The organism is Clostridium sp., from assembly GCF_022482905.1.
GTDB lineage: Bacteria > Bacillota > Clostridia > Clostridiales > Clostridiaceae > Clostridium_B.
In genome coordinates, this window is the sequence record NZ_JAKVOI010000001.1 from 519045 (window position 1) to 634387 (window position 115343).

114 protein-coding genes, 1 pseudogene and 2 riboswitches (2 of these 117 cut by a window edge) are annotated in these 115343 nt (G+C 34.4%); of the genes and pseudogenes, 85 read left to right on the forward strand and 30 right to left on the reverse strand.

Annotated elements, in window-relative coordinates; genetic code table 11:
* On the reverse strand, positions 1–156 hold the 5' portion of the coding sequence (locus LKE46_RS02810; RefSeq protein WP_291718249.1) for an NDP-sugar synthase. The gene continues 906 nt to the left of window position 1, outside the view; the window shows 156 of its 1062 coding nt (coding positions 1–156); its start codon is at positions 154–156; the stop codon falls past the left edge of the window.
* Positions 157–594: 438 nt separating this feature from the next.
* On the opposite strand from LKE46_RS02810, the gene LKE46_RS02815 reads away from it, so the two are divergent.
* The 3 genes from LKE46_RS02815 to LKE46_RS02825 are packed head-to-tail and all read left to right on the forward strand — an operon-like array spanning position 595 to position 2970.
* Positions 595–1614 (forward strand): ABC transporter substrate-binding protein, encoded by a 1020-nt coding sequence (locus LKE46_RS02815; protein ID WP_291718251.1) that lies wholly within the window; start codon positions 595–597, stop codon positions 1612–1614.
* Complete coding sequence (locus tag LKE46_RS02820) at positions 1577–2344, forward strand: ABC transporter permease (RefSeq protein ID WP_291718253.1); 768 nt, start codon at positions 1577–1579, stop codon at positions 2342–2344. The genes LKE46_RS02815 and LKE46_RS02820 overlap by 38 nt, the downstream gene beginning before the upstream one ends.
* Positions 2345–2358: 14 nt before the next feature.
* Positions 2359–2970 carry an ABC transporter ATP-binding protein gene (locus LKE46_RS02825; protein WP_363316072.1) on the forward strand — a complete coding sequence of 204 codons (612 nt, stop codon included), beginning with the start codon at positions 2359–2361 and terminating at the stop codon, positions 2968–2970.
* An 8-nt stretch (positions 2971–2978) separates the two neighbouring features.
* Here LKE46_RS02825 and LKE46_RS02830 read toward each other — a convergent pair whose 3' ends face one another.
* Positions 2979–3233 carry a hypothetical protein gene (locus LKE46_RS02830; RefSeq protein WP_291718255.1) on the reverse strand — a complete coding sequence of 85 codons (255 nt, stop codon included), beginning with the start codon at positions 3231–3233 and terminating at the stop codon, positions 2979–2981.
* 80 nt (positions 3234–3313) lie between these two features.
* Between LKE46_RS02830 and LKE46_RS02835 the strand changes: the two genes are divergently transcribed.
* A complete protein-coding gene (locus LKE46_RS02835; RefSeq protein WP_291718256.1) occupies positions 3314–3772 on the forward strand; it encodes a hypothetical protein in 459 nt (152 codons plus the stop codon).
* Here the strand turns inward: LKE46_RS02835 and LKE46_RS02840 are convergent.
* Positions 3765–4613 (reverse strand): YitT family protein, encoded by an 849-nt coding sequence (locus LKE46_RS02840; RefSeq protein ID WP_291718258.1) that lies wholly within the window; start codon positions 4611–4613, stop codon positions 3765–3767. The two genes, LKE46_RS02835 and LKE46_RS02840, sit on opposite strands and share 8 nt — an antisense overlap.
* Before the next feature lie 159 nt (positions 4614–4772).
* Positions 4773–5237, reverse strand: coding sequence for a transcription elongation factor GreA (greA, locus tag LKE46_RS02845; protein WP_291718260.1), 465 nt, complete (start codon positions 5235–5237; stop codon positions 4773–4775).
* 179 nt (positions 5238–5416) lie between these two features.
* Between greA and LKE46_RS02850 the strand changes: the two genes are divergently transcribed.
* Positions 5417–7153, forward strand: a complete 1737-nt coding sequence (locus LKE46_RS02850) for a phosphoenolpyruvate carboxykinase (RefSeq protein ID WP_291718262.1) — start codon at positions 5417–5419, stop codon at positions 7151–7153.
* Between the two features lie 35 nt (positions 7154–7188).
* Positions 7189–7656: a YbaK/EbsC family protein gene (locus LKE46_RS02855; protein WP_291718264.1), complete on the forward strand. Its 468-nt coding sequence runs from the start codon at positions 7189–7191 to the stop codon at positions 7654–7656.
* 54 nt (positions 7657–7710) lie between these two features.
* On the opposite strand, the gene LKE46_RS02860 is transcribed toward LKE46_RS02855, so the two are convergent.
* Positions 7711–9297, reverse strand: coding sequence for a DEAD/DEAH box helicase (locus tag LKE46_RS02860; protein ID WP_291718266.1), 1587 nt, complete (start codon positions 9295–9297; stop codon positions 7711–7713).
* 177 nt (positions 9298–9474) lie between these two features.
* Between LKE46_RS02860 and LKE46_RS02865 the strand changes: the two genes are divergently transcribed.
* From LKE46_RS02865 to LKE46_RS02875, 3 genes are read left to right on the forward strand one after another with little or no spacing between them, the layout of a single operon-like run.
* On the forward strand, positions 9475–10713 hold the full coding sequence (locus LKE46_RS02865; RefSeq protein WP_291718268.1) for a M16 family metallopeptidase: 1239 nt from the start codon (positions 9475–9477) through the stop codon (positions 10711–10713).
* Between the two features lie 12 nt (positions 10714–10725).
* Complete coding sequence (gene recX / locus LKE46_RS02870; protein WP_291718270.1) at positions 10726–11568, forward strand: recombination regulator RecX; 843 nt, start codon at positions 10726–10728, stop codon at positions 11566–11568.
* A gap of 23 nt (positions 11569–11591) precedes the next feature.
* Positions 11592–12782: a transglutaminase-like domain-containing protein gene (locus LKE46_RS02875; RefSeq protein WP_291718272.1), complete on the forward strand. Its 1191-nt coding sequence runs from the start codon at positions 11592–11594 to the stop codon at positions 12780–12782.
* 13 nt (positions 12783–12795) lie between these two features.
* Here the strand turns inward: LKE46_RS02875 and LKE46_RS02880 are convergent, their stop codons facing one another.
* A complete protein-coding gene (locus tag LKE46_RS02880; protein ID WP_291718274.1) occupies positions 12796–13152 on the reverse strand; it encodes a tetratricopeptide repeat protein in 357 nt (118 codons plus the stop codon).
* 170 nt (positions 13153–13322) lie between these two features.
* Between LKE46_RS02880 and recQ the strand changes: the two genes are divergently transcribed.
* Positions 13323–15470, forward strand: a complete 2148-nt coding sequence (gene recQ / locus LKE46_RS02885) for a DNA helicase RecQ (RefSeq protein WP_291725534.1) — start codon at positions 13323–13325, stop codon at positions 15468–15470.
* 20 nt (positions 15471–15490) lie between these two features.
* Positions 15491–16114 carry a class I SAM-dependent methyltransferase gene (locus tag LKE46_RS02890; protein ID WP_291718276.1) on the forward strand — a complete coding sequence of 208 codons (624 nt, stop codon included), beginning with the start codon at positions 15491–15493 and terminating at the stop codon, positions 16112–16114.
* Positions 16115–16153: 39 nt separating this feature from the next.
* Here LKE46_RS02890 and LKE46_RS02895 read toward each other — a convergent pair whose 3' ends face one another.
* Positions 16154–18157: an FAD-dependent oxidoreductase gene (locus tag LKE46_RS02895; RefSeq protein WP_291718278.1), complete on the reverse strand. Its 2004-nt coding sequence runs from the start codon at positions 18155–18157 to the stop codon at positions 16154–16156.
* A 270-nt stretch (positions 18158–18427) separates the two neighbouring features.
* Here LKE46_RS02895 and argF point away from each other — a divergent pair, with 270 nt between their 5' ends.
* From argF to LKE46_RS02935, 8 genes are all read left to right on the forward strand, one after another.
* The gene (gene argF / locus LKE46_RS02900) at positions 18428–19435 is read left to right on the forward strand and encodes an ornithine carbamoyltransferase (protein ID WP_291718280.1); all 1008 of its coding nucleotides are present in this window, start codon (positions 18428–18430) and stop codon (positions 19433–19435) included.
* A gap of 14 nt (positions 19436–19449) precedes the next feature.
* On the forward strand, positions 19450–20520 hold the full coding sequence (carA, locus tag LKE46_RS02905) for a glutamine-hydrolyzing carbamoyl-phosphate synthase small subunit (protein WP_291718283.1): 1071 nt from the start codon (positions 19450–19452) through the stop codon (positions 20518–20520).
* An 18-nt stretch (positions 20521–20538) separates the two neighbouring features.
* Positions 20539–23727: a carbamoyl-phosphate synthase (glutamine-hydrolyzing) large subunit gene (gene carB, locus LKE46_RS02910; RefSeq protein ID WP_291718285.1), complete on the forward strand. Its 3189-nt coding sequence runs from the start codon at positions 20539–20541 to the stop codon at positions 23725–23727.
* Between the two features lie 101 nt (positions 23728–23828).
* Positions 23829–23938, forward strand: a riboswitch (SAM riboswitch).
* 125 nt (positions 23939–24063) lie between these two features.
* Positions 24064–24657 (forward strand): adenylyl-sulfate kinase, encoded by a 594-nt coding sequence (cysC, locus tag LKE46_RS02915; protein WP_434735187.1) that lies wholly within the window; start codon positions 24064–24066, stop codon positions 24655–24657.
* 10 nt (positions 24658–24667) lie between these two features.
* Positions 24668–26359, forward strand: coding sequence for an adenylyl-sulfate reductase subunit alpha (locus LKE46_RS02920; RefSeq protein WP_291718287.1), 1692 nt, complete (start codon positions 24668–24670; stop codon positions 26357–26359).
* Positions 26343–26657 carry a 4Fe-4S dicluster domain-containing protein gene (locus LKE46_RS02925; protein WP_291718288.1) on the forward strand — a complete coding sequence of 105 codons (315 nt, stop codon included), beginning with the start codon at positions 26343–26345 and terminating at the stop codon, positions 26655–26657. Before LKE46_RS02920 ends, LKE46_RS02925 begins: the two co-directional genes overlap by 17 nt.
* A gap of 23 nt (positions 26658–26680) precedes the next feature.
* Positions 26681–27481, forward strand: a complete 801-nt coding sequence (cysD, locus tag LKE46_RS02930; RefSeq protein WP_291718290.1) for a sulfate adenylyltransferase subunit CysD — start codon at positions 26681–26683, stop codon at positions 27479–27481.
* Between the two features lie 54 nt (positions 27482–27535).
* Complete coding sequence (locus LKE46_RS02935) at positions 27536–29368, forward strand: GTP-binding protein (RefSeq protein ID WP_291718292.1); 1833 nt, start codon at positions 27536–27538, stop codon at positions 29366–29368.
* A 39-nt stretch (positions 29369–29407) separates the two neighbouring features.
* On the opposite strand, the gene LKE46_RS02940 is transcribed toward LKE46_RS02935, so the two are convergent.
* Positions 29408–29578: a Spo0E family sporulation regulatory protein-aspartic acid phosphatase gene (locus tag LKE46_RS02940; protein ID WP_291718294.1), complete on the reverse strand. Its 171-nt coding sequence runs from the start codon at positions 29576–29578 to the stop codon at positions 29408–29410.
* A gap of 231 nt (positions 29579–29809) precedes the next feature.
* Between LKE46_RS02940 and LKE46_RS02945 the strand changes: the two genes are divergently transcribed.
* Positions 29810–30157, forward strand: coding sequence for a helix-turn-helix domain-containing protein (locus tag LKE46_RS02945; protein WP_434735206.1), 348 nt, complete (start codon positions 29810–29812; stop codon positions 30155–30157).
* Positions 30158–30204: 47 nt separating this feature from the next.
* Here LKE46_RS02945 and LKE46_RS02950 read toward each other — a convergent pair whose 3' ends face one another.
* Positions 30205–30795 carry a DsbA family oxidoreductase gene (locus LKE46_RS02950; protein ID WP_291718298.1) on the reverse strand — a complete coding sequence of 197 codons (591 nt, stop codon included), beginning with the start codon at positions 30793–30795 and terminating at the stop codon, positions 30205–30207.
* A gap of 200 nt (positions 30796–30995) precedes the next feature.
* Between LKE46_RS02950 and LKE46_RS02955 the strand changes: the two genes are divergently transcribed.
* The 3 genes from LKE46_RS02955 to LKE46_RS02965 all read left to right on the forward strand — a co-directional run bounded on the left by LKE46_RS02955 (position 30996) and on the right by LKE46_RS02965 (position 35211).
* On the forward strand, positions 30996–33038 hold the full coding sequence (locus LKE46_RS02955; protein ID WP_291718299.1) for a methyl-accepting chemotaxis protein: 2043 nt from the start codon (positions 30996–30998) through the stop codon (positions 33036–33038).
* A 75-nt stretch (positions 33039–33113) separates the two neighbouring features.
* Positions 33114–34016, forward strand: coding sequence for a M15 family metallopeptidase (locus tag LKE46_RS02960; RefSeq protein WP_291718301.1), 903 nt, complete (start codon positions 33114–33116; stop codon positions 34014–34016).
* A gap of 79 nt (positions 34017–34095) precedes the next feature.
* Positions 34096–35211: an amidase domain-containing protein gene (locus tag LKE46_RS02965; RefSeq protein WP_291718303.1), complete on the forward strand. Its 1116-nt coding sequence runs from the start codon at positions 34096–34098 to the stop codon at positions 35209–35211.
* 84 nt (positions 35212–35295) lie between these two features.
* Here the strand turns inward: LKE46_RS02965 and ytfJ are convergent, their stop codons facing one another.
* Both ytfJ and LKE46_RS02975 read right to left on the reverse strand, forming a co-directional pair.
* Positions 35296–35730 (reverse strand): GerW family sporulation protein, encoded by a 435-nt coding sequence (gene ytfJ / locus LKE46_RS02970; RefSeq protein ID WP_291718305.1) that lies wholly within the window; start codon positions 35728–35730, stop codon positions 35296–35298.
* 34 nt (positions 35731–35764) lie between these two features.
* Positions 35765–36307, reverse strand: a complete 543-nt coding sequence (locus LKE46_RS02975; RefSeq protein ID WP_291718307.1) for a DUF2953 domain-containing protein — start codon at positions 36305–36307, stop codon at positions 35765–35767.
* Positions 36308–36510: 203 nt separating this feature from the next.
* Here LKE46_RS02975 and LKE46_RS02980 point away from each other — a divergent pair, with 203 nt between their 5' ends.
* On the forward strand, positions 36511–37617 hold the full coding sequence (locus LKE46_RS02980) for a D-alanyl-D-alanine carboxypeptidase family protein (protein WP_291718309.1): 1107 nt from the start codon (positions 36511–36513) through the stop codon (positions 37615–37617).
* Between the two features lie 79 nt (positions 37618–37696).
* Here LKE46_RS02980 and LKE46_RS02985 read toward each other — a convergent pair whose 3' ends face one another.
* A complete protein-coding gene (locus LKE46_RS02985) occupies positions 37697–38182 on the reverse strand; it encodes a hypothetical protein (protein ID WP_291718311.1) in 486 nt (161 codons plus the stop codon).
* A 267-nt stretch (positions 38183–38449) separates the two neighbouring features.
* On the opposite strand from LKE46_RS02985, the gene LKE46_RS02990 reads away from it, so the two are divergent.
* The 14 genes from LKE46_RS02990 to rnfB all read left to right on the forward strand — a co-directional run bounded on the left by LKE46_RS02990 (position 38450) and on the right by rnfB (position 53060).
* Positions 38450–38872 (forward strand): MaoC family dehydratase, encoded by a 423-nt coding sequence (locus tag LKE46_RS02990; RefSeq protein WP_291718313.1) that lies wholly within the window; start codon positions 38450–38452, stop codon positions 38870–38872.
* A 183-nt stretch (positions 38873–39055) separates the two neighbouring features.
* Complete coding sequence (locus tag LKE46_RS02995) at positions 39056–40774, forward strand: sigma 54-interacting transcriptional regulator (protein WP_291718315.1); 1719 nt, start codon at positions 39056–39058, stop codon at positions 40772–40774.
* A gap of 236 nt (positions 40775–41010) precedes the next feature.
* On the forward strand, positions 41011–42603 hold the full coding sequence (locus tag LKE46_RS03000) for an acyl CoA:acetate/3-ketoacid CoA transferase (RefSeq protein ID WP_291718317.1): 1593 nt from the start codon (positions 41011–41013) through the stop codon (positions 42601–42603).
* A gap of 47 nt (positions 42604–42650) precedes the next feature.
* Positions 42651–43790, forward strand: coding sequence for an acyl-CoA dehydrogenase (locus tag LKE46_RS03005; protein WP_291718319.1), 1140 nt, complete (start codon positions 42651–42653; stop codon positions 43788–43790).
* 12 nt (positions 43791–43802) lie between these two features.
* Positions 43803–44582, forward strand: coding sequence for an electron transfer flavoprotein subunit beta/FixA family protein (locus LKE46_RS03010; RefSeq protein WP_291718321.1), 780 nt, complete (start codon positions 43803–43805; stop codon positions 44580–44582).
* A gap of 16 nt (positions 44583–44598) precedes the next feature.
* Positions 44599–45603, forward strand: a complete 1005-nt coding sequence (locus LKE46_RS03015) for an electron transfer flavoprotein subunit alpha/FixB family protein (RefSeq protein ID WP_291718323.1) — start codon at positions 44599–44601, stop codon at positions 45601–45603.
* Between the two features lie 38 nt (positions 45604–45641).
* Positions 45642–47036: a GntP family permease gene (locus LKE46_RS03020; RefSeq protein ID WP_291718325.1), complete on the forward strand. Its 1395-nt coding sequence runs from the start codon at positions 45642–45644 to the stop codon at positions 47034–47036.
* 482 nt (positions 47037–47518) lie between these two features.
* Positions 47519–47932, forward strand: a complete 414-nt coding sequence (locus LKE46_RS03025) for a SoxR reducing system RseC family protein (RefSeq protein ID WP_291718326.1) — start codon at positions 47519–47521, stop codon at positions 47930–47932.
* Positions 47933–48039: 107 nt separating this feature from the next.
* Positions 48040–49362, forward strand: coding sequence for an electron transport complex subunit RsxC (gene rsxC, locus LKE46_RS03030; RefSeq protein WP_291725538.1), 1323 nt, complete (start codon positions 48040–48042; stop codon positions 49360–49362).
* Between the two features lie 19 nt (positions 49363–49381).
* Positions 49382–50380: an RnfABCDGE type electron transport complex subunit D gene (locus LKE46_RS03035; protein ID WP_291718328.1), complete on the forward strand. Its 999-nt coding sequence runs from the start codon at positions 49382–49384 to the stop codon at positions 50378–50380.
* 4 nt (positions 50381–50384) lie between these two features.
* The gene (locus LKE46_RS03040; protein WP_291718330.1) at positions 50385–50942 is read left to right on the forward strand and encodes an RnfABCDGE type electron transport complex subunit G; all 558 of its coding nucleotides are present in this window, start codon (positions 50385–50387) and stop codon (positions 50940–50942) included.
* A 2-nt stretch (positions 50943–50944) separates the two neighbouring features.
* Entirely contained in the window at positions 50945–51595 is a 651-nt protein-coding gene (gene rsxE, locus LKE46_RS03045) for an electron transport complex subunit RsxE (RefSeq protein WP_291718332.1), read from the forward strand.
* The gene (locus LKE46_RS03050; protein ID WP_291718334.1) at positions 51595–52176 is read left to right on the forward strand and encodes an electron transport complex protein RnfA; all 582 of its coding nucleotides are present in this window, start codon (positions 51595–51597) and stop codon (positions 52174–52176) included. The genes rsxE and LKE46_RS03050 overlap by 1 nt, the downstream gene beginning before the upstream one ends.
* 26 nt (positions 52177–52202) lie before the next feature.
* Entirely contained in the window at positions 52203–53060 is an 858-nt protein-coding gene (gene rnfB / locus LKE46_RS03055; RefSeq protein WP_291718336.1) for an RnfABCDGE type electron transport complex subunit B, read from the forward strand.
* A gap of 58 nt (positions 53061–53118) precedes the next feature.
* Here rnfB and LKE46_RS03060 read toward each other — a convergent pair whose 3' ends face one another.
* Together LKE46_RS03060 and LKE46_RS03065 are read right to left on the reverse strand one after the other, a co-directional pair.
* Positions 53119–53637 carry a Gx transporter family protein gene (locus tag LKE46_RS03060; protein WP_291725540.1) on the reverse strand — a complete coding sequence of 173 codons (519 nt, stop codon included), beginning with the start codon at positions 53635–53637 and terminating at the stop codon, positions 53119–53121.
* A gap of 17 nt (positions 53638–53654) precedes the next feature.
* On the reverse strand, positions 53655–54038 hold the full coding sequence (locus LKE46_RS03065) for a NusG domain II-containing protein (protein WP_291718338.1): 384 nt from the start codon (positions 54036–54038) through the stop codon (positions 53655–53657).
* Positions 54039–54172: 134 nt separating this feature from the next.
* Between LKE46_RS03065 and LKE46_RS03070 the strand changes: the two genes are divergently transcribed.
* Together LKE46_RS03070 and LKE46_RS03075 are read left to right on the forward strand one after the other, a co-directional pair.
* A complete protein-coding gene (locus LKE46_RS03070) occupies positions 54173–56350 on the forward strand; it encodes a methyl-accepting chemotaxis protein (RefSeq protein WP_291718340.1) in 2178 nt (725 codons plus the stop codon).
* Positions 56351–56477: 127 nt separating this feature from the next.
* Complete coding sequence (locus LKE46_RS03075) at positions 56478–56930, forward strand: MBL fold metallo-hydrolase (protein ID WP_291718341.1); 453 nt, start codon at positions 56478–56480, stop codon at positions 56928–56930.
* 33 nt (positions 56931–56963) lie between these two features.
* Here the strand turns inward: LKE46_RS03075 and LKE46_RS03080 are convergent.
* Together LKE46_RS03080 and LKE46_RS03085 are read right to left on the reverse strand one after the other, a co-directional pair.
* Positions 56964–58991: pseudogene (locus LKE46_RS03080) on the reverse strand (thioredoxin domain-containing protein).
* Between the two features lie 63 nt (positions 58992–59054).
* Positions 59055–60329, reverse strand: coding sequence for a dihydroorotase (locus tag LKE46_RS03085; protein WP_291718343.1), 1275 nt, complete (start codon positions 60327–60329; stop codon positions 59055–59057).
* Positions 60330–60459: 130 nt separating this feature from the next.
* Here LKE46_RS03085 and LKE46_RS03090 point away from each other — a divergent pair, with 130 nt between their 5' ends.
* From LKE46_RS03090 to LKE46_RS03115, 6 genes are all read left to right on the forward strand, one after another.
* Entirely contained in the window at positions 60460–61020 is a 561-nt protein-coding gene (locus tag LKE46_RS03090; RefSeq protein ID WP_291718345.1) for a DUF3867 domain-containing protein, read from the forward strand.
* Between the two features lie 81 nt (positions 61021–61101).
* A complete protein-coding gene (locus LKE46_RS03095) occupies positions 61102–61782 on the forward strand; it encodes a response regulator transcription factor (protein WP_291718348.1) in 681 nt (226 codons plus the stop codon).
* Complete coding sequence (locus LKE46_RS03100; RefSeq protein WP_291718350.1) at positions 61779–63311, forward strand: ATP-binding protein; 1533 nt, start codon at positions 61779–61781, stop codon at positions 63309–63311. Before LKE46_RS03095 ends, LKE46_RS03100 begins: the two co-directional genes overlap by 4 nt.
* Positions 63312–63598: 287 nt before the next feature.
* Complete coding sequence (locus LKE46_RS03105; RefSeq protein ID WP_291718352.1) at positions 63599–64729, forward strand: betaine/proline/choline family ABC transporter ATP-binding protein; 1131 nt, start codon at positions 63599–63601, stop codon at positions 64727–64729.
* On the forward strand, positions 64726–66276 hold the full coding sequence (locus LKE46_RS03110) for a glycine betaine ABC transporter substrate-binding protein (protein WP_291718354.1): 1551 nt from the start codon (positions 64726–64728) through the stop codon (positions 66274–66276). Before LKE46_RS03105 ends, LKE46_RS03110 begins: the two co-directional genes overlap by 4 nt.
* A 115-nt stretch (positions 66277–66391) precedes the next feature.
* Complete coding sequence (locus LKE46_RS03115; protein WP_291718356.1) at positions 66392–68284, forward strand: LTA synthase family protein; 1893 nt, start codon at positions 66392–66394, stop codon at positions 68282–68284.
* Positions 68285–68351: 67 nt separating this feature from the next.
* On the opposite strand, the gene LKE46_RS03120 is transcribed toward LKE46_RS03115, so the two are convergent.
* Positions 68352–68756 carry a hypothetical protein gene (locus LKE46_RS03120; protein ID WP_291718357.1) on the reverse strand — a complete coding sequence of 135 codons (405 nt, stop codon included), beginning with the start codon at positions 68754–68756 and terminating at the stop codon, positions 68352–68354.
* Positions 68757–68828: 72 nt separating this feature from the next.
* Entirely contained in the window at positions 68829–69848 is a 1020-nt protein-coding gene (locus tag LKE46_RS03125) for an AI-2E family transporter (RefSeq protein ID WP_291718359.1), read from the reverse strand.
* A gap of 259 nt (positions 69849–70107) precedes the next feature.
* Here LKE46_RS03125 and LKE46_RS03130 point away from each other — a divergent pair, with 259 nt between their 5' ends.
* From LKE46_RS03130 to LKE46_RS03155, 6 genes are all read left to right on the forward strand, one after another.
* On the forward strand, positions 70108–70368 hold the full coding sequence (locus LKE46_RS03130; RefSeq protein WP_291718361.1) for a hypothetical protein: 261 nt from the start codon (positions 70108–70110) through the stop codon (positions 70366–70368).
* 141 nt (positions 70369–70509) lie between these two features.
* Positions 70510–70896, forward strand: coding sequence for a GntR family transcriptional regulator (locus LKE46_RS03135; RefSeq protein WP_291718363.1), 387 nt, complete (start codon positions 70510–70512; stop codon positions 70894–70896).
* A complete protein-coding gene (locus LKE46_RS03140) occupies positions 70897–71592 on the forward strand; it encodes an ABC transporter ATP-binding protein (protein WP_291718365.1) in 696 nt (231 codons plus the stop codon).
* A complete protein-coding gene (locus LKE46_RS03145) occupies positions 71592–72371 on the forward strand; it encodes a hypothetical protein (RefSeq protein ID WP_291718367.1) in 780 nt (259 codons plus the stop codon). The genes LKE46_RS03140 and LKE46_RS03145 overlap by 1 nt, the downstream gene beginning before the upstream one ends.
* Before the next feature lie 147 nt (positions 72372–72518).
* Complete coding sequence (locus tag LKE46_RS03150) at positions 72519–73370, forward strand: DegV family protein (RefSeq protein ID WP_291718369.1); 852 nt, start codon at positions 72519–72521, stop codon at positions 73368–73370.
* A 6-nt stretch (positions 73371–73376) separates the two neighbouring features.
* Positions 73377–73835 carry a PadR family transcriptional regulator gene (locus tag LKE46_RS03155; RefSeq protein WP_291718371.1) on the forward strand — a complete coding sequence of 153 codons (459 nt, stop codon included), beginning with the start codon at positions 73377–73379 and terminating at the stop codon, positions 73833–73835.
* A gap of 33 nt (positions 73836–73868) precedes the next feature.
* On the opposite strand, the gene LKE46_RS03160 is transcribed toward LKE46_RS03155, so the two are convergent.
* Entirely contained in the window at positions 73869–74609 is a 741-nt protein-coding gene (locus tag LKE46_RS03160) for a TerC family protein (protein WP_291718373.1), read from the reverse strand.
* A gap of 291 nt (positions 74610–74900) precedes the next feature.
* Here LKE46_RS03160 and LKE46_RS03165 point away from each other — a divergent pair, with 291 nt between their 5' ends.
* The 5 genes from LKE46_RS03165 (at position 74901) to rlmH (ending at position 79786) form a co-directional block, all read left to right on the forward strand.
* The gene (locus LKE46_RS03165) at positions 74901–75206 is read left to right on the forward strand and encodes an ATP-dependent Clp protease adaptor ClpS (protein WP_291718375.1); all 306 of its coding nucleotides are present in this window, start codon (positions 74901–74903) and stop codon (positions 75204–75206) included.
* Between the two features lie 3 nt (positions 75207–75209).
* Entirely contained in the window at positions 75210–77435 is a 2226-nt protein-coding gene (clpA, locus tag LKE46_RS03170; RefSeq protein WP_291718377.1) for an ATP-dependent Clp protease ATP-binding subunit ClpA, read from the forward strand.
* A 22-nt stretch (positions 77436–77457) separates the two neighbouring features.
* Positions 77458–78690: a YibE/F family protein gene (locus tag LKE46_RS03175; protein ID WP_291725542.1), complete on the forward strand. Its 1233-nt coding sequence runs from the start codon at positions 77458–77460 to the stop codon at positions 78688–78690.
* 92 nt (positions 78691–78782) lie between these two features.
* A complete protein-coding gene (locus tag LKE46_RS03180; protein WP_291718379.1) occupies positions 78783–79097 on the forward strand; it encodes a hypothetical protein in 315 nt (104 codons plus the stop codon).
* Positions 79098–79306: 209 nt separating this feature from the next.
* Positions 79307–79786: a 23S rRNA (pseudouridine(1915)-N(3))-methyltransferase RlmH gene (gene rlmH, locus LKE46_RS03185; RefSeq protein WP_291718381.1), complete on the forward strand. Its 480-nt coding sequence runs from the start codon at positions 79307–79309 to the stop codon at positions 79784–79786.
* Between the two features lie 247 nt (positions 79787–80033).
* On the opposite strand, the gene LKE46_RS17655 is transcribed toward rlmH, so the two are convergent.
* Complete coding sequence (locus tag LKE46_RS17655) at positions 80034–80132, reverse strand: putative holin-like toxin (protein ID WP_017752159.1); 99 nt, start codon at positions 80130–80132, stop codon at positions 80034–80036.
* Between the two features lie 210 nt (positions 80133–80342).
* On the opposite strand from LKE46_RS17655, the gene LKE46_RS03190 reads away from it, so the two are divergent.
* The 6 genes from LKE46_RS03190 (at position 80343) to LKE46_RS03215 (ending at position 84492) form a co-directional block, all read left to right on the forward strand.
* Positions 80343–80744, forward strand: a complete 402-nt coding sequence (locus tag LKE46_RS03190; RefSeq protein ID WP_291718383.1) for a hypothetical protein — start codon at positions 80343–80345, stop codon at positions 80742–80744.
* A 278-nt stretch (positions 80745–81022) separates the two neighbouring features.
* Positions 81023–81211, forward strand: a complete 189-nt coding sequence (locus tag LKE46_RS17660; RefSeq protein WP_363316096.1) for a hypothetical protein — start codon at positions 81023–81025, stop codon at positions 81209–81211.
* Positions 81212–81659: 448 nt separating this feature from the next.
* Positions 81660–82265 carry a helix-turn-helix domain-containing protein gene (locus LKE46_RS03200; protein ID WP_291718385.1) on the forward strand — a complete coding sequence of 202 codons (606 nt, stop codon included), beginning with the start codon at positions 81660–81662 and terminating at the stop codon, positions 82263–82265.
* A 309-nt stretch (positions 82266–82574) separates the two neighbouring features.
* Positions 82575–82847: a ribosomal protein L7/L12 gene (locus LKE46_RS03205; protein WP_291718387.1), complete on the forward strand. Its 273-nt coding sequence runs from the start codon at positions 82575–82577 to the stop codon at positions 82845–82847.
* Positions 82848–83038: 191 nt separating this feature from the next.
* Positions 83039–83548, forward strand: coding sequence for a GNAT family N-acetyltransferase (locus LKE46_RS03210; RefSeq protein WP_291718389.1), 510 nt, complete (start codon positions 83039–83041; stop codon positions 83546–83548).
* A gap of 128 nt (positions 83549–83676) precedes the next feature.
* The gene (locus tag LKE46_RS03215; RefSeq protein WP_291718390.1) at positions 83677–84492 is read left to right on the forward strand and encodes an MBL fold metallo-hydrolase; all 816 of its coding nucleotides are present in this window, start codon (positions 83677–83679) and stop codon (positions 84490–84492) included.
* A 150-nt stretch (positions 84493–84642) separates the two neighbouring features.
* Here LKE46_RS03215 and LKE46_RS03220 read toward each other — a convergent pair whose 3' ends face one another.
* A complete protein-coding gene (locus LKE46_RS03220; RefSeq protein ID WP_291725547.1) occupies positions 84643–85455 on the reverse strand; it encodes a nitroreductase family protein in 813 nt (270 codons plus the stop codon).
* 141 nt (positions 85456–85596) lie between these two features.
* Here LKE46_RS03220 and LKE46_RS03225 point away from each other — a divergent pair, with 141 nt between their 5' ends.
* The 3 genes from LKE46_RS03225 (at position 85597) to LKE46_RS03235 (ending at position 86919) form a co-directional block, all read left to right on the forward strand.
* The gene (locus LKE46_RS03225) at positions 85597–85938 is read left to right on the forward strand and encodes a winged helix-turn-helix transcriptional regulator (protein WP_291718391.1); all 342 of its coding nucleotides are present in this window, start codon (positions 85597–85599) and stop codon (positions 85936–85938) included.
* A 161-nt stretch (positions 85939–86099) separates the two neighbouring features.
* On the forward strand, positions 86100–86222 hold the full coding sequence (locus LKE46_RS03230; RefSeq protein WP_291718392.1) for a hypothetical protein: 123 nt from the start codon (positions 86100–86102) through the stop codon (positions 86220–86222).
* A 103-nt stretch (positions 86223–86325) separates the two neighbouring features.
* Positions 86326–86919, forward strand: a complete 594-nt coding sequence (locus tag LKE46_RS03235; RefSeq protein ID WP_291718393.1) for a recombinase family protein — start codon at positions 86326–86328, stop codon at positions 86917–86919.
* 187 nt (positions 86920–87106) lie between these two features.
* Here LKE46_RS03235 and LKE46_RS17665 read toward each other — a convergent pair whose 3' ends face one another.
* On the reverse strand, positions 87107–87349 hold the full coding sequence (locus tag LKE46_RS17665) for a VanZ family protein (protein ID WP_363316097.1): 243 nt from the start codon (positions 87347–87349) through the stop codon (positions 87107–87109).
* Positions 87350–88215: 866 nt separating this feature from the next.
* Here LKE46_RS17665 and ltrA point away from each other — a divergent pair.
* Positions 88216–89511 carry a group II intron reverse transcriptase/maturase gene (gene ltrA / locus LKE46_RS03240; RefSeq protein ID WP_291725549.1) on the forward strand — a complete coding sequence of 432 codons (1296 nt, stop codon included), beginning with the start codon at positions 88216–88218 and terminating at the stop codon, positions 89509–89511.
* Positions 89512–89681: 170 nt separating this feature from the next.
* On the opposite strand, the gene LKE46_RS03245 is transcribed toward ltrA, so the two are convergent.
* Entirely contained in the window at positions 89682–90014 is a 333-nt protein-coding gene (locus tag LKE46_RS03245) for a PadR family transcriptional regulator (protein ID WP_291718394.1), read from the reverse strand.
* Positions 90015–90170: 156 nt separating this feature from the next.
* On the opposite strand from LKE46_RS03245, the gene LKE46_RS03250 reads away from it, so the two are divergent.
* The 4 genes from LKE46_RS03250 (at position 90171) to LKE46_RS03265 (ending at position 91745) form a co-directional block, all read left to right on the forward strand.
* Positions 90171–90332: a hypothetical protein gene (locus LKE46_RS03250; RefSeq protein WP_291718395.1), complete on the forward strand. Its 162-nt coding sequence runs from the start codon at positions 90171–90173 to the stop codon at positions 90330–90332.
* A 14-nt stretch (positions 90333–90346) separates the two neighbouring features.
* Entirely contained in the window at positions 90347–91183 is an 837-nt protein-coding gene (locus LKE46_RS03255; protein ID WP_291718396.1) for a nitrogenase component 1, read from the forward strand.
* A gap of 61 nt (positions 91184–91244) precedes the next feature.
* Positions 91245–91454 (forward strand): hypothetical protein, encoded by a 210-nt coding sequence (locus LKE46_RS03260; RefSeq protein WP_291718397.1) that lies wholly within the window; start codon positions 91245–91247, stop codon positions 91452–91454.
* Positions 91455–91526: 72 nt separating this feature from the next.
* Positions 91527–91745 (forward strand): hypothetical protein, encoded by a 219-nt coding sequence (locus LKE46_RS03265; protein ID WP_291718398.1) that lies wholly within the window; start codon positions 91527–91529, stop codon positions 91743–91745.
* A gap of 159 nt (positions 91746–91904) precedes the next feature.
* On the opposite strand, the gene LKE46_RS03270 is transcribed toward LKE46_RS03265, so the two are convergent.
* Entirely contained in the window at positions 91905–92642 is a 738-nt protein-coding gene (locus LKE46_RS03270; protein ID WP_291718399.1) for a hypothetical protein, read from the reverse strand.
* Between the two features lie 148 nt (positions 92643–92790).
* On the opposite strand from LKE46_RS03270, the gene LKE46_RS03275 reads away from it, so the two are divergent.
* Positions 92791–93657: a LysR family transcriptional regulator gene (locus LKE46_RS03275; RefSeq protein ID WP_291718400.1), complete on the forward strand. Its 867-nt coding sequence runs from the start codon at positions 92791–92793 to the stop codon at positions 93655–93657.
* A gap of 30 nt (positions 93658–93687) precedes the next feature.
* Here LKE46_RS03275 and LKE46_RS03280 read toward each other — a convergent pair whose 3' ends face one another.
* The gene (locus LKE46_RS03280) at positions 93688–95100 is read right to left on the reverse strand and encodes a HAMP domain-containing sensor histidine kinase (protein WP_291718401.1); all 1413 of its coding nucleotides are present in this window, start codon (positions 95098–95100) and stop codon (positions 93688–93690) included.
* Positions 95101–95114: 14 nt separating this feature from the next.
* Positions 95115–95828: a response regulator transcription factor gene (locus LKE46_RS03285; RefSeq protein ID WP_106008651.1), complete on the reverse strand. Its 714-nt coding sequence runs from the start codon at positions 95826–95828 to the stop codon at positions 95115–95117.
* 146 nt (positions 95829–95974) lie between these two features.
* A riboswitch (ZMP/ZTP riboswitch) is annotated at positions 95975–96059 on the forward strand.
* 48 nt (positions 96060–96107) lie between these two features.
* On the opposite strand from LKE46_RS03285, the gene LKE46_RS03290 reads away from it, so the two are divergent.
* The 12 genes from LKE46_RS03290 (at position 96108) to LKE46_RS03345 (ending at position 108169) form a co-directional block, all read left to right on the forward strand.
* The gene (locus LKE46_RS03290) at positions 96108–97283 is read left to right on the forward strand and encodes a phosphoribosylaminoimidazolecarboxamide formyltransferase (protein ID WP_291718402.1); all 1176 of its coding nucleotides are present in this window, start codon (positions 96108–96110) and stop codon (positions 97281–97283) included.
* 194 nt (positions 97284–97477) lie between these two features.
* Positions 97478–98389 carry an ABC transporter ATP-binding protein gene (locus LKE46_RS03295; RefSeq protein WP_291718403.1) on the forward strand — a complete coding sequence of 304 codons (912 nt, stop codon included), beginning with the start codon at positions 97478–97480 and terminating at the stop codon, positions 98387–98389.
* Positions 98386–99147, forward strand: a complete 762-nt coding sequence (locus tag LKE46_RS03300; RefSeq protein WP_291718404.1) for an ABC transporter permease — start codon at positions 98386–98388, stop codon at positions 99145–99147. Before LKE46_RS03295 ends, LKE46_RS03300 begins: the two co-directional genes overlap by 4 nt.
* A gap of 12 nt (positions 99148–99159) precedes the next feature.
* Positions 99160–99891, forward strand: a complete 732-nt coding sequence (locus LKE46_RS03305) for an ABC transporter permease (protein ID WP_291718405.1) — start codon at positions 99160–99162, stop codon at positions 99889–99891.
* 72 nt (positions 99892–99963) lie between these two features.
* Positions 99964–100407, forward strand: coding sequence for a MarR family winged helix-turn-helix transcriptional regulator (locus LKE46_RS03310; protein WP_291718406.1), 444 nt, complete (start codon positions 99964–99966; stop codon positions 100405–100407).
* Between the two features lie 129 nt (positions 100408–100536).
* Positions 100537–101016, forward strand: coding sequence for an MFS transporter (locus LKE46_RS03315; protein WP_291718407.1), 480 nt, complete (start codon positions 100537–100539; stop codon positions 101014–101016).
* A 582-nt stretch (positions 101017–101598) separates the two neighbouring features.
* The gene (locus tag LKE46_RS03320; protein ID WP_291718408.1) at positions 101599–102171 is read left to right on the forward strand and encodes a CDP-alcohol phosphatidyltransferase family protein; all 573 of its coding nucleotides are present in this window, start codon (positions 101599–101601) and stop codon (positions 102169–102171) included.
* A 95-nt stretch (positions 102172–102266) separates the two neighbouring features.
* Positions 102267–103079, forward strand: a complete 813-nt coding sequence (locus LKE46_RS03325; RefSeq protein ID WP_291718409.1) for a class I SAM-dependent methyltransferase — start codon at positions 102267–102269, stop codon at positions 103077–103079.
* A 63-nt stretch (positions 103080–103142) separates the two neighbouring features.
* The gene (locus LKE46_RS03330) at positions 103143–103763 is read left to right on the forward strand and encodes a TetR/AcrR family transcriptional regulator (RefSeq protein WP_291718410.1); all 621 of its coding nucleotides are present in this window, start codon (positions 103143–103145) and stop codon (positions 103761–103763) included.
* Between the two features lie 177 nt (positions 103764–103940).
* Positions 103941–106439, forward strand: coding sequence for a PEP/pyruvate-binding domain-containing protein (locus LKE46_RS03335; RefSeq protein WP_291718411.1), 2499 nt, complete (start codon positions 103941–103943; stop codon positions 106437–106439).
* Positions 106440–106632: 193 nt separating this feature from the next.
* Entirely contained in the window at positions 106633–107430 is a 798-nt protein-coding gene (locus LKE46_RS03340; RefSeq protein WP_291718412.1) for a class I SAM-dependent methyltransferase, read from the forward strand.
* A gap of 139 nt (positions 107431–107569) precedes the next feature.
* Positions 107570–108169, forward strand: a complete 600-nt coding sequence (locus LKE46_RS03345) for a MarR family winged helix-turn-helix transcriptional regulator (RefSeq protein ID WP_291718413.1) — start codon at positions 107570–107572, stop codon at positions 108167–108169.
* A 96-nt stretch (positions 108170–108265) separates the two neighbouring features.
* Here the strand turns inward: LKE46_RS03345 and LKE46_RS03350 are convergent, their stop codons facing one another.
* From LKE46_RS03350 to LKE46_RS03360, 3 genes are read right to left on the reverse strand one after another with little or no spacing between them, the layout of a single operon-like run.
* Positions 108266–110770: a J domain-containing protein gene (locus tag LKE46_RS03350; RefSeq protein WP_291718415.1), complete on the reverse strand. Its 2505-nt coding sequence runs from the start codon at positions 110768–110770 to the stop codon at positions 108266–108268.
* Positions 110767–112467, reverse strand: a complete 1701-nt coding sequence (locus LKE46_RS03355; RefSeq protein ID WP_291718417.1) for a molecular chaperone HscC — start codon at positions 112465–112467, stop codon at positions 110767–110769. Before LKE46_RS03355 ends, LKE46_RS03350 begins: the two co-directional genes overlap by 4 nt.
* 1 nt (position 112468) lies before the next feature.
* The gene (locus LKE46_RS03360; RefSeq protein WP_291718418.1) at positions 112469–113344 is read right to left on the reverse strand and encodes a tetratricopeptide repeat protein; all 876 of its coding nucleotides are present in this window, start codon (positions 113342–113344) and stop codon (positions 112469–112471) included.
* A gap of 159 nt (positions 113345–113503) precedes the next feature.
* On the opposite strand from LKE46_RS03360, the gene LKE46_RS03365 reads away from it, so the two are divergent.
* Complete coding sequence (locus tag LKE46_RS03365) at positions 113504–113716, forward strand: zinc ribbon domain-containing protein (RefSeq protein WP_291718420.1); 213 nt, start codon at positions 113504–113506, stop codon at positions 113714–113716.
* 1106 nt (positions 113717–114822) lie between these two features.
* Here the strand turns inward: LKE46_RS03365 and LKE46_RS03370 are convergent.
* On the reverse strand, positions 114823–115343 hold the 3' portion of the coding sequence (locus tag LKE46_RS03370) for an IS110 family transposase (RefSeq protein ID WP_291718422.1). Its footprint extends 733 nt past the window's final position; 521 of the gene's 1254 nt are visible here — the last part of the coding sequence; the start codon falls outside the window, past its right edge; the stop codon is at positions 114823–114825.

Consider the following 115343-nt stretch of genomic DNA (forward strand, 5'->3'; position numbering starts at 1 on the left):
GCTTATTATAACCTCATCTACTCCAGATTTTTTTAGGTCCAGTATGGTTTTTTCCAGAAGAGGTTTTCCCATAATAGGAACCATAGGTTTTGGAATACTGTCAGTCAAAGGTCTTAGTCTGGTACCTCTGCCACCTGCTAAAAGTAATGCTTTCATTGCAATTCCCCCTTGTGAAATATAAAATAATAATTTTTAATATAACAAAATAAATATAATAAAAATTATAGAAATTACAAAAATAGTATTCAATTATTTAATTTTGTCTTAAATTTTTTTAAAATCTTTTATTTTAGAAGATTAAAATTTCTAAGATAAACTTTAGCTGGATATCAAGCCTATTTATAGAATGATATCAGTTGAGAAATGTTTTTTAAGTTATGTATTGGATAGCAAATAAAAAACTTTTTTATGTTAGCACTCAACAATGATGATTGCTGATGAGTATATTTTAATTCATATTTTATGTAATGTCAACCTTTTTCCAAAAAAGACCAGATATGAAATGCATTATAGGTAATGTACAGCATAAATAGAAATTTAGGTAAAATTGATATATAATAGAATCGTAAATAAAAAATTAAGGGAGTGGAGTATTTGAAAAAGAAATTCGGTGTTATTTTAACAGCACTTATTTTAGTATTTTCAACATTTTTTATATCAGGTTGTTCAAATAGTTCAAGTCCATCAGGGAATAGTCAGGGCAAGCAACAGGTGTCCCAGAAGGATAGAATTAAAGTTGCAGCCTTAAAAGGACCTACTGGAATTGGAATGGTAAAACTCATGGAAGATGACAAGTCGAATTATGATATTTCCATGTATGATTCAGCAGATCAGGTAGTATCTAAAATTGTATCTGGTGATGTAGATATAGCGGCAGTACCTTCCAATCTGGCTGCAGTTTTGTATAACAAGACAAAAGGACAGGTGAAATTAGCAGGAATAAATACCCTTGGAGTATTGTACATAGTTGAAAATGGTAATTCGGTCAAGAATATAAATGACTTAAAGGGCAAAACAATATATTCCAGTGGCAAAGGTGCAGTACCGGAATTTGCGTTAAACTATATATTGAAAAAAAATGGGCTGGATCCTGAAAAAGATGTTAATGTAGTTTATAAGATGAGTCACAATGATGTGGCAGCAGCAGTTGCCGCAAAAAAGGCCAGTATAGCATTGCTGCCAGAACCATTTGTAACTACTGTAAAAATGAAGGACAAAGATTTGAACATACCTATAGATCTCACTAAGGAGTGGAATAAGGTATCTGGAAAGGACAGCAATCTTATTATGGGAACAGTTATATTTACAAAAAATTTTGCGGATAAAAATGGTAAGGCTGCCAATCAGTTCCTCAAAAAATACAAGGATTCTGTGGACTTTGTGAATAAAAATACAGCTGATGCAGCAAAAATTGTAGAAAAAAATGGGATAATTCCAAAGGCAAAAGTAGCGGAAATGGCTATACCAAGGTGTAATATAGTTTTTATAAGTGCTGATGAAGGAAAGAAATCCTTGAAAAATTTTTATAGTATATTGATGAATGATTATCCAAAGTCAATTGGAGGAAAATTGCCGGATGAAAATTTCTATTACACTTCAAACAAAAACAATTAAAAAATTAGGTATTTTTTTATTCTGGATTGTAATATGGGAGATAGTTTCTATTTTAGTAGGTAGTAATATATTACTGCCATCTCCCTTTCAAGTACTAAGGTCGCTGATGATTTTAATTGGAAAGATGTATTTCTGGAAAAGTATATTATATAGTTTGTTTAGAGTAATTTTGGGAATATGTGCTTCAATAGCCTTGGGAATTATTGTAGGAATAATTTCAGGAACCAACAAATTTGTGGAAGATCTTTTGCAGCCTCTGGTGGTTAGCATAAAGGCAACACCGGTAATGTCTATTATAATAATAGCTCTTGTCTGGTTCAGTTCTTCAAATGTAGTAATATTTACAGCAATATTGATATGCTTTCCTATGGTATATACAAATGTGCTCGAAGGAATAAAATCTGCAGATAAAAGTCTTATAGATATGGCAAGATTTTATAAAGTAAAAGAAAAACATATACTAAAAGATATATATTTGCCTGGAATAAAAAGTTATATTGTATCCGGAATACTTATGTGTCTCGGTATAGGATGGAAGGTTTCAGTTGCGGCTGAAGTATTGAGTACACCTAAATATTCCATAGGGATAAATCTTCTTGATGCAAAAACCATGCTTGAAACATCTGAATTATTTGCCTGGACATCTGTAGTAGTAGTGCTGAGCTTTGCATTTGAAGCTATATTCAAATATTTTGTCAGTAAACTCTCTTCATATAAGTCATGTGAATAGGTGGGGATGATATTTTGCAGGATAATAAACATGGTTATGAAGTTGTAATAAAAAATTTGTACAAGAACTATGAAAAAAACAACATCTTTTATGGACTTAACATGGAATTTATAAAGGGTAAAATCACAGTGGTGCTTGGGGCATCAGGTTGTGGAAAAACCACACTCCTGAATATAATATCAGGAATGGATAAAGATTACGAAGGAGATGTGGCTGTAAACAGCGGGAGTATGTCCTATGTATTTCAGGAAGACAGGCTAATAAAAAATTTAACAGTATATGAAAATGTCGCTTTTGTACTTAAATCCCATATTGGCAAGAAAGATATCAGCAGTATTGTTTTAAAATGTCTGGAAATGGTCCACATGGAACAATACAGAAACAAATTTCCAGAAGAATTGAGTGGAGGAATGAAAAGAAGGGTGGCTTTTGCAAGGGCCATTGCCTATAATGCAAGCTTGGTATTGTTGGATGAGCCATTTAAAGGGCTGGATACTGAATTAAAAGATGAGATTATGGATGAATTTCTCACAATACACCGACAGTCAAACAATACTGTGATAGTCGTAACACACGATAAATATGAGGCTGAAAAACTGGGTGACATCATTTATTCACTGTCATAATATTATAATTATATTGATTTGTTGGAAGTCAATGCCTGAATATTTTTTATAAGACGCTCTTTTTCATTTATGCGTTTTTGGGCATACGAAATATTACGCATCAGTTCTCTATTTTTACTGGCTAAAGAATTTATTTCTGTGTTCAGTGCATGGATATTTGCAATTTTTTTATTTATTATTGGCTGGTACATATTGTCGATAGCCTTTTTTCGTATGAAAAACATATTTATATTTTTTAATAATAATTGTGAAAATTTATTCATTTCTATCACCTATGTATAATTTTATACAAATATAAATAAAATTACAATACATGGAATCTGGTTTTAGGTAGGTAAATATTATGAATGGAATTGATGAGTTGTTTTCAAGGCTTATGAGAAGACATGATATGAGAAAAAGGAATAGGATATTGAATCTAGACAATGAAATAAAAGTGTTAAACAAGAAACTTAGAATACAGGATGAAAGATATAATAAAATTTTAAAAACAGATAAATATGTAAGAGAAAAAAATATTAAAATAGAGCAAAAATATAAGGAACTTCTAAAAATACTCAAATCAAGAGGAATAATATTTGAAATAACATCCCAAAATATAAATGTAAGGGAATGGGAAAATTTATATATAAAATTAATAGATGGACGCTACAAAATTATAAACAAAAATGGTGAGCTTATATATCAAATTAAAGATAAGTACTATAATTCCATAAATCATATAATTAATAATTATAAATACAGTATAGTTACTATAAGAAAGGACAACTATATAGTAAAGCTCCAGCTTAGAATTATATAATACTTGAAAATCCCTCTCCAAGTACTTCATTTACCTCGCTTACAGTGATAAAAGCCTTGTCGTCAGTTTTGACTATGTATTCTTTTAGTTTTATGAATTGTTTTCTGTTAAGTATAGTTGTTATAACTTCATTTTCGTTGTTCTTATAGGCACCCTTTGCATAATATATAGTTGCACTTCTATCAAGTACATCTACTATATAGTTTTTTATATCTTCTCCTTTTGAGCTTATTATAGCTACCTGCTTATATGTATTTAAAGTTAAAATAATCCTGTCAATTATTGTTGCATTTAAGAGTACGCCCAGCATTGAATACATGCCTCTGTCTATTCCCAATACAGCACCAGCAGCTAATGTTATCAAAATGTCGGGTATCAATATACATTTGCCTATGCTTATTTTTGTATATTTATTTATTATTTTGGCTATTATATCAGTTCCTCCTGTAGATGAATTTCTGTTGAAGACAATTCCCATACCTGCACCACATATGAGTATTCCAAATATAAGCTGGAGTAGAGTATCACTGCTAAAAGGTTTTAATCCAGGATATATTTTTTCCATAATAAGTATCATAAGTGATACCGAGAGGCTGCAGAAGATAGTTTTTCCTCCAAATACGGGACCTATTACGATAATGCCGATTAGGAATAAGAATGCTTCCATACACATCATAAACAATCCTATTGGTATACTCGGGAAAATACTATTTATGATTATGGCGGCACCACTTATTCCTCCAGCTGCAATATGGCATGGTGCAAGAAAAAAATAAGTTCCGAAAGATACTAAAAAACATCCGAACAGTAATAATAATATGTCTTTCAAATTCTTCATCATATATAATACCTCCCTGAAGTTGCAATAGTTTATGCAGTACACTAAAAAAGAACACATAAAATCCAAGTTAAATCCTTCCCAGATTTATATATGCTCCATTTCCACACAAATATGTATGAACGTCTTTTATCCAAGTAATTAAAATAGAATGTTCCATGTTTATAACAGCTTTTCAACTTTTACGCCGTAGTTTCCATCAGGAGATTCCACGGTAGCTTTTTCCCCAATTTTTAATCTGAATAAAGCTTTTCCAAGAGGCGATTCTATGCTTATCTTCATATTCTTCGCATCTGCTTCAACAGAACTTACAAGTGTGACTTCTTCTGTATCATCTGTATCAAGAAATTTTACGAGTGCAGTTTTGTTTATGTCGAAGATATCAGCATCTGAAGAACTTTCTATTATCACAGCATTTTTGAGCTGATTTTCCAATTCCTGTATTCTCGTTTCAGTCATTGACTGATCATCCTTGGCAGCACTGTAATCTGCATTTTCACTGAGATCACCTTGGGCACGGGCTGACTTTAGGGCTGCTTTTATCTCTACCCTTTTAACTGTTTTTAAGTATTCCAGTTCGTCTTCCAACTTTTTTTTCCCTGCTTCTGTTAATATTATATTGTCCATAAAAATCACCTACTATCTTAAATTTACAATGTGCTGATAAAAAGCCTATAATATATAGACTACCTTATTATTATAGTATTAGTAATTGGATAATACAAGAATTTATTTTGAACATTGTGATATAATATAAATTAAATGAATTTGCAGAAAGCGGATTTTATTGGGAATGGGGGTTTATTATGAGAAAAGAATTTTATCTAAAAAGTGGGAAGGTAATGATAAATTTTACCGAAAAATTTTGTGAGTCGCCTGAAAAGTTATTTGAAAGTTCTGCATTTAAAGTTATTCTTACCAGATATTTGGGGAAAATAAAAGACAAGGATACTTCAGTATATAAATATATTTATGAGTGTACCAGAATTGAGGAAACGGACAAGTTGGCAGATGTCATAAGAAGCATATTCAAATTACTTATGGTGCTTGACGCGGAACATATTGAAAATTTGGATGTCAATTGCAAATATATATTTAATGACAAAGATAAATTTATACTATTTATAGAAGACTTTTATAGGTTCTGGAGAAAAATAGAAAGATATACCATTATACAAAATAATAAAGCAGGTGAAGGATTCCAGAATGTAAGTTTTATAGATGCAAACAATAGATTTTCACAATTGATTTTGGACACTTATAGAAAAATAGAGGAAAATATACTGTCTCAGAAGCCGCAGATATACAGGCAGCTTCCAGCGGGAGGAAATGCCGGCCTGGTACTTGAAGATGTAAGGTGGCCATATCCAAAAGATTATGAGGGACTTCAAAATATACCATTTATCAAATCCATAATATTGGACCCACCATTTATAATATATCCTAAAAAGAACACGAGAACTGGAATGTTTAAAGAATATTCCAGCAACCCGTTGAAGGAGTGCACTATAAATCCAGATCATTGGTTTTGCTATCCGGCAAAAGTAGGGGATCTCATGGCATATATATATTTTCACAGAGATTTCATGGCTCATGGTGTTACTTTGTGTAATTTGTTTGAAATTGCAAAAGAAGAAGAATATATGAATAAAAAACCTGATATAGTCTATGTATTTGGTGCAAGGGACAATTCTGAGAATATGAGGACTATTTTTTATGATGACAGTCAAAATAATATAATGCTGGGTTATATAAATTATAATGAGGCCATAGACTATTTTGGATATATGAAAAAGATGACGCTGACCCTTCACAATCTCATAATGATAAAAAGAGGATTTTTACCTGTCCATGGAGCAATGGTGAACATAATTACAAAGGACAATAAAACTGCAAATATAATTATAATGGGAGACAGCGGTGCCGGTAAATCTGAAAGCCTTGAGGCATTCAGAGAGCTTGGCGATAAATATATAAGCGATATGAAAATCATATTTGATGATATGGGTACGGTAAGAATCAATAATGAGGGTGAGATAATGGCCTATGGGACTGAAATAGGTGCTTTTGTCAGGCTGGATGATCTGGATACGGGTTATGCATTCAGAGAGATAGATAGGAGTATATTTATGAACCCTGATAAAATAAATGCCAGGCTTGTTATACCTGTATCAAGCTACACTGAAATAACATGTGGATATCCTGTGAATCTATTTTTATATGCCAATAATTATGAGGATGGGGAGGAATTGGAATATTTTGACCGCTGTGAGGAAGCAATTGGTGTATTTAGGAATGGAGCAAGAATGGCAAAGGGAACTACTTCCGAAAAAGGTCTTGTGAAGACATATTTTGCAAATCCATTTGGACCTGCACAAAAACATGAGGAAACAGATAAGCTTTTGGAAAAATATTTTAGAAAGTTTTTTGAAAAAGGCATAAAGGTAGGACAACTTAGAACGAGATTGGGTTTAAAGGGAAGGGAAAAAGAAGGTCCAAGGAAGGCTGCATTGAAGCTCATAGAGGAAATAAAAAATATATAAAAGTAAAATTCAATTTATATGGAGGTATTGTGTAAATGAGTGTGGAAAGTGTAATAAAGTATTTTAAGGACAGAAATTTGGAAAATCCAGTTTTCAAATTGCCGGATAGCGGGGCTACAGTTCAGCAGGCTGCGGAGGTCATACATACGGAGCCCAAGTACATAGCAAAAACACTGGCTTTTAAAGTAGGAGACGAGGATATTCTGGTAGTTGTACGGGGAGATCTCAAAGTCAGCAATAAAAAGTTCAAGAATTTATTCAAGACAAAGGCCAAAATGGTAGAACATGACAAAGTATTGAATGAAATAGGTCACCCTGTGGGAGGGTTATGCCCGTTTGGCTTGAAAAACGATATGAAGATATATATGGATGTTTCAATAAAAGATTTTGACTATGTATATCCTGCAGCAGGGTCAAAGGATTATGCCATGAAGATTTCACCTGAAAAAATGTTCGATTTGGTCAAAGGAGAATGGGTGGATATATGTAAGGACTCCCAATAATATATAAATTATAAATAGCAAATATACCCGCAAAGTACTTTGCGGGTATATTTGCTATTTGTTTTTTGAGTCCTTGTTTTTGGCTATTTCCACTGATACACGTCTTCCCTGAAATTTCTTTCCATTGGTTTTCTTTAAAATAACGGAGGATATGCTTTCAGGAACATTTATAAAAGTAAATTTGTTCAAAATGTCTATATCTCCTATTTCATGGGCTTCTACAGAAGAAGTTTCACCTAAGAATTTAATTAGCTTCCTTGGGGTTATTTTATCCATACGGCCTATTGATAAAAACAACCGTACATTCTCGTCTACATTTTTGCTTATGGAGTTTTCTTTATAATCAAAGCTCAGTTCACTGTCAAATACCATTTTCATAAGAGCTGCTGCAACATCGACAAGGTTAAATTCCTCATCTAATTCAGTAGCGGCAGGAATAAATTTTTTAAAATTGTTTTCTGCCAGTACGGCTCGAATTTTTTCTGAAATGTGTTTGTATTTTGCCTCGAATATATCATCCACTGTAGGTACTTCTTTTCTTTTTATCTTGCTTTTAGTGAATTTTTCTATCTGCTTTAAAAGTATATATTCTCTCGGAGTGACAAGGGAATAAGCTATTCCATCTTTATTTGCCCTTCCGGTTCTGCCTATTCTGTGTACATAATACTCAGTATCCTGTGGAAGATCATAGTTTATTACATGAGACACATTTTCTACGTCTATTCCTCTGGCAGCAACATCCGTTGCAACTAAAAATTCCAGACTCCCATCCTTGAATTTTCTCAATGTGTTTAATCTTTGATTTTGATTCATGTCACCATGCATTCCTTCTACATTATAACCCCTTGCCTGCATGGATTCTACAAGTTCATCCACGCCTCTTTTTGTTTTGCAGAATATTATGGCACTTGAGGGTTCGTCTACATCCAATATCCTGCACAGTGATTCAAATCTGTCCTTATGTTTGATTTCATAGTAATACTGTTTTATCTTTTCTACAGTTAAAGTACTTTTTTCTATTTTGACGTATTTTACATCCTTGCTCATATAATTGGAAGCCAGTTTTTTTATCTGATTTGGCATTGTGGCAGAGAATAACAAAGTCTGCCTATTTGAATTCGTGCTCTTTATTATGCTTTCTATATCATCTATAAATCCCATATCAAGCATTTCATCGGCTTCATCTATTATTAGAAATTCTATCTTGCTCAAATCTATTGTGCGCCTGTTTATATGGTCAATTATTCTTCCTGGAGTTCCAACTACAACATCCGTACCATGCTTTAATGATCTTATCTGCCTTTCAATTGGCTGACCGCCATATATGGGCATAAGACGGATTTTTCTGAATTTGGCAATCTTGCTCAGTTCATCATTTACCTGAATTGCAAGTTCTCGTGTAGGGGTAAGTATAAGAGTTGAAATATGTTTACTTGTATTATCTATTTTACTCAGCATAGGGGCACCAAAAGCCAGTGTCTTACCTGTACCGGTCTGTGCCTGACCTATTACATCATGACCTTCCAATATTATAGGAATTGATTCCGCCTGAATTTGAGAAGGTTCTTCAAAACCCATAGCATCTATGGATTGAAGCACCTTGGGATGTAAGTTTAAATCATTGAAACTAATATTATTCATTAAAATTCCTCTTTCTTTTTTATAGTACAAAACAAACTCTATCATAACATAGTATTCCAATAATATCAAATTTTAATCAATGAGTCAATGAGTTAAATATATTTGACCTTATTAATTATGATATAATGTAATATAAAGATTTTTATAAATTTTAACTGAAATTTAGAGGAGACTAATATGTTCAACGCGGTTGAAAAAGTTTTATCAAATGGAATAAAACTTATTACTGTAAAAAAGGATACGCAGATTTCATCTCTGCATCTTGGAATAAAAATAGGTTCTATATATGAAAATCCAGATGAGAAAGGAATATCACATTTTATAGAACATATGCTCTTTAAAGGCACGGAAAAGAGATCAAATGAAAAATTAAACGCAGAATTGGAGAATTTGGGTGGAGAGTATAATGCATATACGGACTATACATGCACTGTGTACAGTATTACTAATTTAGAAGAGGAATTGGAAAAATCCATAGAAATCATTTCTGATATGATACTTAACCCTACATTTGAATGTGGAGAAATTGAAAGAGAGAGAAAGGTTATACTGTCGGAAATAAAGTCGGGGAATGATGATATAGAACAACTTAGTTTCAGAAAGATAAATGAAGCGGCATTTAAAAAAAGCCCTCTCAGATATGATACATGTGGAACAGAGGATACAATTAAGGTATTTACAAAGAAAAAGCTCATGGAATTTTATCGTAAGTTCTATGTTCCGAATAATTGCTTTATATCCGTAGTATCACATTATGAACACGATTATGTATTAAAGCTTGTTCAGAAATATTTTAGCAGCTGGGAATACAGGAAAGTTGAATCGAGAAAAGTTGTAGCTGAGAAAAATTTTCCATGCATGAAGAGTGGATATAAAAGGGATATTGAGCAGAGTACAGTCATGTTTCTGTTTACACTTTATGACTTAAGCAAAAAAGAGGAACTGGCCCTTAGAATATTAAACCACAAGCTTGGTGAAAGTGCCAACTCGATATTGTTTAGAAAGCTCAGGGAGGAAAGAGGGCTTGCCTATGATGTATATACTGATTTGAATTTAACTCAGTATGTAAAGACTCTCTACATATATACAGCAGTGAATGAAGAAAATATTGAAGTTACAGTGAATACCGTCTTAAAATGTATTGAGGATATAAAAGATGAGAATATAGTATTTGACAGCAGCAGTATTTCCATTATGAAAAAGGCTTTGAAAACTGCAGTTGCCTTTACTCTGGAAGACAGTACGGATATCGGAGAGTATGTACTTAGCCAGTCAATAGAAGGAAACAGCATATTCAAATTCGTGGAAGATATAAAAGAAATTGAAAAAGTTAAAGAGGATGATATATACAAAGTAGCAAGGAAAATATTCAACGATCCAACTATTTATATTTTAAGGGAATCTGATAAGGAGTAGTTTGAATTAATTATGTGTAAAAATATAGTAACCGGGATAAAGCTGCAGGGTAAGGACAGGGTAAATGTATATGTAAATAATGAATTTTCATTTTCCTGTAGTTCAGAAATTATATATAGTCATAATGTAGTAAAAGGGAAGCATATAGATGTAGATTCTCTAAGGAGAATAATTGAAGAAGACAGTTATATAAAATGTAAAAGTCAGGCTCTTAGAATTATAGAGAGGAGCTATAAGACAAAAAAACAAATTTACGACAGACTTGTTGAAAAAAATTATGACGTGGATACAATAAAGAGGACATTGATATTTTTGAAGAAATATAAATTCATTGATGATCATAAATTTGCAAGGATGTATATAAATGAGAAAATAGGCCGTTCCGGCAAGAACAAGATAAGATATGATCTTGTAAAAAAAGGAATAGGGGAAGATACAATAGAAGAGGAACTGAAAAATATAGATGAATCATTGTATGAGGAAAATGCCCGTAAATTGGCGTTGAAAAAGTATAATATCATGGTGAAGGAATGCCATGACATTGGTAATATGTATAGAAAGCTTGGAAATTATATGGTTAGAAATGGGTATGATATACAGCTTGCTAAAAGTATTCTGGCGAAGGTAATAAAAAAGGAAGATTTCAAGTATGCAGAAAATATTTACAGAAAAGACATTGACAGCCTATATTCAATTGCGAAAAAAAGGTATAATATAATAGCAAGATCTGAAAAGGATATTGATAAAATATACAAAAAGCTTGGACAATATCTTCTGAGAAGAAATTATTTGTGGGAAGACATAAAGCCCGTTCTAAAAAGAGTTTTAAATGATAGTTGCGAAAATTTTAGATAAATGTTTAAAAGGTGGGTGTTATCGTGAATATAAATCCCATAACTATTATTATACTGACAGTATTTTTATATCCGATTTTAAGAGGATTTTTGTTTAAATTTTCTTCCAGAGATCTCAAATTGGATATAGATGATGTGAGTAGAAATATATCCTTTATTATATCTATAATAACAGGAATATATTTTGGAAAGAAAATATTCATACAACATGATACGGGAATATATGAAAAAATATATAATTATATACCGGTTCAGATATTAAGCTATATTGAAAATAATAATTTGATAATATACGCTGTTGTAATACCTATAATCGTATTTATCATATACAGGATAATCAAATTGCTTTTTGACTTGATGAATTATCTTACTTTTTATCCTGTACTGGACAGTATAGAAAAATTTCTTGGGACCAAGAACAATCTGTTTAAAAGAATAACGGGAATGATATTTCAACTTCCCAAAGCCATATGTTATGTGCTTTTAGTTACATTTGTACTGAATATAATGTCAATATTTAACGTTAACAGCAAATTGAGTGGATATCTACAGGAATCTAAAATCTATAGATCTATATGTCAGAATATCGTAATACCTGTTACAAATTCAACTATTGCAAAGCAACTGCCCAATATACTGAATAATTCTTTTAGAATAGTAATAAGGGAATCTGACGGCAGGCAGGTACAGTCTAATTCATCCACACCTCTAAGAGAAATTAATAATAGAAATACTATAGTATACTATAACGGAGTGACTTTGGATCAGGGAGTCAAATCCAATGATCAGATTGACAGGCTTGCAAGGGGGCTTGGGTCAGAGGGAAATGATACAACGGAAAAAGCTGAAATGCTGTATAACTGGATAGGAACCAGTATATCTTATGATCATGACAAGGCAAACAAGGTTTTGAACAATGATTTTGATGTACAGTCAGGAGCTATACCAACCTTTGAAACAAAAAAGGGAATTTGTTTTGATTATTCCTGTCTTTATGTTGCCATGGCAAGGGCAAACAATATTAAGGTAAGGCTGATAACAGGCGAAGGATTTAATGGAATAAGCTGGGTAAGCCATGCCTGGAATCAAGTGTATATTCCTGAAAAGAACAAATGGATAAATGTAGACACAACCTTTTATAGGGGAGGAAATTATTTCGATAGTTCCAGATTCAGTATAGATCATAAAAATGCACAGATAGCAGGAGAGTGGTAGCAGATATACTCTACTATTTTGATTTGGAATAGTTTTTAAGCAGTATGTTTATTGCCTTCTCACAGTCAGTGTCTGAATTATCCAGGCACCAGGCATTGTTGAAAGACAACAGCGCTTTTTTATGATTTTTCAGCATGGTATAACAATATCCTAGATTAAAGAAATACTTGCTTTCTTTTTTTAATTTTATTGCTTCTTTTAATTTGGGGATTGCTTTTGAATACTCATTTAATTTTATAAGACATACTGCTGAATTGTAAAGTGAAGACACTTCATTATCTTTTATGGCTATGGCTTTTTCATACATTGTGATAGCTCTCCTGTAATCCTTGATGTTATATAGTTCGTTGGCTTTGTGAAAGTAGTCCATTGTAATCCTCCTCTAAGATACATTAAATTTCAACGAATTTTATTTTATATAGTAATTTATATCCAAATTTTATGAAAATATTCCTTGTTGAATACAGAGGTTTTAATTGGGATATATGTGATATAATTTAATTATTGAAATTATAGTCCATTGTAAGAGGTGAAAAATTGTTGATTGAGAGTGCATTGGAGATACTGCATAAATATTATGGATATGAAAAATTCAGGAGCTGCCAGGAGAATGTGATAAAAAGCATTTTGGATGGAAGAGATACTCTAGCCATAATGCCTACAGGCGGCGGAAAATCGATATGCTATCAGATACCTGCACTTATTTTTGAAGGAATCACCATAGTAATTTCTCCCTTGATTTCACTTATGAAGGATCAGGTGGATAGTATAAAGGATCTTGGCATAAAGGCTGATTATATAAACAGCTCGTTGGATCAGGAGGGGATGTTGTCAATAATATCAAGGCTGAAGAAAAATACCATAAAGATATTATATGTGGCTCCGGAAAGACTTGAATCCGTTAATTTCTGCAACATGATGATGAATATGAACATATCCCAGGTAGCTGTGGATGAAGCTCACTGTGTTTCACAGTGGGGACATGATTTTAGAAGCAGTTACAGGTACATATGGAGATTTGTAGATGGACTTGGTAACAGACCTGTAGTAACGGCTTTCACGGCCACTGCAACTAAAGAAGTCAGAGAAGACGTTGTAAGACAGATAAAGTTGAAAAAACCTGCCGTGTTTATATCTGGTTTTGACAGGGAGAATTTAAAGATAACCTGCCTGAAAATAGGCTCCAGATTCTCATATATGTCAAATTATATAGTGAAAAATAAAGATCAATCCGGTATTATATATGCTTCTACCAGAAAGACAGTGGATAATATTTACGACAGACTTCTGAAAAATGGAATAAATGTTGTCAGGTATCATGCAGGATTGTCAGATAGTGAAAGGAAGAAAAACCAGGAGGATTTCGTATATGACAGGGCGAATGTAATAGTTGCTACAAATGCTTTTGGAATGGGCATAGACAAGTCAAATGTCAGATATGTAATTCACTATAATATTCCTAGAAATATAGAAAGTTACTATCAGGAAATAGGCAGGGCCGGGAGAGATGGTGAAAATAGCGAATGCATACTTATGTTTGCACCCCAGGATGTAATAACACAAAAATACTTGATTGAAAACAGCATACAGTCAGAGGATAGAAGACTGAATGAATACAGGAAGCTGCAGCAGATGGTGGACTTTGTCCATTATAATGGGTGCCTCAGAAAATATATACTCAATTATTTTGGGGAAAAGGTGGATTATGAGGAATGTGGAAATTGCAGCAATTGCATAAGTGAGGGACAGCGCGTAGACAGAACGATAGAAGCCCAGAAGGTACTGTCCTGTGTATACAGGATGAAAAGAAGCTTTGGAGTGAACATGATAGTTGACGTGCTCAGAGGTTCATCTCAGAAAAAAGTTATTCAAAATGGATTCAACAGATTATCTACCTACGGTATAATGAAGGAGTATTCTAAAGAATTCCTTTCGAGCTTTGTAAATACACTTATAGCTCATGGATATGCATCCCTCAAGGAGGGAGAGTATCCAACAGTAGTTTTAAATGAGAAATCCGTAAAAATTCTGAAGGGAATTGACAGGGTGGTACTGAAGGAACAGGTGGAAACCAGAAGAATAAGTGTAAATAATAATCTGTTTGAGATACTCAGGGAGCTCAGAAAGAATATAGCTGTAAAAGAGGCTATACCTCCATACTTGATATTTTCAGATAGTACTTTAAGAGAAATGAGTGCCCGATACCCATGTACAGAAGAACAGATGCTGGATATATCGGGGGTTGGAGATCTGAAATTGAATAAATATGCAGGACCATTTCTGGAAAAAATAAAAAAGTATGTTTTAGAAAATAGTATAGATGTAAACTGGGTATTTAACAAGGAAGATACATCCAGAAAATCAAAAAAACCGAGTACCTATGACATAACAATAGATATGGTAAAACATAATAAGAGCATAGTGGAAATTGCTTCAGAAAGAGGAGTTACAATCTCTACTATACTGACTCACATTAAAAAATATGCTGAAATAGGCAATGAGCTGAACTTTAACATAGAGTTTGGAAGCTTGTTTACGGAAAAAGAGGAGAAAGTTATTATGTCGGCTATAGACAGGGTTGGCTGTGAAAGATTGTATCCAATTAAAGAAATAGTTCCATCAAATATAGACTATGACAAAATAAAGGCTGTAGTACTTAAAAATTGTGTGCTCAATAAAATTAGTTGATGAAGGGAGAATTGATTTATATGAGTGAATTGGCGAGAAGGCTCAATCAGTGCAAAAAGCCTTCTGGAATGGAAGGGAAAACTGTTGCAGATGAAATGAACAAAAGTCATTTTGAGCTGACCGGCTGGGGACTTGACAAAGTTGACATAAAGGAAAATTTTATAATGCTGGATGTTGGATGCGGCGGTGGGAAAACCATAAACAGGCTGGCTGGTATGGTGGAATCAGGAAAGGTAATCGGGATGGACTATTCCAAAGATTGTGTGCAGTGGTCCAAGGAATTCAACAGCGATTTTATAGATGAAGGCAAGGTAGAAGTATACAATTCCAGTGCAGAGGAGCTTCCTTTTGAAGATGACAAGTTTGATCTGGTAACGGCAGTTGAAACAATATATTTCTGGCCGAACCTGTCCGGTTGTCTTAAAGAGATAAGAAGGGTGCTGAAACCATCGGGAAAACTTATTATAATAAATGAGATGTATATGGACAATGATTCAAGAAAAGAATATGAGGAATATTTAGGTAAAATGAATATATATGCACCGGAACAGCTTCGTAAAATAATCGCAGAAAGTGGATATAAAAATATCAAAATGGAAATAAAAGAAGATAGACACTGGATATGCTATATTGCAGAAAATTAGCAGCGGGAGATATGTTTTTACATATCTCCCGCTCTGTTGTCAGCAGTTGAGCCCTATTTCATTTCCACTCCATATGGCATCCATAATGTTGGCTACTTTATTTGCATCACCGATTAAATAGAGATCAACTATTTTGCTTCGAAGTTTGTTGTACAGAGCATTTTCAGGCTTGAATCCGGCTGCCAGTACTACAGTATCGGCACATATGTCCTTCTTGCCGAATTTATTGTCAATAACTGTGGCTCCGCTGTCGGTAACTTCAAGAAGGGAGGTATTTGTGACAATTTCAACATTGTGATTTTTAAGAAGATCCAGAAGCATGATTTTGTTCATATGAGGGACTGGGTTGCCTGCACTCAGCAGGCTGTCTTTCTGCTCTATAATTGTAACTTTCCTGCCCTGTTCTGCCAGATAAAGGGCTGTTTCGCATCCAACAAGTCCGCCGCCCACCATGAGTATGTTTTCTCCGATATTGTTTTTACCGTTTAAAACCTCCACTGCGGTTGAAACTTTCTCTTTTTCTATACCGGTTACGTTCATTTTGATTTCTCTGGAGCCAGTAGCTATAATGACGATATCCGGCTTTCCCGTGTCTACGGTTTCCTCTGTTACTTTTGTATTGAGTACTATCTTGATGCCAAGCTCCTTCATTTCATTTCTGTACCATTCAAGAAGTCTTCTGTCATCAACCTTGAAATCAGGTATTGAACCGGGAACGACTACTCCGCCAAGTTTGTCTGAAAGTTCATAGAGAGTAACCTCATGTCCCCTGAGTGATGCAGTTCTGGCAGCTTCCATTCCGGCAACGCCGCCACCTATGATCATTACTTTCTTTTTTGCTGCAGCCGGTTTTATCTCGTAGTAACGTTCTCTTCCAGCAGCTGGATTTACTGCACAGCTTAAAGGTTTGCATTCAAAGCCCCTACCCATACATCCGGTATGGCATCCAATACAGGGACGAATTCTTTCAGCGTGATTTGAAATGACTTTCTTAGGCCAGTATGCATCTGCAAGAAGTGGTCTTCCGAGTCCTATCATATCGGCAGCACCGGTATCTATAGCCTCCTCCGCCTTTTCAGGTACACCGAGTTTCCCGGCAACAATAACAGGAACTTTTACTACCTTTTTAAGTTCTTTTGTGTATGGAAGATAGAGCCCGTCTTTCTGGTAGAGAGGAGGGTGTGCCCAATACCATGCATCATATGTTCCAAGATCGGAGTTAAAAGCATCATATCCGGCATCCTCAAGTATTTTTGCAGCTTCAAGACCTTCTTTCAGATCACGGCCTTTTTCAACATAATTTTCTTCAGGAAGTCCACCCTGTCTCCAGTCCTTTATACAGCTTTTAACACTATAACGCAGTGTGACAGGAAAATCGCCCCCAACTTTGGATTTTATGCTCTGTACTATTTCTATAGGAAGCTGAAGTCTTCCCCTCAAATCTCCGCCGTATTTGTCCGTCCTTCTGTTGAATATTGCAAGAGTAAACTGATCCAGCAGATATCCTTCATGAACGGCATGTATTTCAACACCGTCAAATCCGGCAGATCTGGCAACATGAGCGGCCTCTGCGAACTTTTCAACTATCCATTCAACTTCTGAAGTAGTCAGTGCCCTGCAGTTGACGGTTGGATCCCAGTAGTTTGGTATGCTTGATGCTGAAACAGGCTGTGATGTAAGCAGTGTGCCAGGTGCACCGCTTCTTCCGAATCCCATGGAAAGCTGCAGAAATATTTTTGAGCCGTAGGCATGAACTCTTTCCGTCATTTCTGCAGATGTGATTATAAATCTTCCGGGGTTTATTGAAATAATTGGGAGTACGCCAGTTACAACCTTGTCTAGTTCATTTTCTACCTTGGTTACGCTTGTTATAATAAGTCCTGTGCCGCCTTTTGCCCTTTCTACGTAGTAGTCTGTAGCTCTCTGGTTGAAGCAAGATTCATTATCTACAAGTCCAAAAGCTCCCATAGGTGCCATCGATATTTTGTTTTTTATTTCGACTTTACCTATTTTAATAGGCTGGAATAAAGAACTGGTTTTCATAAAAAACTACCTCCCGACTTTAAAATTTGTAATACAGCTAGTGTAAACGTTTTTATATGTCATATATAATTATACACAAATTTTCAGAGATTATCAATTATATTATAAGTTGAATTAAATGAAAATATTCTTGATGAATTAGGAAAGTATGGATATACTAATTGTTGTATTAAAATATTACAGTACAATATTGAATTTTTATAAATATAAATGTATAATTATAAATAAAATAGATGTGAAAAGTTTGGTTTTCATACGGGAGGGAAATTAATGGTAAACTTGAAAGGAAAAAGCTTCTTGACTTTAAAGGATTTTACGATTGAGGAGATAAACTTTTTTTTAAAATTGGCTGCTAAATTGAAAAAAGAAAAGTATGAGGGAAATCAGAAAAAGAGACTGAAGGATAAAAATATTGCGCTCATATTTGAAAAGGAATCTCTGAGAACAAGGTGTTCTTTTGAAGTCGGTGCACATGACATGGGTGCAAAGGTAACGTATATAAATTCTTCACAGAGCCACATTGGGAGCGGAGAGGCATTAAAGGACACTGCAAGAGTTCTCGGAAGAATGTTTGATGGGATAGAATACCGGGGATTTTCACAGAGAAATGTAGAGATACTGTCAGAGTATTCAAAAATTCCTGTATGGAATGGGCTTACTGATGAAGATCATCCAACTCAGGTTCTGGCGGATTTTTTAACAGCTCAGGAGTCTACCGGCAAACCCCTTGATAAAGTTAATTTTGTGTATATAGGTGACGGAAGAAACAATGTTGCAAATGCACTCATGATAGGAGCTTCCAAGGTTGGAATGAAATTCAGGACAATTACTCCCAGGGCTCTGTTTCCGGATGAGACTTTAGTGAATGATTGTAAAAGGGAAGCAGAAAAGTCTGGAGGTAGTATAACTATAAGTGATAAAATAGATGTAAATGTCAAAGGTGCAGATGTAATATATACGGATGTATGGCTTTCAATGGGTGAAAGTGAGGACTTGTGGAAGGACAGAATAGATATGCTTGTCCCGTATCAAGTAAATAAAGAACTGCTTGATATGACAGGCAATAGTGAAGTTAAATTCATGCATTGTCTACCTTCTTTTCATAATCTTGATACAAGTATTGGAAAGATGATATATGATAAATTCGGACTTTCTTCTCTTGAAGTCACAGATGAAGTCTTCGAGGATGAAAATTCAGTAGTATTTGATGAGGCAGAAAACAGACTTCACACTATAAAGGCAGTTATGGTTGCAACCTTGGGAGACGACAATATTTAGAAAGAAGGTATATTATGAACTCCATTTTGTATTTGGAAGATGGTACCGTATTTATGGGAAAAGCCATAGGCAAAAAAGGTATAACTGTAGGAGAACTTGTTTTTAATACTTCAATGACAGGATATCAGGAAATACTTACGGACCCATCCTATTCAGGACAGATAATAAATATGTGCTATCCATATATAGGAAATTATGGCATTGATTATAAAGTAGGCCAATCTGATAAAATACAGGCAAAGGGTATAGTCGTAAAAAACAGATATAATGACACTTCCCACTATTTGAGCGAAGATAGTTTTGAAAATTTCCTTTTAAAAAATGACATAGTTGGAATAAGCGGTGTGGATACGAGAAGCGTGACCAAAAAAATAAGATCAAGAGGTACAATGAAATCCGTAATATGCAGTGAAAATGAATCGATCTATGAAATAAGAAAACTGCTCAATTCCTATAGCTACAGGAATTTGGTAGAACAGGTAAGTATAAAGGATATAGAGCATATAGATGGAAGTGGCCCCAAAGTGGCAGTCCTGGATTTTGGCGCAAAGAAAAATATAATCAGGAATCTGAAGAAAAGAAAATGTGACATAACTATTTTCCCTTATAATTCTGACTATAACAGTATAATGAGCATAAATCCAGATGGAATACTGCTTCCAAATGGACCTGGAGATCCAAAGGATATGCTGGATATCCTGCCAACAATAAAAGATATAATAAACAGCGGTATACCGGTATTTGGAATATGCTTTGGACATCAAATCCTGTGTCTTGCCCTGGGAGGAGATACTTATAAGATGAAATTTGGTCATAGGGGCGGGAACCATGGAGTATATGATGTGGACATGGATAAGGCCTTTATAACTTCTCAAAATCACGGATATGCAGTTAGGGAAAGCAGCTTGAACAAGGAGGACATTGTAGTAACTCATATCAATTTGAATGATAATACTGTGGAGGGAATAAGACATAAAAAGTTACCTGTATTTTCAGTTCAATTTCATCCTGAAGGATGTCCAGGACCAACGGATACAGCATATTTATTTGATAAATTTTTGAAATATATGACTTTAGTAAAATGAATGAGGAGAAGTGATAAAATGCCATTGCGAAAGAGCTTGAAAAAGGTTTTGATTATAGGTTCGGGACCTATAATAATAGGTCAAGCTGCTGAATTTGATTATTCGGGGACACAGGCTTGTGAGGCCATTAAAAGTGAAGGTATAGAAACCGTACTTATAAACAGCAATCCGGCTACCATAATGACAGACAAGAATATTGCACATAGAACTTATATAGAGCCGCTTACGGCCGAAGCTGTGGAGGAGGTAATCAGAAAAGAAAGACCTGATGGGATTCTTGCCGGATTTGGAGGGCAGACGGCCTTGAATCTTGCTATGGAACTTCATAGAGCTGGAATACTCAAAAAATATAATGTAGAATTGCTGGGAATAAAAATTCAATCCATAAAAAATGCAGAGGACAGGGAAAGCTTTAAGAATCTTATGGAATCCATAGATGAACCTATAGCACTTGGAACAATTGCCATAAATATGGAGCAGTGTATTGAGTTCTTGGATAAGGTAGATTTTCCAATAATAATAAGACCTGCTTATACATTGGGTGGTACAGGCGGTGGTATTGCGGAAAATTATGAGGAATACATTGAAATATGTGAAAATGGACTTGAGGAAAGCCCCATAAATCAAATTTTACTTGAACAGAGTCTGCTTGGCTGGAAAGAACTTGAATATGAAATCATGAGAGATAAAAAGGACAACTGTATGGTAGTGTGCAATATGGAAAATATAGATCCTGTGGGCATACATACAGGAGACAGTATAGTAGTTGCACCTTCACAGACTTTGACGGATAAAGAGTACCAGATGCTTAGAAGATCAGCTGTAAAAATAATAAGAACCTTGAAGATAGAGGGCGGCTGCAATATACAATTTGCACTGGATCCGGAAAGCAATGCTTATAAGGTAATAGAAGTAAACCCAAGGGTGAGCAGATCAAGTGCACTTGCATCCAAGGCTGCAGGATATCCTATAGCTAAAATTGCTGCAAAAATTGCAATTGGTTATAGTCTTGATGAACTTAAAAACTATGTAACTGGGAATTCCAGTGCATTGTTTGAACCTGCACTGGATTATTGTGTAGTTAAAATACCCAAGTGGCCTTTTGACAAGTTTAAAAGTGGAGATAGAAAACTGAAGACACAGATGAAAGCTACCGGAGAAGTTATGTCCATAGACAGGAATTTTGAAAGTGCACTTTTAAAAGCAGTAATAAGCCTCGAGGGGAAAATAATAGGATTGAGGCTTGACAAGTTGACTGATCTTGATGAAGATGAAATAGTGAAGAAGATAAAAATGCAGGATGATGAAAGGATTTTTGCATTGGCAGAAGCTCTGAGAAAGGGTGTAGACATTGAAAGACTTCATGATATAACAAAAATTGACAGATGGTTTGTATCAGGGATAAAGAATATAGTGGATATGGAAGAGGAACTGATAAAAAATGTTCCGAATGCGGATACGATACAGAAGGCTGAAGTAATGGGTTTTACTGATGAATATATATGTAAACTGATTGGCATGAGGCTGGATGATTTGAAAAAGCTGAGAGAAGTAAACGGCATAAAGTCAGTGTACAAGATGGTGGATACCTGCAGTGGAGAGTTTGAGGCCAAGACCTCCTATTATTATTCCTGCTATGATCTTGAAAGTGACAATGTTGTTTCAAACAATAAAAAAATATTGGTAATAGGTTCAGGTCCTATAAGAATTGGACAGGGAATAGAATTTGACTACTGCTGTGTAAATGGAGTATGGGCAATAAAGGAGGCAGGACTTGAAGCTATTATTATAAATAATAATCCGGAAACGGTAAGTACGGATTTTGATACTTCTGATAAATTATATTTTGATCCGCTCTATATAGATGATGTAATGAATGTAATAAATGAGGAAGAGGTAGATGGAGTCGTAGTACAGTTTGGTGGTCAGACTGCATTGAATCTGGCGAAGAAGCTGAATGACAGGGGAGTAAACCTGCTCGGTACGTCTTTTGAGTCCATAGATTTGGCAGAGGATAGAGAAAAGTTTAGGATTCTTCTTAAAAAACTGGGTATAAATTCTCCCGTAGGAGGGTCAGTCACCAGTTTGGAAGAAGCTGATCTATTGATAAGAAAAATAGGATATCCTGTTATTGTAAGGCCATCTTATGTAATAGGCGGCAGGGCAATGAAAGTTGTATATAATGATGAAGAACTTTCAAGATATCTAAAAGAAGCGGTAAATCTGTCAAAAGAATATCCTGTACTTGTGGATAAATATATAGTTGGAAGGGAAATTGAAGTAGATGCCATATCTGACGGGAAGGATCTCATAATTCCAGGCATAATGGAACATATAGAGAAGACAGGTGTTCATTCAGGAGATAGTATAGCTGTCTATCCTGCCTTGGATCTGCAGGAAGAAGTACTTGAAAAGATAGAAGAGTATACTGTTAAAATATCAAAAGAGCTAAATGTCAGGGGACTTTTAAATGTTCAGTATGCTTTTGACGGGAAAAAGGTATATGTAATAGAGGTAAATCCAAGGGCCTCAAGAACAGTGCCTATTTTAAGCAAGGTAACTGATATACCGATGGTTAAAATAGCCGTGAATATAATGCTTGGAAAGAAAATAAAGGATTTTGGATACAGACAGGATGCCTACAGGAACAGCAAGATGTTTGCAGTAAAAATGCCCGTGTTTTCAAACAAGAAACTTCCCGATGTTGATGCAGTGCTTGGGCCGGAAATGAAATCCACAGGTGAAGTGCTCGGAGTTGATTTTGACAGGAATATTGCAGTATATAAGGCATTCAGGGCATCAGGAGTAAATATATGTGTAAAAGGCAATATTTATATAGCGGTAAATGACAGGGACAAAGAAGAGGCAGTTCCTATAGTTGAAAAGTATAAATCACTTGGATTCAATATTTTTGCTTCTCCGGGAACAAGTAAATTTTTAATTGACAGCGGTATAGTGTGCAAAGAGTTGAGAATACAGGAGGCTGTAAATGAAGTAAAGGAAAAAAAGCTTGATATAGTCATAAATACTCCTAACGTGGGATATAAAAGTGGAACACCGGGCTTTGAACTTAGACATACTGCACTTGCACATGACAGGGTTTTGTTTACATGTTTGGATACGGCAGAGGCATATGTTTCATGTATTGAAATAGAAAAAGGCAGTGGAAAAGTGGAATATAGGTCCATGGAGGAGTATTTAAGATAAAGCATTAAATATTAGACTGATTCGCTGCTTCTTGACAAAATACAACTAAGAAAGTATAATAAAGTCCAATAACAGAGTGAGATTGAGGAAAACCGAATATGTTCTTATCAAGAGAGGTGGAGGGACTGGCCCAATGAAACCCGACAACCGGCGTTCTCATGTGAATGCATCGGTGTTAATTCCTACGGAATAATTTTCTGAGAGATAAGAAAAGTGGCAGGATGTTAATATGACCATTTTTCTTACAAAAGAAAAATGGTCATGATTTTTATGCTTAAAATTAGTATTATGTAATTCTATCTTGCTAAAGTACAATAAATTGGTGGAGGGATTTTATTGGATAAAAAGTCAACTAATGTAGTCTGGCATAAAACTTTTGTAAATAGAGAGCTTAGAGAGAAACTTCTAAATCAAAAGGGAGTGCTGATATGGTTTACAGGATTTTCAGGTTCGGGAAAATCAACTATAGCTTCTCAATTGGAGGCTGAATTATATAATATGGGTAAGCTTACCTATATGCTGGATGGGGATAATATAAGGTATGGATTGAACTCCAATCTTGGATTCACCAAGGAAGACAGATCCGAAAACATAAGAAGAATATCCGAGGTATGCAAGTTGTTTGTAGATGCTGGAATCATAACAATTGCAACATTTGTATCACCGTTTAAATGTGACAGGGACAGGGTTAGAAATACACTTGGCAAGGATTTTATAGAAGTGTATGTAGATTGTCCGATTGAAGTTTGCGAGGGAAGGGATCCAAAAGGAATATATAAAAAAGCCAGAAATGGAGAAATAAAAAATTTTACAGGTATAGATTCACCTTATGAAGTGCCGGAAAATCCTGAAATTATTTTATCTACCGGTGAGATAAGCGTAGATCAATGTGTCGACAAAATATTAGGTTATTTGTTTGATAAAAGATAGGAGTGGTTGGATGAGACTTGTACCTGAAAAACTGGCGGCTGATATTTTAATAATTGGAGGTGGTACTGCGGGATGCTTTGCAGCACTTAGGGCGGCAAAAATGTCTCCAGGAACAAGCGTGTTGATTGCGGAAAAGGCAAATATAAAAAGAAGCGGATGTCTTGCAGCAGGAATTAATGCCCTTAATGCATATATAAATGACGGTGAAACACCGGAGAGTTTTGTAGAATATGTAAAAAGAGAATTCAATGATGTTATAAGAGAGGATCTAGTATACACTATAGCAAAAAAACTCAATGATGTTACTTGGGAGATTGAGAAAATGGGACTGCCCATCCTTAAGGACTCAAAGGGGAAGTATGTAAAGAGAGGCAAAAGAAGTGTAAAGATAAATGGAGAGAATATAAAACCTATACTTGCATCCGCAGTTCAATGCCAGAGAAATATAGAAGTATTGAATGGGGTAAATGTAATAGATTATATAAAGAAAGAGGGCAGAATTATAGGAGCCTATGCATTTTCCATATTTGAAGAAAAATTTTATACGATTTATGCAAAAGCTGTCATTTGCGCAGCAGGTGGGGCATCAGGCCTGTATAAGCCTAATAATCCAGGCTTTTCCAAGCACAAGATGTGGTATTCTCCCTTCAATACAGGTTCAGGCTATGCTATGGGAATAAGAGCAGGTGCTGAGATGACCAGTTTTGAAATGAGATTCATTGCTCTAAGATGTAAGGACACTATAGCACCTACAGGAACTATCGCTCAGGGAGTAGGAGCAGTTCAGGTAAATGCCAGGGGTGTGGAGTATGTTGAAAATTATGGCAGGCCAACAACTATAAACAGGCTTTATGCTACGGTGATGGAAAATAAAAAAGGAAATGGTCCATGTTTTTTAATGACCAAAGATATTACCAAAATGGAAGAAAGTAATTTGATCAAGGCTTATTTAAATATGGCACCGTCCCAGGCACTTAGATGGATAGACAGCAGCAAAATGCCATCTGAAGAAAATGTTGAGATTGAAGGAACTGAGCCTTATATCGTAGGTGGACATGCTGCTAGTGGATACTGGGTGGATACAAAGAGAGCATCTACCTTGAAAGGACTTTATTGTGCAGGAGATGTAAGCGGAGGAAGTCCAAAAAAATATGCAACTGGATGCTTTGCAGAAGGAGAAATATCGGCTGATTCTGCACTGGAATATATTAAAAATACAAATATAGATTACCAGGATGACAAATGTACAAAAGCAAAATTAAATGAAGTCAATGCATTTTTCAATAATGAAAGAGGATTATATAGTATTGATCAGGTAGAAGAAGCCATGCAGAAGGTAATGGATGAATACGCAGGAGGTATATCGCAAAATTATAGCTATAATTCCCGAAAGCTTGGTATAGCTCAAAGTAGAATAGATGAATTGTTTGAAATCAGCAGGAATCTAAAAGCAGATGATTGCCATGAGCTCCTTTTTATATATGAATTTATTGACAGGCTTTATGTATGCAAAGTTCTTATAGAGCATTTGAAGGCAAGACATGAAACACGGTGGAAGTGTTATGAAGAAAATGCAGATTTTCCCGAAAGAGATGACAGCGAATGGATTAAATATGTCAATTCAGTATATAAGGATGGAAAAGTAAATATTATATTCAGGGATATAGTGAAGAAGGAGAGTATATATGAGCATAAGAATTGACGGGAATAGATGCATAGGATGCTTCAAATGTATTTCAGTATGTCCTGGAAGTCTGATATACAGTGATGACAACAATAAAGCATATATAAAATATGAAAGAAACTGCTGGGGATGTACTGCATGTATAAAGGAGTGCCCAAGAGGGGCAATCAGATATTATCTGGGTGCCGATATAGGAGGAAGAGGTTCATTTCTGTATACAGGACAAAATGGTGATGAACTTAACTGGTATATAGAAGATAAAGGCAATAATAAAATTGTTTTAGTTACAAATAGAACACAATCAAATAAATATTAATATTGATAGGAGGAAGATCATAAATGGATCATTTAGACAGACTGGAAGCTGAGAGTATATATATATTCAGGGAGGCATATAAAAAGCTTGGAAAACTTGGAATGCTGTGGTCAATAGGAAAGGACTCCACGGTTATGCTTTGGCTTGCACAAAAGGCATTTTTTGGAAACTGCCCATTTCCGCTCATACATGTGGATACTACCTTCAAGATGCCTGAGATGATAGAATTCAGGGACAGTATAGCAAAGAAGTATAACTTGAATCTCATAGTTCACACAAATACAAAGGCACTGCAGGAAGGAATGGGACCTGAAAAAGGAAGACTTGTATGCTGTAAGGCATTGAAGACTGACGGATTACAGCAGGTAGTGGATAAATACAAGTTTGAAGGCCTTATAGTTGGCATAAGGAGAGATGAAGAAGGATCTCGTTCAAAAGAAAGAGTATTCAGTGAAAGAAATTCAGAATCAAAATGGGACTATACGGATCAGCCGCCGGAACTGTGGGATCAGTTTAAAACTGATTTTAAAAAGGGAAATCATATAAGAGTACATCCGATTATAAACTGGACAGAACTTGATATATGGGAATATATAAGAAGAGAAAACATTCCCGTAGTCAGTCTGTATTTTGCAAAGGATGGGAAAAGGTACAGGAGTCTTGGATGTGGTCCCTGCACTAATCCGATTGATTCAAATGCTGCTACACTGGATGATATAATAGAGGAACTTAAAAACACCAATGAAACTGAAAGATCAGGAAGAGCCCAGGACAAGGCTGATGCACACGCTCTTGAGAAACTCAGAAAAGATGGATATATGTAAATATCATATGTTGTGCAATATACAATTCGTAATTATAGAAAGGATTTAGATCAAATGGCAAAAGATAGAGAAAATTTGAATATAGTGGTTGTTGGACATGTAGATCATGGCAAGTCAACTTTAATAGGAAGACTACTCTACGATACAGGTTCGCTTCCAAACGGTGAAATTGAAAAAGTAAAGAGGATATCCGAGGAAAACGGAAAAAAGTTTGAATATGCCTACCTGCTTGATGCTTTTGAAGAGGAGCAGAAGCAGGGTATAACAATAGATATAACCATGCTGCAGTTCTTTACAAAAAAAAGAGATTATGTAATTATAGATGCCCCGGGACATAAGGAGTTTTTGAAGAATATGATATCTGGTGCGGCCAGTGCCGAGGCTGCCATTTTAGTCATAGATGCAAAAGAGGGAGTGCAGGAACAGTCGAAGAGGCATGGCTATATATTGTCACTTTTAGGTATTAAAAAGGTATTTGTGGCAATAAATAAAATGGATTTAGTGGATTATTCAGAGGAGAGATTTAATGAGGTTGAAAGGGAATTCAATGAATTCTTGAACAATATAAATATATATCCAGAAAGATATATACCAATTTCAGCTTCCAAGGGAGATAATGTAGCAAATAAATCAGATAGGATGCCCTGGTATAATGGAGAAAATATTCTTGAGAGCATGGACAGCATAGAAAAAGACAAAGGTATAGAGGAAAAAGAACTTAGATTTCCTATTCAGGATGTATATAAATTTGACAGTAGAAGAATTATAGCCGGTAGAATTGAATCCGGTACACTTAGAAACGGTGATGAAATTGTAATCTATCCTTCTGGCAAGACTACAAAGGTAAAATCTATTGAAGCATGGCAGGATAAAGATAGAAGGGACGTTGTGACAGCTGGAATGTCAGTTGGAATTACAGTTGAAGATGAATTCTACAATAAAAGAGGAGAATTTATATGTCACAAGGATCACCCTGTTACTGTGGGAAATGTTTTTAATGCCAATGTTTTCTGGCTTGGAGAAAATAACCTTGTAAAAGATAAAACCTATAAGCTGAAGATTGAAACTCAGGAAGAGGAATTCAATATAATATCTATAAACAAGATAATTGATGCTTCCACATTGAACAGCAGCAGTGAACGTAATTTCATAAAGAAAAATGATGTCGCTGAAGTGACTATAAAAACTAAAAAGCCGATTTGCTTTGACAAGTTCAGTGAACTTCAGTCTACAGGAAGATTTGTAATAGTAGATGGTTATGATATAAGCGGTGGAGGAATTGTTTCGGCAGTTGAAGATTCACTTAAGAGAGAGATAAAGGATATCAGAAGCAAAAATATATCTATAAGAAAAAGGCTTGTATCAAGAAAAGATAGAGAAAAAAATATGGGACAAAAAGGTAAAGTTATATGGCTTACCGGACTGCCAGGATGCGGGAAAAATGAAATAGCCGTTAAACTTGAGAAAAAAATAATGGATCTTGGTAAAAAAGTATACTATATTGATTCATCTCATCTGAGATTTGGACTCAGTTCGGATCTGGCATTTGAACCGGATGATGCACATGAACAGACAAGAAGAATTGCAGAAGTAGCGAATTTGTTTGCAGATAGCGGAATGATAACCATAGTAACATCTGTAAGCAGGTTCAGGTCAGACAGGCAGTATGCAAAAGATATAATAGGAGAAAAAAATTATATTGAAATATTTGTAGATGCGGATAATGATATATGTAAGAAGAGGAATCCTTCTGTATTTAAGGAAGACAGTGAGTCTGTATTTAAATATGAAAGGGCTGATTATCCAGTTATAACCCTTTATATAGATAAAGCTGAGTTTAATTCAGATAAAAAGGTTGAAGATATAGTAGACATTCTTGAATATTGATAAATTTTGATTTAATAAGCAGTTATGTGATATAACTGCTTATTTTGGATTATCAGTCTCTATGGATTTTTCCTTTAAATTTTCACGATAAAATTTAAGTATTACTTCATCCAGCTCTTTACTTGATTTGAGTATCTCACTGTAATCGGCATTCTTGGAAATCAACATGTGTAAATAATCTCTTAATTTATAAATTTCTTCACTATTCATAAAAACACTCCATTTAGTTATAAGTATACTTCTACAATCTTAATGCCTGTATATCAATAATTACAATTTTACACAATATATATGCTTTTTGCAATTATTAATTATCTGCAAACAGCTTATTTATGTAATTGAGTGTTATGTATAAAGTTATCTTAATAGGGTTAAGACAGGAGTGAACGCAAATTGACAAATAAACCGCTAGATATTGACAAAAGAGCCATAGGCTGGAGAATGCGCAAGGAAAGGGAGGCACTGAAGCTTACAAGAGAAAAATTTGCCGAAATCATAGATCTTTCTGCGTTGTATGTTGGACAACTTGAAAGAGGAGAGAGACAGATGAGTCTTTCAACTTTAGTAAAAATAGCTAACTCCCTTCATATTACAACTGATTATTTAATATACGGCAGAAGTTCCAATATAAACGGCAGAAATTTTATTAATGAGGGCAAAGAAAAATACATTAACTTTATGGATGAAAATTGTGAAGATAATTTATATTTTTTGTTGAAGAAATGTTCCCAAAAAGAACTGAAATTGATAGAAAATCTTATAAAACTCATCCTGCCATATATAAGATAATATAAGATGATGTGGAATAATATTGCCACATCATCTTTTTAAATTAATTAACCATTAATTGCAGTTTTGAGATCATCCAGTTTGACTTCACCTTCAAGAATTTTTTCTCCTATAACATAGGTCGGTATCAAATTTATAGAAATATTTTTATCATAAGAATATTTTAGTGCTTTTTCGTGAAGTTCAATATATCTTTTATATTTTAAAGCATCCCTGAATTTATGTCTGTCCAAACCTATATCTGCTGCAATGTTTTCCAATACGTCTTTGTCGCCTATATTTTTACCTTCCTGAAAAAATGCTGAAAAAACTTTTTCGATATATTGTGTTTCTAAATTCATTTCTTTTGCATACTGCATACCATAAAAGGCTATAGTAGTATGTGGATATGGGGAAATATCGGGGAATTTAATGAAAATTCCGAGTTCCTCTGCAGATGGGAGGATAATCTCTTTTATGGATTTGAATTTTTCAATGTCTTTAACTGGATCAAGTGTATCTTCTGAACCCGGACTCAGTTCATAGGGATGCCATATTATTTTTGCATTGGTATTTTGTACGGCATTTTCTAATTTGTATATTCCCAGAAAAGAAAAAGGACATACGAAATCAAAAAAAATGTGGACTTTTTTTACCATATTTGCATATCACCTCCAGTATAATAGCTGTTGAGATTAATTATAATTATAGCGCCTGCTAAAGTCAATAATATTTTAGGGAAGTTACAGCCAATCGTAGAGGCTTACTTAATATTCGACAATGAAATGGTTAATTTTTAAAGTTTTTAAACGATAACATAAATATAGACTTAATAACTATTATAGGGGGCTGGATTAAAATGAGCATAAAAAGGAAAATACCAATATTTATAGGGGCACTTGTTTTAGTGACAATGATAGTTGCATCTACACTGGTATACTGTCAGACATCATCTAAATTATACAATAACAGCAAAATTGAAATGCAATCGTTAACAAGAAGCTATACTGGTACTTTGGAAGACACCATAGACAAAGAAAAAGTTAAAGTTGAAGGTATGTCAAATAAAAAATCAGTTTATGACCTTCTCAATTTAAGGGAAAATTCATATAACTCACAGCCGTATAAAAAATCAGTGCAGGCAGTTAGTTCTGAATTAGTACAGTACGTTAAAGAACAAGGAAATCTCGAACATGCTTTTATTGTGGATAAAACCGGGACTATAATAGCTGACAGCGACAGCCATCTCATAAATACAAATATAAGTGATAGGGAGTACAACAGTGAAACTTTGAAAGACAAGGATATAATAAGTGAGACAATGACTTCCAAATCTACAGGAGCACAGATAATAATATTTACAAATCCGGTTAGACTAAATGGTAAAACATGTGGATATTTTGCTACGGCAGTTATCGCAAAAAGTTTTTCAAATCCATTCAAAAATCTTACTGTAACCGGTACAGAGGGCAGTTATGCTTATTTGGTGGATGAAAATGGTAATATGATATTTCATCCTGAAAGCAATAAAATAGGCAAGCCGATAGAAAATAATACTGTAAAAACATTTATAAATAATATAAAAAATGCAAATGAGACAAAATTAAGCTATATCGACTATGAATACAATGGGAAAGATAAAATGGCCTACTTCAATTTTATACCAAATGTAAGGTGGACATTTGTACTTTCAGCAGATAGGGATGCTGTAATTTCAGGTGCAAGAAAGGTAACATTTATAATTGTAGCAATGATGTTTTTACTGGCACTAGCTGCTATAATAGTAGGATTTATTCTATCTAAAAAAATAACCGGACCTATGGGAGAAATTACAAAAATAATTGATAGAACTTCAAAGCTGGATTTAAGTGAAATATATGAATCCGATAAATATAGACATCTGCTAAATCACAAAGATGAGATAGGAGATATGTATAGGGCTATAGTATCCATGAGATCTGTTCTTAGAAAATCCGTAAATTCACTCATGCTGGTTTCAGAAAAAATCAACAATAATGCAGCGTTTTTGAACAACTTGACAGTGGAAGTAAAAGAATATCTGGATGAAACACTGGAGCAGACTGAAAATATATCTGCAGGGATGCAGGAAAATTCGGCTACATCAGAGGAAATTGCCGCATCTTCAGGAGAGATGGGTAATGCTGTAAATGAAATGGCCAATAGGGCAGAGGAAGGATCAAAAACTTCTGAGAATATAGAAAAGAGAGCGGAAAGTCTTAAACAATCTTCAAGTAATTCGCAGAACCAGGCAAATAATATCTATGCCTGTATAAAGTCCGACTTGGAAGAGGCAATTCAGGGAAGTAAATCCGTAAATAAAATAAGCCAACTTACTGGGGCAATAATTGATATAACAGAGCAGACAAATTTACTGGCTCTGAATGCTTCGATAGAAGCTGCAAGGGCAGGAGAGGCCGGCAGGGGATTTGCCATAGTTGCGGAAGAGGTAAAAGAGCTTGCCAAACAATCTGGAGAAACAGCCAGCAACATAAAGAACATAGTAGCTATAGTTGAAAAATCTGTAAGTCAGCTGGTGGAAAGTTCAAACAGTGTGTTGGGATTTATTGAAAATACAGTTATTAAAGATTATGATAAATTAAATGATGTAGCAGTTCAATACAGTAAAGATTCCCAAACAGTAAATAACTTCATGATTGATTTCAGCGCTGTATCCGAGGAATTGAATGCATCTATTGAGGGCATAGTAAAGGCAATAAATGAAATGGCCAAGACAGTAAGTGACGGTGCAGGAAAAATACAGCATATATCTGAAAAAAGCAACGACATATCACAAAAAATTGAAGATATAGATTCAGCAGCACTTGAAAACAGGAATAGTGCAAATGTACTTAAAGATATAATTAAAAAATTCAATTTATAAGTTGATTACTCCCGTGTATAAATTTTCTCTTATTAAGAAAAGATATAAGGGAAAATTTAAACGGGGTGATGATTTATGAAAAAGATAGCATTTATACTTGCATTTATGTTTTTATTTTCCTTTAAGGTAAAAGCAGTAAATGCCAATGAATATAATATTGTGATGAAGCAGGACATACTATGCCTTATGATGGCATATCCTGAGTATATTAAAAACATCGAAAAGGATAATAGAGGAAATGTATATATTATAATGAAATCCGGAAATAAGATTCTATATGATGATAAGAAGGAAAAAAATTTTGATGAAAAATTATTCAACACGGACGTACAGGATATGATGGAACAGAAGTACCCATTGGGTAAAATTAATGGAGTTATGGATAAGAATGTTGATCCAGGCAGATTGAGAGTGTATCCGATTTTAAAGGAATTGTATGGTGATTCCAAAAACGAAGTTGAATCAAATCTCCAAATGGCGGATTTGGGCTACAGGAGATTTCAATTTAATAGAAACAATGGGGCGGCAAGATCTCTTGAAAATGCAGTAAAGGAGATTCTTCCACTTGCTGAGGGAAATTCAAATATTTCAAATTCTCTTTTCCCATGCAGTGGTACTTTCAATTATAGGAACATATCCGGTACAAATATCAGAAGTCCACATTCCTTTGGAATTGCCATAGACCTGGCAAGAGATAGAAGGGATTATTGGAAATGGGTTGATAAATCAGAAGGAAGTGCCAGAATAAAGGCCTATCCCCAAGAAATTGTGAATGCGTTTGAAAAAAATAATTTTGTATGGGGTGGAAAATGGAGCCATTTTGATACATTGCATTTTGAATACAGGCCTGAAATAATATTCAAGGCAAGATATTTTGGAAAAACAAATAATTCAGGTGATAAATGGTATTCAGGAAGTCCATGTGAAAACAGTAAGATTAAAGATTATATTCAAAAAATTGATGCCGTGCTTGGGTAGAATTTACAGAGTGAATTTATTTCTAATTGGAGATAATATCTTTATCAGTCAAATAAATTGTTGAGGTAGGGATAGTGCCATGAAATTTCATGTGATAAAGATAAATTTCCAATTTATAAATATATGTATTATAGTATTTTTATTTCTAAATTTAGTCTCATATACGGCAGAGACCATGGAATCTCATGAAATGTACAATGGAGATGAGATAAAAACTCAAATACAGAAAATATTTGTTGACAGAAACAAGGCTATACTGAATGGAAATCTAAAATTGGTAGAAGGTATTTATGATAAAAACACCAAATATGGTACATGGGCTTATGAATATGAAGAAAAAAAGATGAAGTACATTAAAAACTGGGAGGAAAAGCAGGGAATAAAATTTATAGATATAACACCTAAAATTGTAATAAGAAGAATACGTGAAAAAAGCGACGGCAAACTCTCAGTAAACTTGATATGCTCTACACAATATAGATATTGTTATAATGATAATCCAGGGGAAATAAATATGTTCAGAATTGGGACTTCTCATGTACTGAATATTGTCAGAAAAGATAATCAGTGGATTATAACAAAAGAGTGGTATAAGGATCCATTTGCGGATTCCCTTAAAATAAGTAACTTGAAAGTGGATTCAATAAAACAATATATACTGTCACAAAAGCCTAAAGATATATCGTCATTGAATCAGAGAAGAAAATCCGCAGTTGAATATGCAGATAGATATTGTGGATTGGCTGCTGAAGAAAAGTATGGATATAGTTATAATAAGAAATATAGAAATTATAATTTTAAGGGTGGAGATTGTGCTAATTTTGCATCCCAAATACTATTTGAGGGAGGAAAATTCAGAAAAAACTCTGCATGGAGTTATGATAAAAAGGGGGCAACAAGAGCTTGGCTGAATGCTGATGGATTTAAGGATTACATGGTATATAGCGGAAGGGCGTCAGTTATAGCACATGGAAGCTATGAAAAGATATATAAGTTATCCTACAAACTTTTACCCGGTGATTTTGTAGCCTACGAAAAAAAAGGTGACGTAACTCACATTTCCATGGTAACGGGGCTTGATTCTAAAGGATACCCACTAGTTACATGCCATAACACGGACAGGGATAAAGTACCCTGGGATCTTGGATGGAATGACAAGAATATAAAATTCTGGCTTATACGGGTAAATTATTAAAATACAATAAAAAGGAAATTTAATATGGAGGAAAGATTCTCTATATTAAATTTCCTTTTATAATATGTTTTGGAGGCGAATGATTTAAATACCAGATGCAAAATCGTCAGAACCATCATCTGTTTTAGATTTATTCCTGCTTTTTTTCGAACATACAATTTCTTTTATGAATTCCATTATCTGAGGAACAGAATCTACTATTTTATCATAGGTATTATGTTGATCTAATGATAAAAGTCTGATTGAATCCCCCTTTGTAACTAAAAAAGCTACAGGTTTGACTGTTACACCAGCTCCTGAACCTCCGCCAAATGGATAATTTGATTTTGATTCGTCATTTTTGCTTGTATCAAATTCACTTCCACCTGAAGCGAAACCAAAAGATACCTTTGAAATTGGAACTACCAGTGAGCCGTTCTTTGACTCTACGGCATCTCCTACTATGGTGTTTACATCTATCATGTCTTTAAGATTTTCCATGGTGCTCTTTAATAAATTTTCTATAGGATGACCATCCATTAAAATCACTTCCTTATGAATTTTGAATTGAAATCTATATTTTACTAGGTGTAGATTTTGAACTTTTAAATCCTGAATTTTCTACAGCTAGAAATATAATTATATATATAATTTTTACAACACTTATGTAAATTATACTAGTGGTTTCTATTTTAAAGTAATTTTTATTGAAATATGGAGTTATAACAACCTGATTCTTTTCTATTTTGAATAATCCGGAAACAAGAACAAACAAAATTGGTGTTAACGAATGCAGCATCCCATATAAGATGGCCGTATCAGCCGCATCATCAAGGCCATATAAAATATTTATCTTTATGTCAATTCTAAATTTTGACCTTGAATTTAGAAGATATTCAATAATCGATTTGATTTTTTTTATAGTATAGGATAAATTCCTGGTTGATTTATTTGATCTCAACCTGAATTTTTTCTTGTTTGAAGTAAATTTATTTAGTATGTCTATGTTAAAAAAATTTATATAGATTTTTTTATTTTCATAGGTGAAGCGAATTTTCAAGGGTATAGGAATAAACAGCGCTGCAATTACAGATATCATAACAAGAAAAACAAACATTATAGTTTATGATTACAATCAAAATTTACAAAACAGAAGGTAATCAGTTCCTCCTTTTAAAGCATATTATTTTATACTAATAATTATGGACCGAATTAGAAAATATATACTCGCATGGCAATAATTTAAGGGTTAATTTGAGCGTTTTAGTAAAAAATATTAACGAGACAATATTATTTATATATCAATTAGGAGGAACTGGAATGAGTAAAAACTTAAAAAAGTATTTCAGATTGATATTGATATCTCTTATAATAGTTGATATTTGCAATATTAGTGCATTTGCACAAAGTAAAGACTATGCAGACAGCCTGAACGTGGATGCAAGGTGTGCAGTTGCAATAGACTCCGAATCAAAAATAGTCCTGTTTGAAAAAAATGCCTACGAACTTGTGCCTATGGCAAGTACTACAAAGATGATGACTTCATTGGTTGCACTGAAATATGGCGATTTAGATAGAGAAATAGAAATATCAAAGAGAGCTTCAGGTATAAGAGGATCCACTGTAGGATACCGGCAGGGTGAAAAAATAAAATTAAAAGAGTTGATATGTGGGCTTATGACTCGTTCCGGTAATGATGCAGCCATAGCTATTGCAGAGGGGATAAGTGGAAATGTAGAGGAATTTGTAAAACTCATGAATGAATATGCCAGTGAAATAGGGGTTTTAAACACACATTTTCAATCTCCTCACGGACTTGACAAGGATGAGCACTACTCTACTGCATATGATTTGGCTGTTATTGCGAGCAAGGCAAAGGAAAATAAGGTGTTCAATGATATTGTAAGTTCTAAAGATATAGATAATACAGAAAATGGATTTACACGGAGCTATCACAATATAAACAAGATCTTATGGGAAATCCCCGGGGCAAATGGTGTAAAGACAGGATATACGGGGAAAGCAGGTAAATGCCTTGTTACATCCGTCAATATAAAGGGTAATGATGTTATAATAGTAGTTCTGAATTGTCCTGGAAGATGGAAAGAAACTAAAAAAATAGATGAGTATGTAAATCATAAATATGAATTCAAAAAGTTATTTTCCAAAGGCGATACGGCTGTGGAGTTAAATATTAAAGGAAAGAAGCTGAAGCTTGAATATTCAGAGGATATAATAGTACCTGTTGATTCAAGCAGTAAATATACTTTTAAGATTGTAAAACCACAAAAGATAGTTTCAACTATACAAAAAGGAAGTAGCGTAGGCAAAATATGTATATATAAGGGCGGTAAAAAAATTTACAGCAGTCCATTGAAAACCTCAAATACAATCAAGGTGAGAAAAATTTTAAAATTTCCATTTTAAAATGATAGTTTGATATGATTAAAGAAACAGCATAAAAGATAAATTTAGCTGTTTCTTTATTTTTGAGTATAATTTTAAATCAACGGTAATAAAATAAGTTTTGTTTTCGGGAATCTTCTATAATATCAAATCCTTCTGGATAAATATCATCCTCATTCATAGATTCAACTTTGTCAATTAGGTTTTCTAAAAATTTGTGAGAAAATTTGAAGCGATAATCTTCGGATATCTCTTCGTAGACAGTGTATTCTATATGATAAGGTATAGTTTCAACTATGTACATTGGAACAAGATGCGCTATCCGTCTGTTTATAAGAGCATATTGATATATGCTGGCATCTATTATAATTCCATTATAGACATTAAAACAATGTGCAAAATTTTTACTATAGTTGTCATCTATGTGTATAGTCAGCAGACCTCTAACTGCCATTGCATCAATATCCAGAGATTTGCACAGAAAATATATCAGGGAGGATATAATGGGGCCGCTGTTTGATATAGTGTAATTATCCAAGCAATATTTACATAGTTTTCTGAAAAAGTTTTTTGTGTTTTTATCCATAAAATCACCTTTATATGTTGATACTTTATTATAATATAATAATTTCTCATAGTTCAAGGTGTAAATAATATATACATGTAAATTGAATATGCAGGTCCACAAAATGCTTGTATTTGGCAGGGGGGTTATAAATCGTATAATTAATTAACAGCATATCGATTAAAAAGTTCTTTAAAAACAGTGGATTGCTGTATGGCATGGTTGTTGCTTGAATAATATGTGGAAAGGTACTTAAAAGTATTCAATAAAATGAGGGGGTAGTTAATTATGGAGGGTCTGACTATTGATAAAATAAACATAGGAGACAAGGTATCTGTAGAGAAGACTATATCTGAAACTGATGTATACCTTTTTGCCGGGATAACTGGAGATTTAAATCCTGCACATGTAAATCAGGTGAGATCGGAAAATACATTGTTCAAAGGTAGAATTGCACATGGGATATTGGTTTCAGGACTTATTTCTGCATGTCTTGGAATGCATTTGCCGGGGCCCGGAACCATTTATATGGGACAGCAGCTTAGATTTACTGCACCGGTTCATATTGGTGATACAATAAAGGCGGAAGTTGAAGTTATAGATATAAATATTTCTAAAAATAGGATTAAATTAAAAACAACTTGTACAAATCAGCTTGATAAAACTGTTATAGAAGGAGAGGCGCTTGTTATGCCGCCTGTTAATAAGTAACAAATGTATGTTATTTAATATGCCAACCAACTAACTTTATATATATTTTCTGGAAGTCTTTCTACAATATGTATATTATTGTTTAATATAATATATTGTAGGAAGACTTTTTGTATGGATTTATATACTAAAATATATCTTGGTACTTATGATAACAAATAAAACTTTATGGGAGTGAGATATATGTTTTTAAAAGAATGTTTTAAAGCGATAAGTGAAAATGTCAATGAGGGTTTGATAGTAGTAGATAAAGGAGGAAGGCTGATTACAGCTAATACTAGGGCGGAAGAATTGCTATCCATTGATTCTAAAAAAAGTATTGGAAAGCATATAGAAACTATTATTCCAGAAACCAAGTTAAACAGGGTGTTAAAAACCGGGAAAAATGAACTCAACAAAAAATTTTTCACCAATGACAGGGAGTTTATGATCAGCAGAATTGCTATAGTTATTGAAGAAAAAGTATGTGGAGCAGTGGCAATTTTTCAGGATATAACTGACCATAAGAAAATTCAGAAGAAGTTGGCAGATAATGAAATATATATAAATGTAATAAATACTATAATAAATACGCTTAACGAATGTATAGTTTTAGTAGATGAGAATGGTATTATAACTATGATGAGCGAGGCATACAAAGAGTTTCTTGGTTGCACTTCCGATCCTGAAGGAAAAAATGTAAGCGATGTAATAGAAAACACCAAGCTGCATGAGGTTGTAAAAAGTGGAAATGTAAAGATAGGAGATATTCAAAAAATAAATGGCAATAGGATGATTGCAGCACGTGTTCCAATTAAGGAGGATGGAAAGATTGTGGGAGCTGTAGGTAAAGTGATATTCAAGGATATTGGGGATTTTTATACTTTGAGCAAAAAATTGAATAGTCTAGAAAAAGAAATTGAAACATACAAAAATGAACTTGGAAAAGAGAGAAAAGCAAGATATTCAATTGAAAATATTATAGGTAATTCTCCTAAAATACGTGAAGTAAAATCGTTTGCATTAAAAGTAGCGAAAACTGATTCAAATGTACTTATAACAGGTGAAAGTGGTACTGGCAAGGAGCTCTTTGCCCATGGAATTCATAATGCCAGTGGAAGGTATCTAGGGCCTTTTGTAGAGATAAATTGTGCAGCTATTCCATCTGAATTGTTTGAATCTGAATTGTTTGGATATGAGGAAGGAGCTTTTACTGGAGCTAAGAAAGGAGGTAAAAAGGGAAAATTCGAATTGGCCAATGGAGGAACAATATTTTTGGATGAAATAGGTGATATGCCAATGCATATGCAGGTTAAACTTCTTAGAGTAATTCAGAATAGGGAAATTGAGAGGGTAGGAGGCAATAAAATAGAAGAAATAAATGTAAGAATTATTGCAGCTACAAATAAGAATCTTGAAGACAGCGTAAGAGAAGGAAAATTCAGAGAAGATCTTTATTATAGGCTTAATGTCATGAGAATAGTACTGCCTCCTTTGAGAGAAAGAAAAGAAGATATACCTGTTCTGGCCAACAATTTGAGGATTAAAATAGCAAATAAATTAGGAATATATGTAGAGGGAATATCAAGAGAGGCTATTAAATGTCTTATAAAATATGATTTCCCAGGTAATGTAAGAGAGCTTGAAAATATTATTGAAAGAGCTATTGATCTTCTTGATTCAGATATTATTATAAAAACGGAACACCTTCCGGAGAGACTTACCAATAAAAAAATAAAAAAGTATATAAAATATAATAATTGCAGCAAGCATTTAAAGAGCATAGTATCAGAAGTGGAGAAGGAGGTCATTTTAGAATGCCTAAACAAAACCAACTGGAATAAAAATAGAACAGCCAATATGCTTGGAATAAGCAGGGTTGGATTATATAAAAAGATAGAGGAATACCATCTGAAAAATTGAGTTGATATTTTATAGTAAAGTATATGTACATGTAAGAAAAGTATACATTGGCTGTAATTTAGTGGATGGGATGTTTGTCATGAAAATACAAGAATCAAATGTAAATATAATATACACATTTGATTCTTGTATTTTGCAAACGTTTATATAGAGCCATTCTATATTTTGGCATGCTATTTGCTATAAATAGTACTGCAATTTAATTAATTTATTCATAGAAGGAGGATTGATTCAGCATGAAGTCAAAAGTAATGTCTAGGGACAGGGCTATTGGGTTGATAAAAGATAATTATACTGTTGCAGTAGGAGGCTTCGTAGGGTGTGCATTTCCAGAATATATTATATCAGGAATAGAGGATAGATATTTAAAAGATCATTCACCACACAATTTAACCTTGATGAATGCTGCAGGACAGGGAGATAGTGGCAGCAGAGGTTTGAATCATCTTGGACATGAAGGGCTGGTGAAGAGGGTAGTAGCTGGGCATTGGGCATTGGAGCCCAAAATCCAAAAATTGGCCATTGATAATAAAATAGAAGCCTACAATATACCTCAGGGAGTAATATCACAACTATATAGGGACATTGCTGCAAAAAGGCCGGGAACAATAACTCATGTCGGTCTGCAGACTTTTATAGATCCTAGAATTGAAGGCGGCAAACTCAATGAAGTTACTAAAGAAGATATAGTGAAAATTATAAAAATAGATGGAAGAGAATACTTGTTCTATAAAGCTATACCGATAGATGTCGCAATTTTAAAAGCAACCTATGCGGATGCATTTGGGAATGCAACTTTGGAAAAGGAAGCTGCTGTATTGGATGCAACCGCTATGGCACAAGCAGCTAAAAACTCTGGTGGAATAGTAATTGTTCAGGTCGATAGTGTTGTAGCCGAAGGTTCTCTTGATCCTATGAAAGTCAAAATTCCCGGAATATATGTAGATGCAGTGGTTGTAGCTGATCCTAAAAATCGTATGCAGACATTTGAAGAATATTATAATCCTTCCTATTCAGGTGAAGTTAGGTTTTTATCTGATTCATTGCCGTCCATACCTTTAAATGAAAGAAAAGTTATAGCAAGGAGAGCAGCTATGGAGCTAGTTCCTAATTCAATAACCAATCTTGGAATTGGTATACCTGAAGGTATAGCTGCAGTTGCCAATGAGGAGGGAATTGCAGATGAAATGACTTTGACTATAGAGTCCGGTGGAGTGGGGGGAGTGCCGGCAGGAGGACAAAGCTTTGGGGCATCGACCAATCCCCACAGCATACTTGATCAGGCAAGCCAGTTTGATTTTTATGATGGAGGTGGGCTTGATGTAGCGTTTCTAGGACTGGCACAGTGTGATAAAAGTGGAAATATAAATGTAAGCAAGTTCGGACCAAAGATAGCAGGGTGTGGAGGATTTATAAACATTACGCAAAATTCAAAAAAAGTTGTGTTCTGCGGAACTTTTAAGGCGGGAGGATTGAAAGTAAAAGTAGGAGATGGAAGACTTGATATAGAAAAAGAGGGAAAATTCAATAAATTTCTTGATGCTGTAGAACAGATAACATTCAGTGGAAAATATGCAAGGACTATGGGACAGCAGGCCCTGTATATAACTGAGAGAGCAGTGTTTAGACTGGGCAAGGAAGGACTGGTTCTGGAAGAAATTGCACCGGGAATAGACTTGAAAAATGATGTATTGGCTCATATGAATTTTAAACCGGTAATATCTAAAAAATTAAAAACAATGGATGAAAGAATATTTAAAGAAGGGCTTGTAGGAATAGAAATAGGAAAATCCTCCGGAGAATTTCCCGGGAAAGTGACAACTGCGTGATACAGTTCAAAAAATGTGCAATTAAAAGATATAAGGAGGTAAAATGAATGGATTTTACATTGACTAGGGAACAGGAACTTGTAAAACAAATGGTAAGAGAATTTACAGAAAATGAAGTCAAACCCCTGGCTGCCGAAATAGACGAGACAGAAAGGTTTCCAAGAGAAACAGTAGAAAAGATGGCCAGATACGGCATGATGGGGATACCTTTCCCGGAGGAATATGGCGGGGCAGGTGGAGACACCCTGTCTTATATAATAGCTGTGGAAGAACTTTCCAAGGCCTGCGCCTCAACGGGAGTCATACTCTCGGCACACACATCGCTCTGTGCATCGCTTCTCGAACAGTTCGGCACGGAAGAACAAAAACAGAAATATCTGGTTCCCCTTGCAAAGGGAGAAAAGATAGGTGCATTTGGACTTACAGAACCCAATGCAGGTACGGATGCATCCGGACAGCAGAGCCTGGCTGTACTTGAAGGAGACCATTATATACTGAACGGTCAGAAAATATTCATAACAAACGGTGGAGCTGCAGACATATTCGTGGTATTTGCAATGACTGACAGGAGCAAGGGAAATCATGGCATATCAGCATTCATACTTGAAAAGGGAATGCCGGGTTTTTCAATAGGAAAACTTGAAAACAAAATGGGAATAAGAGCATCATCAACTACGGAGCTGATATTCGAGGACTGTATAGTTCCAAAGGAGAATCTTGTAGGAAGAGAAGGAAAAGGTTTTGGAATAGCAATGAAGACTCTTGATGGAGGAAGAATTGGTATAGCAGCACAGGCACTTGGAATAGCAGAAGGCGCCCTGGAGGAAGCAGTTGAATACATGAAAGAAAGAAAACAGTTTGGAAGATCACTTAGCAAGTTCCAGGGGCTGGCATGGACTGTTGCCGATCTGGATACTGAAATACAGGCTGCAAAATACCTTGTGTACAAGGCAGCATTGAGCAAGGATGCACATGTATCCTATACAGTAGATGCAGCAAGAGCCAAGCTTATGGCAGCAAATGTTGCCATGGAGACTACAGCAAAGGTTGTACAGCTCTTTGGAGGATATGGATATACAAAGGACTATCCAGTAGAGAGAATGATGAGAGATGCAAAGATAACTGAAATATATGAAGGAACCTCGGAAGTACAGAAAATGGTCATTTCAGGAAATATATTTAAATAGGAGGAACGCCTAATGAATATTGTTGTTTGTTTAAAACAGGTACCGGACACAAATGAAGTCAAAATAGATCCAAAGACAGGAACGCTTATAAGAGAAGGTGTTCCTTCGATAATAAATCCAGATGACAAGAATGCACTTGAGGAATCAATTGCAATTAAAGAAAAAACAGGTGGAAAGGTTACAGTAATAAGCATGGGACCACCCCAGGCAGAGTCGGCACTGAGGGAAGCACTTGCAATGGGTGCAGACGAGGCAATACTCATATCTGACAGGGCTTTTGCAGGAGCAGATACCTGCGCCACAGCATATGCACTTTCAGGAGCACTCAGGAAACTGGACTACGATATAATTTTTGCAGGAAGACAGGCAATAGACGGAGATACCGCACAGGTTGGACCTGAAATAGCAGAATTTCTGGGAATACCGCAGATAACTTATGTAGAAAAGGTCGATGTGGATGGAAGTACGGTTACAGTTAGAAAAGCATGGGAAGACGGGTATGAAACAGTGAAAGTCAATACGCCGGTACTGCTTACTGCTATAAAAGAATTGAACAATCCAAGATATATGCATATGAAGAATATATTTAAAATCTTCAACAAGGAAGTAAAAGTGTGGAGCGCTGCCGATCTTGAAGTTGACAGGGAGCGTCTTGGACTTAAAGGTTCTCCTACGAAGGTAAAGAGATCAGCTACAAAAGAAGCAAGAGGGGCAGGAGAGATTGTCAACAAGCCGGTAAAAGAAGCAGCAGCATATGCAATTTCAAAATTAAGAGAAAAGCATGTTATTTAATTGGGGGGGATTCGTAATGAATATAGCAGACTACAAAGGTGTATGGGTATTTGCTGAACAGAGAGACGGTGAACTTCAAAAAGTAGCTCTGGAATTATTGGGAAAAGGAAGAGAACTTGCAGATAAATTAAAGGTTGATCTGACTGCAGTACTTCTCGGAAGCGATATAGATGATGCCGCAGAAGAATTGACTGCGTATGGAGCAGACAAGGTGCTGTATGCAGACAGTCCGCTATTGAAACACTATACTACGGACGGATATACAAAGGTAATTGCAGACCTTGTAGAAGAGAAAAAACCGGAAATAGTACTTATAGGTGCAAGCTTCATTGGAAGAGATCTGGGACCAAGACTGGCAGCCAAACTCGTTACGGGACTTACAGCCGATTGTACCGGACTCGACATAGATGCGGAGACGAACAATCTCATGATGACAAGACCGGCTTTTGGTGGGAATCTTATGGCAACAATAGTTTGCGGGGACCACAGACCGCAGATGTCAACAGTAAGGCCGGGGGTTTTCGATAAACTTGAGAAAGCCGATGTGAAGGCTGACAGGATAGAAAAGGTGAGCGCAGATGTTTCAGAGGACGACATAAGGATAAAGGTACAGGAAGTAGTGAAACTTGCGAAGGATGTAGTGGACATTGGAGAAGCAAAGGTAATTGTATCCGGAGGAAGAGGGCTTGGAAGCAAGGAAGGCTTTGAAGTTCTGAAGGAACTGGCAGATGTGCTTGAGGGAACTGTAGGTGGTTCCAGAGCTGCTATTGACAATGGCTGGATAGACAAGGCATATCAAGTTGGACAAACCGGGAAGACGGTAAGGCCGGCACTCTATATAGCAGTTGGAATATCAGGAGCAATACAGCACCTGGCAGGCATGCAGGACAGTGGATATATTGTGGCTGTAAACAAGGATGAAAATGCTGCAATAATGAAGGTGGCTGACCTTGCCATTGTAGGAGACTATACCAAGGTCATACCTGAACTTGTAACTCAGATTAAAGTTTTGAATGAGTAATTGTTGTTGAATTTAATAAATTGATGGAGGTGTTGTCAATGGGAGTCATAGGGATTATACTGGCTTTAGGATTATTGATATTTATGGCTTATAAAGGATTTTCAGTTATATTCTTTGCACCAATCTTTGCACTGCTTGCTGCATTATTTTCAGGAATGGCACTTTTACCAACTTACACAGAAATATTTTTGCCTAATCTAGGCAGCTATGTAAAGACATATTTTCCATTTTTTCTGCTGGGGGCCGTATTTGGCAAGGCGATGGAGCAATCTGGTGCGGCCAAATCCATTGCCAAAACTATAGTGGAAAAACTTGGAAAAGACAAGGCTATATTTTCTGTAGTGCTGTCAGCTGCAATATTAACTTATGGAGGAGTAAGTCTATTTGTAGTAGCTTTTGCAGTATACCCTTTTGCAGCTTCTATTTTTAAGGAGGCAGATATTCCAAAGAGACTTGTTCCAGCAACTATTGCTTTAGGCGCGTTTTCATTTACTATGGATTCACTTCCTGGTACACCGCAAATTCAGAATACCATACCTATGAAGTTCTTTAATACTGATCTATATGCAGCGCCGATATTTGGAACACTTGGCTCATCAGTACTGCTTATAGGTGGGATATTCTATTTGGAATGGCGCAAGCGATGTGCTCAAGCTGCTGGAGAAGGATATGGAACAAATCATATTAATGAACCTGTAACTGGTGATGAAAAAAATATACCTTCCATGTGGAAAGCACTTATTCCATTGGTGATGGTATTGGTGATAACCTTGATTTTGCAAAAAATAGTTTTCCCAAATTGGGATATAATTTCATGGGTTACTCAAAAACCTTATTCTATTCCTGAAGATGGATTGGTTGGTTCAATGAATAACTGGGCGCTTATAATTGCACTTATAATTGGAACTATCATTGCATTTTGCATTAATCCTTCAAGTATGAAAAACAATATAGCAGCGACAATAAATGCCGGGGCGATAGGTTCACTCCTGGCTGTTATGAATACTGCATCAGAAGTAGGTTTTGGTAATGTTATAAAAACATTACCGGGATTCAGAGTTATAGCTAATGCGTTGATAAATATAAACCCAAATGGAAGCCCGCTTTTATCAGAGGCAGTTAGCGTAAACGTTCTTGCGGGAGTTACGGGTTCGGCCTCAGGCGGTATGAGTATTGCGCTTGATATGTTTGCCAAAAAGTATTTACAATGGGCTGCAGAAACTGGTATATCACCTGAACTGCTTCACAGAGTGGCTTCTATGGCTTCCGGTGGTATGGACACATTACCTCATAATGGTGCAGTTATTACGCTTCTTGGAATTGCAGGCCTGACACATAAACAATCCTATAAGGATATATTTGCTGTAACGTTGTTTAAAGCAGGAACATGTTTCTTGATGATATTTTTACAGGGCATTTTCCATTTTGTATAGATAAGTACTTTGACAAATAGTCTAAGGTAACCTTGAGAGGATATCTTAGACTATTTTTATAAATTCTTAATGGTATATTTAACAATATCGATATAAGGTATTATAACAGACAAACAAATCGATATAGTACAGATAATATGAGATTATCTGGAAAACGTTAGCATACAAATACTTTCCAATATTGTGCACAAAGTATAACAAGATCATTACACAATTTGTTAATAGTTTTGCGGAGTAAATATTTTTATAATTTATATAATTGTTCTAAAAATCGAAGAATTTATATGTACCGAATTGAAAATGAAAGTTAAGATTAAGTTAATTATGGGTATGAAAATATTTTGTCAAAAAATTATTAATACAGAGTAAAAAAATATAATAATACAGAATGACAATTTATCGATTTGTGATATAATTAGAATTGATAAATTAGATATAAGGCTAAATTTGAAAACAATGACTGATTTATGGAGGTAATATAAATGAAAAATGAATCTTCAGGAGTTGTGATTGAAGTAAAAGATGGAATTGCTAAAGTTAGGACTAGCAATCACAGTGACTGTGAAAACTGTGGTGCATGTCCTGGCTCGGCTGCTTCTGTAGTCAATGCAAGAAATCCTGTTGGGGCTAAACCTGGACAACATGTTACATTTGAAATAGAAGAAACAAATATGCTAAAAGCAGCTTTTGTTGTGTATATACTACCCCTTATTGGTATCTTTATCGGTGCTCTTATTGGAACATTGATATATGGGAGAGTTGGTGGTTCACTAAAGGCCTTTCAAATAGGTGGTGCAGTTGTACTATTTGCTTTATCGCTTTTATATGTAAAAATTTTTGATAAATCTGCAGGTAAAAACGATTCTATAAAACCAGTTATTAAAAGCATACTTTAATTTTATCTATAAAACTGTTTTATATTTCTATAATTGAATATAAAAATAATTAATATTTTGTTACAAGGTTTTCCTTGTAACAAAATTTATTGAAAGAGGTGTTAATGTTGATAAAAAGTTTTAAAGGCGGTGTACATCCGGATGGAAGCAAAAAATATACAGCGAATAAATCTATTGAAATAGCACCTATTCCTGATAAAGTATTTATACCCGTCAGACAGCATATTGGAGCTCCAGCATCTCCTGTTGTAAAAAAAGGGGATTTAGTTAAAAAAGGACAGCTGATTGCTCAAAGTGGTGGATTTGTATCGAGCAATATACATGCTTCCATTTCTGGAGAAGTAGTAGATGTAGGCATGTATCCACATCCTGGCTTTGGAATGTGCCAGACGATAGTCATTAAAAGTGATGGAAAAGATGAATGGGTGGAAGGGATTCCGCTATTACGAAAGTTTGAAGATTTAAGTGAAAGTGAAATTATGGATATTATAAAGGAAAACGGTATTGTGGGAATGGGTGGTGCTACATTTCCGACACATGTAAAATTATCACCGCCCAAGGATAAAACTGTAGATACTTTTATCTTGAATGCAGCTGAATGTGAACCATATTTAACTGCAGATCATAGGGCAATGCTGGAATATGATGACAAAATAGTAAGTGGAATAAAAATAGTAATGAAGGTTTTAAAACCTCAAAAATGTTATGTGGGAATAGAGGATAACAAACCAGATGCCATAGAACATATGAAAAAAGCATTTTCAGGCACAGATGTCGAAGTGGTGGGTCTTCCTACCAAGTATCCTCAGGGGGCTGAAAAAATGCTCATAAAAGTTCTGACTGGAAAAGAGGTTCCATCAGGTGGACTTCCTGTAGATGTAGGAGTGGTAGTACAAAATGTGGGAACAGTTATAGCTATAAGTGATGCTGTTGAAAGAGGAATTCCATTGATTCAGAGAATAACAACTGTAACTGGTAGAGCTGTAAAAGAACCCAAAAATCTTCTGCTTAGAATAGGTACAACCTTTAGGGACGTTATTGAATTCTGTGGAGGATTTTCAGAAGATCCTGCAAAATTAATAATGGGTGGACCTATGATGGGAGCTGCCCAGTCGAATCTTGACATTCCTGTAATAAAGGGAACTTCAGGAATACTCGCATTGACTAGAAGTGATATCAACAATGGTACACAATCTCCCTGCATTAGATGCGGACGATGCATAGAAGCCTGTCCAATGGGCCTCAATCCAAGTATGCTGAGTATACTTGGTGAAAATGATTTATACAGGGAAGCCAAGGAAGATTATAATCTTTTGGATTGTGTCGAATGTGGAAGTTGTGTATATACTTGCCCGGCCAAGAGAAATATTGTTCAATACATTAAATATTCCAAGGCTAAGAATGCAGCTGAAGCTAAAGCTGCTAAATGATGGAAGAGAGGTTATAAAAATGGCAGAGACAGAATTAGTTAAAAAAGAAGTTTTTACTGTTTCAACATCACCACATATAAGATGTGAAGAATCTATATCAAAAATAATGTGGAGTGTAAATTTGGCTCTTGCTCCGGCAGCCATATTTTCAATTTATAATTTTGGAGTACCTGCATTAAAAATAATTGTAGTAAGTATAATTGCAGCTGTCGTGTCAGAAATATTCGTAGAAAAAGTAAGACATAAACCAATAAGCATAAAAGATGGAAGTGCATTCTTGACGGGACTTTTGCTTGCCATGTGTGTACCGCCTACGCTTCCGCCTTATATGATAGCAATAGGTTCGTTTATAGCGATAGCAATAGCAAAGCATTCAATGGGTGGACTTGGGTATAACATATTTAACCCGGCACATGTAGGAAGAGCTGCTCTTATGGCTTCATGGCCGGCTGCAATGACCCTCTGGAGTAAGATGACAACAAGCGTAGATGTTGTATCTTCTGCAACTCCACTTGGAATATTGAAGATGGAAGGATACTCAAAGCTTATAGAAACTTTTGGAGGTGCTGGAAATCTATACAAGGCTTTATTTATAGGAACCAGAAATGGAAGTATAGGTGAAACTTCTACCATATTACTTATTTTAGGCGGACTATATCTCATATACAAACATTATATAAATTGGCAGATTCCAGTAACCATGATTGCTACTGTAGGAATATTGACCTGGATATTTGGACCTAATGGTGCATTTACAGGTGATCCAATATTTCATATGATGGCTGGAGGACTTATAATAGGGGCGTTTTTCATGGCAACGGATATGGTTACAATACCTATAACAGTAAAAGGACAAGTTATTTTTGCAATTGGTGCTGGACTTATAACTACACTTATAAGGTTAAAAGGTGGTTATCCAGAAGGAGTTTGTTACTCTATACTTTTGATGAATGCTGTTACACCATTGATTGACCGTTTGATTCAGCCGACTAAATTTGGTTCAGAGGCGAGGAGGTAATTTTATGGCAAAAGAGAAAGATAAATTTTCTATTTTTAATATTGCCAAAAATTTGGCAGGAGCCTGTTTTATATCAGGGGCCGTAATTGCAGCTACTTATTATTTCACTGCTCCGGTAGCTGCAAAGAAGCAGATACAGATAAAAAATGATTCCATGAAGGAACTGGTAAAGGATGCAGATAGCTTTAAAACCGTAAGTGGAAAGAAAGAATGGTATTCCGCTGTTAAAGGAAGCAAGACTATTGCCTATGTAATTCCAGCATCAAGTAAAGGTTATGGTGGAGCTATAAGTTTATTGGTAGCTGTTACACCCGATGGTAAAGTAATAGATTTCAGCATTGTATCACATAATGAAACGCCTGGATTGGGTGCAAACGCAGCTGAACCGTCATTTAGAGGACAGTTTGAAGGTAAAGCGGCTAAAAATCTTACGGTTACAAAGGATAAGTCGGATAAAGATGATATTCAGGCTATGACGGGAGCAACTATAACTTCAAGGGCTGTTACAAAGGGAGTCAAAGAAGCTGTAGTTGAGGTTACTAAATATACAGGAGGTAAATAAATATGAAAGATAGTGTTAAAAAATACACTGGCAGAGAATTATGGGGCATATTTGAAAAAGGAATAGTTATGGAAAACCCTATCTTTGTACTTGCACTCAGCCTTTGTCCGGCACTTGCAGTAACAGGTGAAGCAGCTACTGCACTTACAATGGGACTTTCTGTAATGTTTGTAATAACTGCCAATAATACGGTTGTTTCCATAATTAGAAATTTTGTAAATGCAAAGGTCCGTGTACCGGTTTATATAACTTCTATAGCAACGATAGTTACGATGGTTGAACTTGTACTTCAGGCATTTGCACCACTTTTATATAAAAAATTAGGTATATATCTGGCATTGGTTGTTGTATTCGCCATAATACTTGCGCGTGCAGAAGTATTTGCTTCAAAGAACTCAATATTTCCATCATTCCTCGACGGTCTTGGCATGGGAACTGGATTTTGCTTTGCACTTGTCATAATCGGAATTATACGTGAGCTGTTCGGTATGGGTTCTATATTTGGATTTAAAGTATTGGGAGCATGGTATAATCCTGCGCTTATAATGATTCTGCCGCCTGGTGGTTTTATACTTATAGGATACCTTGTTGCAATAGTCAAAGTTCACAATCAGCGTCAGGAAAAGTTAAAGATAAGTAGGGGTGAATTGTAATGGCATATCTTACATTATTTATAAGTTCGGTACTTATAAACAATTTTGTTTTGACAAGATTTCTTGGACTCTGTATTTTCTTCGGAGTTTCAAAAAATTTAAATGCTTCCATTGGAATGGGAATGGCTGTTACTTCGGTTTTGACACTTAGTTCAATATTTGCGTGGATCATATATCATTTTGTACTTCTGCCTTTTCATCTAACATTCTTGACTACAGTTGTATTTGTACTTCTGATTGCAAGCTTTGTACAGCTGCTTGAAATGATAATAAAGAAGCAGGCACCGGCATTATACAATATGTGGGGAATTTATTTACTGCTGATTGCAACAAATTGTATTGTACTTTCGGTACCTCTTTTAAATGTGGATTCAAACTATTCATTTTTAATGAGTGTTGTAAATGCTATCGGTGGTGGTATGGGTTTTGCTCTTGCCATAATACTTATGGCAAGTTTAAGAGAAAAATTGAGACTGGCGGATGTTCCTAAGCCTCTTGAAGGACTTGGAATTGCTTTTATTCTTGCAGGAATGCTGGCACTGGCTTTTCTTGGTTTCTCAGGTATGATACCAGTATCATAAAGCTCTATAGAAAGGAGATTTTTTAAATGTTAAGTATAGCAATTATGGTTCTCGTTGTAATGACGGCTACAGGTATAATATTTGGAGTTGTACTTGGATATGCGAACAAGAGATTTGCCATTGAGTCAAATCCTCTTATAGATTTAGTTGAAGAAGAACTCCCCAAAGGTCAGTGCGGAGGATGTGGATATGCTGGATGTCGTGCCTATGCAGAGGCAGTAGTTCTGGACAAGGATGTGCCGCCGAATCTCTGTATTCCGGGAAAGGCAGCTGTAGCGGAAGCCGTAGCTAAGTTAACTGGAAAAGCGGCTGCAGAGGTTGAACCCAAAGTTGCACATGTTATGTGCAATGGAAATTTTCAAAATGCCACTAGAAAATATAACTATGCAGGCGTAAAAGACTGTGCTGCGGCAAATCTTCTTCAGGGAGGCCCGAAATCATGTGAGTATGGATGTATAGGTTTCGGCACCTGTGTCAAGAATTGTCCTTTCGGCGCAATGATGATGGGATCAAATGGTTTACCATTAATAGATACGGATGTATGTGTTGGCTGTGGAAAATGTGAGAGTGTATGTCCTAAGAGTGTAATTTCACTTATACCTTTGGGAGCAAAAGTTGAAGTTGAGTGTAACTCCAAGGATAAAGGTGCCAAAGTACGTAAAAATTGTAAGGTTGGCTGTCTGGGATGTGGTATGTGTGCAAGAAATTGTGATCACAATGCAATCAAGGTTGTAGATAATCTGGCTGTAGTTGATACGCATATTTGCATAAATGAGTGTTCGGAGGAGAAATGTCTTACCAAATGTCCAACTGGTGCAATCAAGTATATACTTAAGGATTTAAATGAACATGAAAAGAGCAAACAGGAAGCAGCAGCTAATTAAATATAGTTGAATCAAATTTATAATTAAAGGTTACTTCCAGTAAGAAGTAACCTTTAATTTATTGAATCAAATCCTTGAACATGGGTATATTTTTCAGGCGTGCAATTAGAAATTTAGTACATAGACCTATAAAATAGCCAGTTATAATAGCTGAAATCAAGAGTACCGGAAGATATACATATATTCTAAAATCATTTATTATAAGTGAAGCTGCAAATAACTGGCCTATATTATGGAATATTGCTCCACATATACTTATTGTCCACAGGCTCATTGAATTTTTGAAGAACTTATATAGCAGTATCATTACCAAGTTGCTCAGTATTCCGCCGCATATGCTGAAAATAAAGGCTGACATGCTTCCTCCAAACATGGAGCCAAGAAGTGTTCTAAGCAGCATGATAGTTAAAGCCTCTTTCCAGCCAAGAAGGATCAGTGCTGAAAGTGAAATCATGTTTGCGAGTCCAAGTTTTATTCCAGGGAATATGACTGGAATTTGAGCTTCTAACACATATATAACGAGGGCAATGCCTAGCAAAAAACTTAGAAAAACCATTTTTTTTGTGCTGTTATTCATCATAATATCCAATCCAATCATTGTGTAATATTGTCGTAATCTGAATCTTTACCCGTTATTTCTATTATAAGTTTATGTGGAAGACAGACTATGCTTTGTCCGGGTTCTGATATCCATCCGGTTTTCACGCATATTTTATCAGGACAATCTGCATCCTCAATTGAAATTTTGCCTTTCTGCATTTTAACTTTATTGAAATGAGTACCTTTGTATTTTACGATAAATTCTTCCGTATTATTTACCTTGTTCAAGTCAACATTTTTTATTGTTTTTCCATCTTGTTTTATTATGGCTATTTTTTTTGAACCTGACAAATTATTTCTATATGTAAAAACTCCAACTATGCTTATTACAACTAATAAAATTATTGTTATCGATGCAATTTTATCTCCTTTTTTCATGCAAATCTCCCATTTTTATATATAATAATATATTGTACTATTAAATTTTACTACATTATCAATACAGTTACTATAGTCATAATGGCAAAAATGTGCAATAATTATAAATATATTCGTAATAGGGGGCAAAAATTATGGTTAAATTAAAGTTTATGTATGCACTTAACAGAAAAATTAAGAAGCAATCCGAACAGGTGTTTGAAGGTATATCCAAAGGCAGAAAAAAGGCTTTGGACAACTGGTTCAGGGATAAATGGATGCAGCTGGAAACTACGAGTAATGTATTGAAAAGCTTTGATGAAAACGAAGATGAATTTAGTGAGGAATTGAATGGAAGGCTTGAACAGTATGATGATTTTTGCGAACTTTTTATACTGGATGGTAATGCCAAAGTACTGAAATCTACCTGTAAAAAGCACTTGGGACTTGATATGAATGATCTTCCGAATTATGAGACTGGTATGAAAAATGAAAGACTGATGTATGGACCCTATGAAGATCCTAATACTATGGATATTGATCTATCCGGTAAGAAATTTGCAGATGAAGTCACATTGATGTTTTCCATTCCATATATCAATTATTCCGGAGATAGAAGAATACTTTTGGGAAGGGTGCTAAATGATGACATGAGCAACGTAATTCAGGATGAAGATACCCATGTTTACAAGGATTCAGGAGACAATTATCTTTTTATGGTAGATACTGACAGGGATATACTTCCGGGTACAGCAATTTCCAGAAGCAGATTTGAGGACAGTACTTTTACAAAGGGGGACAATCTCAAAGACGGGGTAAGAACTTCTAAATGGGGAGTTGTAAAGATTAAAAAACATACCGAATTTGAAATAAGATTTACGGATCCTGAAACTGGAGATCTACATCAGGGTGTAAAGAATACCATAAAGAATGGAAGCAATCTTGACTGCTGGCCTGGATATCCAGATTACAGACATATAATGGTTGGAGGAAAGGGAACACTTATAAAACCGCCTTACAGTGGAGAAATATGGGGGATGATGTGTGAAGGCGATATAGCTGAAATATATAATTTCAACAGCATAAGTCTCAAGGTACCATTTATAATATCAATCATTACAGCATTTGTTACAATAATGAATTCCATTATATATTTCCTGAATCCGGATGTCAGATTTATAGGTTTGTTTGCAGCCTGGCTTTTAATAACAGTAATAAGCTATATTATATGTAAAAAGATTATCGTAAAACCTCTGAACAAAACTGTAAACATGCTGCATGTTTTAGCTGAAGGAGAAGGAGATCTTACAATGAGAGTGGACAAGTTATCCTATGATGAAATAGGTGAATTGTCAAGGTGGTTTAATAAATTTATCAACAATCAGATGACAATGATAAAGAGAGTAGGTACTTCTTCAAAAACTTCCAAATCATCGATTGAAGTGGTTTCAGGACTGACCAATAATATAAAGAAAAGTATGAAAACGATAGCTAAAACAGTAAAGGTACTGGTAGATGTTTCAAAGAATCAAAATGATGTATTCCAGGGCACAAAGGAACATTTCAATAATCTGTCCGGCTCCATACAGGAAATGGGCGGACTCATAAATGAAGTTACAAATAAGGTTGTAGATACAAGTGAACATGCACTTGGTGCAAATGAATCATCCAATAAAGTGCTCAATTCCATAAATGAACTTGAAAAGAGCATGAAAATAACATTGGATAGAATAACAATACTTCAGCAGCACTCGGATTCCATAACAAAAGCGGTTACAGCCATAAGCAATATAAGTAAGCAAACCCAGCTCCTGGCGTTAAATGCAACCATAGAAGCTGCAAGGGCTGGAGAATATGGCAAGGGTTTTGGAGTAGTCGCAGGGGAAATATCAAAATTATCGGTGGAGACAGAAGAAGCAACTAAATCAATAGGAAATATTGTTTCAAATATTCAAGGTGAGATTACAAATACTTTTGAGGAAATAAATGAAATAGATACTGAAGTCCATGAATCGACGAGTAATGTAAAATCTAATATCGACACTTTCAAATATATTGTAAATAATATAAAAGATATAAATGAGAATATGGAAACCATACTCGAGATAACAAATAAAGAAAGCCAGGATGTGGACAGCATGGTTGTGAGTATAAATGAAGCAGCTGACGAGATAAACAGCAAAACAGCCAGAGGAGCAAACAGCAGCGCAGAATGTCTTGCATTGCTTGAAAGGATATTGGATAAAACAGTAATATTGCAACAGACAACGGATAATCTGGAATATTCATCCAACAATCTTCAGGAAATGGTTGGTGCATTCAAGACCTCATAGTCAATATTTCTATCTGTTCAATAGAAATTTGGAATTTTTGTGTATAATTTAACTGAAATATGGAGAATATACAATAAGAATATGACTTTGTTTTTATTGAACAAATAAAATTATAGAGGTACTGATTATGTTGTTTAGATTGAATAAGACGCAGAGGATAACTGGTAATGTATTTGTTGTTAAAACATTTATTTCCAACTTTTTTATATATTCGGACAACAATACGGCAGTATGTTTTGACGCGGGATTTATGCCCTTACTTATAAACAGAGAATTGAAAAAGATAAATATAGATCCGGATGTCATATCTGGTATATTTCTGACGGATACGGATTTCAGCCGTACAGGAGGAATCAGAGTATTCAAAAATGCCGATGTGTACTTGTCCTGTGATATTTCATCCAAAAGATCACAAAAACTTGTATCCTATTTGAACAATAAAATAAAAACAGACTGTAAAAGACTTAAAGATGGAGATGTAGTAAATATAGGGAAAATAAGGATCAGACCATTTGTAATTCCAGAGCATCCGTCAGGATCAATGTCATATATGGTAAATGACAGTATATTGTTTATATAGTATAAAAAGAGAGCTGGACTTCAAAAGTCCGGCTCATAACATTTTATCAAGTAGTTTCAGATCTGTTATGGGTTTCTTGCAGGAAAAGTTTTCACATATATACACAGTAGTACTACCATTTATCAAGTTATAATTTTTCATGAGTGGAAAGCTGTGTTCCAAATTTCTATCATAATCTGAGAATATAAAGGATACTGTAAACGGATCTAATTTGCAGTCCAGTACGTTCTTTAAAAAATTTTTTCCATTATTATTTTTTCCGAGAACTGCAATAATTTGTCTTGTTGAAACTTGTGAAAATTGAAAAGCTATAAGAGAGAAACAGTATGATACAGGATATGTGCTTATCTCACTTGAGAAACACTTGAATATTTGCAGGCCTTTTTGTCTAAGTTCAAGGTTTCCAGTTAAATAGGACAATCTTATTAAATTCAATGCAGATACTGAGTTCGCAGATGGAATTGCACCGTCATATATTTCCTTTGGCCTTGTAATAAGGTGTTCACTGTCACTCCCATACAGAAAAAATCCTCCCTTATCGTGATCCCAGAAAAATTTAAAAAAGTCATTATTGAAATCAAGGGCTTTTTTTATATACTTCAAATTGTAAGTCGACTCATACAGTTCTATGAGACCCCATATTAGAAAGGAATAGTCATCCGCATATCCGGGAAATGAGGAATCGCCATCGCGATATCTGGATAACAGTCGACCATCTTTTCTTGTCAATTTATTCAGTATGAAGTCAACAGCTTTTTCTGCACACGATATATATTTTTTGTCCCTGAATATTCTTCCGGCTATGGACATGGCAGCGATCATCAACCCATTCCAGGATGTCAGAATTTTATCATCTTTGTTTGGATGAATTCTAGTTTCCCTATAATCGAACAGTTTTTCCCTGCAGTTTTCTATGAATCCCATATCGGAAGATTTAATTGAAGTACCGATTAAATTTGGTATATTTCTTCCATCAAAATTGCCCTTTTCATTTATATTGTAATAGTCACAAAATTTTCTCCCTGATTCTTCTCCAAGAACAGCTTTTATCTCATCAATAGTCCATATATAAAAGCTTCCTTCTTTTCCACCAGAATCCGCATCTTCTGATGAGTAGAAACCTCCATTTTTTGACGTCATATCCCGCATGATATAGGTTAATATATTCTTGGCTGTTGAAGAATAACTAGGGTCTCCGGTAGATTTATAAGCTTCGGAGTAGATTATTGCAAGCAGCGCATTGTCATAAAGCATTTTTTCAAAGTGGGGTACAAGCCATTTCCTATCTACAGAATATCTGCTGAAGCCGTAGCCTATGTGATCGTATATTCCACCACATTGCATGAAGTCAAGAGTTTCCCTGAGCATCTTCATTGCAGAAGCATCTTCTGTCTTGTACCAGTACCTTAAAAGAAACATGAGATTGTGGGGTGAAGGAAATTTGGGGGATATTCCAAAGCCTCCGTAATGGGCATCAAAATTTTCTTTCAGGCCCAAAAAGCATTTTTCAAGAATATCAGATGGAATATCCTCAGTTGATTTCTGTTTTGTTCTGTTTGCTATTTCCAATATGTTATTGCTTTCCTCTATAAGTCTGGATTTATCATTTTTCCACATGTTCAATATATATGACAATATATTTTCAAGGTCATCCTTGGGAAAATACGTACCTGCAAAAAATGGTTTTTGATCCGGGGTCATAATTATTGTAAGGGGCCAGCCGCCGCTTCCCGTAAGGTGCTGACATATATTCATGTAAATGCTGTCTATATCCGGTCTCTCCTCACGATCTACTTTTATGGAAACAAAATATTTATTTAGTATATCAGCAATATTCTTATTTTCAAAATCTTCCTTTTCCATTACATGACACCAGTGACATGATGACTTAATGACCCACTAAGAATACCCAATAGATAAAAAAATTGGTTTATTCTCCGATTTTGCCTTTATAAAGGCTTCCTTACACCATGGAAACCAGTTTACAGGATTGTAGGCATGCTGGAGTAAATATGGTGATTTTTCATTTATCAATCTATTGGGCGTGCTAGTCAGGTTCATAAGATCACCTCCTTCAAATATTTTAAATATAGTATAACCTGGATAACATAAAATATAATAAAATTAAATATTGCAGGACTTATACACTATCTGGCCATTGTGTATTGTAAATTTAATTCTTCCTGTCAATGTCTGACCAATAAAGGGTGAATTGCAGGATTTCGAAAGAAAATTTCTGACTGTATATTTTTCATCGGGATTAAATATAACAATATCTGCACTGTGGCCTACTTTTATATAACCTCTGTCAAGTCCATATAATTTTGCTGGATTGACTGTAAGTTTTGAAATCATGTCCATATAAGTTAAAGAGCCGGATTTTACCAGATAAGTTATACACAAGGGAAGAGAAGTTTCCAGGCCTATTATTCCACTTGGGGCTTTGGAAAATTCTCTTCCTTTTTCTTCAGCTGAATGAGGTGCATGGTCGGTCGCTATTATTTCGATTGTATTGTCTTTTAACGCTTCTATTATGGATAGTCTGTCTTTTTCCATCCTAAGGGGAGGGTTTATTTTGGCATTTGTTCCTTTTTCAAGAATCATATTTTCTGTCATGCTGAAATGGTGAGGTGTGGCTTCTGCCGTTATATCCGCCCCCATTTTTTTTGCCCATTTTATGAGATCTACAGACAGGGATGAGCTTATATGCTGTATATTTATCTTTGCACCTGTCGATATAGCAAGACAAGCATCTCTTGCAATGAGTATGTCTTCTGCCTCATGAGGAGAACCTTCAAGACCAAGATTTTCTGATATCTTCCCTGAATTTATTCCATTTTGTTTTATGAGACAAGGGTCCTCCTCGTGGAAACTTAAAGGAACATCCAGTTTTTTTGCCATTTTCATAGCGTCCAGTGCCAATTTTGAGTTCGTTATGGGTCTGCCGTCATCGGAAAAACCTACAGCACCGGCACTTTTTAGGATAGTCATGTCTACAAGTTCCTTACCATCCATATTTTTTGTGATTGAAGCCACCTGGAGTATTTCAATCTTTGCCGATACTACTTTGTCAAGTATATATTTTAGAGTATCTAAATTGTCAACGACAGGTTCCGTATTTGCCATGCATACAACAGTAGTGTAGCCACCTGCAGCTGCAGCTTCGGCACCGGTAAACATATCCTCTTTATATGTAAAACCAGGATCGCGGAAATGACTATGTATGTCGATGAACCCTGGTGACACAATGCAATTTGAAGCATCAATTAGTTCCATGCAAGGCAAAGCGGCTATATTTTTATCAATTTTTATTATATTTTTTTCATCTATAAGTATATCAAGTTCTTCTTGTGTATTGCTTAAAGGGTCAACAAAACATCCATTCTTTATAAGCAGCATGAATATATCGCCTCCAAATATTAAGTTTATTTATAAGTATAGCATATTCCAGTGAATTTTGATAAAATATAAAAAAGGGTGATTAATTTTGATCGAATACTAGCTATATAATTTTTAGGAGGATTTTTTCATGGATGATAATGATGACAAAATTGTGAGTTTTAATGAATTAAAAAACAAGGCAAGGGAAAAGGATGTAGAAAAAATAGAAGACTACGTATACGGACTTTGCTATGATATGGCTCAGGGGAAAATCACCATGGCTGATTTTTCAAAAAGTCTTCAAAAATATATGGATGAAAACAATATATCCCAGGAAAAGATGTTTAACATACAAAAAGAACTTATGAAGAGATATGGCATTGATATGGAAGATATGGAAAATCAGATGAAAAGTATGGGATTCAATATACCGGCGATGAATAGAAGTACTGATTATGAAACGGTAAGAAAGGCCCTGAGTTTTCAAGAAAAGTATAAGGATAAGATTGGAAGCGCATTGATTACAACTTATAGTATAGGCAATGTAGAAATATATATAAATGAAGAAAAAATACTGCTTAAAAGTTCAGGAAAAATAGATTTGAAGGATGTTGAGTTGAATGAATTTTTATGCTCCTACAAGAATGTAATAAAGGATAAAAAGTTGAATATATCAATTTGTGAAAATACAAAAGTATTTGAGTATTAGACTGACTATAATGCCGCGTAATAAGTAGTACGTGGTATTCTTTATAAAATAGATATTTTTATTTATGAAGGGAATAATGATATGAATAGAACTATTCTAATGGTAGATGATGAAGATAGAATGAGAGTACTTATGGAGGCCTATTTGAAAAAAGAAGGCTTTGGAGTTATACTGGCAGAAAATGGGCAGAAGGCTCTGGACAAATTTAAAAAGAACAGCATAGATCTTGTGGTATTGGATATAATGATGCCGGTTATGGACGGATGGACGGTATGCCGCAGACTTAGGGAGATTTCAAATGTACCAATAATAATGTTGACTGCAAAAGCGGAGGATGAGGATCAACTTCTGGGATTTCAACTCGGAACGGACAGTTATGTAACCAAGCCTGTGAGTCCCAATGTATTGGTGGCAAAAGTAAAGGCGCTTTTGAAGAGAGCTTATTCATCACTGGATGAAAACATAAATTCCGAAAATTTTGATGGACTTAATGTAAATGAAGATGCTCATGAGGTTAAGATAGATGGAAACGATATATACCTTTCACCAAAGGAATTTGAACTTTTATGTTATATTATGAAGAATAAAAATATAGTTTTAACTAGAGAAAAAATACTTGACTCCGTATGGGGAATGGATTATTATGGGGATTTAAGAACTGTCGATACTCACGTAAAACGGCTTAGAGAAAAGCTTGGAGACAGGGCTTATTTGATAAGTACTGTAAGAGGAGTAGGATATAAGTTTGGAGTAAAAAAATGAAACTAGAGGATGTATTTTCTCAGAATAAATTTATTGTAAAAATAAGAAAAAATATAACACTTAAATTGTTTGTAATAACCACATTGGTTTTTACCATATTTATAACTAGTACACTCGTTTTTGAGTCGCTATTTTTTGGAAAATTTTATATATCACAGAAGAAGAGAAATTTACAAAACAGACTGGAAAAATTTGAAGACAGCTATAATAAAACAAAAGATAAGGAAGCTGCGGTTAATTTAATAAGAAGTTTTGAAGAGGATAACAATTCCAAGATTGTAATAGTAGATAAAAATGGAAAAATAAAATTTCTTACGAGTCCTGATACTAGAGGTTATGATGAAATAAGAGTTAAAATTATAAATGACATCATAGTTGAATGGAATATGAATTCAAATTTACTGGATGAAATGAAATCAAAAGATAAGCCTATTACAGTTGTTACGGAAATGAGGATCAATGGTGTTAAAAATATACTGAGTGCAGTTCCCGATAATAAAAAAGGTGAAATAATATTTGCAATAATTTCACTTCAGCCTGTAAATGAGGCTTCCCTGGTTATAAAGCAGTTTTATGTATATTTTTATATAGGAGCTATTGTACTTATTGTCATTTTATCTTTGATATATACCAATATGGTTTCCAATCCGCTTGTAAAAATGAACAACGTTGCAAAAAAAATGGCTTTGATGAATTTTTCAGAAAAGTGCAATATTGAAAGTGAAGATGAAATCGGGAATCTGGCAAGTACTCTTAACTTTTTGTCGAATAACTTGGACAATGCACTCACATCTTTAAAAGAAGCAAATAAAAAATTGGAAGATGATATAGAGAAGGAGAGAAAACTTGAAAAAACAAGAAAGAATTTTATAGATTCAGTATCACATGAATTGAAAACACCTATAAATCTTATAGGTGGATATGCGGAGGGGCTTAAGGACAGGGTGTTCGAATCTGAAAAAAGGGACTATTATATTGATATAATAATAGATGAAAGCAGGAAAATGGCTGGTCTTGTAAATGATATGTTAAACCTGTCGCATATGGAGTCTGGAACCTTCAAGTTGACAAAGGAAAAATTTTTTATAGACAAATTAGTAAATTCAGTCATACACAGGTTTTCAGTGATTATAGAAAGCAAAGGCATTCATCTTGAAAACAGAATGTTAAAAAATATTGAAATATATGCTGATTGGGATGCTATTGAACAGGTGACTACTAATTTTTTAACAAATGCAATCAGATATACTGATGAGGGAGGTAAAATAGTATTTTCGACTAAAAAAACAAATGGAGATGTTATTGTTTCTGTGGAAAATTCAGGCAGGCATATACCTGAACCTCAAATTGATAAGGTATGGGACAATTTTTATAGAATAGATAAGTCCAGAAATAGAAAGTTGGGAGGCACTGGCCTCGGACTTTCAATAGTAAAAAATATACTCACACTCCATAGATATAAATATGGAGTAAAAAATACGGATATGGGAGTAAAATTTTATTTTATATGCAATACAATAGAAAAATAAAAATATAAATTTTATATTAACATATCGTAAAATTTTATTTAATTATATGAAAACATAAAATTTTCAAGCAATGTCCTAATCTATACTATATGGTGAAGTAGAGCTATTGTTAATAAAATAACAATAGCTCTACTACTTTTTATATTTTTTTCATAAATTTACTTTTTATGTATTGTGCATTTGATAAGTCATGTATTTTTATGTTAACATTAAGTTAGTTAAATTATTAAATATATAAAATAATTTGATAATTTGTTTAACAAATTTAGTCGAAGGGAGAAATTTCTATGATAGAATTCAAGAATGTTAGCAAGTCTTTTAAAAGCAAAACAGTATTGAATAATATAAATCTGGAAATTCATAAGGGTGAACTGGCAGTACTTATCGGTCCCAGCGGATGCGGGAAAACAACTACATTGAAGATGATAAACAAACTTATAAAACCAACTTCTGGAGATATTTTTGTCAATGGCAGGAATATAAGAAAAGAGGATACCATAGAACTCAGGAGAAATATTGGATATGTAATTCAGCAGACCGGACTTTTTCCCCATATGACTATATCAGAAAATATATCATTGATACCGAGACTGCAAAAATGGCCTGAAGATAGAATAGAGCGTAGAACAATTGAGCTAATGGATATGGTTGGAATGAATCCTGAAGAATATTTAGATAGGTACCCTGAAGAATTAAGTGGTGGACAGCAGCAAAGGGTGGGAGTGGCAAGAGCTTTTGCTATGGATTCGGATATAGTTCTTATGGACGAACCATTCAGTGCTCTTGATCCCATAACTAAAAACCAGCTTCAGGATGAATTGTTTGATCTGCAGCAGGAATTGAAAAAGACAATAGTATTTGTAACTCATGATATGGATGAAGCAATAAAACTTGGAGATAGAATATGCATAATGAAGGATGGCAATATACTTCAATTTGATATTCCGGAAGAAATATTGAAAAATCCAGCACATGGTTTTGTAGAAGAATTCATAGGAAAGAATAGAATTTGGAATAAGCCTGAATTTATAAAGGCAAGAGATATAATGATAACTAATCCTGTAGTAACCAATTCAGAAAGAACAATAGTTCAGGCGGTAGAAATAATGAGGGCAAATAAAGTGGATGCACTTATGATCGTAGATAAGACTTCGAAACTAATTGGCATAACAACCATTAAAGATATAAGAAGAGGTATGGATAAGACCTTGAAATTGAAAGATATAATGGAAAAGAATATATTTTCGGTGGATGAAGAAGACAGCATAGTTGATGTACTTAAGGAGATAAATGATGAGAAAGTAGGATATATACCTGTTCTGGATAATAAAGGTAAATTGGCAGGACTTATTACTAGAAGCAGTCTAATAACAGTTTTAAGTACTCAATTTTTGGATGCAGAGGAGGTTATCCAATGAATTCGATAGTGGAATTTTTCAATTTTGTGGCAAACAGGTCGGAAGAAATATTAAAGCTTTTTTTCCAGCATATAGAGCTTACATTACTGGCGGTTGTTATAGCTGTGTTGATAGGTGTACCTCTGGGGATACTCATAGAAAAAAACAAAAAAATATCCTCTATTATAATAGGAATAGCAAATATAATACAGGCAATTCCCAGTCTGGCACTTTTAGGATTCTTGATTCCAGTTATAGGTATAGGAAGTAAGCCTGCGGTTGTAATGGTGATTCTATATTCACTTCTGCCGATTATAAAAAATACATATACCGGACTGGTAGGTATAAATCCAAACATTATAGAAGCGGCTGAAGGAATGGGTATGACGGAGCCGCAGATATTAAAAATCGTGAAACTGCCTCTTGCACTTCCTGTAATAATGGCAGGTATAAGGATATCAGCTGTTACAGCGGTAGGACTTATGACAATAGCAGCTTTTGTAGGAGCAGGAGGCCTGGGTTATATGGTATTTACCGGAGTCCAAAGTGTAAACAATGATATGATACTTTCAGGGGCAATACCAGCCTGTATATTAGCTCTTATAATAGACTTCTCAATTGGATCAATTGAGAAGTCAGTAACCAGAAAAAAGAGAAGAAAAAGAAAATCTTCGTTGAAATATAAAAGTATAGCAGCTTTTGCAATCTGCATAATCATAGTTCTGGGATCAGTATTTTATTATAAAAATTCAAAGGATACTGTAGTAGTTGGAGGAAGAAATTTTACGGAGCAGACTATTATGGTATATATGGTTGGGGAACTTATTGAAAAAAACAGTGATGTAAAAGTAGAGTATAAGCCTAATCTAGGTGGGACAAATGTAATGTTCAATGCAATGAAATCGGGAAATATGGATATAGGTGTGGAATATACTGGTACTGCGTTTATGAGCATAATGAAACGTGACCTGGTTCAGGATTCTGATAAGGTATACAGAACAGTTAAAGATTATTATAAGAAGAATTTCGGGATAGAGTGGCTTGAACCAATTGGATTCAACAATACATATACCCTTGCTGTGTCGAGGGATACTTCAGGTAAATATGGATTGAATACAATGTCCGATCTTGCAAAGATAAGTAATGATCTGCGGTTGAGCTGTACCATGGATTTCAGGGAAAGACCGGATGCATTGAAGGCAGTCGAAAAAGTGTATGGAATTAATTTTAAGGACGTAAAAGGTATAGATGGTGGACTGAGGTATACTGCATTAAATCAAAAAGAATCAGATGTAATTGATGCTTTTTCTACGGATGGATTGCTCAAACAATTTGATCTGAAAATTCTAAAAGATGATAAAGGTGCATTTCCACCATATTATGCAGTTCCTACTATAAGAAGTGAAGTACTTAAAAAGAATCCTGAACTTAAAGACATTTTAAATAAGCTTGCAGGTAAAATAGATGATGAAACTATGATGGAGTTAAATTACAAAGTTGATAGTCTGGGACAGAAACCTGAAGCAGTTGCAGATCAATTTTTAAGGGAGAAAAAGCTTGTAAAATAAAAAAAGATATAATTAACAAATTGTTCATATAATTGCCATGAATGTGCCATGTTATTAATGTAAAATCTATGTTATTAATGTTAAAAAGTAGTTAAGCGAGGGAAGAGGAAAAACGATGAAGGCAAAGAGCGAAAAGATCTTTCACTTTATATTCAACTTTATATTTAACAATGTAGATATTATATTATTTAGTGTTCTCATTTTTATTAAATTATTCAAGTATTCTGAGGCTATTTCTCCAGACTATTTGTATAAGGCGGTTATATTGCCTATAATAGCTTCCATAGCTGTTCTGGTAAGTATTTCCCTGATGTTCAAGGAAAAATCCAGAGTCAGTTTTCTCTATATTTCCAACATAGTAATAAGTTGTATGCTTATTGCAGATATTATGTATTATAGATATTTCAAGGATATAACAACATTGTCTGCAGTGAGAAATGCCAAGCTGCTTGTTGGTGTATCGGACAGTGTAACCAATTTATTCAATTTTAAAGACATGTTTTATATACTGGATGTTTTTATATTGGTTCCATTTGAGAGAATCTATAAAAGGGTAAAGCAAAATTCCCTTACCTTTCCAAAGAGAATGTTAAGCTTTATAATTGTATTTGCAATTGGGATAGGTGTCAATGCAAAAGTACTGTATGGGGTTTCAAAAAGCCAGCCTACGCTATTGACTGCAATGAGCAATAGAATCTATCTTACTAAAATGATAGGAAATATAGACTTTCATATAGTGGATGCATATAACTTCATAAGTACAAATATAAAAAATTCTAAAAAACTTCCACTGGAAAGGCAGAATGAAATAAAGAGTTATTTTGAAAATAATAGTAAAATTAATGGACAGGCTACTGTAATAAAGGGAAAATACGAGGGAAAAAATTTAATAGTAATACAGGTGGAGGCACTGCAGGAATTTGTAATAAACAAGAAGGTAAATGGACAGGAAATAACTCCAAATTTGAATAGATGGATTAAAAAAAGCATGTATTTTAACAATTATTATTATCAGGTAGCAGGAGGTACTACTTCGGATGCCGAATTTATGTCAAACAATTCATTGTATCCTGCACAATCAGGAGCAGCCTACTATACTTACAGCGGCAATACCTATGATTCCCTGGGGGTTGCTTTAAAAAACAAAGGATACTATACTGCTGCATTTCATGGGAATACTGAAGGATTCTGGAACAGAAATGTAATGTACAAGGCTGAGGGATTTGACGATTTTTATGGAGAACACAGCTTCAATGTAGATGAAATAATAGGCCTGGGACTTAGTGATGAATCATTTTTAAAGCAGTCTCTTGACAAGATGAAAAAATTAAAACAGCCATATTATTCTTTTCTGGTAACCCTTACAAGCCATTTCCCGTATGATGCAGGAGAAAAATATGGTGACTTTGATGTAGGAGAGTATAAGGGTACTTTTATTGGAGATTATTTGAGGGCTATACACTATACTGATGCTCAACTGGGAAGGTATTTAGATGCTCTTGAAAAGGATGGTATACTTAAAAATTCAGTTTTGGCCATGTATGGAGATCATTTTGCAATACCAAAGGACAAAATTGACCAATTGTATAAATTTGAAAATGTAAGCAATCAAAATGATTATAGCTGGTTCATGTATCAGAAGGTTCCGCTTATAATGCATTTCCCTGATGGAAGCAATACTGGTGTTGTGAATCACAACTATACATGCCAAATGGATTTGTATCCTACTTTGGCAAATCTGCTTAATATTGAGAATAAATATATGCTTGGGAAGGATATGCTTAACAGCAAAAGTGGAAAAGTCGTATTCAGAAATGGTTCCTTTATAGATGGTAAAAATTTATATGTATCCTGGTCAAACAGTTACTATGATCTTGCTACGGGAAAGCCTGTTCAGGAAACTGCAGAGTTGAGGAAGGAAAAAGATAAATATACTAAGGAACTTCAGTATTCGGATGATTTTTTAAATCATAACTTATTGAAAACTTTTATGAATGAAGACAAATAATAAACAACTAGCTTGGACATGAGTTTATGTTCAAGTTAGTTGTTTATTTAGCTGTTCAGATGAATTCTTATAAAAACCACCAGAGCCAGAAAGGAAAACCACCAGGATAATAGTAAGGGTAATCGTATCTTCTCCTTCTTCTGCGTCGTCTTCTGGATCTTGTCATGTTGTCAGGATCATAGTCTTCATCATCATTTTCGCTGTCTGAGTAAGCACTATTGTATATTGTATCATTGTCTTTTTGTGGATAATATTGATTTGGCGCTGGCATCATTTCGGGAATACCGGGCACTATTCCGTAAGGCATCATCCCATAGGGAATCATTCCACATGGCATAGGCATATTATTATAATAGTCTTCGTTATCAATGCAACTAGAATCATAACATCCAGTGCTGCAGCTGGAATCATCGTTTATGTCGATTATTTGACCTTTGTCCTCATAGTCATTTTCTTGATCTTTAAACTTCATATTCATCCTCCATACAATTGACTATAATATTAAAGTATGTAACCGGACATATAATTGTTACAAATTTATAAGTTAATCATGTATTTTTACATTTAAAAGATCAAGTATAAACATGAATAAAGGTATTCCAATGAGGAGACCCCATACTCCAAGTATGTGTTCTGAAACTATCAATATTATAAAAGTAAAAAATATCGGTATTTTTACTTTTGATGACATGAGCTTTGGATTCAGTATATAGCTTTCTATACAGTGTATTATGGCTACCATGATGAGTACATATACAACTTTGGTCAATCCACCTATATTAAAGGCTATGAGAGACAGCGGAACAAGTGATATTATAACTCCGGCTACAGGTATGAGGCTGAGTACGAATATCATGAATCCAAGGGTTAAAAGCTGTGGAAAGTCTAATATGGACAGCATTATCACTGATAAAATTGTGTTTACAAAAGCTATTACTAATTGAGCCTGAACTACCTTACCGAAAGAATTCAAAAAATTTTTTCCAAAGAAAACAAGGTATTTATATAATCCGGATATCTTGCTATGTTCGAATTTTTTTGTAAATTCAGCCAGTGTCCTTTTTTCCAGAAGGAAAAACATACTCAACATAATTGATATGAATATGTTGATACTCCATTTCCCGATATCTGATACCAATTGTATGGATGCATTAAAACCGGACTTTATGTAACTTTTAATATCTATTTGACCTAACATGTCTACCAAATATTTTTGAATTATGTCTGAACTGTCATTATCAGTGAACTGAAGCTCGGAAAAATAGCTTACAAGTGATTTCGTCTGATTTATGAGCTGAGGAATATATTTTACTATTATAAATATGATAGATGAAAATAATGCAGCATACAGTATTGATGTAATTAAATTCTCAATGGCAGGAGTTACTTTTTTAAATCCTCTTAATATAAATGATTGAAGACTGTTCATTATGTAGGAAAATAAAAAAGTAAGCAGAAATAAATTTAATAGAGACTGAAATGTATAGAAAAATAATATTATGGCTACAAATAGAAGTGCTCTCTTTGTAGATTCTTTTGAAAAAAAATCTGTAAAAAAGTTCATATTAGCTCCCCTCAATAATAATATTTTATATTTCTAAAAAACATTATAATGATTAAATGGCTACAATTTCAATACATATTGGATAAAAAAGTGTCCAATAATAAAAAAATAATGAATTTCATACAATAAAATGTTGACATAAGAACATATGTTCGTTATAATTAGATAACAAATTAATTTCGGGTAATATTTCTGTAAGGTTTCATATATATTATTATATAGTTTCATCTATTAAATCTAATAATGGAGGTTTTGTCAAATGAGGGGATATAATCTTTTTGTAAGCATAAATTATAATGACGGCAGCAGAATTGTGTCTAAAAATAGCCTTAAAGTAAATAATGCAAATGTAAATTCAGGAAAATACATAGTGGGCAGTGGGATCATAAATAAGAGAAGAGGCAGTATAATATATACAGCGAAAACCATGAATGAAGTAAAACAGGTCACTGAAAATACAGGGCTTTCTAAAAATATACCAATAAAATACAAAATAGCTTTTATACCAAAGGAGTTATAGTTTGATATGCTGTTGATGATTTATGTCAATGGCTTTTTTTATAAATTTATATAAATTGATGAACTGTTGACTTATAGACACATATAGTGTACTATGTATATAGATCACTATATGTGTAAAAAGCTATAATGGAGGTGCAGTATGAAAACTGAATTTGATCCTAATATACCTATATACAAGCAGATAATGGATGGAGTTAAAAGAAGTATAGTATCTGCTGAAGTAAAGCCAGGTGACAAGCTCCTATCTATAAGGGAGATGTCTGAAAAACTTAAAGTTAATCCGAATACTATTCAAAGAGCTTATCAGGAGTTAGAAAGACTGGGTATTACATATACTCAGAGGGGAATGGGAAATTTTGTTAAAGAGGATGTGGGTATGGTGAAAAGATTGAAAGAAGAAATGGCAGAAAAAATAATAGAAAGGTTTATAGATGGAATGAGAAATATAGGATTTACAAATTCGGAAATAGTTAGTATAGTCAAGGACAAGATTGAAAATGAAAATACTGAAGAGGAGGGCAAATAGATGGAAACTTTGCTTAAATGCTCAAATTTGAAAAAGATATACTTTAATAAAAAAGCCCTGGATGGACTGGATATAGAGATAGCAAAAGGAAGGATAGTTGGCCTTCTTGGACCGAATGGAAGTGGAAAGACAACATTTCTTAAAATTGCAGCTGGAATATTGAAGCAGAGTTCAGGAGAAATACTTATAGATAATAATAAACCTGGAATTATTACAAAAGCAGAAGTTTCATATCTTCCTGACAAAGATTATCTGTTCAAATGGATGAAAATAAAGGATGCCATTAATTTTTTTAATGACATGTATAAGGATTTTGACTATGAAAAAGCCGTAAAGCTTCTTGAATTTATGAATCTTGATATGGATAGCAGAGTGAAGACACTTTCAAAGGGAATGAGTGAAAAACTGTATTTGACTTTGGTTCTCTCAAGAAACGCAAAATTGTATATACTTGATGAACCTCTTGGAGGTGTTGATCCTACCACAAGACAAAAAATACTTGATGCCATACTGAATATATATGACAAGGAAAGTTCAATACTCATAACAACACATCTTGTAAGTGATATAGAAAGATTGTTTAATGATGTTATCTTTATATCGGAAGGAAAAAAAATATTGTCCGGTGATGCCGAAGAACTCAGGTCAGAACGTGGTAAATCAATAGATGAAATATACAGGGAGGTATTCAAATAATGTTTAATCTTGTTAAATATGATGTAAAAAGCTATTATAAGGATTTTATCATAATGATATGTGCCATGGTACTTCTGAATCTGGCATTGTCAATTAAAATAAACAACTGGGGTCCAGATGCAATACTTGGATTGAGTATGGCAATAAGCTTTGTAGCAGGTATTGTAGCTATAATATGGAATGTAAGAGTGTTTAGCAGGGACATGTATGAGGATACAGGATATCTCCTGTTTACAACTCCCAAAAGTGGGTATACAATTCTTGGAAGCAAGGTTATAACATCTATTGTACAGGTACTCGCAGTAGCAGTAGTTTCATTGATTAGTATACTGATCTGGATTAATATATTAAAGGTAACCTCAGGATTCGTGTTTGATGTAAGAAGGATATTTGATCTGGTTATAAAAAATTTAAGTGCCAGTTTTATTATATTGTCCATTTTAGGTTCATTTGTAATTTATATGATCTTTCTTCTTACGGTATATCTTGCAATAACTTTAAGCAAGGTTGCAATTAAAAATAAAAAGTTTGGTAAAGTAGGAAGCTTTGTTATATTTATAATACTGGCAGTGGTTGAGGGAAAATTGCAGGACATTTTAATGAAGTTATTTCCGCAGACATTAAAACTGAGTGTAGTATCTTCAAAGGCTAAAGATCTGTTTATAACTTCAAATGATTTTATAGATGTAAATGTATCCCTGGTAATATCCAGTATAGTAATCATGGTTGTTACATTCTGGATTACAGCCTATCTTCTGGAGAACAAGCTGGATTTATAATATAAGAGTGGGGCCATAAAGTCCCACTCTTTGCTTTGATTTTATATATCAATAATGCTATATATCACTATTGATATATAAATGAAAGATGATATAATTAAATATAATATTTATTAAAATTGTCTGTTAGTTTTGGGAGGAATAGTTTTGGAAAAAATAGCTTTGATAACGGATTCAACCAGCGATTTGCCGGAGGAGATAGTAAAAAGATATAATATCTACATAATGCATTATAGAATAATATATAAAGACAGAGAATACAGAGACAAGATAGATATAAATCCTGATTATGTTTACAAGAATTTACACATAGAAATTCCAACATCGTCCATACCGCCTGTAGATGAAATGGAAAATACATTTAGTCTTCTTGAAAAACAAGGATATACCAATGCAATAATTGTAACTTTGTCAAGTGGTTTAACAGGATTTTATAATGGAATAAAGCTTGTAAGTGGAAATCATCCAAATATAAAAACTCATATAGTTGATTCCAAGTCCATATCCGTTGGAGAGGGTATTATAATTATGGAATGTGCGAAGTTAATAGAAAAAGGAATGAATTTTGATGATATAGTAAAAAGCATTCCATCCATAAAGAAGAGGATAAATTTGTTTTTTATAGTCGGTACCCTGGAATATTTAAAGAAAGGAGGAAGAATTGGAAAAGTTGCTGGAACTATAGGTGAACTTTTAAATATAAAGCCTATTATATCCGTGGACAGTAGTGATGGAAAATATTATACATATGATAAAGTAAGAGGAAGAAAGAAGTCTCTAAACAGAATGATAGAAATAGCATATAAAATTTTGAATATGAAAAAATGCAACTTATATGTCGTGCATGGGTTTGCACTTGAGGAAGCACGAAATGTATTTGAAAGAGTGAAGAGACACTCCAATATAATTTCATCAAAGTTTTGCGGCTCTATAAGCCCGGTGGCGGGAGCCCACAGTGGACCTGGTCTTGTCGGAATGCTGCTTTTTGAAGAAGAATAATTTGCAATGGATAGGCCTAAATTTACTAAAAGTACCAAAGAACAGGAGAAGATGTTGTACAGGGAGTACAAAAAAAAGCTGGAGAATCTAAAAAAAATAAAAAAAGAGCGTGAATCAGTAGGTCAGGTATTTACAAAAGGGCTTCTTCCTTTGTATGTTATGTACATTTTAAGTCTGGGACCAACCAATGGAAACGAAGTATCACATAAAATCGGGGAAAGAACGGATGGAAGGTGGATTCCAAGTACAGGTGGAATTTATCCGATTTTAAAAAAACTTGAGAAAAATAATATGGTGGAAGGCAGATGGGATGATTCAAATAAAAAAATGCAGAAGATATATTATTTGACGGATATAGGAAATGCAGAACTTGAGCATAGAAAATATCTTTTGAAAAACAAGATAGAGGAGGCACTTGAGGTATTTGAAATAGTATATAGGGATTTGTATGGAGAAGGAGATTGATGTATGTTTTAAAAATCATGCATCAATCTCCTTCTAATTTACTTTTCTTTTTTTCTCTTTTTGTTTTTCATATTCTCTGTATTCTTTAAATGAGTAGTTTCTTGATCTATTTATGCTATAGATTCCATAAGCTATAGTCAATATGGCGGCACCATAACTTATTATATTTACCATAGTGGATGACAAGAGATTTTTAGTCAGGTTGTCCTCAAAAACCAGTTTGAAAGATGTATGTGCAAGCACGGCAGCACCTATATAGGTAACTATTGGATATCGCTTCATTAGAGTGGCTACAAACTGACTGCCGAAAAATATAATAGGTATATTCAGAATCAGACCAAATATTATAAGTATGGTATTCCCGTCTGCAACGCTGGCTATTGCAAGGACATTATCCAGGCTCATGGTTGCATCCGCAGCTACTATGCTGAGAATTGCGCCCATAAATTTATTCGAAGAGTTTATATGTATATCATTATTGTCACCATTTTTTTGTTCGGGTTTTATAAAATTAAAAGTGATATATATTAATATAATTCCCCCTATAAGTCTTATGGGAAGCCATTCTATTACCAAAATGTAAGTTATCAGGCAGGCAAATATTATCCTTAAAACTACAGCAGCAATAACTCCAATCAGGGAGGCTGCTTTTGCATGCTTTTTTGGTAGATTTCTGGTGGCAAGTGCAATAACACCTATGTTGTCACCACTTAATACTATATCCAGAAGAGTAATTTGCAGAACACTTACTGCAAAAGCGGTTAGATTTTCCATATTTTTAGCTCCTTATTAATTAGTCTTTGATTGTATATTCAACAACTATTAATATTTTATCATAAATTTACAAGAATATAAAGCGGGTAATCTTATAATATAGTTACAATACATGCTATATAAGTTTTTAAACACCACATAGCTTTATTAAACTTTTGATATTACTAATTTATGTATACTTTATTTTCAATATATTTATAACTAGTTTTTATTTTAGTTCATACATGTACACTTTTAGTATGAATTGTGCTAAAATAATTCTAAAATAAATTATTTCGGAGTTGTTTTTAAATGAGTTTGGAAGTTAAAGCTACTGAAGATACAAAATCCAAAATCAAGTTGGAGAAACCTAGATTATACAAAGTTGTTATATATAATGATGATTATACTACCATGAATTTTGTAATTGAAGTTTTGATGAAGATATTTATGAAACAGCTGGAAGAGGCTACTAGGATAATGTATGATGTACATAAACGGGGGATTGGAATTGCAGGAATCTACTGCTATGATATAGCTCAAACGAAAATGATTCAGGCTATGGATATGGCAAAAAACAGTGGATTTCCACTGAAATTTAGTATGGAAGAGGAATAGCTTATGAAACTGGATAAAATAGTAAATGAAATTATAAATGCTGCCTATGACGAGGCAAAATACTGTAAACACGAATATTTTACTCCCGAACATATTCTATATGCATCTCTGTTCTTTTTAGAAGGAATAGATATTATAGAAGGATGCGGTGGTAATGTACAGGATATAAAAAGGGATCTCATGCAGTATTTCAATGATCACATAGATACTATCGACAAAGGGGAGCCTGTTGAAACTGTTTCTCTTCAAAATATAATTACTTCTGCAGGTGAACATGTCCTTGCTTCTGAAAAGGAAGTCATACGATTGGGGGATATATTCATATCCATATATGACGAGGAGAAAAGTTTTGCCAGTTACTATTTAAAAAAGCAGGGAATAAAGAGAATAGATATATTGAACTATATAACTCATGGAATCTCTGAAAAGGGTGCAGAATACAATGAAAAGAATGAGTCAAAATACAATTTTGAAAGTGACCTTCAGAGCGCAAATATCAAAATGGAGGATTTCACGGTGGAACTTACTCAAAAAGCCAGAAAAGGAGAAATTGACCCACTAATTGGAAGAGACGAAATATTAAACAGAACCATGCAGGTATTGACAAGAAGAACAAAAAACAATCCAATCCATGTAGGTGAACCGGGAGTAGGGAAAACTGCCATCACAGAGGGGCTTGCAAAGTTGATTGCAGATGACAGAGTACCTTCAAAACTGAAAAACAGCAGGATATATTCTCTTGACATGGGATCAATACTTGCAGGTACAAAATACAGGGGAGATTTTGAAGAGAGGATAAAAAATATATTGAACACAATACAAAAACAGGATAAATCCATTGTGTACATAGATGAAATACATACAATAATAGGTGCAGGATCGGTATCTGGAAGTTCACTTGATGCAGCAAATATTCTAAAACCATTTTTAACCAGCGGCAAGATTAAATTTATAGGGGCTACTACCTATGATGAATATAAAAAAATATTTGAAAAAGACAGAGCCCTGTCGAGAAGATTTCAAAAGATAGAAGTTCCTGAGCCATCTATAGAGGAAACTTATAAAATACTTACTGGTATCAAGGGTCAGTATGAGAAATTTCATAATGTAACCTACACTGAGGATGCCTTGAGTGTTGCAGTGGAGCTTTCTGCAAAATACATAAATGATAGGTTCCTCCCGGATAAAGCTATAGATGTAATAGATGAAACTGCAGCATATTCGAGACTCCATTCGGAAACTGATGACAATATATTAATTTCAAAAGAAGATATAGAGAAAACAGTTTCCTTGATTGCAAAGATCCCACAGGAAAGTGTATCCAAGGATGAATGTGCCATATTAAAAAATCTGGAAACTACTCTTAAAAATAAAATATTCAGCCAGGATAAGGCTATAACTTCACTGACAAGAGCCATAAAAAGATCAAGAGCCGGTTTTAATGATGAAAACAAGACAATTGCGAACCTTCTGTTTGTAGGGCCCACAGGTGTTGGAAAAACTGAAATAACAAAACAGCTTGCAAAAGCAATGGGAATTCCACTTATAAGATTTGATATGAGTGAATATCAGGAAAAACATACCGTAGCCAGACTTATAGGTTCTCCTCCAGGTTATGTAGGATATGAAGAAGGCGGACTGCTGACGGATTCTATAAAAAAGACTCCTTATTGTGTTCTGCTTCTCGATGAAATAGAGAAAGCTCATCCTGACGTATTAAATGTACTTCTTCAGCTTATGGATTATGCTACACTTACAGACAATACCGGAAGAAAAACTGATTTTAAAAATGTCATACTCATAATGACGTCCAATGCAGGTGCAAGATCTGTCGGAAAGCCACTTGTGGGATTTGGGAACAGGGTTATGGAAAGAGATGCCATAGATGATGCCGTTGAGAAAGCATTCTCACCTGAATTCAGAAACAGGCTTGATGATATTATAGTATTTAATGCCATTGACAAGAATATGGCTTATCTAGTTGCCAAAAAAGTACTGGGTGAATTCGAAGATAAGCTCAAGACAAAGAGAATAAATGTAGAGATTACTGAAAGATGTTATGACTTTCTGGCATCAAAGGGAATATCCATGGAATATGGTGCAAGAGAGATAATAAGGATAGTGAATCAGGAAATAAAACCTTACTTTGTGGACAGAGTATTATTTGATGAAGATGTTCGTAATAATACAATTATAGATGCACAGGACGGAAAGATAAAGATTATATAGAATAATTGGGAAGGTGACTCCAATATTTAGGTTAAGTAAAAAAATCATTGCCATATTAGTTGCAGTAGTGAGTGTACTGTTTATATCTTCCGGGGTTATTGCATCTTCTACAAACAGTAGTTCAGAAAATAAGCCGGTTCACGGTAAAGTTGTCAAGATACATAATACATCGGAATCCTTGAAGAAAAATTCAATAAGATATTTATATGTAGATGTAAAGATAACCTCGGGAGAAATGAAGGGTAAGGTAATTACAGTCCAGAATTCAGTAAGTGGAAAAATAAATGATGAAAGCAGCAATACCCAGAGTTTTGCAAGAGTAGGCGACAATGTACTTGTAAATATAGACAAATACAAAAGTGGAGATCCAAGTAGTGCATATATATATGAAATTGTAAGATACAGATATTTATATGAACTAGGTGCAGTGTTTGTAATTCTGCTTATTGTCATTGGAGGATTTAAGGGGTTTAAGTCCGTAATAACCCTTGCAATAACCGGTTTTGCCATAGTAAAGGTACTTATTCCCCTTGTAATGCAGGGATTTAATCCTATTTTTGTAGCTACGGCAATATGTTTGTTTTTGATTGTAGTAAATCTCACCATAATAAGCGGCAGAAATGAGAAAACACTGGCTGCAATTATAGGTACTTCAGGTGGGGTTGTGATTGCTGGTGCCATAGCGCTGTTCTCCAATTCAATTTTAAGAGTGAGCGGACTTACTGATGATGAAATGCAGACCATAATATATACTGTACAAAATGCAAATTTCAATTTTTCGGGTTTATTGTTTGCTGAAATAATAATGGGAGCATTGGGAGCAGTTATGGATACAAGCATATCAATTGCATCTGCAATAAAGGAGTTAAAGGATGCAAGACAGGATATGAACATGAAGGAACTTGTGAAGTCAGGAATGAATGTAGGAAAGGACATTATGGGAAGCATGTCAAATACGCTTATACTTGCCTATGCTGGTGGTGCCATGTACCTTATGATAATGATAGCTTCCTATTCATATACAACATCCATATCCACTGCCATAAATCAGGATGTAATAGCGGCAGAAGTTCTTAAGGCACTTGCAGGAAGTATAGGGCTCATATTTGCAATACCCATAACTGCATTTGCGGCATCATTTTTAATTACCAGAAAGAAGAAAAAGGTTCAGTATGATAAAAGCCCCGGAGTGGATGAATTATATGACAAATTCAAGAGCCTATTCTTCAAGGACAAAAAAGATGAAAATTCATAGATAATTTATCTCAGTAACACTTATAAGTCTAAAGTAATATACTAAGTACTGAAAATATCAGGATGAAAAATCAGTAAAAGGAGGACGAGCAAGTGGATACTACGGTAAATTTTTATATGGTTTCAGATTATGATTCAGGGGATGTATTGAAACCTTATGAGAGCATAAAATCGGACAATGATATGTATTTTAATCTCAAGCCAGGTGATACGATAATCTTAAAAGACGATAAAGTAGAGTATTCAATAATTAAAGTTGTAAAAAATCTACATGCTGATGAATTGAATATATATATTGATAGAATAAAGAGCAAAGAGGAAGTTATGGATGATATTGAGGAATTGGCTAACAAGGCTTTAAAAGGTGTTCTGGAATCATTAAAAGAAACACTTGAAACAGATAAATAGCATTATAAACAAAATTTTTGTATTGTAAAATTTAATTCAATGTGATATCATAGTAACTAACATTATAATTGATTATTTTATTTTGAATTGAACAAATGAGTATTTGTTTTAAGAAAAATGTAATTTTATGATGGAAAGTCCTTTTAAGGGGCTTTCTATTATTTTTTGGTAATTGTGTTTGTAATATTTTATATGCAGGTGAGGGTAATATGAATATAACATTGGTTACAGTTGGAAGGCTGAAAGAAAAATACTTAAAGGATGCAGTAGGAGAATATACCAAAAGATTATCCAGATACTGTAAAATAACTATAATAGAACTTCAAGATGAAAAAGTTCCTGATAATGCCTCGGAAAAGGATAAAGAAATTATTAAAGACAGAGAGGGAAAAAGGGTACTAAAACATATAAATAGCAATATGTATATAGTAGTACTTGATTTAAATGGAAATATGATTACATCAGAAGAATTTTCAAGGTTTATTGGGAATCTTGCTTTAAAGGGAAACAGCAGCATTGCTTTTGTAATAGGGGGCTCCCTCGGTATTTCCAGGGAAATTTTATATAAAGCCAATTATAGGCTCTGTTTTTCACAGATGACATTCCCTCATCAGCTTTTCAGGGTAATGCTTCTCGAGCAGATTTACAGGGGATTTAGGATATTGAAAGGAGAACCTTACCATAAATGACGTAGCTTTTTTGTTCAATGTGTTGATATGAGCGGGTTAAAGGGATATGTTTAAAATAATATGAATGAAAATTTTTATAAAAATATGATTTTAAATCATAAAATGTGTTATAATATAAATACAAAGAGAGAAAATAAAAACAGGATGCTGGTAACATCCTGTAGTGTACAATCTAGTTGCTTAGGCAACTGGTATAACTATTTAATGTTTATATAAAATAGTAGTCTCCAATTGCGAGGTGGGACTACTATTTTTTTATTTCTTTAATAAGTAAAACTATAAATGTTAACAATGAAATGAGGAATAATCCTGCTTCAAAAAGTAACATTAAGATGTCATTACTCATTGTATCACCTCCCTTCAGCAGGGATGAGTGATACCAGTAGCCCACATGCAACGTATTCAATTGTACCAGTAAATTATAGCATGTCTAATAGAATAATTCTACAGTTTGTATTATGTGTTACTTTAAATATATATTATAAAAAAGAAAAGTATTTGTTGATGATACTAAAGTCAATGAATGCTTTATTTTTTATATTTGGAGGATGGTAATATGAGAATTATCAAAACACTAAGAGATATTGAGCTGCTGAAGAAGAAATCACAAATAAATAGAAAAGTACTTCAGGAAATTGAGGAATATTTCAATAATGTATACAGCAACATAGGCAAGCCAGAAGGAAAGACAATAGATGAGTTTTCACTAAAGGATTGTGGAATAATTGTATACATTGAAGATGGAGACAATGTCTGGGACTTGGAACAAATAGGGCTGAACCCAGGAGACAATGGACTTTTGGGAGCAGTTCCGGAGTGGATTGATGAACAGCCTATAGGAGAAGATAAACTGGAGAGTAGATGCATAGTTTGCAACAACGAATATGTCTTGAGCATATTTTTGCTAAAGAACAACATGGATAATGAAGTAAAAAATTGGATAGAAGATAACAGATAACTACCTAATCTCGAATTAAAAAAAGAGATTGGGTGGTTATTTTTCTACCTGAAAAACTAGAAAGCCTTAATTGCTGTTTTTTGCCAGTGATTAAGGTTTTTTAATATTTTTAATGGAAGGGGAGTAAATATGGTAGAAAAATCATAAAGGATACTAAATACTGTCAGATATTCAGCCAGGGGAAAATATCAGATGAAGAATATTATTGTATTGAGAAGATATTTGTAAAGGCCAAGGAGAGAGAAGAAATAAGGTTTAGCCTATACAGAGATACAACATTGACACCGCAGAGATATATTCCAAGGTCACTGGATGTGACGGAAGAAGAACTGCTTGAATTAATGAAACAGGCTATGGATAATTCAGTATTTTCAAAGGAATTCATAAAGAAGTTGAGTGAACTGTTGAATCAAAAGCAGCCTAAAAATCAGAGTAAAGGGGAGTTGAAAGATGACAAACAAAATTAATGGGAAAATATTAGATACAGATAAATCTAAGGCTATTCTCGTACTATGGCGTATCTTTCAATGGTAAGATGATAACAAACTTTTTGCATAGAGTACAGAAATTTCTATGTAAGACTCTTAACAGACGAAGTGATAAGAAAAGTTACTGTTGGGATGGATATACAGAAATGCTAAAGTATTATCCGCTAGCAAGACCAAAGATATATTTTAAACTGTTTTAACTGTGAATGTTATTATGAGGAGCCGTATGCGGGAAAGCCGCACGTACGGATTCTGTGAGGGGCTTACATTGTGAGGTGTAAGTCTACTCGACTGTTTAATACACACTTATAGTGCAATAAAATGGCATGTAAAATCCATTTTACATATTAAAAAGTAGTGATGTAAAATAGATTTGATAGCATGAACACGCTCCGAATGATAGAATGTAAGCAGGAGGAATATCAAAGTGGACATTAGCAAACAAATAAAAAAATATAGACTCGATTCAAAATTATCGCAGGAGGATTTGGCTGAAAAAGTATTTGTAACGCGGCAGACAATTTCAAACTGGGAAAACGGTAAGAACTATCCTGATATAAATAGCCTGGTACTATTAAGCACTCTCTTTGGTGTTTCTCTTGATATTCTAGTTAAAGGAGATTTGGAGGAAATGAAAGAAGAAATTAAAATAGAGGACATCAAAAAATTTAACCGTGATGGTATGATTTTTACTGTACTGCTTATGGCAACAGGAATATTGGTCATTCCACTATTTCTTTACCTTAATTTTATTGGAGTTGCAATCTGGTTAGTGCTATTTGGCATTACGATGTATTATGCAAGGTGTATTGAAAAGCAAAAGAAAACCCATGACGTTCAGACATACAGAGAAATCATAGCTTTTACGGAGGGAAAAAAACTTGATCAAATTGAAAAGAGTTGTGAAATTGCAAAACGCCCATACCAAAAAGCGTTATTAGTAATTTGTTCAGGATTGATTGCAGTAGTTGTATCTCTAGGAATGTATTTTTTATTTAGATTAATTCAGTATATCAAATTGTTACTGGTTTAGAAATTCCAACTAATTGTACAATATTCTTAGACTACGGTGATGATAGTGCTTATTTTTTCAAATCTAAGTGTCTTTATTATCTCTGATTACTTTTTTAGCCTTGAGATAGTAAAGTAGTTCTTTTTTATCTTCTTTAAAAAAGTGTTGGTATGTCGATAGTTTCTGTATTTTTAGATACTAAGGGGGAGCAGTTTTGTTTTTATATTTTAAGGATGAGTACATTATATTAAATGGTATAATTTATTTATGAACTAATTCACAGTAGTAAGATTATTGTGATTTTATTATTAAAAATTAAGGAGGGCACATATGAGTGATGGAATTGCTTTAGTAGGTTTTTTGATAGTAATACTTATGGGCTTAGAAATTAATCAATTACGAAGTGAAGTTAATCTTATGAATTCAAAATTAAATAAGATTTCTAAATGTGTTGGCGTTTGTGATGAATTGAAAGAGGAAATTATTGAAGAATTGAAAGAACTTGTTTCTCGAGGAGAGAAGATTAAAGCAATTAAAAAATATAGAATGGTGACTGGAGCTGGTTTAAAAGAAGCCAAGGATTACGTTGATTCTTTAAGTTAGTTAAAAAAGATATTCTTTGAAAATTGAATAGGTTAAGAAAGGAAATTTTAATTATGAGATTATCACAAAAATTAAAACAATTGAGAAAGACAAAAAATGTCAATTGCGAGAATTCAATTTACATTGAGGTGATTAGTAATGTCGAAAATGAACTTCTAGTCTAATTTTTAGTTCAGCTCTGGAGGGAAAAAATGGATTTAAGATTGGCTAATATCAACGACTTATCGAAACTCAAAGCTATGTATGAAAATATAATTGATGATATGATAAGAAACAATATACCGATTTGGGACGAAATCTATCCGTGTGAGTTTTTTAGCGATGATATTAAAAATAATCGCCTTTATTTATTGGTCGAGGAGCATGATGATATAGTTGCAGCGTTTGCATTATGTGAATCAAATGCTGGAGAAAGTTATATGAAATGGGGAAATGCCCATAACAAAGCATTATATCTTGACCGTTTTGGAGTTAATGTTGATTATTCAAGACGAGGGATTGGCAGTATAATGCTTAAGCATGCTATTGCACTCACTAAGCAGAAAAATGCTAAATATTTAAGGCTTTTCGTTGTGGATATAAATAAACCAGCCGTAAACATGTATTTAAAAAATGGATTTAGACAGATAGATGGAATCTATGAAGAAAGAATCGATGATAATCTTATATTGTGTGAATATGGATTTGAAATAGAAGTTTAAGGTAGTCACAAATTTTAAATTTTGTAGAGAAGGTGAAGTTATGAAGATATTTTTTCGTATGCATCCAAGAAATCGCTTATCCTCTGTGCAACTATAAAATTATTACTGTACAGAGGAGTGTATATTAAATGAATAGATTAAATAAACCAGTTTTTACAAAAGAAACAATCAGAGAAATGGAAGATATGTCATTTTTCATACATGCTAAGATTTTTGATGATTTGCTAATTGTTGCACAAAAGCAGACAAATTGTTTTGTATTGAAAACAAGTGATGGGCTGATAGTAATAGACGCTATTTGGCCGGCAAAAGAAGCTTTTGAGGCAATAATAGATTCCATTGAAGATATTGGCTGGGATCCCGCTGCAATAAAAAAACTGGTCCTGACACATGGCCATGTTGATCATACTGGATGCGGAAAATGGTTTGTTGAAAAATATCATGTTGATACATATCTTTCTAAAGTGGATGATATTTTTTGGAGCGAGCATCCAACAAAACCTGGCAGACCGGAAACGTGGAAAGATTATAAGATTAATATTTATATCCAGGATGGTGATGCTGTAACATTAGGTGATAAAACAATATATGTTTATGGTACTCCTGGTCATACTCCGGGAGGACTAAGTTACATGTTCCCTGTAAAAGAAAAGGGGAAAATGCATATGGCAGCATTATGGGGAGGAACGACACCACCTTGGACAAAGAACGAAGTGAAACAATATCTCAAGTCATTGGATTACTTTATAAGTGAAGCAATCTGTAAAAAAGTAGATGTGGCTTTAAGTAATCATACAGCTATAGATAATGGCTTGGAACGTATTATGTATTCAAAAAAAAGATTGGACTACATGCCCAATATTTATATTGTTGGTCAGGATGGATTCCAAAATTATTGTCAGGTATTTCGTACATTGAGTTATGAGATGCTTGAAAAATTATAAATATAACATGAAATCGATAAATTCAAGGTTTGTATAATTCAATATAGATTCATCCGAGTACCAAAAATATCGGCACTATTGTCACTGTAAAAGATAGAATACGGTGATGATAGTGCTTTTTTAAGCTAATATCTACTGTACATTAGAATATCATTCAATGAAATTAACTTTTAGTGGATTTCTATTAACTAATCTCTGAAATTTATATTTTGGATATCCAACCATAACAGCACCCGTTACTACTTTATCCTGGGAAATATTAATCAAATCTAATAGAGGTGCATATTCTGCAAAAGCACACATCTCAAATAGTCCGGCCCAGCAGCTTCCTAGTCCTAAAGAGGTTGCAAAAAGCTCCATATATGTAAACTGTGAAATTGTATTTTGTCTGCCATTTTTTAAATCTTTAGAAGCAGTTCCCAAAATCAAATTGGGTGCATCCCGTAGTATTACATCGTTTCGATTTTCCTTGTAATCTTTAATATGAGCAGAAAAACTCCAGTATCCTGATGACTTGGTTACTTGTTCTTCCATCCACGCCATTACAGTTTCTGTCAATTTTCTAAGCAACTCTCTATTTTTAATAATAATATATGAAATCCCCTGGCTATTACTTGCCGTAGGGGCAAGCCTCGCAATATTAACTAATTTTATAAGTTTTTCTTTTTCTACAGTTATGTCTTTATAACAGCGAATCGATCTGCGTGATCTAAGAAATTTTTCCGCTGTTACTTCATTTATTACAGGAAATGTTTCTAATTTAATCTGATTTTTTAAAGGAGTTTTAATATTGTCAATTGCACTATTAGGGCATACTGCAGTACATTGTCCGCAGTCGATACAAACTTTTTCAACGACCTCTTTTGGACCATTTTCGTCCATATGTAAAAACTTTGTTGGACACACTTTAGTACAAATTCCACATTTAATACATTTCTCTTTGTTTATCTTAATTAATTTCACCATCTACGCCTCATTTTTGTTTGAAATTTGTATACGAAAACTACTTACGCTATAATAATATATATAAATGTAAAACATGACAAGTACGCACTTATAAGTGCTATAGTAACCATTTGTATACTATTTAAGGAGATGTTCCTAATGATAAAATATAAAAATACAGAATACCAATGTTCTATGGAATTAACTTTAAATATAATAGGTGGAAAATGGAAACCAATTATTCTTTGGTATTTGAGCAGCAATACTCTAAGATTTGGAGAATTAAAAAGGAAAATGCCTAAAATAACACAAAAAATGCTTGCACAGCAGCTTAAATCACTTGAAGAAAATGGACTTGTCAATAGATTTGTATATAATGAAATACCACCTAGAGTAGAATATTCTCTTACATATACAGGAAAAACTCTTATTCCAATTTTAGAGAATTTATCTGAATGGGCACATGAATATATAAATGTAAATAAATCGCAATGCCTTTGACAGGATATTGATATCGAAATTTAGAAAGTAAAGTTTAAATCTATACAACAGCAGTTAACCAGAAAACTAGAGACTAGGTTTATAACTAAATTAATTTAGTTATAAAGTCTGGTCTTTTATTTTTAATATTATAAAAGAGTTTTGGGGTAGAAGGAGCATCCGTGTCATGTTTTGAAATCGTGATAATTGGAAAGGAATTGAGCCAGAAAATACTTGCAAAGATTTTATTTTGCCAGGTGATTGCAGACGTTATAGAGGCTGTGGACAAAGAAATTAAAAAATAAGTAAAACGTAATTAAAAAAACTATGAGTACTCAGGAGGTATCAACAATGAATTGGTTTATTAGCAAATCGAGGATATTAAAAGTAAAGGACTAAAGACAAAAGATGAAAATATATGCGTATATTAGAGTGTCCACAAAGGATCAAAATGTAGATCGACAGCATGAAGCTTTAAAAAAATATGCTGAATCCAGGAATATTAAATATGATGCTATATTTGAGGATAAAGCAAGTGGAAAAGACTTTGAGAGGCAACAATATAGAGCACTAAAGCAGGTTGTAAGAAAAGGTGATATGATAGTTATAAAAGAGCTTGATAGACTAGGCAGGAACTTCATGGACACACCAAAAGAGCTTCAATATTTCTTTGAAAAGGGTATAAAAGTTGAGATACTTGATACACCATTAATTCATACAGGTGACGAAAAGCTTGATTATACTATAAACAACATGCTTATAGGCTTCCTCTCATATATTGCAGATAAAGAGAGGGAAAAAATAAGATCCAGGGTTAGAGAAGGGTTAAAGGCTGCAAAAAAAAATGGAGTTATACTTGGCCGGCCCAGAAGGAAACTACCCAAGGATTTCGAGAAATATTATAATAAATGGAAAGAAAAAAGCATTACAGCAGTAGAATTTGCAAAATTACTAGGCGTTAGCAGAGCCACATTATATAGATATATTAAGGACTGTCAATAACTCACCGCCTATAGAGGTGGGAACTTGTAACTCTGCTAACGATATTAGGTATCTCCCATCTCAAACACAGGTTATGATACGGTGATTGACTACACTGCAGCATAGTAAGTTTACTTACTACGCTCTTTGGAAGATTGTTCGATATATTCAATGCCTTTTCTCCAAAGATTTATTACTCCGATTCTATTTATTTACATGTTTTTGTACCTTTTATTATGAGTTTTAAAATTAATTTATATATTAGTAAACCTACATAAGATCCTATAATAGCTAATATAATGTGATCAATATCAGAAATTCCTAAGGGAAGAATAAGTTTTATTATTTCTATAAAGAAGCTTATACATAAAGCTATTTTGATAATATTTTTAAAATTGTTGTACATTTTAGAACAGAGTGGTAATAATATACCAGAGGTATGAATATTAATATTCTACCAAAAATATTATATAAAAATATAAAGATATTATTATTATGAAATGATATTATATATCCTATTATTGTCTTAAAAGGTATAATATTAACTGTTACACCTAAATATCCACCATTTAATCTTGCTATAGCAACCCATTGGGATATGTTTCTTCCTGGATTAATAGACACAAATATTAATGCTACAATATATATAACAAAACAGGCAATAAAAAATTTTTCACTTTTTTATTGTATGAATATGTCTCAAAATTAAATTCATCTGAAATGTTTTTTTGATCTCCAAAATCTTTAATTGCTAATTTTATGGATTTATTTTCACTATACCCCTTATTTATATAGTCATTTTTTAATGAATTTAAATGGTCAATAAATAGTAATTGTGCGCCCAGCAAAGGGTAATTAACCTAGCAGGTGGAAATCCTGTCTGAGTAAGGTCTAGCCAACCAACAGTAGCGAGTCTTGAGTTGTCATCAGTAATGGTGGGAGCTAAGCGTAGACAGCGAGAAAGTAGGGTTGAAGAGCTATTGAGCCTCGAAATTTTATACATCCAGATGGTTGACGTATTAATTACTGCGGAAAACAACATCACATAAGTCATAATGGCAAGAACTATGTGGCACTGCGGGGTCAAGGGGCCAATCATGCTTTACACTGTGGTTAATTATCAACTGGGGAGAGCCTGTTGTTTCTTGAGAATAAGTATGGCAAACGACAATAAAACGGAGAATGTCAAATGAATGACAGGCAGTCGGATAGTCTCATAGTACTGATGAGACTGGGTAATGCCAGTGGAGGGAAGGAGACTACATAATAACAATCTTTCTGAGGACACATCATCTGTACTCAGGGACAGGAGAAATGATGGAAACAAAATTAGAAAGAATAGCAGAAATATCAGCCCATACAAGAAGACCAGAATTTACTTCACTGTATCATCATATTAATGCTGAAATGCTTAAACAATGTCACAGAGAACTGGACGGGAAGAAGGCAGTAGGCATTGATAAAGTTACAAAAGCAGAGTATGAAGTAAATCTAGAAGAAAATATATCAAACCTAGTAAAAAGGCTAAAGAATAAGTCATACAAGCCGTTACCATCATTAAGAGTATTTATACCAAAAGGTAATGGTAAAATGCGACCGTTAGGAATTTCATCCTATGAAGATAAGATAGTACAACTTGCTGTGAAGAAGATACTGGAGGCAATTTATGAACCAAGATTTCTAAGAAATATGTATGGTTTCAGACCAAGATGTGGTTGTCATGATGCTATAAAGGAAGTATACAACAGAATGCATAGTGGAAAGATAAACTACATTGTTGATGCAGATATCAAAGGATTCTTTAACCATATGAATCATGAGTGGATAATGAAATTTTTAGGAGTGTACATAAAAGACCCCAATGTATTATGGCTGATTAAGAAATACTTGAAAGCTGGTGTAATGACCGATGGAGTATTTCAGGAAAGCATGGATGGTTCTGGGCAAGGAAATATAATGAGTCCAATAATAGCAAACATTTATATGCACAATGTTTTGATATTATGGTACAAGATTATTTTCTCAAAAGGAATTAAGGGAGATAGCTTCCTTGTAGTTTACGCAGATGATTTTATAGCAGGATTCCAGTATAAATGGGAAGCAAAGAAATATTATGAACAACTTAAGATAAGAATGGCAAAGTTTAACCTAGAACTTGAAGATAGTAAAAGTAGATTGCTTGAATTTGGCAAATATGCAGAAAGTAATCGGAAAGCAAGGGGAGAGGGAAAACCAGAAACATTCGATTTCTTAGGATTTACATTTTTCTGTGGAAGAAGTCGCAGAGGATATCCATGTATCAAGCTGCAAACAAGTAGGAAGAAATTCAGACAAAAGCTGAAGAATACTAAAAAGTGGCTATATGATAATAGAACTATGCCGGTTAAAGAAATGATAAAGGCATTAAATCTGAAATTGGTTGGGCATTATAGGTACTATGGCGTATCTTTCAATGGTAAGATGATAACAAACTTTTTGCATAGAGTACAGAAATTTCTATGTAAGACTCTTAACAGACGAAGTGATAAGAAAAGCTACTGCTGGGATGGATATACAGAAATGCTAAAGTATTATCCGCTAGCAAGACCAAAGATATATTTTAAACTGTTTTAACTGTGAATGTTATTATGAGGAGCCGTATGCGGGAAAGCCGCACGTACGGATTCTGTGAGGGGCTTACATTGTGAGGTGTAAGTCTACTCGACTTAAATCTGATTTTTCTTTTTCTGTAATATCTAAAGTATCTACAATTTCTTCAGCGTATTTTTTTATACTACTATACATCATATACCCTCCCTCTCATTTATAAAGGTTTTAATTAAATTATCTATACGATCCCAACATTTTAATTTAAAGGCTAATTCTATTCTGCCATTCTCAGTTATTTTATAGTATTTTCTTTTTATTTTATTAGGAGAATTTTGCCAATAGGATTCTATTAACTTCTTTTGTTCTAATCTTTTTAATGCTGGATAGAGAGTACCTTCTTGCATTTGATACATATTATTTGTATTTATTTTTATTATTTTTGCAATTTCGTAGCCATATTTATCGCTATTTAGAATTAGAAGAAGTATTAAAATATCTATGCTTCCTTTTAAAAGTTCCTTATCCAATTTATCACCTACCATTTATATAAAAATAACATAAAATACGTAGTAATACAAGGTATATTAAGGGCAATATTGGATAGAGGATATGCTGGATATAATGGTGGATTGCATCTAATGGAAGACTTGCTGGATATCATTTTTATGGGGAGGTAGATTTTAGTGGATTATTTTAAAAATAAAGTTGCTCCTATGCGTGAACAGAGGTTGAAACTTGTTGGAAGTGCTTTTGGTGGAAGTTCCTGTGAATTGTTGAACTGCTCTAAAAATGGGTGCTTAAAGAATAAGAAAAGAAGTTTTCTCAGGCGAGTGCCTGCCAGCTAAGTTTGGTTCTGGGAATGGCACTTACAATGCCGGATACTGTGTTTATAATTCATGGCCCTGTTGGGTGTGGCTCCCAGACTCATACATCAAATTTTTTAACTAGGTCTGGAACAAAGGTAAGGGGAAAAGTTCCTAAATCTTTAATATGGTTATCTACAAATCTGAATGAAAAAGAAATTATTGACGGTGGTGAAGATAAATTAAAGGAAACAATAAAAGAGGCAGATAAGCGTTATAGGTCGGTGGCTATTATCGTTATGAATACTTGTTCTCCAAGTATGATTGGTGATGATATTGAAGAGGTGGTAAAAATAACTCAGGAAGTTGTGAATGCGAAAATAATACCAATGCATTGTGAAGGTATTAAATCTCCGGTGGTGGCAAATGCCTATGATACCTATTATCATGGAATAGGTCGTAATTTGGATCTCTCCTCTGGTCATTCCCATAATGCAAATAATTTCAAGAGAAAAATTGTCAATTTATTTAATTTTGGATCATTAACTTATCCGGATGAAGTTGAAATTGGAAGGCTATTAGAAACTTTGGGCCTTGAGGTAAGAATATTTCCGGATTTTGTATACCCTAAAGATTTTGCAAATTTGTCCGAGGCTGCGTTGAATATAAGCCTTTGTAATGTACATAATGATTATTTCTTAAAATTCCTAAAGCAAAAATTTGATATACCATATGTAATTCATAATATGCCAGTTGGGATAAAAAATACAAGTGAATGGTTAATGACAGTTGCGAAACAGTTTAATCTTGAAGAAAAAGCCGGCAAAATAATTGCAGTTGAAGAAAATGAAATTTTTTCTGCAGTAGAGAAATGGACCAAGTCAAGTATTTGAATTAATTAATATAGTAAATAGAGACAAACCGGACATATGTCTGGCACATGCAGGAAGTGGAGTGTGGATATCCAAGCTTGGGATTCCAACAGTTCCTTTATTTGGAGGACCTTCAAATTATTTTGGGTATAAAGGAGTTTATGAAATAGCAAGGAGAATGGTGAGATTGTTGGAAAATACTTCTTTTCAACGCAAATTATCCGAAAATGTAAAACTTCCCTATAAAAAGAACTGGTATACTAAAAATCCTTTTGCGTATATAAAAGACTAGATAATTTATGCTAATTCAACATAGGATACTTATATATGGATCAAATTTTTCAGTAGTATTATTATATTAGGTATGTTTATGTTGAATTGTGAAATGTTTAGGGAAACTGATAATATTTATTTTCCAGAGCCTGTAGTTGAAGATGCTTATTGTGAAAATGGTATATACAGAATGTTTTCTCTGTTGATGGATGAATTTTCTTCATTATTGGAATGTCAGAGCTGCTTTTTGGTAAATATGATTGAAATACTGAAGTATCATGCAAAATTTTATTCAAAGCCACTTTACTAGATGTTTTAAAAGTATGGTTGGTACGACACCTTATAAATATAGAAAGGCTTATATAAAAAAGTAGTGCTCACACTATAAGAGCACTGGATGTAGAAAATCCCTGACGGGATATTCTTGCAGATGTATGTTTTTGATTTTATGTTTTGTAATAAATATTTGTTATTTTTGTGTGCCAAATAATAAACTTGCCAAATGCTTTGCTTGTTTTCCACCGAGGCTAAGCCCTTTGACGCAGTAATGACAATATGCAACCACTTTATCGGTAGTGATTTTCTGACAGTGTTCTTCCATTAATTTTATCTGTTCTTCTTTTGTATGTGGAATGAATTTCCCATCTGCATGTTCTACAAATCTTCTTGGAGCTAAGTTCAGATTCCGTTTTGGAGAAGGTGCATACAATGATATACCACAAAACTGCGTTTTTTCATAATTCTCTTTTTGTTCTACCACATCTACATTCATTTTCTTCAGCAATTCCCGGACAGCTTCCTGCTCTGAATGGTTATCATAGGAACGCCAACAGTCCTGTAAAGTTATTTTTTCATGTGAATAATCAGGAAAATGAAATTTTGTATCATTTAGGATAAGCTCCCACAGCGAAATCCTCTTCACATCAGGCATGGTTTCCTGAAAGATGGCCGCGCAATTATGACAGACATAAACCATTGTGTTATCTACAGTGAAATTTTTGAAATCAGGAGTATTTCTCCAGCGGGGCTGCAGCCATTCTGGCATATCATCCGTAAACTCCTCCAGCTTGTACTTGGGAACACAACACCTTATTATCTGCATATGAAATCGTTTTTTCAAATAATCTTGAATTTTCACACTTAAAGCCGGATTTTCTCTAGTAAATACACAACTTGCAACATATATACAGTTATTGAAATCTATCATTACGATACCTCCATTATTTTAAAGCTCTTGATACATATATTATACAGCTGTTTTGATATATGGTATAATATAAAAAACAGATTTTAGATATCTATAATAAAGATGGCAATATAAAGAAAAGGAAATTTATGTATAAGGGGATAATCTTATGGATTTACAAGTCTTAAAGATTTTTCAGATGGTTGCTAAGATGGGAAGTATTTCAAAAGCGGCACGAGAACTTAATTATGCACAGTCTAATATTTCTACTAAAATTCAGCAGCTGGAATCTTACATGGAAACTTCATTATTTTACAGGCATAATCGAGGTGTTACATTGTCGGTCAAGGGGCATATGTTACTTAAATACACTGAGAAAATATTCCGTCTTATAGATGAGACTACTAGTGCAGTAAAAGAGGATAATATTCCAAGAGGACCTTTACGTATAGGATCCATGGAGACAACCGCAGCAGTCCATTTACCAAAGCTGCTTTCAATATATCACAAGAATTATCCCAATGTGGATTTGACCTTAAAGACAGGAACAACTGAAAAAAATATTCGAGAAATTCTTGAATATAATTTGGATGGTGCTTTTGTAATGGGCCCAATTAATCATCCTGAATTGGTTCAAAAAACGGTTTTTGATGAAAATCTGGTATTTATTACAGATACAGCACAGCCTGCTATTTCATCTATGGGAGATATTCAGACTCGAACTTTACTAGTATTTCCTGTAGGGTGCTCTTATCGAAAAATATTAGAACAATTGCTGTACAATGAAGGATTGATACCAAATAAAATTATAGAATTCGATTCACTTGGGGCTATTATTTCCAGTGTGTGTTCAGGTTTAGGTGTAACCCTGCTCCCATTATCCGTAGTAGAAAGGTATGTACAAGCTGGTACGCTCAAATGCCATACTATCCAAAATTTATGTACAAGTGTACCAACAGTATTTATTTATCGAAAAGATAAGTTTATGTCCAGCTCGTTGATAAAATTTATGGATATCTTCGGTAATGAACTTTAGCTCTGCAGGATAAAAATCTAAAGTTGAATACTATAAAATTATACTTATAGTTGTACCTTCACCCAGAGTACTTTCTATATTTATACTTCCGCCTTGTGCATCTATTATCTGCTTGGATATTGCCATGCCAAGACCTGAGCCTTCGGTGGAAGAACTGGTATTTGTCCCTCTGTAATATCTTTCAAAAACATAATTCAGATCTTTTTCAGGTATACCTCTGCCATTATCTTTTATTGTAATATGGATTTTATCTTTCTTGTAAATTGAAATGTCAATCTGCACGTTGTCCTTGTTGTGAATTATGGCATTTAAAATTAAATTGATCAGCGCCCTTCTTAAAAATTTTTTATCTACGAAAGCTTTTATATTTTCATTTTCAGGGTAGAAATTCACATTTTTATTTGAATAAAGGGGATTGTTTAAAATTTCTATGATTGTATTTTGTAAAAGCAGGGTCATGTTTGCCTCTTCCTTTTTTAGGGGTATGGCTTTGTTTTTTAATTTGTAAGTTAAGTTTAAATCCTGGATTAATGACTGTATGTAGGTGGATTTATTGTATATTATCTCCGAGTACTGCTGAATCTCATCTTTGGAAAAAGTATAGTCAGGGTCTTTCATTATTTCGGCATAGCCCTTTATGGAGGATAGTGGAGTTTTCAGGTCATGGGATATGGAGGAAATCCAGGTAGATCTTATCTTATCCAGTTCTTCTCTTTTTTTCTTGTTTTCTCCGAGAGTTTTGCCTAGATTGTTTAAGTTTGAAAAAACGCCTTTATAGACACCTTTTTCCTGGTAATTAGTTCCATAAGCGCCCTTTGAAAGTTCATCTATGCCGTTGACTATGTTTTGAAGTGGTTTTCCCATCTTCTTTCCAAATACAAAATAAGATATAATTACTGCCACCAGTATATCCATACCCAATAACAGCAGAACTCCATTCCAGAAAAAACTTCTCAGTGAAGAGGGATTGAAGACAAGGGTGTGTTTTGCCACCCTGTTTAGAGGGAAACCTATTATATAGGAAAAGTTCCTGCTTCCATATTTCTTTTCGCCTATAAATATGGAAGAGTTGGCTATGTCGTATTTGTAGATATGGGCAAATTTTATGGGAATATATTTAACGGGAACTGTACTGGGTTTTTTAAAAGAATAGACTTCCCGGAAATTTTCATCTACTATTTGAATCCAGACATTGTTTTCTTGAATTTGTCTTATACCTTCTTCTTTTACAAAGGGTATTCCATTTTTAAAGGCCATATATTTGGAGAAATTCAATGTGAATTTCTCCGGGGTGGGAGCGGTAAAGTTTTCCTTGGTATACAGAATTATCTGATTCCAGAAAAGCAGATTTATAAATAATTCAATTATAACTATGAATATCAGTGTTACAAGAAATCTTGTAGTGATATTCCAATTGGTTTTGATTTTGTTTCTGATTTTCATATTAAGCTACCTCTTCATTGAATTTTCAGCTTATAACCCAGGCCTTTGGCTGTAATTATGTATTTTGGACTGGAAGGATTGTCTTCTAATTTTTGCCTTAGTTTTCTTATATGAACCATAATTGTGTTGTCATATCCCTCATAGCTGTCTTTCCAGACTTCACTGCATATCATCTGTTTGGTTAGAATTTGATTGGCATTTTGGGCCATGTAACATAACAGGTGATATTCCTTGGGAGTAAGTGTTATATTTTTACCTGACTTTGACACTTCGCCTTTTGCAGGGTCAATTGTTATGTCTCCGAAGCTTATCTTTTTCTTTTTCATTGACATTTCATTTTTAATATATATATTTCTACGCAAATGTGCCTTGATCCTGAAAGCCACCTCCTTTGGACTGAAAGGTTTGGTTACATAATCGTCCGCACCCATTCCCAGGGCAAGTATTTTATCTACATCTTCAGATTTTGCAGACAGAAAGATAATAGGCACAAAAGAAAAATTCCTTATATTTCTGCACACTTCAAATCCGTCCATATCCGGCATCATTATGTCCAGAACTACTATGTCAGGTTTTTCGTTTCTGCATATTTTTATACCCTCTGATCCATTTTTTCCTTTGAATATTCTCCTGAAGCCTTCTTTTCTAAGGACCGTCTCCATCAGCTTTAAAAGCTCAACTTCATCATCTATTAAAAGTATCTTTCTATCTAAAATTTGATCCTGCATTTTTACCTCCAATGGTCAAAAATATATATATTTTAATTATAGCATCATTTAGGTATCCTTCGCCTAAGATACAAAATTTTAATGTTCTGTTAAGGTTTGAATCATTGACATGGATATTGGAGTATAATATAATTTAATGGATAAATAAGTGATCATGTGACTGGCGGAAATGGAGTTTACCATGGGAAGCATGATTGAATAGAAGTTGTATCGACCGCCTGGGTAATTAATAATTTACCCGGGTTTTTTTGTGTTCAAATTTGGAAGGGAGTAATGCAGATGAAAAATAATGAACTTATATTAAAGTATGGTTGTAATCCACATCAGAAACCTGCCAGGGTTTATATGAAAAAAGGAGAACTTCCATTTAGAATTATAAATGGCAAGCCCGGATATATAAATCTCATGGATGCACTTAATTCATGGCAGCTTGTAAAGGAATTGAAAAATACTACAGGTATTGCAAGTGCGGCCTCTTTTAAACATGTAAGTCCTGCCGGTGCTGCAGTTGCAGTGCAGCTTGATGACATACTGAAGAAGGTATATGCGGCTGGGGATGAGGAGCTTTCGCCTGCAGCTACTGCATATTGCAGGGCGAGAGGTGCCGATAGAATGTCTTCTTATGGAGATTTTGCGGCTTTAAGTGATGAAGTTGATTTATCTACGGCTAAAGTATTAAAAAGTGCTGTTTCTGATGGAATAATTGCGCCGGCCTATAGTAAGGAGGCTCTTGAAGTTTTAAAGAAGAAAAAGAGAGGAAATTACTGCATAATTCAAATTGACAGAGATTATGAACCCTGTGAAATGGAGAAAAGAGAAATATTTGGAGTAACCTTTGAGCAGAAAAGGAATAACGCAATTATAACAGATGAACTTTTGAAAAATATAGTAACAAAAAGAAAAGATCTCACTCAAAATGCAAAGAGAGATCTCTTAATATCAATGATTACACTTAAGTATACTCAATCCAATTCTGTATGTTTTGTGCTTGATGGACAGGTGATTGGAGTTGGTGCAGGACAGCAGTCGAGAATTCACTGCACAAGACTTGCCGGATCAAAAGCAGACGTATGGTTTTTAAGACAGCATCCTTCAGTCTTATCACTTCCATTTAGAGACGGACTTAAAAAAGCTGAGAAAGATAATGCAATAGATCAGTATCTTCGTAATGATGTAACAGAAGAGGAGACACGACACTGGAAAGATGTATTTACTGAAGTTCCAAGAAAGCTTACGGAAGAGGAGAAGAAAAATTGGATTTCAAAACTTAAAGGAGTTTCTCTAGGCTCTGATGCATTTTTCCCATTTAGGGATAACATAGACAGGGCATCTAAAAGCGGGGTTGAGTACATTGTTGAGCCAGGCGGTTCCATAAGAGATGATGCTGTGATAGAAGCCTGCAATGATTATAATATGGTAATGGCCTTTTCAGATTTAAGGCTGTTTCATCATTAGAGGAAAAGAGAAAGATACATTTCAAAGATATAAAAAAATTTGGTAAAATTCAAACCTTTTATGATAGAGCCTATTTCATAGAAGGCTTTTTTATTTATCAAATGGAATTTAAGGTTCCCTTAAGGTTTTGATAAATGGGATTTAAGCTGCAGGATCTATTATATGTTCATATGCTAGTTCAAGGAGGAAATTGTATGGAGGAAAATATTGTAAAAACCATAGATTTGACGAAAAGTTTTAAAAACTTTAAGGCAGTAAAGGGAATAAATTTATCTGTAAAGAAAGGAAGGGTATACGGATTTCTGGGTCCCAACGGGGCTGGAAAATCCACAACTATAAGGATGCTTTTGGGGCTTATAAAGCCTACAGGTGGACAAGTCCGTATGTTTGGCAAAGATCTTCAGAAAAACAGAATGGATATTCTGAAGAGAGTTGGGTCCATGGTGGAAGCGCCATCTTATTATGGAAATTTGACAGCCTATGAAAATCTGCAGGTATCGGCGGAACTTCTGGAACTTGACTATAAATATATTGATGAAGTTCTGGAGGTTGTGAAACTAACGGAGTGGAAAAATAGACAAGCTAGTAAATTTTCACTCGGCATGAAACAGAGACTTGGAATTGCCCAGGCACTCATATCAAAACCGGAACTTCTTATATTGGATGAACCCACCAACGGACTTGATCCCTCTGGAATCCATGAGATAAGGGGCCTTATTAAAAGACTTCCCAAGCTCTACAATATGACAGTCATCATATCCAGTCATAACCTGAGTGAAATTGAACTTGTAGCAGATGATATTGGAATTATAAACAGGGGAAATATGCTGTTTCAAGGAACTCTTGAAGAACTTCATTCAAAAAGCAAGGGTCAGATCTGTATAGGAGCCAGGGATTCCAGAAGGCTTCAGGATACACTGGACAGCTGTGGATATGAGTATAGGACAGAGGGCAAGGATGTTTTATTAAAGCCAAGGGGAGAGGATCCGGAGGAGATTTTAAGACAGCTGGTATTGAAGAACAATAGGGTATTTAAATTTGTGGAAGTGCAAAAATCCCTTGAAGAAATATTTCTTGATCTTACTGAAGGGGGAGAAAAACTATGACATTTACTTCAATTTTAAAATCCGAGCTTATGAAATACAAAAGGTCGATACTCTGGAAGGGTGTATTTTTCATTCCGGTTCTCTCTTTTTTACTTTTGACCGCGGATTTGCACGTGAGATATAGTTTTTTAATGGCAGAGGAGCATATAAAATCCCTGTATGATCTTGGAATTTATGACAGGATAGGAGCACTTATTTATGAGAGCCATGCCTCTACCTTGTGGTTTATTCTACTAAATTTATCCATTGTTGTAGTGGCGGTTATTGTAAATTATATGGAATACAGTGAGAAAACCTGGAAACAGATAATATCAAGGCCCGTTGAAAGAAGCAAGATTTATTTGTCCAAGTGGATTGTAGTGCTTGCAGCTGCATTTATCCTGGTGATTTTAAACGGTATATTTCTGATAATTATAAAAAACTTGTTCCATATTGACGGAAGTTACAGATTGATTTTCAATTATATAGGATTTGAGCTGTGTACAGTTTTAGGAGTGGTGGGTTTTGAGCAGTTTATAAGCTGTTACATGGAGAACTCACTGGCAGCTGCGGCCGTGGGTTTTGCGGGAAGCATAGGGGCCTATATGCTTGCGCAGAGTAAATTTCTCTCCTATGTGGTTCCCTATGCCAATGTATTGCTGGCGATGCCTACGGGAGATAAAAGCGACGCCCAGAGAGCAGCTTTTTTTGGGATAGCTTCAGGGATACTATGGCTTGTAATAGGGGTTCTGGAATTTGATAAAAGGGATATAAAATAGGTGGTGAATAGTATGAAAAGTATATATAAAGTGGAATTATTGAAATTGAAGCACTCCAAAATATTGAATATAGTTATGTTTGTTCCATTGTTTTTTGTTATATTGGGTCTTACAAATTTTTTGAGATATAAAGAGCTTTTTACCTCAAAAGGACAAAATGTATGGAATCAGGTGTATACTCAGAGCTCACTTTTCTATGGATTGTTTATTATAGGGCTTTTTATTACCATAGTGACGGCTGTTCTGGTGAGAATAGAAAACAGCGGGGATAATTTTAAGTGGATGCTGACATTGCCCGTAGAAAGAGAACAGCTTTATAGGGCAAAACTTCTTGTTAGCTGCGGCATAGTATTTTTAAATCTTGTGCTGTTTATGATACTTACAATTCTAGCCGGTCTGATTATAGCGCCGCAGAATCAGAGTATGCCCCAAGAGTTAATATATGCTCCGTTACTTTGCATTATAGCTTCACTGCCTGTTATAGCAGTTCAGTATTATCTGAGTATGAAATACAATAATATTGCTGTGCCGTTAGGCGTTGGGCTGGTATTTTCTCTGCCTGCAGTTTTAATTGACAATACCAGGTACTGGATGTTTTTTCCCTGGGATTATCCGGGCAGGGTATTGGTAGGTGCAGCAAATGCAAGTTTCAATTTCCCGCTTTATATGTATGCGGTATCTGTTGTTTTGTTTATAATGTTTACGCTCATTGGTGCACATGAATTTAAAAGCAGGGATATATAGTTTGAGTGCTTATCCGAAACTAAGAGTCATTTGATCTTGATAGTGGTGTATATGATGTATACAATTGTTAATATGGATAGAAAATTTTATGCAGATAAATTACCTGGAAAGTTATTGGATGTCATAAACCGTTTTAATGAAACTGATAAAAAGGCGAGAAATTTTGGTACGGATACAGTGCTTCACCTTTCAGAAATTCATCTTGTTGAGTTCATAGGCGACAACGAAAAACTTTCCGTGTCAGAAATAGCCAGGAGGAACAATATTACAAAAGGTGCGGTTTCACAAACGCTCATTAGATTGGAGGGTAAAAAATTAATTGTAAAGGCACTGAATCCGGAAAATAAATCCCAGGCTGTTGTTTTACTGACTAAAAAGGGATGGACAGCTTATTGCGAACACAAAAAATATCATGAAAACATCAACAGAGTTATTTTGTCCTGTGTACAGGATAAGTCCGGGAAGGACATGGAAGCTATCTATAGTTTTTTAGAGCAGCTGGAGAAACTTCTTTGAAGGAAGTTCTCCATACCTATAGTGTATAGTACATATACGCTATAGAATAATTTTTTATCCAAAGTCCGATATATTTTATATGAAGTTCAAAGTTCAGATATTAAATACTGATTGAGGAGAGTTTTACAATTGAAAGATTTTGGAGAGAAAAAGAAGTTTGTTTTAAGTAAATCACTAGTTTTGCTGATGGCAGTTGCCTGCGGAGTCTGTGTTGCAAATTTGTACTATATTCAACCACTTGAATCACAGATTGCGGGTGCCTTTTCCGTATCACAGAGTTCGGCAGGAATAGCAGCTACAGTCACTCAGATTGGATATGCCCTTGGACTTTTATTTATAGTGCCCCTGGGAGATATGTGCGAAAGACGTTCACTTATACTGCGAATGTTGGTTTTGGTAGTTTTATCCCTGATTGTAACTGCATTTTCACAAAATTATTTTGTCATGCTTTTATCCATGTTTGCAATAGGTCTTACCACCATTGTTCCGCAGATTATTGTTCCCTATGCTGCTCACCTTTCACCGGAAGGTCAGGAGGGCAAGATTATAGGAAATGTTATGGTGGTCTTCTTATTGGAATTTTGCTCTCACGTACCTTTAGTGGAGTAATAGGTTCAATTTTTAATTGGAGAGTTGTGTATATTTTCGGTGCGTTTTTCATTGTCCTGCTATTTGCTTTTATTTTAGGGCTTTTTCCTAAAGATAAGCCGGCAAATGTAATTCCTTACAAGGAGCTTTTAAGGTCCATATTATTGGTCTTATATTAGGTGCAGTTATTCTTGATCTTGGAAATCAGTGCGGTCAGGTATCAAATCAGGCAAGAGTACAACTTCTGGGGGACAAGGTTCGCAGCCGTAATAATACTGTATTTATGTTTTCTTATTTTATGGGAGGCGCAGCAGGCTGCTCTTTTGTCCCAAATCTTTGATTTGGTGACAGTCGCTTTTACAGAGTGCGTGGGAATATTAGCAATGGTAGCATTAGGATAAAAAATGATGAGTTGAGGTAAAAACTTTGTTCATGTCTTTTTATTATAATAACAGCCAGGGATAGTCATAGGGATAAGGAGGAATTGGATATAAAATGGAGGAATATTAAGATGACCATAGAATATGTTTAGGATTGAATTGTCTGCTTATGTCTGATAACATATATCTTACGAAAGATGATCTATGAAGGGATTAACTCAAATTGTGTAAAATAATTAAATTTATACCTGACGGTATTACTGCAGCAAGGATAATTATGTCCATTTTATTTGTATCAAATATTTTGGAACAGTTTAAATATGGGCGGCAGAAAACTTTGAGCCTGATAGTTATATTTTTGTGCATATGCATATCCGATTTTATCGATGGTTATATTGCAAGAAAGTTCAACTGTACTTCAGCAGAAGGTGCCAAATTTGATATTCTTGCTGATTTGTTTTTCCTGGGCTCATCTTATATAACTTTAGTGGTTTTGAGGATATTGCCTTTATGGTTTCTAATATTTATATGTCTCAAATTTGTAGAATTTTTATGTACTTCAAATTTTATAAAAAGGCATGACAGATTATCAATACATCCATTTATTTTTGACAGGCTGGGAAGAATTGTGGCAGTTATGTTCTTTATTGTACCAGGTGCAGCCTGTATTTTTAATGTGTTCACATATGGCAACTCTGAAAATGGGGTAAATCTTTTATTGTATATTATTCTGGTATTGGGACTATTGTCTTCATATTTTAGAATAAGGAACTGTTTTAAATTATTATCTGATTGATTGCTTTACAGAACAATATCATCTATTATAGGATCTTTTATTTCTCAGAAAACTGTATGACTTACTTTAATTGAAATATTGAAAGGGGCGGTAAAATGAATGTCAAACAACCTGATTATGGGAACTGGGTTCCTCTAAAAATCATATATGTACTAGGTATCTTGTCTATTGTAATGATATGTATCAGCATAGTTAGTTTTGGAAAGTTTTCATTTTTGATGAATTTACCTGTCTATATTTTATGGATCCTTCGAATACTTGCTTTGGCAATTACACTCATTGTTATGGCATTTTTGCTTTATATGCTGATCTCCCGGTACTTGTTTTCTTATAATGGAGGGGCTGTTTCTTCAAAAATACTGGATTATGTACTTGGACATCTACAATGGGACGGGAGCGGAAAACTTCTGGATATCGGCTGTGGAAGCGGGGCAATGACTATAAAGGCGGCAAAAAAGTATCAAAGGGCAAAACTTGTGGGAATTGATTATTGGGGAATAGAATGGGATTATGGAGAGGCACAGTGCAGACGAAATGCCAGCCTTGAAAGAATTGATGACAGAATTGATTTTATAAGAGGTGATGCGGCAGCCCTTCCATTTGAAGATGAATATTTTGACGCTGCCGTAAGCAATTTTGTATTTCATGAGGTAAAGAGCCAGAAAGATAAAAGATTGGTGGTGAAAGAGGCTCTCAGAGTAGTTAAAAAGGGAGGGACTTTTGCCTTCCACGATCTTTTCCTGGATAAAAAACTTTATGGGGATATAGATGAATTTGTTGAAGAATTGAAAAAGGATAATGTATCTGAAATTGCAATTATAAAGTCAGAAGATGAGATAAATATACCCAGGATACTTAAACTTCCTTTTATGTTGGGCAGTATAGCACTGATCTACGGCAAAAAGTAAGCAGTTTTAGGTTATAATGTATTATATAATAAAAGAGAAAACTACTGTAGAGCAGATTATAAAATGGAGAGTGTTGTAATGGGCAGGGCATATACGGAAGAGGAAAGAGAAAAGATCAGGATAAAAATTAAACAATATGGAAAGGAAATGTTTGAAAAAGATGGCTTTAAGAATTTCCGTATTCAGAAGCTGACTAAACAGGTTGGAATTTCCCTGGGAGGATTTTATACTTTTTTTAAGAACAAGGAATCTCTTTACAGGGAAATTTTAAATGATGAAAAAAATAGAATACGTGCAAAGATAATTGACTGGGTAAAAGAATATAATATAGGACCAAGAGATTTTTTTATAGAGATTTCAGATAAATTTCAGGAAAAAGCCAGGGAAAACAAATTATATGAAGCCAGGGAGGCATATAATCTTGTAGATGAAGTATTCCTTGATACAAATGATTCAAACAAAAAGGAAAACCTGGCTTTTATACAGAAACTCAGAGAAATATGGGAAAAGAGAAGTATTTATTTAAATAGATCAAATAAAGAAATATACGGAGTACTGGCACTGTTTGGAATTGTAGCTGTGAAATGGTATGTAATCGATGAAAGTATATTTGAAAAATTATATTTGGAGGTCTGTGGCAATTTAATCGGAAAAGTAGTACAAAAAGCAGATTTCCAGCTTTAGACGAGTTTTTTGAAAGCAGGAAAAGCTTTGTACAGTCCGTCTATGAAAAAATATTGACTTTTTCATAGACGGGTATTATAGCCTGAAGCAGGGCATAAATAACTTGAAATCAGGTTGATTATATAAAATGCATGAGAATGATGATCATGTTCATTGAGAAAGGGGCGGGTGATTATTGTGTATGTAATAAATTTAAACAAAATCGGAAAAGGTGATGTGATGCTGGCAGGGGGAAAGGCTGCCAATTTGGGTGAGATGATTCAGGCAGGTTTTCCGGTACCGTCAGGTTTTTGTATAACCAGTGAAGGCTATGATCAGTTTATAATGAAAAATAAATTTCAGAGTGTTATAGAAAAATATCTGAAAAAAATTTATCTGGACGGGAGCAGAAGCAGAGAATTGTCACAGGAATTGATGGATTTGCTGTCCAGAGGAAGATTTCCGGAGGAAATGAAAGAAGATATTGTGAAGGAATATGAAAAGCTTGGAGAAAAGGTTCCCGCAGCAGTTCGCTCCTCAGCTACAGCTGAAGACCTGCCTGAAGCAAGTTTTGCAGGTCAGCAGGAAACTTATCTGAATGTCAGGGGTAAAGAAAACATACTTGATGCTGTGAAAAAATGTTTTTCATCCCTTTGGTCTGAGAGAGCAATAGAGTACAGAAAAAAAACAGGATATGACAGGAGAAAGATATCTCTGGCTGTTGTAGTGCAGAAGATGATAGAGGGAGATGTATCCGGAGTACTCTTTACTGTAAATCCAACTAATGAAAATACTCATGAAATGATGATAAATGCATCCTATGGACTGGGGGAAGCTGTTGTATCCGGAAAGGTCACGCCTGATATTTTTATCTGGGACAGAAAAGGAGGCAAAATCACAGACGAGATTTTAGGAAGCAAGAAAATGAGCATCCTGTACCGGAAAAACGGAGGTACAATTCAGGTGGAAAATGAAGAAAAAAATAGGAATAAATTTTCCTTGAGCCGCAGGGAAATTGAAGAGCTTGTGAAAATGGCAGGAAATATCGAAGGGCATTATGGTCATCCACAGGATATAGAATGGGCGGTTAAGAATAATAAAATTTATATTCTTCAGTCCAGGGAAATCACTACACTCGGCAGGAATACAGAAGAGCAGATGAAAACTGCAAAGCTCTCTAAAACTCAGTCTGAAATTATGAACAATCTTATCGAACACTGCCCTACTCCAATTTATCCATTGGAGTTTGAACCTTTTAATCATATAACAAAAGTTAAATTGGAGCTGCTTTCTCAATTTGGCATTCTCATGAAAAGTCAGCTTGGTATGAGAGATGATGGTACGGTATTTATAGAAAAATCAAGTATACATATTTCTCCTAAGATACTTAAGCTTCCCTTTAAGATAAAGCATTTTCTAGACTATTCAAATAATTTGAGGCATACCAAAGATATTTTCGGCAGCGTGAATTACAGGCTTTCAAAAATAGAGAAAGATAAGATTCAAAATGATCTTCAGAAACTTTCTCTTGGAGAGCTGCTGGATTGTCTGGGGGAAATAATGAAAATTTCAGATGAAATTGTCTATGTACGTTTCAGATATAATATATTTCCCGGATTTTTAACAAGCAAGCTCATTCATTCAAAACTTCAGAAAATAAAAAAGGGTATGACGGAATATGACCTTTTAAGCAATTTGAGCTACAGGACCTGGAATATGAATAAGGCCGTAGAAAAGCTTGCTCAAATAGTAAATGAGGATAATAATTTAAAAGATGGAATTCTACAGCTGAAATGTGAAGGTGGAAAGGAGCTTGAAATGAAGCTGGAGAATATGGCATGCTCCTATAGAAAATTTGGGGACTTTTACAGGAATATATTGCAGGAGTTTGGCTGGAAATCCATCAACAGCTACCAGGCGTTCAGTACGGTTTCGTGGAATGAGGACAAAGGCAGCCTCATTACCCTGATTAAGGTGGGCATGAAGAATAAAGCTGGAGAATATGACAGAAATAAATATGATGACATATGCAGCAGAATATGGGATATTTTTTCAAAGAGGACAGCTGATAAGATGCTTGAAAAAGTAGCACAGATAAGATGTTATCATGTTAACAGGGAAGATAGTTTGTACATGCTTGAAAAATGTTATGGCCTTTCAAGAAAAATTCTTGGGGAAATCACAATTAAATTTCCTGAGATATTCAAGTATAGAAAGGATATATTATATTTGACTTTAGATGAAGTGTACAGTCTTAACGAAAGTCAGGACAAAAAATTTTTTGTAGATAAAATTAAAATAAGGGAAAAAAGCCGGGAAAAAAATAAAATACTATGTGAAAGTCTCGAGTTGGGCGGCAAAAATAATGGAAAAAATGTATTAAAAGGGGTCTGTGGCAACAGAGGAAAGGCTTCAGGCCGGGTTTGTATTGTAAAAGATATGGATGAATTTTCAAAACTTGAAAGTGGGGATATACTGGTTTGCAGATATACGGATCCTTCCTGGACTCCATTGTTTTCCATTGCAAAAGCAGTGGTTTCCGATACTGGAGGACCTCTTTCCCATAGTGCCATTGTAGCCAGGGAATACAATATTCCTGCGGTGCTTGGCTGTGGCAGTGCTACAAGTGTACTTAAAGATGGAGACAATGTAGTAGTGGATGGAGACAGGGGAACCGTCAAATTTTATTTAAGATAAACCCTTTACTGGATGTTTTATACCAATCCCCATACTTCCCCAATATATAACATATACCGCTTTTTCATTGGCGTTCAAGAAGCGCAGGTATGTGCAAAAAAACATATTGAAAATGAGTATCAATTGAGATATAATTAAGTTATTATCAAAGTTCAAATTGGTTGTAGATATAGTACCTAACAGGAGGTTTAAAATGATACAAAAATTGACTGGAATTCCAGAAACACTTCTTATACCGCTTTGGGCAAGGGCGGTTGAAACAAAGCGGAAAGATTCCATGTTTAAGGATTATATGGCAGTGGAAATGGTTGAAAAAATTGATTATGATTTTTCAAAATTTGATGGAGCGTGGGTTTCACAAACTGGTGTTGCTGTCCGTACTGAGCTATTTGACAATGAAACCCGGAAATTTATAAATAGGAATTCTGAAGCTGTGATTGTGAACATAGGCTGTGGATTGGATACACGATATTTTAGAGTGGATAATGGGAAAATCGTGTGGTATGATCTGGATCTGCCGGAGCCTATCAGAATAAAGAAAAAATTTTTAAAAGAAACGAAAAGATACAGGATGATATCCAAATCGGTTTTAGATTATCCATGGATTCAAGAAATAGATGCTCTTGGACGAGCTGTACTTATTATAGCTGAAGGAGTACTCATGTATTTTGAAGAAAGTGAAATCAAAGAGCTTATGAACAAATTGGTGAAAGGATTCCCGGAGTCGGAAATGATTTTTGAAATGATGACTCCAATGGTAGTAAAAGGCAGCAGACATCATGATACTGCCAAGAAGGTCGGAGTTACATTCAAATGGGGCATAAAGTCAGGAAAGGAAATGCTGAAATACAATAAAAATATTGAATTTGTATCAGAGAAAAATTTTTTTGACTACCATAAAGCAAGATGGAGATGGCTGAGGATACCGTCACTTATTCCTGCCTTTAAAAACAATTTTAACGACAGATTAGTACATTTAAGATTTTTATAAATTATGTTTGGATACTGCTAAAAAATCCTCATAAATTTTTGTCAGGTACTTGACAAGTCCACTTTGAATTATTATACTATAGTCAAGTACTTGACAAAATACCTAGGTAATTAAAATTAGTGAAAGGAAGGTATTTCACATGAGTGAAATAAGAGAAGAAATTTTAGAACAGTTCACATATCTGCATAAACTACTGCACCGTTATCAAATGCAAAATCTTAGGAATTTTGGACCTTTTAGCAATCCACATAGAGGTCAGGGTCGTGTTCTTTCAATATTGAAGATGAAACCCGAAATTAGTCAGAAAGAATTGACTTATCTTTTAGATATGAGCAGGCAGGCTCTGGCGGAACTTCTGAGCAAATTGGAAAAAAACGAATATATCCAGCGTGAGACATCAGAGAAAGACCGTCGCAGCTTCAATGTAAAACTGACTGAAAAAGGTGCTGCAGCAGCCAGTGAGATAGATGATGATGCGTCGCCTGAACTGGAGAAAGTGTTTGACTGCCTGAGCAATGAGGAACTATCCAATCTCAGTGAATATCTCAAGCGTATTATTAAAGGGCTTCAAGAGCAGTTCGGAGGCGACAACGAGGATTTTGGCAAACAGATGCTGGAGAAATTTATGGAACATGGCCATCACTTCAGGGGACATGGAGATGTTTTCTTTGGAGGTGGATTTCATCATGGATGGTACGGCGGCAGACATGATAATGACAGCGAAAAGAAGAGAGATTGATATGATTTAAGCATATAATAATATAGGGCTTTCTCCACTATATAAAGCTAAGGCCAATGCTTGATAAAATGAAGCATTGGCCTGTATTTTCTATTGCTATTTTCTCTTCAATTTTTTTAGAGTTTTTTTAACCCGTTCATTGTTGGGATTTATCTGTATAACCTGCTCATAGTGTTCTATTGCCTTGATATAATTTTTAGTGTGTTCATATATGATTCCAATATTTAAGTTGTATAATTCACTATCAGGACATAGTTCCAGTGCCTTTGACAAGTATTCTATGGATTTGCCGTATTGTTTTAGCTTATCGTACAACAATCCGATATTGTTATACGCCTCATGATAGTCAGGTGATATTTCCAGTGCCATCTTGAAGTATGTGAGGGATTTGTCATAATCATTTAAATTATAAAAGTATAAAATCCCCAAATTGTTATAGGCAAGTAAAAAATTCGGATCAATTTTCAGAGCCCGCTCATAGTCCGATACAGCAGCATCATACTTTTTTATATTTCTGTAGGAAAATCCTCTGCCGTTGTGGGCAGTTGCATCTTCCGGGTTCAATTCTATGGCTTTTGTATAATATTCTATGGACTTTTTGAACTGCCCCAAATGGCCGTATATATTTCCAAGATTACTGTAGGCAGTGCTATGATTGGGATTCAGTTTCAGTACTTTTTCAAAATCCTGTTTTGCGTTGTCGTACTTACCCAATTCACGGTACAGTAGTCCTCTTTCGTTATAAATTTCTGTGTATTTGGATTCTGTTTCCAGGGTGTTTTCTATGGCATCGGTATATATCTCCACAGCTTTTTTATATTCGTGCATGCTGGTATATACATTTGCCAGATAATAATAATAATCTATATTATTTGGATTTAATTCCATAGCCTTGTAAAAGAACTCGACGGATTCTTCAAGACGATCCAGAAGTCCTAGGGCCAGTGCTTTTTCATAGTATATGCTGCTGTCTTCAATATTCATTTTCAAGACTCTGTTGCACAGGTCAACTATATCCTCATATTTTCTCAATTTGGAAAGAATTTTGATTTTATTCAGGTATAAATCTAAAAAATAGGGGAATATTCTTAAGGAATCATTACAGAAACTCAAGGCAGCATCATAAAGTCCGAGCTGAAACAATGAAAAGGTCTTGTGAGCATATGCATGAGCCAAACCTGGATTCAAATTTATAGCTTTATCGCAGGCATGAACAGCCTCTTCAAATTCTCCGAGTTTGCACAGTATATCACTTTTATTGTTGTACAAAATTGCATATTTGTCATTTATGCTCTCTGCGCGGTTGTAATATTCCAAAGCTTCTCTGTATCTGCCCAGGTCCTGCAACAGTAGGCCCTTGAAATAGTATGACTCCCAGTTATCAGGATTCAATTCTATGGATTTATTCATGTAGATCTCAGCCTCTTTTTCCATATTTAAGGCTTTTAGTGTATTACCAAGCAGAAGATATATTCTAAAATCAATAGACGTATTTTTTTCAGCATCTTTAATCAGTGAATAGCATTTTTCAAAATTGCTTACATTGAAATAACATCTGGCAAGTTCGTATTGAAAATCCGGATTTTTTTTGTATTTGTCAATCAAATAGTAATTTGCAGAAATAAATTTTGCACGTATTTCCCTATCATAAGGATATCTGTCCATTAAAGTGTCAAATAATTCTCTGGCTTTTTCAAAATCCCCAAGGCAAAAACAGCAATCCGCGGCTCCATACATTGAACTCATGCTATGCGGATTCAAAAGAAGTGCTTTGTTATAATCTTCCCGGGCTTCATTTACTCTACCCAATCTCAGAAATGCATTTCCTCTGTTTAAATGTGCTTCGAAATCATTTTTATTTTCCAGAATAACATCAGTAAATATTTCTACAGCTTTATCTACATTATTTGTGAACAGATAATACCTTCCATTCAAAATTCTCATATCTGGATGATAGGGATAAATTCTAAGGCTGATGTCCAATATTTTTCTGGTCTGATATATATGATTGGCTTTCAGTTCACTGTTGGCCTCATAGTAATTTTTTATATAACTGTCATAATCAATGGGTATATCCTTTTTAAATAGTTCATACCGGAACCCAAAGTCTTTATCTATATTGTTTAATATAAAATCAATGAAATTGTGGGGGAATTTTTTATATAATTCCTCCTTTTTTTCACTCCAGGAGAAATACTCATCTAAAATTTTCCATATTTTATGGGGCAGATAGTAATTATCCATAAGAAAATTTAGAAGTTCATAACTTATTTCTTTTGATGTATCAATCTGATAACATATATCTTCATTTAAAATACCATACCAGTTGTCTGCATTTATTCTTTCAAAAAAATTGTCATATAATTTATCTACACCTGATATCCATTGTTGTACTGGGGATTCTTCAATGCTGAAGTTTTCCAAATCATTATTTGTTTGGCTCAAATCTGCCTTCAAGGCAGTCTCATAAGCTTCTCTGAGAATTTGAAATCCATCAGGGTCCTCTTCTGGATGGTGGAGGTTCAATTTTTCCATATAAGCTTCTTTTATCACATTTTTATCACCAGTAGGTTTTATTCCCAATATATCCCAAAAATTCATAATGACCTCATCTCTTCAATTTGTGCAAATAATTCTTTTAATTTTTCTGCAGCTTTTTTTATTTCCTGCTCATCCTGTTTCTGTAGAATATCCTCGAAAAGCTGTAAATTATAATCCAATATTTCTCTGATTTCACCTACTGATTCTTCATACAACCTTTCGCCTTTTGCTATGAGAAGTTTGTTTTCTTCCTTGTCTCTCGGGTGAATTTTGAGGCTGCTTAATTCTTGAAGCCTTTTTTCAATCTCTTCTTTAGACATATAACCTGGATTTTTTTCAATTACAATTCTTTTTTTGAGCCCAGTGGATACTACTGTCACTTCAACTTCCAGAATTCCGTTTATATCATAGGTATATCTTATATCAACGGCCTGCTGTCCCGCTGGTGAAGGAGGAATGTCCACATTGATTTCTCCAAGCAGTATATTATCTTTTGTCAGTCTGCTTTCTCCCTGCAGTATTTCTACATTGATTATCTTCTGATTATCCTGTATTGTATATAATCTTTCAGTTTTACTTACTGGAATTACAGTGTTTCTCTCAATTATAGGGCAGAAATGGCCTGATTCATAATATCCGCCGGGTTTCTTTACTGAAACATCAGTACCCAGTGTATAAGGGCATACGTCTGTAAGAACTACCTCTCTCAAATGCATATTCCTCTCTTTCATGGCACCCTGTATTCCTGCACCAAGTGCTACGGCTTCATCTGGATTTATACTTGTATTTGGAATACGCCCGAATAATTTGCTTACAAAAGTTCTGACAAGGGGAAGTTTTGTTGCACCACCCACTAGAACTATGGAATCAATTTCCTTTGCCTTTATCTCTGCATCATTTAATGCTCTTTCCACAGGCCTCCTAAGCCTTAATATCAAACTCTGACAGGCTTTTTCATACTCTCCAATATTAAAATTGCATTTTAATATTTTACCGTCTATTTTGCAGCTCATTGAAGTTTCCCTGCTGGTGGAAAATCCAATTTTAGCTTTCTCTGCCTGCTTTTTAATAATTGCCAGAGTTTTATAGTTTAGATTTTCCATATTCAAATTGTTTTTCTTTAAAAACAGTGACAGAATAATGTCAGTAAAATCCTCTCCTCCAAGGTAATTGTCTCCAGCTACAGCACGTACTTCCATTACATTTTTGTACAGTTCCAGTATGGACACGTCAAAAGTTCCGCCGCCCAAATCAAAAACAAGGAATTTGGTGCTTAATTCCTGTTGATGAAGTCCATAAGCTATAGCCGCAGCAGTAGGTTCGTTTATAAGCCTTTCAACCTTCAGACCCGCCAGTTCCCCGGCTCTCTTTGTAGCTTTTCTCTGGGTGTCGTTAAAATAGGCGGGAACGCTTATAATGGCCTCTTTTACGGATTTTCCAAGATATGCTTCGGCGTCTTTTTTCAATGAACGGATTATCAGCGCAGATAATTCTTCTGGCAGAAAGCTTCTGTCACCCAGCGTGAAAATCTTTTTGGAACCCATGTTTCTTTTGAATACACTTGCGGTCATGTCCGGATGTGTTATCTGTCTTTCCTTTGCAATCTTACCTACAAATATTTGGCCGGAATCATCCATGCTTACCACGGAAGGTGTTATGTTTTCATCAAAAACATTGGGGATTATTACGGACTCGTTTCCATTCCAGTATGAAACCAAACTGTTGGTAGTTCCCAGATCTATTCCTATAATAGGCATTTTAAAATTTCCCCTGTTCAGTATAATCTTTGTCACTTGAAAAGCTGCTGGCTGAATCTAAATTTGATATAATTGTTTCACTGTCCGGATATTTAACCCTTATTTTATTATAGATGTTTTTCGACTCTTCATATTTTCCCATATGGAGACAGCAGTCCGCAAGGCCATATTGTACATCTGTGCTGTCAGATGACAGTTCAAGGCACTTTTTATAATCTCCATAAGCATGTTCAAGTTTCCCAATTCGTACATATACATGGGCTCTGTATAGATGCGCCTCGAAGTCTTCATTATCCAGACCTATGGCATAGGATAATTTATCAAGGGACATTTTAATATTATTTACCTCGGAATAGTATCTTCCTTCCAGAATAATCAGATCCAGATGCTTCGGGAAAATTTCCTTAGCTTCTAGGATTGATTTTTGACACGTGTATAAATTCTTGTTTTTTAATGCAAAGTACGCTTCATAATATAGATTTATAAAGTCATCGTAGGAACCATTTATATTTTCCTCAAATAGGTCATATCTCAGTTTATATTGGAAATTTATATTTGACAATACAAATTGTATGAAGGTTTTAGAGAATGCACTGCTGAGTTCCTCACTTCTAGTACTCCACTTGAAATATTTGTTGAAAAGTATCCACACTTTATAGGGCAAGTTGCGGTTGTCTGTAAGAAAATTCAGCAATTCATTGCTTGAGGTTTTAATCCCAAGTTTTGAAATTGAGTCATCTATAAGCATGTTCCATCTTTTAATATCAATTCTTGAAGAGAAATTATCGTACAAATCTTTAAGAGTGTTATTGAATTCGACAACGGCATTTTCAGTATAAGTTTCTCTTTTTTTAAAATTCCTAAATAAGTTAATCATAACAATCCTGCCTTTTCCATACTTGGTCATATTATATAAATTTTACAATAAAACTTGTAAATTTTCCATACATCAGTTGAAAATTAGATTATTGATTTATAGTAGAAAGTAAATTATTGTATGGTATAATTATATGAATAAAACAATGGGAGGTCCAAAATGGAAAAAATACAATATGTTTGTCCAAAGTGTGGCAGCAGGGAATATGAATCGGATCAATTTCAGGCAACAGGAGGAAATTTCGCAAAAATATTTGATGTACAGAATAAGAAGTTTATTACTGTCAGCTGCAAGAGATGTGGGTATACGGAATTGTATAAAGATCAGTCTTCTACTGGATGGAATATTTTAGATTTGCTAATAGGAAATTAACCTATTAGCTTTTATAAAAATTAGAATCATTAAATATTATTTATAGATACTCCAGATTCACATTTAAAGAGAAGACAGGTATATGGACACCAACTATTTGCAGCTATACTTTCATGTGATAAAAAGGGATATAATCTTATAGGCGGGTTAAAAACAAATCGTATTATTTACCCGAAAGGGTTTGGCATTCAAATTAAACAGTTTACCCAATATATTGAAAAGAATGATGTTTGCCTCGTTACAGTAAACAATTCTCAATACTGGGTTTATCGTTATGAAAGTGCCCTGAAAGGTATTGATAATGTAGTAGTTTTACTATGCTGGCAAAAACAGCTTTAAAAAAGAAGGAGCGCTCCGTGCATTCTTATGCACTTATATGGAATTAAGCAGTCAAACTATTCTTGAATATTACAGCAATAGATGGCCTATAAAGATATTTTTTAGGCAGACTAAAAACAACATTGGAATCAATAGATATCAGGTTAGATCTTCTAAAGCTATTGATAGAATATTATTATTGGCTTGTTTAACTTATATATAATGTAGACACTGAAACAAAAGAAATAATGTTTGAAATTTTAAAAGTTAGAAAAACTAATGCAATATTAATAATTATTTCTCATATTACTAAAGGAATAGACTTTATAGATAAAATTATTGAAATATAAAATGACAAAAAACTCTATACCTAGACATACTGAGTAAATTGGAAAAAAACGAATATATCCAACGTGAGAAATCAGACAAAGACCGCCGCAGCCAGTGAGATATCGGAGGTGACAACGAGGATTTTCGCAAACAGATGCTGGAGAAACTTATGGAACATGGACATCACTTCAGGGGACATGGAGACATTTCCTTTGGAGTATGACCCCTTAAAGTAGACATGGCAAATAACCAAAACTACGTTAAGGGTGCTTCTCTATGTCTAGAAAATAAGTTCATTGAATATGTATAATTCTTAAAGTACTTGTAAAACTATTTTAAGTAAGATATATAGAGGAGAAGTTTGAAACTAAAAGTAGTGGGTGGCCAATAAAAAAGTGCATAACAAACAAGCCATTCACAAGTAATGGATGGAATAAATTGTCATTATAAAATCAGGCTTACGCAGTCACAACAGGATCATCAATTATTGTGTAACCTCTTTTCCTGAACAGTTCCAGAGCTTGTGACCTTGTCAGAATCTTGGATTCCTTGACAGGGCGATGCTCCAAAAACCCTTCCGGAGTATATGGCTCCAGTTTGCTTAAGATGTTCCAGATAGCGGTCAGAAGCATCTTGCAAACAGCAATGATAGCCTTTTTGTGTCCCCTGTGGGTTTTGATTCTGTGATACCTCTCTTTGAATTCAGGATGCTTTTTGGATTTTATTAATGCGCTGGCAAGCTGAACAAGAAGAGGCTTCAAATAACAACCAGCACGAGAAATACGTGTGGATTTCACTTTACCAGCACTTTGGTCGTTACGTGGGCAACAACCAGCCCAGGAAACCAGATGTTTGGATGACGGGAACACCGACATATCGGGACCAATCTCAGAGAGAATGACAATAGCGGTCATCGAATTTTTATCTAACCCTGGAATCGTGTAAAGAAAATCCAAAACAGCGGAGAAGGGTTCTGCAA

Coding starts and splice junctions, on each gene's coding strand:
- LKE46_RS02820 (WP_291718253.1), top strand. CDS start 1,577: ATGAAAATTTCTATTACACTTCAAACAAAAACAATTAAAAAATTAGGT.
- LKE46_RS02830 (WP_291718255.1), bottom strand. CDS start 3,233: ATGAATAAATTTTCACAATTATTATTAAAAAATATAAATATGTTTTTC.
- LKE46_RS02835 (WP_291718256.1), top strand. CDS start 3,314: ATGAATGGAATTGATGAGTTGTTTTCAAGGCTTATGAGAAGACATGAT.
- LKE46_RS02840 (WP_291718258.1), bottom strand. CDS start 4,613: ATGATGAAGAATTTGAAAGACATATTATTATTACTGTTCGGATGTTTT.
- greA (WP_291718260.1), bottom strand. CDS start 5,237: ATGGACAATATAATATTAACAGAAGCAGGGAAAAAAAAGTTGGAAGAC.
- LKE46_RS02850 (WP_291718262.1), top strand. CDS start 5,417: ATGAGAAAAGAATTTTATCTAAAAAGTGGGAAGGTAATGATAAATTTT.
- LKE46_RS02855 (WP_291718264.1), top strand. CDS start 7,189: ATGAGTGTGGAAAGTGTAATAAAGTATTTTAAGGACAGAAATTTGGAA.
- LKE46_RS02860 (WP_291718266.1), bottom strand. CDS start 9,297: ATGAATAATATTAGTTTCAATGATTTAAACTTACATCCCAAGGTGCTT.
- LKE46_RS02865 (WP_291718268.1), top strand. CDS start 9,475: ATGTTCAACGCGGTTGAAAAAGTTTTATCAAATGGAATAAAACTTATT.
- recX (WP_291718270.1), top strand. CDS start 10,726: ATGTGTAAAAATATAGTAACCGGGATAAAGCTGCAGGGTAAGGACAGG.
- LKE46_RS02880 (WP_291718274.1), bottom strand. CDS start 13,152: ATGGACTACTTTCACAAAGCCAACGAACTATATAACATCAAGGATTAC.
- LKE46_RS02890 (WP_291718276.1), top strand. CDS start 15,491: ATGAGTGAATTGGCGAGAAGGCTCAATCAGTGCAAAAAGCCTTCTGGA.
- LKE46_RS02895 (WP_291718278.1), bottom strand. CDS start 18,157: ATGAAAACCAGTTCTTTATTCCAGCCTATTAAAATAGGTAAAGTCGAA.
- argF (WP_291718280.1), top strand. CDS start 18,428: ATGGTAAACTTGAAAGGAAAAAGCTTCTTGACTTTAAAGGATTTTACG.
- carA (WP_291718283.1), top strand. CDS start 19,450: ATGAACTCCATTTTGTATTTGGAAGATGGTACCGTATTTATGGGAAAA.
- carB (WP_291718285.1), top strand. CDS start 20,539: ATGCCATTGCGAAAGAGCTTGAAAAAGGTTTTGATTATAGGTTCGGGA.
- LKE46_RS02920 (WP_291718287.1), top strand. CDS start 24,668: ATGAGACTTGTACCTGAAAAACTGGCGGCTGATATTTTAATAATTGGA.
- LKE46_RS02925 (WP_291718288.1), top strand. CDS start 26,343: ATGAGCATAAGAATTGACGGGAATAGATGCATAGGATGCTTCAAATGT.
- cysD (WP_291718290.1), top strand. CDS start 26,681: ATGGATCATTTAGACAGACTGGAAGCTGAGAGTATATATATATTCAGG.
- LKE46_RS02935 (WP_291718292.1), top strand. CDS start 27,536: ATGGCAAAAGATAGAGAAAATTTGAATATAGTGGTTGTTGGACATGTA.
- LKE46_RS02940 (WP_291718294.1), bottom strand. CDS start 29,578: ATGAATAGTGAAGAAATTTATAAATTAAGAGATTATTTACACATGTTG.
- LKE46_RS02945 (WP_434735206.1), top strand. CDS start 29,810: ATGCGCAAGGAAAGGGAGGCACTGAAGCTTACAAGAGAAAAATTTGCC.
- LKE46_RS02950 (WP_291718298.1), bottom strand. CDS start 30,795: ATGGTAAAAAAAGTCCACATTTTTTTTGATTTCGTATGTCCTTTTTCT.
- LKE46_RS02955 (WP_291718299.1), top strand. CDS start 30,996: ATGAGCATAAAAAGGAAAATACCAATATTTATAGGGGCACTTGTTTTA.
- LKE46_RS02960 (WP_291718301.1), top strand. CDS start 33,114: ATGAAAAAGATAGCATTTATACTTGCATTTATGTTTTTATTTTCCTTT.
- LKE46_RS02965 (WP_291718303.1), top strand. CDS start 34,096: ATGAAATTTCATGTGATAAAGATAAATTTCCAATTTATAAATATATGT.
- ytfJ (WP_291718305.1), bottom strand. CDS start 35,730: ATGGATGGTCATCCTATAGAAAATTTATTAAAGAGCACCATGGAAAAT.
- LKE46_RS02975 (WP_291718307.1), bottom strand. CDS start 36,307: ATGTTTGTTTTTCTTGTTATGATATCTGTAATTGCAGCGCTGTTTATT.
- LKE46_RS02980 (WP_291718309.1), top strand. CDS start 36,511: ATGAGTAAAAACTTAAAAAAGTATTTCAGATTGATATTGATATCTCTT.
- LKE46_RS02985 (WP_291718311.1), bottom strand. CDS start 38,182: ATGGATAAAAACACAAAAAACTTTTTCAGAAAACTATGTAAATATTGC.
- LKE46_RS02990 (WP_291718313.1), top strand. CDS start 38,450: ATGGAGGGTCTGACTATTGATAAAATAAACATAGGAGACAAGGTATCT.
- LKE46_RS02995 (WP_291718315.1), top strand. CDS start 39,056: ATGTTTTTAAAAGAATGTTTTAAAGCGATAAGTGAAAATGTCAATGAG.
- LKE46_RS03000 (WP_291718317.1), top strand. CDS start 41,011: ATGAAGTCAAAAGTAATGTCTAGGGACAGGGCTATTGGGTTGATAAAA.
- LKE46_RS03005 (WP_291718319.1), top strand. CDS start 42,651: ATGGATTTTACATTGACTAGGGAACAGGAACTTGTAAAACAAATGGTA.
- LKE46_RS03010 (WP_291718321.1), top strand. CDS start 43,803: ATGAATATTGTTGTTTGTTTAAAACAGGTACCGGACACAAATGAAGTC.
- LKE46_RS03015 (WP_291718323.1), top strand. CDS start 44,599: ATGAATATAGCAGACTACAAAGGTGTATGGGTATTTGCTGAACAGAGA.
- LKE46_RS03020 (WP_291718325.1), top strand. CDS start 45,642: ATGGGAGTCATAGGGATTATACTGGCTTTAGGATTATTGATATTTATG.
- LKE46_RS03025 (WP_291718326.1), top strand. CDS start 47,519: ATGAAAAATGAATCTTCAGGAGTTGTGATTGAAGTAAAAGATGGAATT.
- LKE46_RS03035 (WP_291718328.1), top strand. CDS start 49,382: ATGGCAGAGACAGAATTAGTTAAAAAAGAAGTTTTTACTGTTTCAACA.
- LKE46_RS03040 (WP_291718330.1), top strand. CDS start 50,385: ATGGCAAAAGAGAAAGATAAATTTTCTATTTTTAATATTGCCAAAAAT.
- rsxE (WP_291718332.1), top strand. CDS start 50,945: ATGAAAGATAGTGTTAAAAAATACACTGGCAGAGAATTATGGGGCATA.
- LKE46_RS03050 (WP_291718334.1), top strand. CDS start 51,595: ATGGCATATCTTACATTATTTATAAGTTCGGTACTTATAAACAATTTT.
- rnfB (WP_291718336.1), top strand. CDS start 52,203: ATGTTAAGTATAGCAATTATGGTTCTCGTTGTAATGACGGCTACAGGT.
- LKE46_RS03060 (WP_291725540.1), bottom strand. CDS start 53,637: ATGAATAACAGCACAAAAAAAATGGTTTTTCTAAGTTTTTTGCTAGGC.
- LKE46_RS03065 (WP_291718338.1), bottom strand. CDS start 54,038: ATGAAAAAAGGAGATAAAATTGCATCGATAACAATAATTTTATTAGTT.
- LKE46_RS03070 (WP_291718340.1), top strand. CDS start 54,173: ATGGTTAAATTAAAGTTTATGTATGCACTTAACAGAAAAATTAAGAAG.
- LKE46_RS03075 (WP_291718341.1), top strand. CDS start 56,478: ATGTTGTTTAGATTGAATAAGACGCAGAGGATAACTGGTAATGTATTT.
- LKE46_RS03085 (WP_291718343.1), bottom strand. CDS start 60,329: ATGCTGCTTATAAAGAATGGATGTTTTGTTGACCCTTTAAGCAATACA.
- LKE46_RS03090 (WP_291718345.1), top strand. CDS start 60,460: ATGGATGATAATGATGACAAAATTGTGAGTTTTAATGAATTAAAAAAC.
- LKE46_RS03095 (WP_291718348.1), top strand. CDS start 61,102: ATGAATAGAACTATTCTAATGGTAGATGATGAAGATAGAATGAGAGTA.
- LKE46_RS03100 (WP_291718350.1), top strand. CDS start 61,779: ATGAAACTAGAGGATGTATTTTCTCAGAATAAATTTATTGTAAAAATA.
- LKE46_RS03105 (WP_291718352.1), top strand. CDS start 63,599: ATGATAGAATTCAAGAATGTTAGCAAGTCTTTTAAAAGCAAAACAGTA.
- LKE46_RS03110 (WP_291718354.1), top strand. CDS start 64,726: ATGAATTCGATAGTGGAATTTTTCAATTTTGTGGCAAACAGGTCGGAA.
- LKE46_RS03115 (WP_291718356.1), top strand. CDS start 66,392: ATGAAGGCAAAGAGCGAAAAGATCTTTCACTTTATATTCAACTTTATA.
- LKE46_RS03120 (WP_291718357.1), bottom strand. CDS start 68,756: ATGAAGTTTAAAGATCAAGAAAATGACTATGAGGACAAAGGTCAAATA.
- LKE46_RS03125 (WP_291718359.1), bottom strand. CDS start 69,848: ATGAACTTTTTTACAGATTTTTTTTCAAAAGAATCTACAAAGAGAGCA.
- LKE46_RS03130 (WP_291718361.1), top strand. CDS start 70,108: ATGAGGGGATATAATCTTTTTGTAAGCATAAATTATAATGACGGCAGC.
- LKE46_RS03135 (WP_291718363.1), top strand. CDS start 70,510: ATGAAAACTGAATTTGATCCTAATATACCTATATACAAGCAGATAATG.
- LKE46_RS03140 (WP_291718365.1), top strand. CDS start 70,897: ATGGAAACTTTGCTTAAATGCTCAAATTTGAAAAAGATATACTTTAAT.
- LKE46_RS03145 (WP_291718367.1), top strand. CDS start 71,592: ATGTTTAATCTTGTTAAATATGATGTAAAAAGCTATTATAAGGATTTT.
- LKE46_RS03155 (WP_291718371.1), top strand. CDS start 73,377: ATGGATAGGCCTAAATTTACTAAAAGTACCAAAGAACAGGAGAAGATG.
- LKE46_RS03160 (WP_291718373.1), bottom strand. CDS start 74,609: ATGGAAAATCTAACCGCTTTTGCAGTAAGTGTTCTGCAAATTACTCTT.
- LKE46_RS03165 (WP_291718375.1), top strand. CDS start 74,901: ATGAGTTTGGAAGTTAAAGCTACTGAAGATACAAAATCCAAAATCAAG.
- clpA (WP_291718377.1), top strand. CDS start 75,210: ATGAAACTGGATAAAATAGTAAATGAAATTATAAATGCTGCCTATGAC.
- rlmH (WP_291718381.1), top strand. CDS start 79,307: ATGAATATAACATTGGTTACAGTTGGAAGGCTGAAAGAAAAATACTTA.
- LKE46_RS17655 (WP_017752159.1), bottom strand. CDS start 80,132: ATGAGTAATGACATCTTAATGTTACTTTTTGAAGCAGGATTATTCCTC.
- LKE46_RS03190 (WP_291718383.1), top strand. CDS start 80,343: ATGAGAATTATCAAAACACTAAGAGATATTGAGCTGCTGAAGAAGAAA.
- LKE46_RS03205 (WP_291718387.1), top strand. CDS start 82,575: ATGAGTGATGGAATTGCTTTAGTAGGTTTTTTGATAGTAATACTTATG.
- LKE46_RS03210 (WP_291718389.1), top strand. CDS start 83,039: ATGGATTTAAGATTGGCTAATATCAACGACTTATCGAAACTCAAAGCT.
- LKE46_RS03215 (WP_291718390.1), top strand. CDS start 83,677: ATGAATAGATTAAATAAACCAGTTTTTACAAAAGAAACAATCAGAGAA.
- LKE46_RS03225 (WP_291718391.1), top strand. CDS start 85,597: ATGATAAAATATAAAAATACAGAATACCAATGTTCTATGGAATTAACT.
- LKE46_RS03235 (WP_291718393.1), top strand. CDS start 86,326: ATGAAAATATATGCGTATATTAGAGTGTCCACAAAGGATCAAAATGTA.
- ltrA (WP_291725549.1), top strand. CDS start 88,216: ATGGAAACAAAATTAGAAAGAATAGCAGAAATATCAGCCCATACAAGA.
- LKE46_RS03255 (WP_291718396.1), top strand. CDS start 90,347: ATGGCACTTACAATGCCGGATACTGTGTTTATAATTCATGGCCCTGTT.
- LKE46_RS03265 (WP_291718398.1), top strand. CDS start 91,527: ATGTTTATGTTGAATTGTGAAATGTTTAGGGAAACTGATAATATTTAT.
- LKE46_RS03270 (WP_291718399.1), bottom strand. CDS start 92,642: ATGATAGATTTCAATAACTGTATATATGTTGCAAGTTGTGTATTTACT.
- LKE46_RS03275 (WP_291718400.1), top strand. CDS start 92,791: ATGGATTTACAAGTCTTAAAGATTTTTCAGATGGTTGCTAAGATGGGA.
- LKE46_RS03280 (WP_291718401.1), bottom strand. CDS start 95,100: ATGAAAATCAGAAACAAAATCAAAACCAATTGGAATATCACTACAAGA.
- LKE46_RS03285 (WP_106008651.1), bottom strand. CDS start 95,828: ATGCAGGATCAAATTTTAGATAGAAAGATACTTTTAATAGATGATGAA.
- LKE46_RS03290 (WP_291718402.1), top strand. CDS start 96,108: ATGAAAAATAATGAACTTATATTAAAGTATGGTTGTAATCCACATCAG.
- LKE46_RS03295 (WP_291718403.1), top strand. CDS start 97,478: ATGGAGGAAAATATTGTAAAAACCATAGATTTGACGAAAAGTTTTAAA.
- LKE46_RS03300 (WP_291718404.1), top strand. CDS start 98,386: ATGACATTTACTTCAATTTTAAAATCCGAGCTTATGAAATACAAAAGG.
- LKE46_RS03305 (WP_291718405.1), top strand. CDS start 99,160: ATGAAAAGTATATATAAAGTGGAATTATTGAAATTGAAGCACTCCAAA.
- LKE46_RS03310 (WP_291718406.1), top strand. CDS start 99,964: ATGGATAGAAAATTTTATGCAGATAAATTACCTGGAAAGTTATTGGAT.
- LKE46_RS03325 (WP_291718409.1), top strand. CDS start 102,267: ATGAATGTCAAACAACCTGATTATGGGAACTGGGTTCCTCTAAAAATC.
- LKE46_RS03330 (WP_291718410.1), top strand. CDS start 103,143: ATGGAGAGTGTTGTAATGGGCAGGGCATATACGGAAGAGGAAAGAGAA.
- LKE46_RS03340 (WP_291718412.1), top strand. CDS start 106,633: ATGATACAAAAATTGACTGGAATTCCAGAAACACTTCTTATACCGCTT.
- LKE46_RS03345 (WP_291718413.1), top strand. CDS start 107,570: ATGAGTGAAATAAGAGAAGAAATTTTAGAACAGTTCACATATCTGCAT.
- LKE46_RS03350 (WP_291718415.1), bottom strand. CDS start 110,770: ATGAATTTTTGGGATATATTGGGAATAAAACCTACTGGTGATAAAAAT.
- LKE46_RS03355 (WP_291718417.1), bottom strand. CDS start 112,467: ATGCCTATTATAGGAATAGATCTGGGAACTACCAACAGTTTGGTTTCA.
- LKE46_RS03360 (WP_291718418.1), bottom strand. CDS start 113,344: ATGATTAACTTATTTAGGAATTTTAAAAAAAGAGAAACTTATACTGAA.
- LKE46_RS03365 (WP_291718420.1), top strand. CDS start 113,504: ATGGAAAAAATACAATATGTTTGTCCAAAGTGTGGCAGCAGGGAATAT.